Annotated in this window: 112 protein-coding genes, 1 pseudogene and 2 riboswitches (1 of these 115 cut by a window edge); of the genes and pseudogenes, 55 read left to right on the top strand and 58 right to left on the bottom strand. The window is 66.8% G+C overall.

Annotated elements, in window-relative coordinates; genetic code table 11:
• The 3 genes from AC5Y4D_RS13825 to typA form a co-directional block, all read right to left on the bottom strand.
• A protein-coding gene (locus AC5Y4D_RS13825; RefSeq protein ID WP_499989756.1) for a PE family protein crosses the window boundary here: on the bottom strand, positions 1–2,021 show its 5' portion. The gene continues 106 nt to the left of window position 1, outside the view; 2,021 of the gene's 2,127 nt are visible here — the first part of the coding sequence; its start codon is at positions 2,019–2,021; its stop codon lies beyond the left edge, outside the window.
• A gap of 225 nt (positions 2,022–2,246) precedes the next feature.
• Positions 2,247–4,136, bottom strand: coding sequence for an ABC transporter family substrate-binding protein (locus AC5Y4D_RS13820; protein WP_499989967.1), 1,890 nt, complete (start codon positions 4,134–4,136; stop codon positions 2,247–2,249).
• Positions 4,137–4,159: 23 nt separating this feature from the next.
• The gene (gene typA, locus AC5Y4D_RS13815; RefSeq protein ID WP_499941311.1) at positions 4,160–6,046 is read right to left on the bottom strand and encodes a translational GTPase TypA; all 1,887 of its coding nucleotides are present in this window, start codon (positions 6,044–6,046) and stop codon (positions 4,160–4,162) included.
• 151 nt (positions 6,047–6,197) lie between these two features.
• Between typA and AC5Y4D_RS13810 the strand changes: the two genes are divergently transcribed.
• A complete protein-coding gene (locus tag AC5Y4D_RS13810; RefSeq protein ID WP_500037415.1) occupies positions 6,198–8,396 on the top strand; it encodes a serine/threonine-protein kinase in 2,199 nt (732 codons plus the stop codon).
• A 133-nt stretch (positions 8,397–8,529) separates the two neighbouring features.
• On the opposite strand, the gene AC5Y4D_RS13805 is transcribed toward AC5Y4D_RS13810, so the two are convergent.
• Positions 8,530–8,931 carry a (deoxy)nucleoside triphosphate pyrophosphohydrolase gene (locus AC5Y4D_RS13805; protein ID WP_500037414.1) on the bottom strand — a complete coding sequence of 134 codons (402 nt, stop codon included), beginning with the start codon at positions 8,929–8,931 and terminating at the stop codon, positions 8,530–8,532.
• A 26-nt stretch (positions 8,932–8,957) separates the two neighbouring features.
• On the opposite strand from AC5Y4D_RS13805, the gene AC5Y4D_RS13800 reads away from it, so the two are divergent.
• On the top strand, positions 8,958–9,242 hold the full coding sequence (locus AC5Y4D_RS13800) for a 4a-hydroxytetrahydrobiopterin dehydratase (protein WP_499941315.1): 285 nt from the start codon (positions 8,958–8,960) through the stop codon (positions 9,240–9,242).
• 24 nt (positions 9,243–9,266) lie between these two features.
• Here AC5Y4D_RS13800 and AC5Y4D_RS13795 read toward each other — a convergent pair whose 3' ends face one another.
• Positions 9,267–10,553 carry a mannosyltransferase gene (locus AC5Y4D_RS13795; protein ID WP_500037413.1) on the bottom strand — a complete coding sequence of 429 codons (1,287 nt, stop codon included), beginning with the start codon at positions 10,551–10,553 and terminating at the stop codon, positions 9,267–9,269.
• 156 nt (positions 10,554–10,709) lie between these two features.
• Here AC5Y4D_RS13795 and AC5Y4D_RS13790 point away from each other — a divergent pair, with 156 nt between their 5' ends.
• Positions 10,710–11,468: a hypothetical protein gene (locus AC5Y4D_RS13790; protein WP_499941319.1), complete on the top strand. Its 759-nt coding sequence runs from the start codon at positions 10,710–10,712 to the stop codon at positions 11,466–11,468.
• Positions 11,469–11,496: 28 nt separating this feature from the next.
• Complete coding sequence (locus AC5Y4D_RS13785; protein WP_500037466.1) at positions 11,497–12,564, top strand: Rv1157c family protein; 1,068 nt, start codon at positions 11,497–11,499, stop codon at positions 12,562–12,564.
• A 99-nt stretch (positions 12,565–12,663) separates the two neighbouring features.
• Here AC5Y4D_RS13785 and AC5Y4D_RS13780 read toward each other — a convergent pair whose 3' ends face one another.
• The 4 genes from AC5Y4D_RS13780 to AC5Y4D_RS13765 all read right to left on the bottom strand — a co-directional run bounded on the left by AC5Y4D_RS13780 (position 12,664) and on the right by AC5Y4D_RS13765 (position 14,105).
• Entirely contained in the window at positions 12,664–12,810 is a 147-nt protein-coding gene (locus AC5Y4D_RS13780; RefSeq protein WP_003875447.1) for a hypothetical protein, read from the bottom strand.
• Complete coding sequence (locus tag AC5Y4D_RS13775) at positions 12,807–13,400, bottom strand: HhH-GPD-type base excision DNA repair protein (RefSeq protein WP_500037412.1); 594 nt, start codon at positions 13,398–13,400, stop codon at positions 12,807–12,809. Before AC5Y4D_RS13775 ends, AC5Y4D_RS13780 begins: the two co-directional genes overlap by 4 nt.
• A 78-nt stretch (positions 13,401–13,478) precedes the next feature.
• Entirely contained in the window at positions 13,479–13,652 is a 174-nt protein-coding gene (locus AC5Y4D_RS13770; RefSeq protein WP_499941321.1) for a DUF5302 domain-containing protein, read from the bottom strand.
• A 9-nt stretch (positions 13,653–13,661) separates the two neighbouring features.
• Entirely contained in the window at positions 13,662–14,105 is a 444-nt protein-coding gene (locus AC5Y4D_RS13765) for a PPOX class F420-dependent oxidoreductase (protein ID WP_500037411.1), read from the bottom strand.
• Between the two features lie 42 nt (positions 14,106–14,147).
• Here AC5Y4D_RS13765 and AC5Y4D_RS13760 point away from each other — a divergent pair, with 42 nt between their 5' ends.
• The gene (locus AC5Y4D_RS13760; protein ID WP_500037410.1) at positions 14,148–14,663 is read left to right on the top strand and encodes a DUF1697 domain-containing protein; all 516 of its coding nucleotides are present in this window, start codon (positions 14,148–14,150) and stop codon (positions 14,661–14,663) included.
• Entirely contained in the window at positions 14,660–15,484 is an 825-nt protein-coding gene (locus AC5Y4D_RS13755) for a class I SAM-dependent methyltransferase (protein ID WP_500037409.1), read from the top strand. The genes AC5Y4D_RS13760 and AC5Y4D_RS13755 overlap by 4 nt, the downstream gene beginning before the upstream one ends.
• On the opposite strand, the gene AC5Y4D_RS13750 is transcribed toward AC5Y4D_RS13755, so the two are convergent.
• Entirely contained in the window at positions 15,481–15,846 is a 366-nt protein-coding gene (locus AC5Y4D_RS13750) for an Rv1152 family transcriptional regulator (RefSeq protein ID WP_499941329.1), read from the bottom strand. The two genes, AC5Y4D_RS13755 and AC5Y4D_RS13750, sit on opposite strands and share 4 nt — an antisense overlap.
• Before the next feature lie 37 nt (positions 15,847–15,883).
• Between AC5Y4D_RS13750 and AC5Y4D_RS13745 the strand changes: the two genes are divergently transcribed.
• Entirely contained in the window at positions 15,884–16,597 is a 714-nt protein-coding gene (locus AC5Y4D_RS13745) for an NAD-dependent deacylase (protein ID WP_500037408.1), read from the top strand.
• Here the strand turns inward: AC5Y4D_RS13745 and AC5Y4D_RS13740 are convergent.
• The 3 genes from AC5Y4D_RS13740 to AC5Y4D_RS13730 are packed head-to-tail and all read right to left on the bottom strand — an operon-like array spanning position 16,594 to position 20,280.
• A complete protein-coding gene (locus AC5Y4D_RS13740; protein ID WP_500037407.1) occupies positions 16,594–17,226 on the bottom strand; it encodes a class I SAM-dependent methyltransferase in 633 nt (210 codons plus the stop codon). The two genes, AC5Y4D_RS13745 and AC5Y4D_RS13740, sit on opposite strands and share 4 nt — an antisense overlap.
• On the bottom strand, positions 17,223–17,924 hold the full coding sequence (locus AC5Y4D_RS13735; protein ID WP_500037406.1) for a TetR/AcrR family transcriptional regulator: 702 nt from the start codon (positions 17,922–17,924) through the stop codon (positions 17,223–17,225). The genes AC5Y4D_RS13740 and AC5Y4D_RS13735 overlap by 4 nt, the downstream gene beginning before the upstream one ends.
• A complete protein-coding gene (locus AC5Y4D_RS13730) occupies positions 17,917–20,280 on the bottom strand; it encodes an MMPL family transporter (protein ID WP_500037405.1) in 2,364 nt (787 codons plus the stop codon). The genes AC5Y4D_RS13735 and AC5Y4D_RS13730 overlap by 8 nt, the downstream gene beginning before the upstream one ends.
• 231 nt (positions 20,281–20,511) lie before the next feature.
• Here AC5Y4D_RS13730 and AC5Y4D_RS13725 point away from each other — a divergent pair, with 231 nt between their 5' ends.
• Entirely contained in the window at positions 20,512–20,667 is a 156-nt protein-coding gene (locus AC5Y4D_RS13725) for a hypothetical protein (RefSeq protein ID WP_500037404.1), read from the top strand.
• A gap of 331 nt (positions 20,668–20,998) precedes the next feature.
• Here AC5Y4D_RS13725 and AC5Y4D_RS13720 read toward each other — a convergent pair whose 3' ends face one another.
• A complete protein-coding gene (locus AC5Y4D_RS13720) occupies positions 20,999–21,751 on the bottom strand; it encodes a 3-hydroxyacyl-CoA dehydrogenase (protein ID WP_499941337.1) in 753 nt (250 codons plus the stop codon).
• Positions 21,752–21,799: 48 nt separating this feature from the next.
• Positions 21,800–22,879, bottom strand: coding sequence for a CaiB/BaiF CoA transferase family protein (locus tag AC5Y4D_RS13715; RefSeq protein ID WP_500037403.1), 1,080 nt, complete (start codon positions 22,877–22,879; stop codon positions 21,800–21,802).
• A gap of 103 nt (positions 22,880–22,982) precedes the next feature.
• Between AC5Y4D_RS13715 and AC5Y4D_RS13710 the strand changes: the two genes are divergently transcribed.
• Together AC5Y4D_RS13710 and AC5Y4D_RS13705 are read left to right on the top strand one after the other, a co-directional pair.
• Positions 22,983–23,795, top strand: coding sequence for an enoyl-CoA hydratase (locus AC5Y4D_RS13710; protein ID WP_499941339.1), 813 nt, complete (start codon positions 22,983–22,985; stop codon positions 23,793–23,795).
• A 78-nt stretch (positions 23,796–23,873) separates the two neighbouring features.
• Positions 23,874–25,268, top strand: coding sequence for a DUF2867 domain-containing protein (locus AC5Y4D_RS13705; protein WP_500037402.1), 1,395 nt, complete (start codon positions 23,874–23,876; stop codon positions 25,266–25,268).
• Here AC5Y4D_RS13705 and AC5Y4D_RS13700 read toward each other — a convergent pair.
• Both AC5Y4D_RS13700 and AC5Y4D_RS13695 read right to left on the bottom strand, forming a co-directional pair.
• On the bottom strand, positions 25,231–25,968 hold the full coding sequence (locus tag AC5Y4D_RS13700; RefSeq protein ID WP_499941342.1) for a CPBP family intramembrane glutamic endopeptidase: 738 nt from the start codon (positions 25,966–25,968) through the stop codon (positions 25,231–25,233). The genes AC5Y4D_RS13705 and AC5Y4D_RS13700 overlap by 38 nt on opposite strands.
• Complete coding sequence (locus AC5Y4D_RS13695) at positions 25,965–27,122, bottom strand: SDR family NAD(P)-dependent oxidoreductase (protein ID WP_500037401.1); 1,158 nt, start codon at positions 27,120–27,122, stop codon at positions 25,965–25,967. The genes AC5Y4D_RS13700 and AC5Y4D_RS13695 overlap by 4 nt, the downstream gene beginning before the upstream one ends.
• A gap of 268 nt (positions 27,123–27,390) precedes the next feature.
• Here AC5Y4D_RS13695 and AC5Y4D_RS13690 point away from each other — a divergent pair, with 268 nt between their 5' ends.
• Entirely contained in the window at positions 27,391–27,891 is a 501-nt protein-coding gene (locus tag AC5Y4D_RS13690) for an isoprenylcysteine carboxyl methyltransferase family protein (protein ID WP_500037400.1), read from the top strand.
• Positions 27,888–28,904 carry an NAD(P)/FAD-dependent oxidoreductase gene (locus tag AC5Y4D_RS13685; RefSeq protein ID WP_500037399.1) on the top strand — a complete coding sequence of 339 codons (1,017 nt, stop codon included), beginning with the start codon at positions 27,888–27,890 and terminating at the stop codon, positions 28,902–28,904. Before AC5Y4D_RS13690 ends, AC5Y4D_RS13685 begins: the two co-directional genes overlap by 4 nt.
• A 126-nt stretch (positions 28,905–29,030) precedes the next feature.
• Here AC5Y4D_RS13685 and AC5Y4D_RS13680 read toward each other — a convergent pair whose 3' ends face one another.
• Together AC5Y4D_RS13680 and AC5Y4D_RS13675 are read right to left on the bottom strand one after the other, a co-directional pair.
• On the bottom strand, positions 29,031–29,822 hold the full coding sequence (locus tag AC5Y4D_RS13680; protein ID WP_499941348.1) for a crotonase/enoyl-CoA hydratase family protein: 792 nt from the start codon (positions 29,820–29,822) through the stop codon (positions 29,031–29,033).
• Positions 29,819–30,967, bottom strand: a complete 1,149-nt coding sequence (locus AC5Y4D_RS13675; RefSeq protein ID WP_499989739.1) for a thiolase family protein — start codon at positions 30,965–30,967, stop codon at positions 29,819–29,821. The genes AC5Y4D_RS13680 and AC5Y4D_RS13675 overlap by 4 nt, the downstream gene beginning before the upstream one ends.
• Before the next feature lie 105 nt (positions 30,968–31,072).
• Here AC5Y4D_RS13675 and AC5Y4D_RS13670 point away from each other — a divergent pair, with 105 nt between their 5' ends.
• On the top strand, positions 31,073–32,500 hold the full coding sequence (locus AC5Y4D_RS13670; RefSeq protein WP_499989738.1) for a WS/DGAT/MGAT family O-acyltransferase: 1,428 nt from the start codon (positions 31,073–31,075) through the stop codon (positions 32,498–32,500).
• Positions 32,501–32,830: 330 nt separating this feature from the next.
• On the opposite strand, the gene AC5Y4D_RS13665 is transcribed toward AC5Y4D_RS13670, so the two are convergent.
• Positions 32,831–33,331 (bottom strand): hypothetical protein, encoded by a 501-nt coding sequence (locus AC5Y4D_RS13665; RefSeq protein ID WP_499941354.1) that lies wholly within the window; start codon positions 33,329–33,331, stop codon positions 32,831–32,833.
• A gap of 611 nt (positions 33,332–33,942) precedes the next feature.
• Between AC5Y4D_RS13665 and AC5Y4D_RS13660 the strand changes: the two are divergent.
• A pseudogene (locus AC5Y4D_RS13660) lies at positions 33,943–34,116 on the top strand (hypothetical protein); the annotation flags it as partial.
• A gap of 118 nt (positions 34,117–34,234) precedes the next feature.
• A complete protein-coding gene (locus AC5Y4D_RS13655) occupies positions 34,235–35,233 on the top strand; it encodes an LLM class F420-dependent oxidoreductase (protein ID WP_499941356.1) in 999 nt (332 codons plus the stop codon).
• Here the strand turns inward: AC5Y4D_RS13655 and AC5Y4D_RS13650 are convergent.
• The 7 genes from AC5Y4D_RS13650 to AC5Y4D_RS13620 form a co-directional block, all read right to left on the bottom strand.
• Positions 35,205–36,689 (bottom strand): aldehyde dehydrogenase family protein, encoded by a 1,485-nt coding sequence (locus AC5Y4D_RS13650; protein ID WP_499941358.1) that lies wholly within the window; start codon positions 36,687–36,689, stop codon positions 35,205–35,207. The genes AC5Y4D_RS13655 and AC5Y4D_RS13650 overlap by 29 nt on opposite strands.
• 89 nt (positions 36,690–36,778) lie before the next feature.
• The gene (locus AC5Y4D_RS13645; RefSeq protein ID WP_499941360.1) at positions 36,779–37,996 is read right to left on the bottom strand and encodes a cytochrome P450; all 1,218 of its coding nucleotides are present in this window, start codon (positions 37,994–37,996) and stop codon (positions 36,779–36,781) included.
• A complete protein-coding gene (locus AC5Y4D_RS13640) occupies positions 37,996–38,997 on the bottom strand; it encodes an SDR family oxidoreductase (protein ID WP_499941362.1) in 1,002 nt (333 codons plus the stop codon). The genes AC5Y4D_RS13645 and AC5Y4D_RS13640 overlap by 1 nt, the downstream gene beginning before the upstream one ends.
• Positions 38,990–40,138, bottom strand: coding sequence for a spirocyclase AveC family protein (locus tag AC5Y4D_RS13635; RefSeq protein WP_499941364.1), 1,149 nt, complete (start codon positions 40,136–40,138; stop codon positions 38,990–38,992). Before AC5Y4D_RS13635 ends, AC5Y4D_RS13640 begins: the two co-directional genes overlap by 8 nt.
• Before the next feature lie 10 nt (positions 40,139–40,148).
• The gene (locus AC5Y4D_RS13630) at positions 40,149–41,261 is read right to left on the bottom strand and encodes an ABC transporter substrate-binding protein (RefSeq protein ID WP_499941366.1); all 1,113 of its coding nucleotides are present in this window, start codon (positions 41,259–41,261) and stop codon (positions 40,149–40,151) included.
• A gap of 90 nt (positions 41,262–41,351) precedes the next feature.
• Complete coding sequence (locus AC5Y4D_RS13625; RefSeq protein WP_499941368.1) at positions 41,352–42,203, bottom strand: CbbQ/NirQ/NorQ/GpvN family protein; 852 nt, start codon at positions 42,201–42,203, stop codon at positions 41,352–41,354.
• Positions 42,204–42,321: 118 nt separating this feature from the next.
• Positions 42,322–43,980: a nitric oxide reductase activation protein NorD gene (locus tag AC5Y4D_RS13620; RefSeq protein ID WP_499941426.1), complete on the bottom strand. Its 1,659-nt coding sequence runs from the start codon at positions 43,978–43,980 to the stop codon at positions 42,322–42,324.
• A 125-nt stretch (positions 43,981–44,105) separates the two neighbouring features.
• Between AC5Y4D_RS13620 and AC5Y4D_RS13615 the strand changes: the two genes are divergently transcribed.
• The 8 genes from AC5Y4D_RS13615 (at position 44,106) to metE (ending at position 52,977) form a co-directional block, all read left to right on the top strand.
• Entirely contained in the window at positions 44,106–44,261 is a 156-nt protein-coding gene (locus AC5Y4D_RS13615; RefSeq protein WP_499941370.1) for a hypothetical protein, read from the top strand.
• Positions 44,262–44,332: 71 nt separating this feature from the next.
• Positions 44,333–45,469, top strand: a complete 1,137-nt coding sequence (locus AC5Y4D_RS13610; RefSeq protein ID WP_499941372.1) for an acyl-CoA dehydrogenase family protein — start codon at positions 44,333–44,335, stop codon at positions 45,467–45,469.
• Positions 45,466–46,563 carry an acyl-CoA dehydrogenase family protein gene (locus AC5Y4D_RS13605; protein WP_499989736.1) on the top strand — a complete coding sequence of 366 codons (1,098 nt, stop codon included), beginning with the start codon at positions 45,466–45,468 and terminating at the stop codon, positions 46,561–46,563. Before AC5Y4D_RS13610 ends, AC5Y4D_RS13605 begins: the two co-directional genes overlap by 4 nt.
• Positions 46,560–47,492: an SDR family NAD(P)-dependent oxidoreductase gene (locus AC5Y4D_RS13600; protein WP_499944811.1), complete on the top strand. Its 933-nt coding sequence runs from the start codon at positions 46,560–46,562 to the stop codon at positions 47,490–47,492. Before AC5Y4D_RS13605 ends, AC5Y4D_RS13600 begins: the two co-directional genes overlap by 4 nt.
• A 2-nt stretch (positions 47,493–47,494) precedes the next feature.
• Positions 47,495–48,142: a nitroreductase family protein gene (locus AC5Y4D_RS13595; RefSeq protein WP_499944810.1), complete on the top strand. Its 648-nt coding sequence runs from the start codon at positions 47,495–47,497 to the stop codon at positions 48,140–48,142.
• 156 nt (positions 48,143–48,298) lie between these two features.
• On the top strand, positions 48,299–49,561 hold the full coding sequence (locus AC5Y4D_RS13590) for a TetR/AcrR family transcriptional regulator (protein WP_499944809.1): 1,263 nt from the start codon (positions 48,299–48,301) through the stop codon (positions 49,559–49,561).
• A 29-nt stretch (positions 49,562–49,590) separates the two neighbouring features.
• Positions 49,591–50,247: an SDR family oxidoreductase gene (locus tag AC5Y4D_RS13585; RefSeq protein ID WP_499944808.1), complete on the top strand. Its 657-nt coding sequence runs from the start codon at positions 49,591–49,593 to the stop codon at positions 50,245–50,247.
• 64 nt (positions 50,248–50,311) lie between these two features.
• A riboswitch (cobalamin riboswitch) is annotated at positions 50,312–50,559 on the top strand.
• Positions 50,560–50,706: 147 nt separating this feature from the next.
• Complete coding sequence (metE, locus tag AC5Y4D_RS13580; protein ID WP_499944807.1) at positions 50,707–52,977, top strand: 5-methyltetrahydropteroyltriglutamate--homocysteine S-methyltransferase; 2,271 nt, start codon at positions 50,707–50,709, stop codon at positions 52,975–52,977.
• Between the two features lie 96 nt (positions 52,978–53,073).
• Here metE and AC5Y4D_RS13575 read toward each other — a convergent pair whose 3' ends face one another.
• Positions 53,074–54,807: a DUF3556 domain-containing protein gene (locus tag AC5Y4D_RS13575; protein WP_500037398.1), complete on the bottom strand. Its 1,734-nt coding sequence runs from the start codon at positions 54,805–54,807 to the stop codon at positions 53,074–53,076.
• Positions 54,808–54,846: 39 nt separating this feature from the next.
• Positions 54,847–56,325 carry a cobyric acid synthase gene (locus AC5Y4D_RS13570; RefSeq protein WP_500037397.1) on the bottom strand — a complete coding sequence of 493 codons (1,479 nt, stop codon included), beginning with the start codon at positions 56,323–56,325 and terminating at the stop codon, positions 54,847–54,849.
• A gap of 78 nt (positions 56,326–56,403) precedes the next feature.
• Positions 56,404–56,656: riboswitch (cobalamin riboswitch) on the top strand.
• A gap of 119 nt (positions 56,657–56,775) precedes the next feature.
• Here AC5Y4D_RS13570 and AC5Y4D_RS13565 point away from each other — a divergent pair.
• The 4 genes from AC5Y4D_RS13565 to AC5Y4D_RS13550 all read left to right on the top strand — a co-directional run bounded on the left by AC5Y4D_RS13565 (position 56,776) and on the right by AC5Y4D_RS13550 (position 59,446).
• The gene (locus AC5Y4D_RS13565; RefSeq protein ID WP_500037396.1) at positions 56,776–58,431 is read left to right on the top strand and encodes a PPE domain-containing protein; all 1,656 of its coding nucleotides are present in this window, start codon (positions 56,776–56,778) and stop codon (positions 58,429–58,431) included.
• A gap of 61 nt (positions 58,432–58,492) precedes the next feature.
• Positions 58,493–58,801, top strand: a complete 309-nt coding sequence (locus tag AC5Y4D_RS13560; protein WP_499943961.1) for a PE family protein — start codon at positions 58,493–58,495, stop codon at positions 58,799–58,801.
• A 33-nt stretch (positions 58,802–58,834) separates the two neighbouring features.
• The gene (gene esxG / locus AC5Y4D_RS13555) at positions 58,835–59,128 is read left to right on the top strand and encodes a type VII secretion system protein EsxG (protein WP_499943959.1); all 294 of its coding nucleotides are present in this window, start codon (positions 58,835–58,837) and stop codon (positions 59,126–59,128) included.
• 27 nt (positions 59,129–59,155) lie between these two features.
• Entirely contained in the window at positions 59,156–59,446 is a 291-nt protein-coding gene (locus AC5Y4D_RS13550) for a WXG100 family type VII secretion target (protein WP_499943958.1), read from the top strand.
• Between the two features lie 43 nt (positions 59,447–59,489).
• Here AC5Y4D_RS13550 and prpD read toward each other — a convergent pair whose 3' ends face one another.
• Positions 59,490–60,995 (bottom strand): 2-methylcitrate dehydratase PrpD, encoded by a 1,506-nt coding sequence (prpD, locus tag AC5Y4D_RS13545; protein ID WP_500037395.1) that lies wholly within the window; start codon positions 60,993–60,995, stop codon positions 59,490–59,492.
• 127 nt (positions 60,996–61,122) lie between these two features.
• On the opposite strand from prpD, the gene AC5Y4D_RS13540 reads away from it, so the two are divergent.
• Both AC5Y4D_RS13540 and AC5Y4D_RS13535 read left to right on the top strand, forming a co-directional pair.
• Positions 61,123–62,472, top strand: coding sequence for a flavin monoamine oxidase family protein (locus tag AC5Y4D_RS13540; RefSeq protein ID WP_500037394.1), 1,350 nt, complete (start codon positions 61,123–61,125; stop codon positions 62,470–62,472).
• A 111-nt stretch (positions 62,473–62,583) separates the two neighbouring features.
• Complete coding sequence (locus AC5Y4D_RS13535; protein WP_500037393.1) at positions 62,584–63,954, top strand: HNH endonuclease signature motif containing protein; 1,371 nt, start codon at positions 62,584–62,586, stop codon at positions 63,952–63,954.
• Between the two features lie 13 nt (positions 63,955–63,967).
• Here AC5Y4D_RS13535 and AC5Y4D_RS13530 read toward each other — a convergent pair whose 3' ends face one another.
• The gene (locus AC5Y4D_RS13530) at positions 63,968–64,480 is read right to left on the bottom strand and encodes a DoxX family protein (protein ID WP_500037392.1); all 513 of its coding nucleotides are present in this window, start codon (positions 64,478–64,480) and stop codon (positions 63,968–63,970) included.
• A 123-nt stretch (positions 64,481–64,603) separates the two neighbouring features.
• On the opposite strand from AC5Y4D_RS13530, the gene AC5Y4D_RS13525 reads away from it, so the two are divergent.
• Both AC5Y4D_RS13525 and AC5Y4D_RS13520 read left to right on the top strand, forming a co-directional pair.
• On the top strand, positions 64,604–66,082 hold the full coding sequence (locus AC5Y4D_RS13525) for a pyruvate, phosphate dikinase (RefSeq protein ID WP_500037391.1): 1,479 nt from the start codon (positions 64,604–64,606) through the stop codon (positions 66,080–66,082).
• A complete protein-coding gene (locus AC5Y4D_RS13520; RefSeq protein WP_500037390.1) occupies positions 66,079–66,684 on the top strand; it encodes a winged helix DNA-binding protein in 606 nt (201 codons plus the stop codon). Before AC5Y4D_RS13525 ends, AC5Y4D_RS13520 begins: the two co-directional genes overlap by 4 nt.
• 3 nt (positions 66,685–66,687) lie before the next feature.
• Here AC5Y4D_RS13520 and AC5Y4D_RS13515 read toward each other — a convergent pair whose 3' ends face one another.
• The 3 genes from AC5Y4D_RS13515 to AC5Y4D_RS13505 all read right to left on the bottom strand — a co-directional run bounded on the left by AC5Y4D_RS13515 (position 66,688) and on the right by AC5Y4D_RS13505 (position 69,365).
• A complete protein-coding gene (locus AC5Y4D_RS13515) occupies positions 66,688–67,914 on the bottom strand; it encodes a WS/DGAT domain-containing protein (protein WP_500037465.1) in 1,227 nt (408 codons plus the stop codon).
• Between the two features lie 8 nt (positions 67,915–67,922).
• Positions 67,923–68,825: an alpha/beta fold hydrolase gene (locus AC5Y4D_RS13510; RefSeq protein ID WP_500037389.1), complete on the bottom strand. Its 903-nt coding sequence runs from the start codon at positions 68,823–68,825 to the stop codon at positions 67,923–67,925.
• Positions 68,826–68,891: 66 nt separating this feature from the next.
• Entirely contained in the window at positions 68,892–69,365 is a 474-nt protein-coding gene (locus AC5Y4D_RS13505; RefSeq protein WP_500037388.1) for a VOC family protein, read from the bottom strand.
• A gap of 135 nt (positions 69,366–69,500) precedes the next feature.
• Between AC5Y4D_RS13505 and AC5Y4D_RS13500 the strand changes: the two genes are divergently transcribed.
• The 5 genes from AC5Y4D_RS13500 to AC5Y4D_RS13480 are packed head-to-tail and all read left to right on the top strand — an operon-like array spanning position 69,501 to position 73,486.
• The gene (locus tag AC5Y4D_RS13500; protein WP_500037387.1) at positions 69,501–70,364 is read left to right on the top strand and encodes an SDR family NAD(P)-dependent oxidoreductase; all 864 of its coding nucleotides are present in this window, start codon (positions 69,501–69,503) and stop codon (positions 70,362–70,364) included.
• Between the two features lie 9 nt (positions 70,365–70,373).
• Positions 70,374–70,943, top strand: coding sequence for a nuclear transport factor 2 family protein (locus AC5Y4D_RS13495; RefSeq protein WP_500037386.1), 570 nt, complete (start codon positions 70,374–70,376; stop codon positions 70,941–70,943).
• Positions 70,940–72,007: an NAD(P)H-dependent amine dehydrogenase family protein gene (locus AC5Y4D_RS13490; protein ID WP_500037464.1), complete on the top strand. Its 1,068-nt coding sequence runs from the start codon at positions 70,940–70,942 to the stop codon at positions 72,005–72,007. The genes AC5Y4D_RS13495 and AC5Y4D_RS13490 overlap by 4 nt, the downstream gene beginning before the upstream one ends.
• The gene (locus AC5Y4D_RS13485) at positions 72,004–72,627 is read left to right on the top strand and encodes a TetR/AcrR family transcriptional regulator (protein ID WP_499944792.1); all 624 of its coding nucleotides are present in this window, start codon (positions 72,004–72,006) and stop codon (positions 72,625–72,627) included. Before AC5Y4D_RS13490 ends, AC5Y4D_RS13485 begins: the two co-directional genes overlap by 4 nt.
• Before the next feature lies 1 nt (position 72,628).
• Entirely contained in the window at positions 72,629–73,486 is an 858-nt protein-coding gene (locus tag AC5Y4D_RS13480) for an alpha/beta fold hydrolase (protein WP_499944791.1), read from the top strand.
• A gap of 75 nt (positions 73,487–73,561) precedes the next feature.
• Here the strand turns inward: AC5Y4D_RS13480 and gnd are convergent, their stop codons facing one another.
• A complete protein-coding gene (gnd, locus tag AC5Y4D_RS13475) occupies positions 73,562–74,584 on the bottom strand; it encodes a phosphogluconate dehydrogenase (NAD(+)-dependent, decarboxylating) (RefSeq protein WP_499944790.1) in 1,023 nt (340 codons plus the stop codon).
• Positions 74,585–74,706: 122 nt separating this feature from the next.
• Between gnd and AC5Y4D_RS13470 the strand changes: the two genes are divergently transcribed.
• On the top strand, positions 74,707–75,540 hold the full coding sequence (locus AC5Y4D_RS13470) for an adenylate/guanylate cyclase domain-containing protein (protein WP_499991706.1): 834 nt from the start codon (positions 74,707–74,709) through the stop codon (positions 75,538–75,540).
• On the opposite strand, the gene AC5Y4D_RS13465 is transcribed toward AC5Y4D_RS13470, so the two are convergent.
• Positions 75,492–75,668, bottom strand: a complete 177-nt coding sequence (locus tag AC5Y4D_RS13465; protein ID WP_499944788.1) for a hypothetical protein — start codon at positions 75,666–75,668, stop codon at positions 75,492–75,494. The two genes, AC5Y4D_RS13470 and AC5Y4D_RS13465, sit on opposite strands and share 49 nt — an antisense overlap.
• A gap of 42 nt (positions 75,669–75,710) precedes the next feature.
• On the opposite strand from AC5Y4D_RS13465, the gene AC5Y4D_RS13460 reads away from it, so the two are divergent.
• On the top strand, positions 75,711–76,400 hold the full coding sequence (locus AC5Y4D_RS13460) for a guanylate cyclase (RefSeq protein ID WP_499991709.1): 690 nt from the start codon (positions 75,711–75,713) through the stop codon (positions 76,398–76,400).
• Here AC5Y4D_RS13460 and AC5Y4D_RS13455 read toward each other — a convergent pair.
• The 3 genes from AC5Y4D_RS13455 to AC5Y4D_RS13445 all read right to left on the bottom strand — a co-directional run bounded on the left by AC5Y4D_RS13455 (position 76,393) and on the right by AC5Y4D_RS13445 (position 77,860).
• Positions 76,393–76,716 (bottom strand): putative quinol monooxygenase, encoded by a 324-nt coding sequence (locus AC5Y4D_RS13455; RefSeq protein WP_499991711.1) that lies wholly within the window; start codon positions 76,714–76,716, stop codon positions 76,393–76,395. The genes AC5Y4D_RS13460 and AC5Y4D_RS13455 overlap by 8 nt on opposite strands.
• An 18-nt stretch (positions 76,717–76,734) precedes the next feature.
• Positions 76,735–77,247, bottom strand: a complete 513-nt coding sequence (locus tag AC5Y4D_RS13450) for an OsmC family protein (protein ID WP_499946650.1) — start codon at positions 77,245–77,247, stop codon at positions 76,735–76,737.
• Positions 77,248–77,527: 280 nt separating this feature from the next.
• Positions 77,528–77,860, bottom strand: a complete 333-nt coding sequence (locus AC5Y4D_RS13445) for a hypothetical protein (protein WP_499946648.1) — start codon at positions 77,858–77,860, stop codon at positions 77,528–77,530.
• 416 nt (positions 77,861–78,276) lie between these two features.
• Between AC5Y4D_RS13445 and AC5Y4D_RS13440 the strand changes: the two genes are divergently transcribed.
• A complete protein-coding gene (locus AC5Y4D_RS13440) occupies positions 78,277–78,483 on the top strand; it encodes a hypothetical protein (protein ID WP_500037385.1) in 207 nt (68 codons plus the stop codon).
• Between the two features lie 82 nt (positions 78,484–78,565).
• On the opposite strand, the gene AC5Y4D_RS13435 is transcribed toward AC5Y4D_RS13440, so the two are convergent.
• Positions 78,566–79,048: an SRPBCC family protein gene (locus AC5Y4D_RS13435; protein WP_499946647.1), complete on the bottom strand. Its 483-nt coding sequence runs from the start codon at positions 79,046–79,048 to the stop codon at positions 78,566–78,568.
• Between the two features lie 325 nt (positions 79,049–79,373).
• Positions 79,374–79,664 (bottom strand): hypothetical protein, encoded by a 291-nt coding sequence (locus AC5Y4D_RS13430; protein ID WP_499991718.1) that lies wholly within the window; start codon positions 79,662–79,664, stop codon positions 79,374–79,376.
• Positions 79,665–79,877: 213 nt separating this feature from the next.
• Between AC5Y4D_RS13430 and AC5Y4D_RS13425 the strand changes: the two genes are divergently transcribed.
• Positions 79,878–80,252 carry an HNH endonuclease gene (locus tag AC5Y4D_RS13425; protein ID WP_500037384.1) on the top strand — a complete coding sequence of 125 codons (375 nt, stop codon included), beginning with the start codon at positions 79,878–79,880 and terminating at the stop codon, positions 80,250–80,252.
• Between the two features lie 9 nt (positions 80,253–80,261).
• Here AC5Y4D_RS13425 and AC5Y4D_RS13420 read toward each other — a convergent pair whose 3' ends face one another.
• The gene (locus AC5Y4D_RS13420; RefSeq protein WP_500037383.1) at positions 80,262–80,609 is read right to left on the bottom strand and encodes an Mtp family mycobacterial-type pilin; all 348 of its coding nucleotides are present in this window, start codon (positions 80,607–80,609) and stop codon (positions 80,262–80,264) included.
• A gap of 113 nt (positions 80,610–80,722) precedes the next feature.
• Between AC5Y4D_RS13420 and AC5Y4D_RS13415 the strand changes: the two genes are divergently transcribed.
• From AC5Y4D_RS13415 to arr, 4 genes are all read left to right on the top strand, one after another.
• The gene (locus tag AC5Y4D_RS13415) at positions 80,723–81,115 is read left to right on the top strand and encodes a DUF732 domain-containing protein (RefSeq protein WP_500037382.1); all 393 of its coding nucleotides are present in this window, start codon (positions 80,723–80,725) and stop codon (positions 81,113–81,115) included.
• Positions 81,116–81,307: 192 nt separating this feature from the next.
• Entirely contained in the window at positions 81,308–82,414 is a 1,107-nt protein-coding gene (locus AC5Y4D_RS13410; RefSeq protein ID WP_500037381.1) for a dihydrodipicolinate reductase, read from the top strand.
• Positions 82,415–82,471: 57 nt separating this feature from the next.
• Entirely contained in the window at positions 82,472–83,062 is a 591-nt protein-coding gene (locus tag AC5Y4D_RS13405; RefSeq protein WP_500037380.1) for a TetR family transcriptional regulator, read from the top strand.
• Positions 83,063–83,106: 44 nt separating this feature from the next.
• Entirely contained in the window at positions 83,107–83,508 is a 402-nt protein-coding gene (gene arr / locus AC5Y4D_RS13400; RefSeq protein WP_500037379.1) for an NAD(+)--rifampin ADP-ribosyltransferase, read from the top strand.
• A gap of 180 nt (positions 83,509–83,688) precedes the next feature.
• Here the strand turns inward: arr and AC5Y4D_RS13395 are convergent, their stop codons facing one another.
• The 3 genes from AC5Y4D_RS13395 to ychF all read right to left on the bottom strand — a co-directional run bounded on the left by AC5Y4D_RS13395 (position 83,689) and on the right by ychF (position 85,522).
• On the bottom strand, positions 83,689–84,129 hold the full coding sequence (locus AC5Y4D_RS13395) for a PIN domain-containing protein (protein WP_499946640.1): 441 nt from the start codon (positions 84,127–84,129) through the stop codon (positions 83,689–83,691).
• The gene (locus AC5Y4D_RS13390) at positions 84,126–84,365 is read right to left on the bottom strand and encodes an AbrB/MazE/SpoVT family DNA-binding domain-containing protein (protein ID WP_499946639.1); all 240 of its coding nucleotides are present in this window, start codon (positions 84,363–84,365) and stop codon (positions 84,126–84,128) included. Before AC5Y4D_RS13390 ends, AC5Y4D_RS13395 begins: the two co-directional genes overlap by 4 nt.
• A gap of 83 nt (positions 84,366–84,448) precedes the next feature.
• Entirely contained in the window at positions 84,449–85,522 is a 1,074-nt protein-coding gene (gene ychF, locus AC5Y4D_RS13385; protein WP_500037378.1) for a redox-regulated ATPase YchF, read from the bottom strand.
• Between the two features lie 84 nt (positions 85,523–85,606).
• Between ychF and AC5Y4D_RS13380 the strand changes: the two genes are divergently transcribed.
• Positions 85,607–86,824 carry a DUF6542 domain-containing protein gene (locus tag AC5Y4D_RS13380; protein ID WP_499991736.1) on the top strand — a complete coding sequence of 406 codons (1,218 nt, stop codon included), beginning with the start codon at positions 85,607–85,609 and terminating at the stop codon, positions 86,822–86,824.
• Between the two features lie 54 nt (positions 86,825–86,878).
• On the opposite strand, the gene AC5Y4D_RS13375 is transcribed toward AC5Y4D_RS13380, so the two are convergent.
• On the bottom strand, positions 86,879–87,886 hold the full coding sequence (locus AC5Y4D_RS13375) for a 4-hydroxy-3-methylbut-2-enyl diphosphate reductase (RefSeq protein ID WP_499946636.1): 1,008 nt from the start codon (positions 87,884–87,886) through the stop codon (positions 86,879–86,881).
• 88 nt (positions 87,887–87,974) lie between these two features.
• Here AC5Y4D_RS13375 and AC5Y4D_RS13370 point away from each other — a divergent pair, with 88 nt between their 5' ends.
• Genes AC5Y4D_RS13370 through AC5Y4D_RS13355 form a run of 4 tightly spaced genes read left to right on the top strand, consistent with a single transcriptional unit; the run spans position 87,975 to position 91,223 of the window.
• The gene (locus tag AC5Y4D_RS13370) at positions 87,975–88,574 is read left to right on the top strand and encodes a lipid droplet-associated protein (protein WP_499946635.1); all 600 of its coding nucleotides are present in this window, start codon (positions 87,975–87,977) and stop codon (positions 88,572–88,574) included.
• A complete protein-coding gene (xseA, locus tag AC5Y4D_RS13365) occupies positions 88,571–89,812 on the top strand; it encodes an exodeoxyribonuclease VII large subunit (RefSeq protein WP_500037377.1) in 1,242 nt (413 codons plus the stop codon). Before AC5Y4D_RS13370 ends, xseA begins: the two co-directional genes overlap by 4 nt.
• Positions 89,802–90,059, top strand: a complete 258-nt coding sequence (locus AC5Y4D_RS13360; RefSeq protein WP_499946633.1) for an exodeoxyribonuclease VII small subunit — start codon at positions 89,802–89,804, stop codon at positions 90,057–90,059. Before xseA ends, AC5Y4D_RS13360 begins: the two co-directional genes overlap by 11 nt.
• Before the next feature lie 54 nt (positions 90,060–90,113).
• A complete protein-coding gene (locus AC5Y4D_RS13355) occupies positions 90,114–91,223 on the top strand; it encodes a 3-beta-hydroxysteroid dehydrogenase (protein ID WP_500037376.1) in 1,110 nt (369 codons plus the stop codon).
• Here AC5Y4D_RS13355 and AC5Y4D_RS13350 read toward each other — a convergent pair.
• The gene (locus AC5Y4D_RS13350; RefSeq protein WP_500037375.1) at positions 91,210–92,751 is read right to left on the bottom strand and encodes a carboxylesterase/lipase family protein; all 1,542 of its coding nucleotides are present in this window, start codon (positions 92,749–92,751) and stop codon (positions 91,210–91,212) included. The genes AC5Y4D_RS13355 and AC5Y4D_RS13350 overlap by 14 nt on opposite strands.
• Positions 92,752–92,851: 100 nt before the next feature.
• Between AC5Y4D_RS13350 and AC5Y4D_RS13345 the strand changes: the two genes are divergently transcribed.
• Complete coding sequence (locus AC5Y4D_RS13345; protein WP_500037374.1) at positions 92,852–94,003, top strand: AI-2E family transporter; 1,152 nt, start codon at positions 92,852–92,854, stop codon at positions 94,001–94,003.
• Positions 94,003–94,440, top strand: coding sequence for an NUDIX domain-containing protein (locus AC5Y4D_RS13340; protein WP_500037373.1), 438 nt, complete (start codon positions 94,003–94,005; stop codon positions 94,438–94,440). Before AC5Y4D_RS13345 ends, AC5Y4D_RS13340 begins: the two co-directional genes overlap by 1 nt.
• On the opposite strand, the gene AC5Y4D_RS13335 is transcribed toward AC5Y4D_RS13340, so the two are convergent.
• Positions 94,437–95,234 carry a dienelactone hydrolase family protein gene (locus AC5Y4D_RS13335; RefSeq protein ID WP_500037372.1) on the bottom strand — a complete coding sequence of 266 codons (798 nt, stop codon included), beginning with the start codon at positions 95,232–95,234 and terminating at the stop codon, positions 94,437–94,439. The genes AC5Y4D_RS13340 and AC5Y4D_RS13335 overlap by 4 nt on opposite strands.
• A 12-nt stretch (positions 95,235–95,246) precedes the next feature.
• A complete protein-coding gene (locus tag AC5Y4D_RS13330; RefSeq protein ID WP_500037371.1) occupies positions 95,247–95,885 on the bottom strand; it encodes a DUF4245 domain-containing protein in 639 nt (212 codons plus the stop codon).
• Positions 95,886–95,939: 54 nt separating this feature from the next.
• Here AC5Y4D_RS13330 and glpX point away from each other — a divergent pair, with 54 nt between their 5' ends.
• The 3 genes from glpX to AC5Y4D_RS13315 all read left to right on the top strand — a co-directional run bounded on the left by glpX (position 95,940) and on the right by AC5Y4D_RS13315 (position 99,487).
• A complete protein-coding gene (gene glpX, locus AC5Y4D_RS13325; RefSeq protein WP_499946626.1) occupies positions 95,940–97,016 on the top strand; it encodes a class II fructose-bisphosphatase in 1,077 nt (358 codons plus the stop codon).
• A 27-nt stretch (positions 97,017–97,043) separates the two neighbouring features.
• On the top strand, positions 97,044–98,447 hold the full coding sequence (locus AC5Y4D_RS13320; protein ID WP_499946625.1) for a class II fumarate hydratase: 1,404 nt from the start codon (positions 97,044–97,046) through the stop codon (positions 98,445–98,447).
• A 95-nt stretch (positions 98,448–98,542) separates the two neighbouring features.
• The gene (locus AC5Y4D_RS13315) at positions 98,543–99,487 is read left to right on the top strand and encodes a hypothetical protein (RefSeq protein WP_500037370.1); all 945 of its coding nucleotides are present in this window, start codon (positions 98,543–98,545) and stop codon (positions 99,485–99,487) included.
• Between the two features lie 26 nt (positions 99,488–99,513).
• Here the strand turns inward: AC5Y4D_RS13315 and AC5Y4D_RS13310 are convergent, their stop codons facing one another.
• The 5 genes from AC5Y4D_RS13310 to glyA form a co-directional block, all read right to left on the bottom strand.
• The gene (locus AC5Y4D_RS13310) at positions 99,514–100,947 is read right to left on the bottom strand and encodes an adenylate/guanylate cyclase domain-containing protein (protein ID WP_500037463.1); all 1,434 of its coding nucleotides are present in this window, start codon (positions 100,945–100,947) and stop codon (positions 99,514–99,516) included.
• A gap of 55 nt (positions 100,948–101,002) precedes the next feature.
• Complete coding sequence (locus AC5Y4D_RS13305; RefSeq protein WP_500037369.1) at positions 101,003–101,878, bottom strand: polysaccharide deacetylase family protein; 876 nt, start codon at positions 101,876–101,878, stop codon at positions 101,003–101,005.
• Positions 101,879–101,903: 25 nt separating this feature from the next.
• Positions 101,904–103,205 carry an RNA 5'-3' helicase PhoH2 gene (phoH2, locus tag AC5Y4D_RS13300; protein WP_499946622.1) on the bottom strand — a complete coding sequence of 434 codons (1,302 nt, stop codon included), beginning with the start codon at positions 103,203–103,205 and terminating at the stop codon, positions 101,904–101,906.
• Positions 103,206–103,428: 223 nt separating this feature from the next.
• Positions 103,429–104,256, bottom strand: coding sequence for an acyl-ACP desaturase (locus tag AC5Y4D_RS13295; RefSeq protein ID WP_500037368.1), 828 nt, complete (start codon positions 104,254–104,256; stop codon positions 103,429–103,431).
• 130 nt (positions 104,257–104,386) lie between these two features.
• Positions 104,387–105,661 (bottom strand): serine hydroxymethyltransferase, encoded by a 1,275-nt coding sequence (gene glyA, locus AC5Y4D_RS13290; protein ID WP_500037367.1) that lies wholly within the window; start codon positions 105,659–105,661, stop codon positions 104,387–104,389.
• A 133-nt stretch (positions 105,662–105,794) separates the two neighbouring features.
• On the opposite strand from glyA, the gene coaA reads away from it, so the two are divergent.
• Positions 105,795–106,733 carry a type I pantothenate kinase gene (coaA, locus tag AC5Y4D_RS13285; protein ID WP_499946619.1) on the top strand — a complete coding sequence of 313 codons (939 nt, stop codon included), beginning with the start codon at positions 105,795–105,797 and terminating at the stop codon, positions 106,731–106,733.
• Between the two features lie 132 nt (positions 106,734–106,865).
• Here coaA and AC5Y4D_RS13280 read toward each other — a convergent pair whose 3' ends face one another.
• From AC5Y4D_RS13280 to AC5Y4D_RS13265, 4 genes are all read right to left on the bottom strand, one after another.
• Positions 106,866–107,276: a hypothetical protein gene (locus AC5Y4D_RS13280; protein ID WP_500037366.1), complete on the bottom strand. Its 411-nt coding sequence runs from the start codon at positions 107,274–107,276 to the stop codon at positions 106,866–106,868.
• Positions 107,277–107,407: 131 nt separating this feature from the next.
• A complete protein-coding gene (locus AC5Y4D_RS13275; protein ID WP_500037365.1) occupies positions 107,408–108,493 on the bottom strand; it encodes a methyltransferase in 1,086 nt (361 codons plus the stop codon).
• 39 nt (positions 108,494–108,532) lie between these two features.
• Positions 108,533–109,903 carry a hypothetical protein gene (locus tag AC5Y4D_RS13270; RefSeq protein WP_499946616.1) on the bottom strand — a complete coding sequence of 457 codons (1,371 nt, stop codon included), beginning with the start codon at positions 109,901–109,903 and terminating at the stop codon, positions 108,533–108,535.
• Positions 109,904–110,037: 134 nt separating this feature from the next.
• Positions 110,038–110,917: pentapeptide repeat-containing protein (locus AC5Y4D_RS13265; RefSeq protein WP_500037364.1), on the bottom strand; the 880-nt coding region annotated here is incomplete at its 5' end.

The raw sequence follows: 110,917 nt of genomic DNA, 5'->3' as shown, positions 1-110,917 counted from the left end.
GAGGCGTCGAACAGGAACTTCTGCACCGTGGCGCCCAGCAGGCCGCCGGCGGTGAACCCACCGAACACATCGGTCGGAGCGCTGACCAGCAAGGTTCCGGTCAAATCCCCGGCGGGAATTCCGAGCAGGGCATTGATCGCCGCCTGCGGTGTACCGACCAGCAGCAGGTTGAGGCCGTTGAGAGCGTTGTTGACCGCTCCGTTGAGCGCCCCGCCGGTGCCGAAGATGCCCAGCTGCAAGAGCTGTTCGTTGGCAACCAGGTTGGTGTTGAAGGCCAGCTGGGCGTTGACCAGAGCATCCAAGTTCGCGGGGGTCAGCCCGAGCTGCGTCAGCAGCGCGACATCGAGTCCCGGCACACCACCCAGGGCTGTGTTCAGCGAAAGCAGCTGCTGCACAACACCTGTCAACCCACCGACCGGCGGGAAGCCGCCGCCGAGCGCCAGCGTGGGGCTGACCAGCAGGTCGGCGGTCAGGTTGACCGCCGGGGCACCCACGACACCGTTGACCAGTTGCGCGCCGGTGCCCAGCAGCAGGTTGCCGGCGTTGAGCAGATAGCCGGCCGGACCGAGCAGCGCCGCGGGTCCGAGCAGAGCGGTGACCAGTGCCTGCTCGTTGATCACCAGGGCCTGGCTGAAAGCGATCTCGTTGGCGACCAGCGAACCCAATACGCTGCCTTGAAGTTGGTTCAACCCCGCCAGACCAGCCGTGGGAAGGCCCGCCACGGTGTTCACCAGCGCCGCGAGTGCGGCGGTGTCTCCGCTGAAGGCTCCGGTCAGCGCCGCATTGAGCTGCGCGCTCAGCGGGCCGAGGCCGCCGGTGAGGTTGGCCGCCAACGCGGGCAGGTTCAGCGCGAAACCGCTGCCCAGGCCGGCGAGTGCGGCGTTGAAACTGGCCGCCAGGCCTTCCAGGTTCAGCGGGAATCCGCCCGGCAGCGCGGGCAGCACCAGACCGAAGTCCAGGGCGGGCAGGCCGCCGAGGAAATTGCCGGACAGCGCCCCGGACAGGGCGGCATTCAGCTGAGCATTCAGGTTGGACAGGCTGCCGCTGATGTTGGCCGTCAGGGCCGGCAGGTTGACTCCGAAGTTGCCCGCCAGCGCGGCGAAGTCGGGCAGGCCGCCGGCGAAGCTTCCGGAGATGGCCGAGTTCAGCTGGGCAGCCAGCGAGCCGCCGGTCTGCGCCAAGGCATCCAGACCTGCATTGATGTTGCTGCTCAGCGACCCGCCGGTCTGGGCCAGCGCGGACAGGTTGGCCAGACCGGCATTCACTTGCGCGATCCCGGCATTGACCTGCGCGATCACCGAGTTACCCGCCTGCACCAGTCCAGCGAGCTCGGGGGTCAAGCTGAAGTTGCCCGACAGCGCGGCATTGAGTTGGGCGCCAAGGGCATTCAGGCCGCCGCTGAAGGCACCGGAGAGGCCACCGAAGCCGACGTTTCCGGTGCCGTTGACCGCCAGACTCGCGTTGAAGTCGGCCGGAATCTGGGCGCCCACCACCAGATTCAACGCCTGCTGGCCCGCGCCTATAACGGAGTTGAAGGAGGTCAGACCCGCGTTGATCGCACCGTTCAGTGCGGTGTCGGTGCCGAAGATCAACTGCTGCAGACTGAGCTCGGCGCCCACCAGCGCCCGGTTGAACGAAACCTCGGCATTGACCAGGTTGGCCGTGAATGCGGCATGCGCCTGGGCGAAGACGTCCAGCGGGGCGGCCGGTGCGGCCAGCAGGCCCGAGAGGGTCTGCACCGCACCCGTCTCGGCCGCCACATACGCGTTCGCGCCCGCCGCCACTGTCTGGACGAACTGCCCGTAGGACGCGGCCACCTGACCGCTGAGCTGCTGATATCCAAGACCGTTCTGGGAGAAGAGCGCGGCGATCGCGACCGATACCTCGTCCTGCGCCGCGGACACCAGAGCGGTCGTCGACCCCGCCACCGCCGCATTGGCGGCGCTGAGCGCCGAACCGATGCCTTCGAGTTGCGCGGCGAACGAAGCCATTATTTGTGGCTCGACAAAGACAAACGACATGGTGACCCCTCACCTAGCAAAATTGCTGGCTTACCCCTGTTCGCCAGGTAGCCCCCGACAGCACCTGGTCGAACGTATCGCGGGTGTTGACCACCGGCGCCGATTCCAAACCATAATTTCGATAACAATTTGTCACGAGCACAATTGGCCGCCGCGGACGTCGGCCCGGGCGCCCGCCAGCCCGCGCCTACGTCGGCGTCACGCCTGGTGAAGGGCCGTTTTGGATTACGGGCCGGTCTTGACCCACTGCCCGGCGTCACCGACGATCCCGACCGGTACCACGCCGGTGAGGCTGACGTTCTGCACGCTGGGTCCCGCCGCGACGATCGTGGTGTCCTGCAGGATCGGCAGCACTGTCGACATGTTCCACAGTCGCGGTTCCACCGCGGTGATCACGTCGTTGATGTTCTTGGTTCCGTTGAGTGCGGCCTCGATGTTCGATTCGATGCTGCGATCGCAGATTCCGGTGAGATTGGACGGCGCTTTCACCAGCGCCCCGGGGTCCGGCGGGCGGCTGGAAGTGGTGGTGTCGGGTCCGATCGACGAGCTCGCCGCGGTCGAGCCGGCCGGACTGCTGGTCGGCGTAACCGGCGGCGAGATTTGCGTGGCCTGCAACGCTGGGCAGCCGAAGCGGGACGCCAGCGACGTGGCCAGGTTCCCACCGGCCTGATGCCAGCCCACCAGCGCGTCGACTTGGTGGTTGTTCAACGCGTCGCGGTACAGCGCCACCGGGTCCAGCGCCAGCACGGTGGCGGCGATCCCGACATTGCGGAGCTGGTCGGCGGCGGTGTTGGCGACGGCCACCGCGGTCGGGTCGTTGGCCGCCACCCCGATGACCAGCGACAGTTGCTTGCCGTCCTTACTGATCCGGCCCCGGATGACTTCCGGAGGTCCGGCGCTCGCCGTGGTGGTGGTATTGGGTCCCGGCGGCGCCGGGGACACCGACGTGGTGCTTTCGATCTGGAACCCGGAAGCCTCCAACAGGCCCAGTGCCGCGGTGGTGCTCATCGCCGGCGGAGCGGTCGGCACATAGCCCGGGTCGCTCGGCGACCGGATCTGGGCCTGGTCCAAGGTGACCGTGTTGTCGCTGCCGGCACCCACCGCGGCCAGCAGGTCGACGTCGATCAACCCCAGGATCGCTTTGCGCACTTGGGAATCGGCCAGCTTGGCCTCGTTGGCCCGCAGTGTCAGCTGCATGACGCGCGGCGTCACGATCCGGGCGGTCCGCACGTCGGGAATCGCCGACAACTGCGCGAACGCGGCCGAACCGCCGTGCACCTGAGCCACCTGGGTGTCGCCGTTACGCACCGAATCCGCCAACGCGGCCGGCGCCCCGGCGCGGCGGAACTGGATCAGCGCCGGCTTGGCGGGCTGGCCCCAATAGCGGTCGTTGCGGGCGATCAGGATCTCGTCGCGCTGGGGATCGATGTTCTCCACGCGGAACTGACCACCGGTGACCGGTAGCGCACGGGCCAGCCCCGACGTGAACCCGCCCGGCACATCCTTGACGATGTGCGCGGGCAGCAGGTTGTTGAACAACTCCCGCCATGCCGGATACGGCTGGGTGAAGGTCACCACGGCCTGCTTGCCACCCTCGAGTGACTGGACCGAGGTGATCAGGTCATAGCCGGCCGGGTCCACCACGCCGGGCTGGCTGACCATCTGCCGCCACAGGTACCAGAAGTCGTCGGCGGCGATCGGCGCGTTGTCGGTCCACTGCGCTTCCGGGCGGATCTTGTAGGTGACCGTGAATGGATTTTCACTGGTCACCTCAGCCGAGATCAGCAGAGTCGGATCCATCTCCCAGCGCGAACCCGTCGACGAATTCGGGTCGGGTACCGGCCGGAACGCGCTCGGCAGCACCAGCGCGCTGATCGCGGCATTCACCGGAGACAGGTCGGAGAGCAGGTGTGGGTTGAAGCCGGCGCCGATCGAGTCGATGCCCATGATGATCTGGGTGGGGTGCTGCGGGGGTGGGGGCACGTTGTGCGGGGTGTCGGTGCTCTGCGGCGCCGGCGGCGGGCTCACCGTGCAACCCGACAACACCAGGCCGATGGCTGCGACCAGCACACCGACCGCTACCAGGACGTGGCGGGCTCGGTGCAGCACGCCCATCAGGGTATCGAGCCGCACGCGGCCTAGCCCCGAGCCTTTGCCCGCGACCGGCTGCGTGCTCTCGAGGTCGCGTCGAGCTCGACTTTGCGGACCCGCACGATCTCCGGGGTCACCTCGACGCATTCGTCGGCCGCGCAGAACTCCATGGCCTGTTCCAGGTCCAGTTCGAGCGGCCGGGCCAGCGTCTCCATCACGTCGGCGGTCGAGGAGCGCATGTTGGTCAGCTTCTTCTCGCGGGTCACGTTGACGTCGAGATCCTCAGCGCGAGGGTTGATCCCGACGACCATGCCCTCGTAGGTGTCCTGCCCGGGCTCGACGAAGAACTGGCCGCGGTCGGCGAGCTGCAGCATCGCGAACGGGGTGATGCTGCCGGTGCGGTCGGACACGAGTGAACCGGTGTGGCGGGCCCGGATCTCGCCGGCCCACGGCCGGTAACCGTCGAACACGGCGTTGGCGATGCCAGTGCCGCGGGTGAGGGTGAGGAAATCGGTGCGGAAGCCGATCAGCCCGCGGCTGGGGACGATGAAGTCCATCCGGACCCAGCCCGCGGCATGGTTCTTCATTTCTTCCATGCGTCCCTTGCGACCGGCCATCAACTGGGTGATGGCACCGACGAATTCCTCGGGACAGTCGATCGTCATCGCCTCGAACGGTTCGTGCAGCTTGCCGTCGATGGTGCGGGTGACCACCTGCGGCTTGCCGACGGTGAGTTCGAAGCCTTCCCGGCGCATCTGCTCCACCAGCACCGCCAGCGCCAGCTCGCCGCGGCCCTGCACCTCCCAGGCGTCGGGCCGGCCGATGTCGACGACCCGGATCGAGACGTTGCCGACGAGTTCGGCGTCCAGCCGGTTGCGGACCATGCGCGCGGTCAGTTTGTGACCGGATACCTTGCCGGCCAGCGGCGAGGTGTTGGTGCCGATGGTGACCGAGATGGCCGGCTCGTCGACGGTGATGCGCGGCAGGGCGTGGGCGTGGTCGGGGTCGGCCAGCGTGTCACCGATCATGATTTCGGGAATGCCGGCGATGGCGACGATATCTCCAGCTGTCGCTTCGTTCGTCGCGCTGCGTTCGACGCCTTCGGTGGCCAGCAATTCGGTGATCTTGGCGCTGGTGATGACCGGCAGCCCGTCCACCTCGCGCATCCACGCCACCTGCTGGCCCTTGCGCAACCTGCCGTTGTAGATGCGGACCAGAGCGAGCCGGCCCAGGAACGCCGAGGCGTCCAGGTTGGTGACCAACGCCTGCAGCGGCGCCTCGGGGTCGCCTTTGGGCGGCGGGACGTGTTCCTCGAGCACCTCGAACAGCGGATCCAGGTTGGTGCCGTCCGGGACCTGGCCGTCGGGCGGCTGCGCGGTGCTGACGATGCCGGCGCGTCCGGACGCGTACAACGTCGGCAGGCCCAGCGCGTGCTCGGCGGCCGCGGCGGCCTCGTCGTCCAGGTCGGTGGCGACGTCGAGCAACAGGTCGTGGCTGGCCTCGACGACTTCGGCGATGCGCGCGTCGGGCCGGTCGGTCTTGTTGACCACCAGGATCACCGGCAGATGCGCGGCGAGTGCCTTGCGCAGCACGAACCGGGTCTGCGGTAGCGGGCCTTCGGATGCGTCGACCAGCAGCAGCACCCCGTCCACCATGGACAGGCCGCGCTCCACCTCGCCGCCGAAGTCGGCGTGGCCGGGAGTGTCTATGACATTTATTACTGTGACGGTCCCGTCCGGGTGGTGGCGGTGCACGGCGGTGTTCTTGGCCAGGATGGTGATGCCTTTTTCCTTCTCCAGATCACCGCTGTCCAGGACGCGTTCCTGCACTTCACCGCGCTCGTGCAGCGCGCCGGACTGCCGCAGCATCGCGTCGACCAGGGTGGTTTTGCCGTGGTCGACGTGGGCGACGATGGCGACATTGCGGAATGGCACGTCGGTGATTGTGGCAGTGGGGCCGCCGGATAGCGAACTGGGCGTGATCCGCTGTCGACTCTGCGTCTGTGGCGCGTAGGGTGCACCCCCGACGCGGAATCGTTGGCGTTGTACCGGGTCAAACGGCAGTTTCGTGAGTAGCATCCCGGCTATGGATGAGGTGGCCTTCGGGCGCTACCGGCTCCTGGAATTGATCGGCGAAGGCGGCATGGGCCAGGTGTTCAAGGCCCACGACACAGTGATCGGGCGTGACGTCGCCATCAAGGTGCTGCCGCCCGAGATGGCCACGCTGGACGGATACCGGGAACGGTTCCGTCGCGAGGCCCAGGTCGCAGCCCGGTTGACCGAACCGCACATCATTCCCATTTACGACACCGGCGAGATCGACGGACGTCTTTACCTGGTCATGCCCGTCATCGAGGGCATCGACGTGCAGACGGTGTTGCAGCGTGAGGGGGCCATGAGCCCACCGCGGGCCGTGCGAGTGATTCAGCAGTTGGCTGCGGCGCTGAACGCGGCGCACAAGAGCGGACTGGTGCATCGCGACATCAAACCGTCGAACGCGTTGATGACCCCGGACGAGCACGTCTACCTCATCGACTTCGGCATCGCGCACGACGCCTCGGCGACCAGACTGACCCAGACCGGCATGATGGTCGGCACCTTCTCCTACATGGCCCCGGAGCGTTTCGTGGCCGGCGCGGTCGACGCCCGCGCCGACGTCTACGCACTCACCTGCGTGTTGCACGAATGCCTCACCGGGACAACGCCTTTCCCTGGCGACAGCATGGAGCAGCAGATCGCCGCGCATCTTACGACGGCTCCGCCGAAGGCCAGCGCGTTGAACCCTGCCATTCCAGTGGGATTCGACGAAGTCATTGCCCGCGGCATGGCCAAACAACCCGGAGAGCGTTACCAAACCGCTGCCGAGTTGTCGGCCGCGGCTCAACAGGCGCTCGTCGCGGCGCCACCGCCGTATCGGCCGCCGGGGCCGCCGCCCGAGCCGCCCAGGGCGCCGTCGGGACCGCCCAGGGCGCCGTCGGGGCCGCCCAGAGCGCCGACGGGGCCGCCCAGAGCGCCGTCGCCGCAGCAACCCACCGAACTGGCGCCCACCCGGCATGCGTCACTCGTCGCGCCGCCGGACCCTCGCATCGCGGCGCCTGCCGTCGGTGTCGGCCGATTCGCTTGCATCCTCACCGGACTCGTGTTGCTGACGCTCGCGACGGCCGCTGCCAGCTGGTTGAGATTCTTCCCACCGTGGATCTCCATGCTCGTTGTCATCCCAGGAATTGTGCTGCTGATTCGCGGCCGTGGGCGCGCGCAGGTGGCTAAGACGATGGCGGGCTGCGCCCTCGTTTCTTTGGGATTAGGAGCAGGCCTCGCACCGCTGCTTTTCGGATATAACGGTGTTGGCCTTGTTGGCCTTCCCGGCATGCTAGCCATCGTGGGATTGCTGCTCTTCCTCATCCCTTTGTTTCCACGGCCCACACCCGCGCTTGCGCGTGGCACTCTGCTGATCGGGACGGGCATCCTGATGTTGTCTCTGATCGAGGCGACTCTGCCCGTTCTCGCAGGGATCCCCGCTGCAGCGTTCTTTATAGTCGTCGCCGCTACCATCGGCCTGATTTTGCTGTCCGCCGGCGCCATCGCGTGGCGGTTGGCCGCCCGAGGTATCAAACCCCAGTCGCCCCCGATAAGCATTGGTGGGTTCAGTTGTGTCCTCGTCGGCGTGATCGTCTTGGCAATCTCGGTTGCCCTGCTGCTGGCCCCGCCACACTGGATTTCGTGGTCTTGGGTGTCCCCCAGCTATCACTCCCACTACTACCACTACTACTACCGAGAGTCGTACATCGCCGCCGTCAAGTGGTTGCTCGTCATGGGAATAATCCCCGGAATAGTGTTGCTGGTCCTTGGCCGCGGACGGGCACACGCCGATCAGACGATTACCGGTTGCGCGCTGACTGCCTTGGCACTGTGCACGCTGCTATTGGACGTCACCGGGCTCTACACCGGTAGCGAGTCGCTGACCTATTTCAGCGTGTTCCTCGCCGTCGTTGGCTTGGTACTGATGTTCATCCCGATCTCCCGCAGACCCACTCGCGCGCTCGCGCGCGCGTGCATCTGCTACGGCGCAGGCATATTGGCGCTAACCGTCGTTCAGTGGTCTGATTTCGTTACGACTGGAATCATGCTGCTGGTAAGCGCTAGCGCCATCGGGGTGATCCCCGTCGTGGGCGGCCTGATCGCACGACAGCTGGCACGCCGGAATAGCGAAGCCGCCCAGCCGAATTCGCTATCAGGCGCGCCACCCGAACCGCCGAAGTCGCCAGCCACGCCGCCGCGGCGCTAACCGACTAGTCGGGGGCTCGGCCACCTTCTCACCGCCGTAGACGACTCAATAGGCGCAGTTGCTGTGCGTCTTTCGCTGTTGACTCTGCGCCTAGGGCGCGAAAGTGCGAGTAAGTTGCGACCTCAGCGCAGAATCAACGCGTTGAACCGCAGGACAGGGCACGGATCAGGTCGGGCAACCAGGCGCGATCAGCGGGCACCCAGTCGACCTCGGGCAGCTCTGCCGCCGTCACCCAGCGCAGCGCCCGGTGATCATGCGGCCGTGGGTCACCGCGCAGCAGACGCACGCGATAGGCCCGTAAGACCGTCGACGAGTTCAGCGTGATGTCCTCGCCCAGCCGCTCCCCGACCGCGACGTCGACTCCGAGTTCCTCGGCCAGTTCACGGGCCAGCGCGGCGGGTTCGGATTCTCCGTCGGCGACCTTGCCGCCGGGCAGTTCCCACAGGCCGGCGAGCTCAGGAGGTCGATCCCGTTGCGCCACCAGAAGGACCGACCCGGCGACGATTGCGCCGGCGACGACGACCTGGTTCGGCATGGGCAGTGAGGGTATACCTAGCTGCTATGGCTGTGTTATCGGACGAGCAAGTAGACGCCGCACTGCCCGACCTGGACGGCTGGGAGCGGGTCGACGGCACGATACGCCGGGCGGTCAAGTTTCCGGCGTTTCTCGACGGGATCGACGCGGTGCGCCGGGTGGGCGAGCACGCCGAGTCCAAGAATCATCATCCGGATATCGACATCCGTTGGACGACAGTGACTTTTGCGTTGGTGACACATTCCGAGAACGGCATCACTCAGAACGACATCGACATGGCGCGCGCCATCGACGGGATCGTCGGCAGCTGACGCTCCGGCTTCTGGGCCCGCCCGTCACGCTGGCGTGACGTTGGGCGTCGGCCGTCGCGCTAGCGTGACGTTCGGCGCAGCGCGGGCGATCCAACCCAGCGTCGCCACCGCGGCGACCACGTAGACCGTCCCCGCCCAGGCCAGGTACCACGGCCTGCTGATCGCCCAGATGGTCGGCTGCGCGAAGCTCAGCAACCAGGGCACGCCGACGACGGTGAGCACCAGCCAGCCCCACCCCAGGATCTTGGCTCCCAGCCGCTCCCGCAGCGGCCCATGAAGCAGCCAGATCATCAGCGGGACCAGCCACACCCAGTGATGGGTCCAGGAGATCGGCGACAAGAGCAGCCCGAACAGCTCGACCACCAGCAACAGGCCCAGCTGATCGGTGGGCTCCAGCGCCCGCCAGGCCAGGACGGCAACGACCGCCGTCACCGCGATCGCGGCCAGCACCGGCGGCCCGTAGCCGGCATCGTGGCCGAGAATGCGTGAGATCGCGCCGCGCCAGGACTGGTTGAACGACGTAGCGATCGGACCGATGCGGTGCGCATCGCCGAGCAGATCGGTGAAGTAGTACCTCGCCTGCTCACCGACAACCAGCAACGACACTCCGACCGTGGCGAGGAAGACCGCCATCGAGAACAGCGCCGCCGCCCAGCGGCGCGCGCCCAGCAGATACAGCCCGGCAATGGCCGGGGTCAGCTTGACCCCGGCGGCGAGACCGACCAGCAAACCCGAAAGCCACCACCGGCTGGTGTGGACCGCTGCCAGCACCGCCAGCACCAGGAACACGTTGATCTGTCCGTAGTCGAAGTTGCTGCGCAGCGGTTCGATCCAGATGGCGATCGCCGTCCACAACAGCGCCACCCGCCGGTCCGAACCAATGCCGATCAGCAGCTGACTGATCCGCACCACCCCGTACAGTGCCGCCACGATCGCGACGTGCCATAGCAGGGCAAGCAGCCCGAACGGCACCGCGTGCAGCGGATATAGCAGCACCGCAGCAAAGGGCGGATAGGTGAACGGCAGCGGGAAGTCCGGAGTCTGGTCGGCGTAGACGTAGCTGTACAGCGTGCCGGGGTGGTTCAGGGCGGCGGCCCCGCCCACGTAGACGTGCAGGTCGACGAAGTTTGCGCCGTGCGGCGACAGGTAGGTCCAGCCGAACCTGGCGGCGACGCTGAGGATCAGGAGCAGCGGCGCCACCGTCGCCAGCGAAAGCGCGCGTCGCCGGCCGGTGGTTGCCGCCGGGGCGGCCGATGTGGTGTCTATCCGACCGACTTTAGTCAGCGCGCCGGGTCGATAACGACCGCGCAACGAATCCCTGGTGGTCGGTCACCGCTGTCGCTCGTATCGATAACGATCGCGTAAATGCCACACGTGTCACTTGAGTCACTTCTGTACCGCGATAGCTTCGTCCGCAGGTCCTTGGGGGGCCTTGCTAGAGCCAGTTGAAGACAACCAGGGAGAGTCATGCCAACCATTTGGACTTACGTCCGGGCCGCCGCCGTACTCGTCGGCTCGTCCGCCGCGCTACTGACGGGCGGTATCGCCCACGCCGACCCCGCTCCGGCTCCGCCGCAACCCAACATCCCGCAGCAACTCATCGCCTCGGCGGCCAACGCGCCGCAGATCCTGCAGAACCTGGCGACCGCACTGGGCGCCACCCCGCCGTTGACGCAGGCGACTTCGCCGGCCCCGCAGGGTGTGCTGCGCGCGCCCGACCCGGCGCCCGCGGCCCCGGGTGGGTTGAACCTTCCCGCCGTGGTTCCGGGAGCCACCGCACCCGCGACCGCCCCGGCGGCGACCTCACCCGGGACGGTCCCGGCGGCGACCTCGCCCGGGACGGTCCCGGCGATTCCCGGCGTCAACACGCCGATCCCCGGGATCACCGCACCGGCGGCTCCCGTCGCGCCCGCCCCGGCGAGCGTTCCGTCCATCCCCGGAGTGAACACGCCGCTGCCGGCCCTCGCCGCTCCGACGGCTCCGGCGGCCGCCGCGCCGGCGAGCGTGCCGTCCATCCCCGGGGTCAACACCCCGATCCCCGGCCTGTCCGCTCCGGCGGCCCCGGCGGCACCTGCCTCGCCGCTGCCTGGGTTGGCGTCGTCGCTGCCGGGACTGGCACAAGCCGCACTGCCCGGGCTGACCTCGGCGATCCCGGGGCTCTCGGGCGCCACGCCTGGTGCGCCGGCGGCGACCGGGCCGCAGACACTGCTCGCGGCGCTGCCCTGAGTCCTGTCCTCCGACGACTGACCTACCACTGATAAACAGGAGAAACACCGTGGCAAGCACTTGGAGTCTGTCCAGAGGTTTGGCCGCAGTCGTCGTCACATCGGCTGCCGCGTTCGTGCTCAGTCCGAGCGCGGCAGCCGACCCGGTGACGCCGTCGACCGACCCTGTCCAGTTACCGGGGCTGCCGGCGTTGACCCAGTTGAGTCCGATCATCCAGCAGGCAGCCAGCGATCCGGGGCAGGCGACGCAGCTGCTGATGGCGGCCGCGCAGGCGTTCACCCACAACCCCTCGGCACCCGCCGAGGCCAAGAACGTCGCGTCGTCGGTGCACCAGTTCGTCGCCGAACCACCGGCGCCCGAAGCCGGCCCGGTGGCACACGTGCCGGCGCCGGGTGTCGTGCCCGGCGTGCCGCAACACCTGCCGACGGGTGTGGACCCCGTGTACGCGGCGGGCCCGCCGCCCGTCGGCGTGCCGGTGAATCCGCGCCCGGTGTCCCCGCCGCTGCCCGGGCCGGCGGTTCCGCCGCCTGCCGCGGCCCCTAGCGCGCCCCCGGCTCCGGCCGCGCCCGCGCCGGTGGCCGCACCCTCACCCGCCGCGGCACCCGTCGCGGCACCTGCGGCCGTCGCGGCACCAGCGCCGGCTCCGGCCCCAGCGCCCGCGGCCGCGGCCCCGGGGTTCGGACCCGATGCCCCGCCCACCCAAGACTTCATGTACCCCTCGATCGGCACCAACTGCCTGGGCGAGGGCAACAATGCGCTGGCAACGGCGTTGTCGGTGGCCGGTCCGGCCGCCATTCCGACGCCGGGACCCGCTCCCGGCCAGACCGCCTACGTGTTCACCGCTGTCGGCACTCCCGGGCCTGCCGAGGTGCAGCGGCTGCCGTTGAACGTCACCTGGATCAACCTGACCACCGGCAAGTCGGGCAGCGCCACGCTGAAGCCACGCACCGACATCAACGCCGAAGGGCCGACCACGCTGACCGCAATCGTCGACACCGGTTCGGGCAGCATCATGTCCACGATCTTCGGTCAGGTCACGACCAAAGACCGCCAGTGCCAGTTCATGCCGACCATCGGCACGACAGTGGTGCCGTAGCTGCCATCCACTCGGTGGGCAAGCGCGCACCCAAAATGCCGGGGCGCACCGGCGTGGCGCAGTACATCTGCGCACGCTCGCGACCGGCAACGCGCCTGACTAGTAAGCCATGAACAGGATCGCGTCCCGGTCGTACTCCAGACCAGGGTGCACGCTGGCAAGGTGTGCCTGGGTGAGCTCGACGAGCTCGTCCTCGTCCTTGCCGACGATGGCTTCACCACACGGACACGTAATGTGCGTCTTCACTTGGCCGCCTTTCCTTTTGCTTTCCCCGAAGCAGAAGCCTTCATCTGCTTCTTGTACGACCGCACCCGGCCGAGCGATTCGGCATCGACGATGTCGGCCACGGAGACGTAGCTGCCGGGTTTGCCGAACTCTCCGGCCGCGGACTGCCAGCCCACCGGCGTGACACCGTATTGCTTGCCTAGTAGCGCCAGGAAGATCTGAGCCTTCTGCTCGCCGAAGCCGGGCAGTCCCTTGAGCCGCTTCAGCAGTTCTTTGCCATCGGGGTCACCGGCAGTCCACAGAGCAGTCGCGTCCCCGCCATAGCGGTCCACGATGATCTGCGCGAGCGCCTGGATCCGCTTGGCCATCGACCCCGGGAATCGGTGAATCGCCGGCTTTTCCGAACAGAGCGCGGCGAACTTGTCCGGGTCGTACTCGGCGATCTCGGCCGCGTCGCAGCCACCCATCCGGTCAGCGATCTTCTTGGGTCCGGCGAACGCGGTCTCCATCGGGACCTGCTGATCGAGCAGCATGCCTACCAGCAACGCGAACGGGTTGGAGTCCAGCAGGCCGTCGGCGGCCGGATCTTGGACGAGCTGCAGCTTCGGCACGGCCTCAGTCTAGAACTGCCGCATCGCGGCCGCGTCGCAGCATCAGTTTCATCACTGAATTCGGTTGCCCGCCAACAACTATCCGCTCTTACGACGAAATTCCCGACGGTTACCGGCCGCCCCGTGCGCCCGCGACTGCTTGCCGCCGCCGTCCTTGTGGTCGGACCCGCCCGACGACTTCGTCTGCTTGCGCTCCAGGGCTTCGCGGAACTTGCGCTTGGTGTCGTCCTCTGGGGGTTCCGATTCAGCCATACCGGCAGCCTAACGCTTGCCGGGCGGCAGCCCGTACACGTGCGAGATCGGCATCGTCAGCAGCACCCGCCGATCGGTGACCATGGCTTCGCGGTATTCGTCCCAGTCGGGATGTTCGCCGGCGATGTTGCGGTACAACGCAATCAGCGCCTCGACGGTGGCGTCGTCGGGCGCGGCGGCCGGCGGCGTCAGTTCCGCGACACCTTCGGCGACGGCATAGGACCAGCCGTCGTCGGCGTCGACCAGCAGCGAGGCCCGCGGGTCACGACGCAGGTTTCGGGTCTTGGCCCGCGGCTCGGTGACCGACACCTGCAGCACCAGCTGCCGTGGATCGAAGTGGTACTGCACGTTGGACAACTGGGGCCGCCCGTCGCGCTTGATGGTGGCCAGCACCCCGATCGAGTTGCAACTGATCACGGCCAGCAGCTTGTCGTCGAAGACTTGGCGTCCCATGCCGAAAGCCTACGTCTCCTACCGCCCTGGTGAAATTGAGTGATGACCAAGTACGCGGCATTCCTGCGCGGCGTCAACGTCGGTGGCGTCAACCTCAAGATGGCCGAGGTCGCGGAGGCATTGACCGCCGCGGGCTTCCAGAATGTCCGCACCATCCTGGCCAGCGGCAATGTGCTGCTGGAATCGTCGGCCAAGGTCGCGACGGTACGGAAGAAGGCGGAGACCGCGTTGCGCGACCGGTTCGGATACGACGCGTGGGTGCTGGCCTACGACATCGACACGGTGCGCGCCATCGACCAGGGGTATCCGTTCGAACGCGAGCGCGACGGCTACCAGTCCTACGTCACCTTCGTCACCGACCCGCAGGTGCTCGATGAGTTGACCGAATTGAGCGCCGGTCCCGAGGAGCAGATCGGTCGCGGCGAGGGCGTCATCTACTGGCAGGTGCCCAAGGGCAGCACCCTGGACAGCACGATCGGCGCGACGATGGGCAAGAAGCGCTACAAGTCGTCGACCACCACCCGCAATCTGCGCACGTTGGGCAAGGTGATCAAGTGAGTACCCCCAAACCACGCAAGGTCGTCCTCGAAGGCGTCTCGGAGACCGCGCTGCTGACGTTGAACGCCAGAGCCGCCGAAGCGCGGCGGCCGGACGCGGTCCTCGAGGATCCGATGGCGGTGACGCTGGTGGACTCGATCGACTTCGACTTCGCCAAATTCGGCCGCACCGGCCAGGACATCGCGCTGCGCGCCCGGACGTTCGACCTGGCGACACAGGACTATCTGAGCACGCACTCGGCCGCCACCGTGGTGGCGTTGGCCGAAGGCTTGCAGACCAGCTTCTGGCGCTTGGAAGCCGCCCTGCCGGAGAGCAAATTCCGTTGGCTGACAGTGGATTTGCCCCCGATCATCGAGGTCCGCGAACGGTTGCTGCCATCGTCGTCGCGGGTTTCGGTGCGGGCGCAGTCGGCACTGGACTACAGCTGGATGGACGACGTCGACCCGCGCGACGGGGTCTTCATCACTGCCGAAGGGCTGTTGATGTACCTACAGCCCGAGCAGTCGCTGGAGTTGATCGCCGAGTGCGCCAAGCGTTTTCCCGGCGGCCGGCTGCTTTTCGACACCCCGCCACGCTGGTTCAGCCTGTGGAGCAAGGTCGGCATGCGGACGACGCTGCGCTACAAAGTGCCGACCATGCCGTTCAGTCTGTCCGTTTCGCAGGCGGCCGATCTGGTGAACACGGTGCCGGGCGTTCGTGCCGTCCGCGACGTCAGGCTGACACCGGGGCGGGGCGCGTTGCTCAATGCCGTGATGTCGACGGTCTATCGGGTCAAACTCCTCGACCCGCTACGACCGAACCTGACGCTGCTGGAGTTCTAATCCTCCGCGACGTTGGTGAGGTAACGCATCGCGTCGTTCTTGGTGAGCCCCAGAGCGTGGGCCACCTCGACGTACTCCTTGGCCGCGGCCGCCATCGCGGCGTCTGTCGGATCGAAGCGGGAGATGAAAGTGCCGAAGCGGCCCCGTGTTTCGACGATCGCCGCGGACTCGAGCTCACGGTAGGCACGGGCGACGGTGTTGGCCGCCACACCGAGTTGACCGGCCAGGTCACGCACGGTCGGCAGTCGGGTGCCCGGCGGCAGCGACCCGGCCCGCACTCCGTCGATCACCTGGGTCCTGAGCTGGTCGAACAACGGCTTGCCTGCTTTGACGTCCACCCTCAGCAAATCGCGCAACTCCACGCATCCAGTATTGCCCAAGCGCGGCTATGTTTGTGGGATGCGAGTGGCGGTGCTGAGCGGCGCGGGGATCTCCGCCGAGAGCGGAGTACCGACGTTTCGCGACGACAAGAACGGGTTGTGGGCCCACTTCGACCCGTACGAGTTGTCCAGCGTGCAGGGCTGGGAGCGTAACCCCGAGCGCGTCTGGGGCTGGTACTTGTGGCGTCACTACCTGGTGGGCGACGTCCAGCCCAACAACGGCCACCGCGCGATCGCCGACTGGCAGAACCGGGCTGACGTGACCGTCATCACCCAGAACGTCGACGATCTCCATGAGCGCGCCGGCAGCGCTCCGGTGCACCACCTGCACGGCAGCCTGTTCGAGTTCCGTTGCGCGCGTTGCGGTTCGTCCTATCGCGAGCCACTACCGGTGATGACCGAGGCCGCCATCGAAGTGGAGCCGCCAATCTGCCGGTGCGGTGGCCTGATTCGGCCGGACATCGTGTGGTTCGGGGAGGCGCTGCCGCAGCAGCCGTGGCAGTGCGCGGTCGAGGCGACCGAGAATGCCGACGTGGTGGTCGTGGTCGGTACCTCGTCGATCGTCTATCCGGCGGCCGGGCTGCCGGAGCTGGCGCTGGCGCGCGGTACGCCGGTCATCGAGGTCAATCCCGAGCCGACCCCGCTGTCCCCGCACGCCACGCTGTGTGTCCGCGACTCGGCCAGCGTGGCGCTGCCGGGCTTGTTGGACAAGCTGCCGAGCTTGCTGAGCTAGACGCGACGCGCCCGGCCGACCGCCAGCTCGGACACGGGTAGCGGCGCCCACGCCGGCAACGTCCACTCCCGCCGGGACGTCTCCACCACGAACCCGGCATCGACGATCGCGCGTTCGGTGTCGCGATGGGTGTGGCAGTTGCCGAACAGCCTCGGCCAGATCGTCGCGTCGGCCACCCGCTGCAACCGACCGCGAGCCCCGGCGCTGGCGATGTGCTCCAGGAAACGCAGCTCTCCGCCGGGCCGCAGCAGCGAATGCAGCCGTCGCAGCACGCCGGCCTGGTCGTGCACCGAGCACAACACCAGCGAGCACACCACCGCGTCGAATGTCTCGCCGTCGCCGAGGTCCTCGGCCATCTCGGCCGTCACGACCACCGGAATCGGCGCCGCGACGGCCGCGTCGCGCGCTTTGGACACCAGTTGCGGCTCGGGTTCGACGGCGACGACCTGGGTGACGGTGTCGGGATAGAAGGCGAAGTTGGTCCCAGTGCCCGCACCGATTTCCAGTACCCGCCCCGTCAGTTCGGCCAGGTTCTCCCGGCGCAACGCGCGCACCGATTCGGCCTCGTGAGCGGCGACGACGGGCCAAATCCGGGCGAAGAACGGGTTCTGGACCTTGCCGGTGGTCATGACCCCGCCGGTGGGCGATGCTGCAAGACCCAGTCCAGCAGCCGCTGCGAAGTCGCTTCCGCGCCGACTATCCCGGCCACCAGATGGCCGCACAGTACCGCGCCGAGTGCCCGGTCGGCGAACGCCTCGACGTCCCCGAACGGCAGATGCGATTTGGCAATCAGAATGGCCGCCACTCCGTGCGCTGCGGTCCACAGTTCCAGGGCCACCATCGTCGGATCGTCGGTCCGGTAAAGGCCCTCTTCCATCAGCGTCTGGACCGAGGCGCGCATATTTGTGAACGCCGCGCTCTTGATCGCGATATCGAAGTTGCTGCCCGACCGGGTCTCGCACATGGTGGCCAACCGGTACAACTCCGGGGTCTGCACGGCGAACCGCACATAGGCCAGACCCTGCGCCCGCAGGACGTCCACGGTGCAGGTCTGCCCGACGACGGCGCGCGCCATCTGCTCGTCCAGTCTGTCCAGATAACGCACGCACATCGCGTCCAGCAGCGCGTCCTTGTCCTTGAAATGCAGGTAGATCGACGGCGAGGTGACCCCCACGCGTTCGGCCACCGATCGGATCGAGATGGCCCGGACCTGACCGGTCTCGAGCAGCAACGCGGTTGCCGCATCGACGATCTCGTGCCGCAACCGGTCACCCCGGCCGCGGGGGGCACGCTGACGGCGCAGGCCGCCCACTGACACGTCAACCATTACGCGTCACCGAAGCGTGGATCTCGTGCCCGTTGTTGCGGGCCAACGCCTTGCCCGGGTCAGCATCGGCGGCAGCCCCATCTCCCGGGACCACGCCGGGCGGATCGACGGCGCCGCCCTCGCTGATCCCGAACCGCTCGTGCAGCCACACCAGCGGCTTGGGCGCCCACCAGTTCCAGCGGCCCATCACGTGCATGAACGCCGGCACCAGAACCATCCGCACCAGGGTGGCGTCGGCGATCACAGCCAACGTCAGGCCCAATCCGAACATCCGCATGAACGACACGTGCGCGGCGATCAGCGCGGCGAACGACATCGACATGACCAACGCGGCCGCGGTAATCACCCGGCCGGTGCGTGCCACTCCGCGCGCCACACTCTCGTCGTTGGCGGCGTGCGCCTCGGCCGCGGTGGGCCGGGCCGGACGCGCCGCCCCGGAAGCCAGCCAGTACTCGCGGATCCGGGAGACCAGGAACACCTCGTAGTCCATCGACAGCCCGAACGCGATACAGAACAGCAGCACGGGCATGTTGGCGACCAGAGTCCCGCTCGGCGTCGTGCCGAGCGCACCGAAGTGCCCGTCCTGGAAGATCCAGACCAGCGCGCCGAACGCCGCGGTCAACGACAGCACGTTCAACACCAGTGCTTTCACCGGCAACACCACGCTGCCGGTGAGCAGGAACAGCAGCACGAAGGTGACCACGGCCATCAGCCCCAGCACCAGCGGAACCCGATCGGTCACGGCGTCGACACTGTCCCGGTTGACCTGCGCGACGCCACCCATCTCCACGACGCGCCCACCCGGACCCGCGACCTGATGCAACCGGTCGAGTTGCGTGTCGGACGCTCGGGAGAACAGCGGCGCGGTGCTGCTCACGGTCAGAAACGCGCTGCCGTCGGCCATTCCGGTCGCGCCGGTGGGCGGACCCGCGGCCTTTCCCGCCACGAAGGTGCCCGTCGGCGCCGATACCGCCGCCACGTCGGACACCTGGGACAGTTCCGCGGCGTATCTGCCCAGCTCGTCCGGGCTCAGGCCGCGGGCATCGGGGACGACGATCGGTACCGCGGTCGCCGAGTCCCGCGCGAAGTTGGTGCGCAACTGATCGCCGACCTGATGGGCCGACGCCGACTTCGGCAGCACCCGGTCGTCAGGGAAACCCCACTTCACCGAGAAGAACGGCAGACCCAGGAGCAGCAGCAACGCAACCACGCCGCCGCCGAGCGGCAGCCAGCGTCGCATCACCAGCTTGCTGGATCGGTACCAGAACAACTCCTCGATCGGCTTGTGCGACGGCTCGGGGCGCCGGAAGATCCGCCGGAGCAGTCGTCGCACGTCCAGCGCGTCGAGTCGGGAACCCATCAGCACGATCGCGGCCGGGGTCACCACGATGGACGCGGTCGCCACGAAGGCCACCGTCGCAACGCCGGCGTAGGCGAAGGACTTGAGGAAGTACATCGGGAACAGCACCGTGGCCGCCATCGACAGCGCGACGGTGACGGCCGAGAAGATCACCGTGCGTCCGGAGGTGGCCATCGTGCGGATCAGCGCCTCGTCGCGGTCGGCGCCCTCGGCCAATTCGTCGCGGTAGCGGCTGATGATCAGCAGCGTGTAGTCGATGGCCAGCGCCAGGCCCAGCGCGGTACTGAGGTTGAGCGCGAAGATCGACACCTCGGTGGCGAAGGTGACCAGTCGCAGCACCGACATCGAACCCACCACGGCCAGCGCGCCCAGCGCCATCGGCAGCGCGGCGGTCAGCAACCCGCCGAACACCCAGACCAGCACCAGGAAGCTGAACGGAATCGCGATCATCTCCATCACCAGCAGATCGGCCTGGTTCTGTTTGTTGATCTGGGCGTATTCCATCGCCGAACCGCCGGCCTGGACGGTGACGCCGTCGCGGTCGTGCACGATCTCGTCGGCCAGGGTCTGGGCGTTCTTCTGCGCGTCGTTCTCGCCGCCCTTGAGGTTGACGACGATCAGTCCGGCCTTGCCGTCCTTGCTGATCAAGTCGGCGGCCGCTTCCGGCGGCATGGTCCACGGCGAGGTGGCGTTGTAGACCAGCGGTGACTTCTTGAGTTGGTCGACGATGTCGGTGCCGGCCCGGCGGGCCTGATCGCTTTCGGCGCCGCCGGGCGCGGTCACCAGGATCAGCATTTGCTGGCCGCTTTGACCGAACTTCTCGGTCAGCACGCCGATGGCACGCGCCGATTCGGAGTTGGGGTCCTGGAAACCGCCCGGCGACAGGCTGTTGGCGACCGGGACACCGAATACCGCGGCGGCGATGAAGACGAGGACGGCGATGGCGATGATGCGTCGGGGGGCCGCAATGGCCAGCCGAGCGATGCCTTGCAGCATGTGTGTGTCCCTCCGCTGGCAGCGCAAGCCGCCCCGCCCGGACCCGCACCGTACCGCGATAACTTAGCAACGTTAACTTACAAGTGTCAAACAAGACCCTGTGGGTGATACGAGCGCAGGTCCGGCATGGTTCATCCGGCTTTGAAATGAGTATTCTCGCGCGATCTCGGCGAACCTACCCGTCGGTAAGAATTGCCATCATTTTCCGAATCGTGACTCAAAGATTCCTTAATGGCGGCTCTTACGCTCAATGTCATGTGGATCGACGACACCAGTGCCGATGTCATCAAGGCTGACTTCGAGGCTCTCTACCACGGCGACATGCTTGTCGAGGGCGAGACCTCCGAGCAGTTCGAAGACTGGCAACCCCTGCCTACGGCGAGCTGAGGTAAATCATGGGCGTAATCGCACGGCTGCTAATGGCCGAACCCACCGCGACCCGGTGGTTCCGTCGATAGCTAGCTTTCTAGCTCCAAGCCCCCCGCTGTGGCGGGGGGCTTTTGGTTTGTCGGGGGGCTTTTGGGGTCGGGTGTGAAGCGTTGGCGTCGGGCGTGAAGCGTTGGCGTCGGGTGTGAACACAGGGACTTCAGTGTGAGCGCAGGGCGGGATAGTCGACCCGATCTCCACCCAGGCTTCACCCGCAACGCCCAGGCTTCACCCCCAACGCCCAGGCTTCACGCCCAACGCCCAGGCTCCACGCCCAAACGCCGCAGACCAGTTACCGCGGCGCCATCCGGATCGCGCCGTCCAAACGGATGACCTCGCCGTTGAGCATCGGGTTCTCGATGATGTGCACGGCCAGAGCCCCGTACTCGTCGGGGTCGCCCAGTCGGGCCGGGTGCGGCACCTGCTTACCCAGCGACTGCTGCGCCTCTTCGGGCAGCGAACCCAGCAGCGGCGTCTTGAACAACCCGGGTGCGATGGTCACCACGCGGATCAGCTCACGCGACAGGTCGCGGGCGATCGGCAGGGTCATGCCGACCACACCGCCCTTGGACGCCGAGTAGGCGGCCTGGCCGATCTGGCCTTCGAACGCGGCAACCGAAGCGGTGTTGATGATGACGCCGCGCTCCTCCCCGATCGGCTCGGCCTTGGCGATGCGCTCGGCCGAAAGCCGCAGCACGTTGAACGTGCCGATCAGGTTGACGCCGACGACCTTCTTGAACCCGTCCAACGGAAACGGCCCGTCCTTGGACAGAGTCTTGATCGCGTTGCCGATACCTGCGCAGTTGACGTTGATGCGCAGGGTGCCCAGCGATTCGGCGACGTCCAGTGCGGCGCCGACGGCAGCCTCGTCGGTGACGTCGGCCTCGACGAAGCGGGCACGATCCCCCAGCTCGCTGACCGCGTCGCCGCCCCGCAGGTCCAGCACCACGACCTGAGCTCCCGCGTCCAGCAGTCGCTTGGTGGTGGCCAGGCCCAGACCTGACGCTCCCCCGGTGACGACTGCAACGGCGTCCTTGATCTCCACGCTGTGTTTCCTTCCGCTCCGGCTACCCGACCTACTGGTTGGTCGGGACTATACCCAGTCCTGCAGCACCGCTTCGACGTCCCCCAACTCCGCCGGTCGAGGAGTATCGGCAGGGGTCCGGGAGAATCGCGGCGCCGGCATCGGCTGCAGACCACCGTCCAGTTCGTAGAAGGTGTCGCGCTCGGTGATGTGCGGCTCGGTCTGCACCTCGCCGAACGCCAGGATCGGCGTCACGCAGGCGTCGGAGTCGGCGAACACCTTGGCCCAGTGGTCGCGGTCGCGGCTGCCGAACGTCTCGGTCAGGATCGCCCGCAGTTCCGGCCAGCGGCTGATGTCGTTCTGACCCGGCAGGTCGGCACCGTCCAGACCCAACCCGGTCAGCATCGCCGCGTAGAACTGCGGCTCGATCGCGCCGACGGCGACGTAACGACCGTCGGCGCACTCGTAGGTGTCGTAGTAGGGCGCGCCGCCGTCGAGCATGTTGGTGCCCCGCGCGTCGGTCCACATGCCGGAGGCACGGAACTGCCACATCATCTGGATGAGCACGCTGGACCCGTCGACCATCGCGGCATCCACGACCTGACCTTTTCCGGAGTGCTGCCGCTCGAAGAGCGCCGACAGGATGCCCAGCAGCAGGAACATCGAGCCCCCACCGAAGTCACCGACCAGGTTCAGCGGCGGCACCGGACGTTCGCCGGCCCGCCCGATCGAGTGCAGGATGCCGTTGAGTGAGATGTAGTTGATGTCGTGACCGGCCTGCTGGCTGCGCGGCCCGGTCTGACCCCAGCCCGTCATCCGGGCGTAGATCAGCCGGTCGTTGACCTTGGCGCAGTCCTGGGGACCCAGGCCCAGACGCTCGGTGACACCGGGCCGGTAACCCTCGATGAGCACGTCGGCCTTGGCGACGAGCTCGAGCACCTGTTGGCGACCCTCGTCGGACTTCAGGTCGGCGAACACCAGCCGGCGGTTGCGGTTGGTGGTGTCCTTGACGGCGTTGCTCTTACTGGTCGAGGGGCGCTCGACGCGGACCACGTCGGCGCCGAGGTCACCCAGGATCATCGAGGCGTGCGGGCCGGGGCCGATGCCGGCCAGCTCGATAACGCGCAATCCGTGCAAGGGTCCCGCCATGATGTTTCGACCTTCCGTCAGCTTCGTTGCCTAACAACCGGTTGATCACATATTCGCAGCCGCGGTGTCGGACCGTGCGTGCTGGTCGCTTAATCTCAGACGCATGCCCGAATCAGGAATCGCGTCCCTGCCACCCGTCGACGGCCTCGACGTCAAGCTGACCGACGGTGTGCTGTCGGTGACCATCGACCGTCCGGACAGCCTCAATTCGCTGGTCACCCCGGTGATCACCGGACTGGCCGACGCCATGGAACGCGCGGCCGGCGATCCCGCGGTCAAGGTGGTGCGACTCGGTGGAGCCGGTCGCGGCTTCAGCTCCGGGGCGGGGATCAGCGCCGACGACATGTCCGGTAGCGGCGGGGCGCCGCCCGACGAGATCATCCTGGAGATCAACCGGCTGATCCGTGCGATCACCGCGCTGCCGCATCCGGTGGTCGCCGTCGTGCAGGGGCCCGCGGCCGGCGTCGGGGTGTCCATCGCCCTGTCCTGTGACGTCGTATTGGCTTCGGAGAAGGCGTTTTTCATGCTGGCGTTCACCAAGATCGGGTTGATGCCCGACGGCGGCGCGTCGGCTCTGATCGCTGCCGCCATCGGCCGGGTTCGCGCCATGCGGATGGCCCTGCTGCCCGAGCGGTTGACCGCCGCCGAGGCCCTGCAGTGGGGTCTGGTGACCGAGGTTTATCCCGCCGAACAGTTCGACGCCGAGGTGGACAAGGTGATCGGCCGGTTGGTGTCCGGGCCGGCAGTGGCATTCGCCAAGACGAAGGCGGCGATCAACGCGGCCACGCTGACCGAACTGGACCCGGCGCTCGAGCGTGAATTCGACGGCCAGTCCGGGTTGCTGCAGGCACCCGATTTCAAAGAGGGCACCAAGGCATTCCAGGAACGCCGCGCGCCCAACTTCAGCGATTCCTGAGTTTCGTCGGCACGACGCGGGCAATCCGTCCTCGAGTCGGTTCCGAATGACTGACATACGAGAACGGAGCAGGGATTTGTGACGGCTGACCAGGTTCGTTGTTTGGTTACCGGCGCCACCGGCTACATCGGCGGCCGGTTGATACCGCGATTACTGGACGCCGGCCATCAGGTGCGGGCGCTGGCCCGCACGCCGGAAAAGCTGGACGACGTGCCCTGGCGGGACCGGGTGGAAGTGGCTCAGGGTGATCTGAGTGACGCCGACTCGCTGGCCGAGGCGTTCGACGGGGTCGACGTCGTCTACTACCTGGTTCATTCGATGGGCGGGTCGAAGGATTTCGCCGACAAGGAAGCCGAAGCGGCCCGCAATGTCGTGACGGCCGCCCGGCGCACCGGGGTACGACGCATCGTCTACCTGGGCGGGTTGCATCCCGAGAACAGCCGGCTGTCCGAACATCTCGAGTCGCGTAAAGCGGTGGGCGATCGCCTGATCGGCTCGGGCATCGAAACCGTCGTCCTCCAAGCCGGTGTGGTGATCGGGTCGGGGTCGGCGTCGTTCGAGATGATCCGGCATCTCACCGACCGGTTGCCGGTGATGACGACGCCGCAGTGGGTGCACAACCGAATCCAGCCGATCGCCGTGCGCGACGCGCTGCACTATCTGGTCGGCGCGGCGACGGCTCTGGTGCCCGAGTCGCGGACGTGGGACATCGGCGGGCCGGACGTGTTGGAGTACGGCGACATGATGCGCATCTACGCCGAGGTCGCCGGACTGCAGCCGCGCCGCATCATCGTCTTGCCGTTCCTGACGCCGGCCATCGCCAGCGTGTGGGTGGGTGCGGTGACCCCGATCCCGTCGGGCCTGGCGCGCCCACTGGTCGAATCCCTGGAATGCGATGCGGTGATGCGCAACTCCGACGTCGACACCGTCATCGACCCGCCGTCGCGCGGCTTGACCGGTTACCGCAGCGCGGTCGAACTCGCGCTGCGCCGAGCGTCCCAGGGCCGCGCCGAGCCGAGCTGGGATTCGCTGGAGTCCGAACCGGCCGACCCGCTGCCCAGCGACCCCGATTGGGCGGGCGCGGTGTCCTACGTCGACGTGCGGACCGTCTCGAGCACCGCGCAACCCGACGACGTCTGGCGCGCCGCCGAGCTTGCCGCCATCGGCCGCGGCTGGCAGGTCAGCGAACGTGGACCCGGACGCATGCTGAGGTTGCGCGGCCCCGGACGCGCACCCGGGCGGGAATGGCTGGAACTGACGGTCACACCGCAGAACGGCAGCGGCAGCCTGTACACACAGCGGGCGACCTTCGTACCGCTGGGGATCCCGGGGCGCGTTTACTGGCGGGCGGTGCGCCCGGCTCGGCTCGCCGCCCTACGGGCGCTGGCCCGCGACGTCGACAGTCGCCTGACGGTGGTCAGACACCTGCAGATCGTCAAACCCCAAACAGAGGGGGCAACACGAGCACCATGATCAGGCCCCAGAAGAAGTGCGTGAGCATCGGCGCCAGCACTCCCCCGGTGGCACGGCGCTGTAGAGCGTTGACGGTGCCCAGGATGATGCCGGCGAACCCCAGCATGTAGTTGCCGGAGGCCATGGTGGCGAACACGTACAGCACCGTGGAGATCACCAGCGGATGGTGCCGGCCCAGCGCGGTGTAGAGCGCACCACGGAAGAAGGTCTCCTCGGCGACACCGTTGATCACGGTGATCAGCACGACCAGCCAGAAGGCACCCTGGTTCGCGTAGAGCAGCACCCGGGTGATCAGGTCCGCGACCGGCGTTATCTCCCGGACGATCAATGCCCCGACCACGAACGCGCCGCCGAGCAGCAGACCGGTAACTGTCCCGGTGATGACCGGACGCTGGTTGCGCCCGCGCCAACAGATACCGCCCAGGTGCAGCGGGCCGGATATGAACGAACCGGCGAACCAGACCGCCGCCAACGTCAGCGTCAGCCAATAGAACGCCGGATCGCCGGGTTTGCTTCGCAGCGAGAATCCCAACACCACGGCACCGAGCACCAGGGTGATGGCGACGACGATGCGCCGTCGCAGTATGACGCGTGGTGATTCGTGGTGGGGCACTGCGACATTGGTTATCGCGCGGCGGAATTCCTGGAACGGGTTGGTGCGGTGGGGCGGGGTGCAGGGAGCAGCGGTGGACTGGCTCATGCAATGCGTACTTTCGGGGTCAGGGAGAGCAGGATGTCGAGGCTGGTTCGCACCGCCGCGGCCACGGGGCCGGGGACGATGTTGACCAACCCTAGAGTGTGGCGCGCGAAGGGTGGCGTGATGGTGCGAGCCAGCCTGCGGATGCGCAGCGCGTCACCCCCGGCCCAGATCGGATCGGTGTCGGCCAGATCGTGCGGATCGGCCAGGGCGTCGACCGGCCGAGGCGCCCGCTTGGTGCCGGCCAGCGCCAGGACGATGGACTCCTCGACGTTCAGCAGGCCGCCCGGCGGGTCGGGCACTTTGTCTTTCAGGCCGCTCCCCGAGGCGCGCATCGGATGATCCAGTGACTCCACCAGGTCGCCGGCAAGCCCGGCGGGCACCGGCAGCGCCAGCGCGGTCACCCGCGATGCCAGTGCGGTGTTGATCCCGATCACCGGCAGCGCGGCTCGCCACTGGCCCGAGGCCCGCGCGTACGTCTTGAGCAACCCGCGGTAGGAGGTGGTGTCCGGGCCGGAGATGTCGTAGGCACCTGCCGGTACCTGCTCGGGATCGGCCGCGGCGACGAGGTAATGCAGCACGTCGCGGATGGAGATCGGATCGATGGGGTTGTCCAGCCAACTCGGGATCGGCAACAGCGGGAACCGGTCGGACACGTAGCGCAGCATCTCGAATGACGTCGACCCGGCGCCGATGATGATGGCCGCGCCCAGCCACACCAATTCCGGGCCGCCTTCGATCGTCAGCGCTTCGGCGACCTCGGCCCGGCTGGCCAGGTGGTCGGACAGCGCGTCGTCCTCGGGCACGAAGCCGCCCAGGTAGACGATGCGGCGCACGCCGGCCTCCTTGGCCGCGACGGCCATATTGGCTGCCGCGGTGCGGTCCGCGTCGCGGAAGTCGGCCTGGCCGATGCCGTGGACCAGGTAGTAGACCACGTCGACGGGATCGCCGGTGTCTGCGGCGGTCCCGAACGCCGACGTCAGCGAGGACGGATCCGCCGCGTCCAGCCTCACCGGGGTGACCTCGTCGTACCAGCCGAATTCCTTCAGGCGTTTGACGTTCCGGCTGGCGGCCAGCACCTGGTGGCCGTCCGCCAGCAGGGCCGTCACCAGCCGTGACCCGATGTATCCGGTGGCACCCGTCACCAGAATCCGCATACTGCACAACCTATCTGCTCGTCGCCCGCGAAATCCCCTTCCGATACGTACCCCGCCCGGGGCCGTCGCAAATCGTTGCAGGTCACGGCGGTCTGAACCGATCGGGTGGCGACGTCGTGACCCTGATATGGCGGGCCGCGCATCCTGGTGGCGGTGCCGCGCGCCCGGGAGCGGTCGGATTACGTTCCCCCACGGTTCAGCGCGAAGATTGCTCGGTGACGCCCATCCCCCCGGGCTCCGGCGCCGGCGCCTTTGACATGGTGAAGCCGTGTACTACCTGCTGATCCTGGCCGTGGCGCTGGAACGCGTCGCCGAGCTGGTGGTGTCGCGGCGCAACGCGAAGTGGTCCTTCGGGCAAGGCGCCAGGGAGTTCGGCCGTCGCCACTATCTGGCCATGGTCGCCTTGCACACCGCGCTGCTGGTGGGCTGTCTCGTCGAACCCTGGGCGCTGCACCGGCCGTTCGTTCCGTGGCTGGGCTGGCCGATGCTGGTCCTGGTGGCACTGTCGCAGGGTCTGCGCTGGTGGTGTATCAGGTCGCTGGGCAAGCGGTGGAACACCCGGGTGATCGTGCTGCCCCATGCCCAACTGGTCAAGCGCGGCCCGTATCGGTTCATGAACCACCCCAACTACGTCGCCGTGGTCGCCGAGGGCATCGCGCTGCCGCTGGTGCACACCGCGTGGCTGACCGCGGCATGTTTCACCGTGGCCAATGCGGCGCTGCTCACGGTCCGGTTGCGGGTGGAGAACTCGGCGCTGGGTTACACATGACGGACTACGACGCGGACGTGCTGGTCGTCGGCGGCGGGCCGGGAGGTCTGGCCGCGGCGTTACACGCACGCGCGCAAGGGCTTTCGGTGATCGTGGCCGAACCTCGGGAGAACCCGATCGACAAGGCGTGCGGCGAGGGTCTGATGCCCGGCGGGCTGGCCGAACTGACCTCGCTGGGTGTGGACCCGGCCGGAATGCCGTTTCGTGGCATCGCCTATGTCTCCGAGCACCGGCGCGCGCAGGCCTGTTTCCGTACCGGGCCGGGGCGGGGGGTGCGTCGCACCACTCTGCATGCCGCGCTGGCCGCGCGCGCCAAAGAGCAGGACGCCGAATGGATCCGGGCCAAGGTGTCCGCCGTCGCGCAGGACGCGCACGGGGTCAGCGCCGCGGGTGTGCGTGCCCGATGGTTGGTGGGTGCCGACGGGCTGCATTCGGCGGTGCGGCGGGCCGTCGGGATCAAGGCGACCACCGGTACGCCGCGCCGGCACGGTCTGCGCTGGCATTACCGGGTGCCGGCCTGGTCGGATTTCGTCGAGGTGCACTGGTCGCGGTGGGGCGAGGCGTACGTGACGCCGGTGGAACCGGACCTGGTCGGCGTGGCCATCCTGTCCCGGCAGCGGCCCGAACTGGACTGGTTCCCGACACTGGCGCCGCAGCTGCGCGACGCCGAGCGCGGACCGGCGCGGGGTTGCGGGCCGTTGCGGCAGGTGGTGTCGCGGCGGGTGGCCGGTCGGGTGCTGCTGGTCGGCGACGCCGCGGGCTACGAGGATGCGCTGACCGGTGAGGGCATCAGCCTGGCGGTCAAGCAGGCCGCGGCCGCGGTGGCTGCCATCATCGACGACGCGCCGGAGTCCTACGAGCGCGCATGGCACCGCGTCACCCGCGACTACCGATGGCTCACCCGCGGCCTGGTGCTGGCCAGTACACCGCCGCCCGCACGACGCGCGCTGGTGCCGGCCTGCGCGTTGCTGCCGCCGCTGTTCCGTTGGGGCGTCAACAAATTGGCGTCGTAAAGCGCCCCCCGGCCCCCCGGGCCCCCCGGGCCCCCAGGGCCGCGGGGCCCCCGCGAGCAGACGCAAAAGCCCCTCATTTCGGCACGAAATGGGGGCTTTTGCGTCTGCTCGCCCTACTAACGCAACTCAGCGCGCCTTCCAGACCGGCTCGCGCTTCTCGGCGAACGCCAGCGGACCCTCCTTGGCGTCCTCGGAGCGCAGCAGCGTCTTCATCTCCCGCACGGTGCGCTCCCAGCCCGGCTCGTCACCGGTGATCACGCCGTCATCCACGCCGTAGGCGATGCGCTTGCTGGCCTGCACCGACAGCGGTGCGTTCCCGGTCACCCGCTCGGCCAGCGCCAACGCGGCATCAAGCACCGAACCGTCCGTGACAACCTGGTTGATCAGACCCCACCGCAGGGCGTCGGCCGCGCTCAGCGGCTCGCCGGTCATCAACAGCTCCATCGCCACCTTGCGCGGCAGATGATCCATGATCCGGAACACCCCACCGGCGGCCGCGATCAACCCGCGTTTGACCTCCGGCAGCCCGAACCGGGCGCGCTCCTCGGCCACCACCAGGTCGCTGGCCAGCGCCAGTTCGGTGCCCCCACCCAGCGCGGTGCCGTTGACCGCGGCGATGGTCGGCTTGTCGATGAAGTGGTGCACGTAGCCGGCGAACCCGTATTCGGGATGCTCGGGGTGGTACAGGTTCTCCCGGCGGGCGATGGCCTTCAGATCGGCGCCGGCGCAGAACGACTTGTCGCCCGCGCCGGTGATCACCACCGCCCGCACTTCGGGATCGTGCTGCGCCTCCTCCAGCGCGTCGCCCACGGCAATGCTGACCGAGGCATTGATCGCGTTGCGCGCCTCGGGCCGGTTGATCGTGATGATCAGGACATTGCCGCGGCGCTCGGTCAGAGCGCCCGGCCCGTCTGTCACAGCAGCTCGAGAATGGTGGCGTTGGCCTGCCCGCCGCCCTCACACATCGTCTGCAGCCCGTACCGAATCCCCTTGTCCCGCATGTGATACAGCAGCGTGGTCATGATGCGGGCACCGGAGCCACCGAGCGGGTGACCCAGCGCGATCGCGCCGCCGTTGGGGTTCAGCTTGGACTCGTCGGCGCCGATGTCCTTCAGCCAGGCCAACGGCACCGGCGCGAACGCCTCGTTGACCTCGTAGGCGCCGATGTCGCCGATGGACAGCCCGGAGCGCTTGAGCACCTTCTGGGTGGCCGGGATGGGAGCGGTCAGCATGATCACCGGGTCGGCGCCGGCCAGGGTGGCGGTGTGCACCTTCGCGATCGGCTTGGCGCCGATTTCTTTGGCCTTCTCGGCGGACATGAACAGCAGCGCGGCCGAGCCGTCGGAGATCTGCGAGGAGTTGCCGGCGTGGATCACGCCGTCCTCCTTGAACGCCGGCTTCAGCGACGCCATCTTCTCCATCGGGGTGCCGCGGCGAATGCCCTCGTCCTTGAGGATCACGTTTCCGTCAGCGTCCTTGATGCCCACGATCTGGTCGTCGAAAGCACCGGAATCTTGTGCGGCCGCAGCCTTTTCGTGCGAGTCCAGGGAGAACTGGTCGAGCGTGCGGCGGTCGAAGCCCCACTGCTCGGCGATCATCTCCGCGCCGATGCCCTGGTTGGGGATCTGGCCGTTGTAGCGGGAGAGGAAGTTCTCGGGGTAGGGCCGCCCGCCGTTGGCCAGCGACGCTCCCATCGGGGTGCGCGACATCGACTCGACGCCCCCCGCAACCACCACGTCGTAGTGGCCGGCCACCACGCCCGCGGCGGCGAAGTGCACCGACTGCTGGCTGGAGCCGCACTGGCGGTCGACGGTCACGCCGGGCACCGTTTCGGGCCAGCCCGCGGTGAGCAGGGCGGTGCGGCCGATGTCGAGGGCCTGCTCGCCGGCCTGCATCACGCAGCCCCAGATGACGTCGTCGACCAGCTCGGGGTCGATGCCGGCCTTGGTGACCAGACCGTTGAGGACCTGCGCGGACAGTTCGGCCGGGTGCACCCCGGACAGCCCGCCGTTGCGCTTGCCGATCGGGGAACGCACTGCTTCGACGATGACGGCTTCAGCCATGAGTTTGTCTCCTTTGACACGTGTTATCTCCTCCGATTGTCAACCAACGCGTTGGCCGGTGAAAGGGCGGGGTGGGTTTCGCTGACCGGGCGTGATAATGGTCACGTGAAGCGGCTCAACGGCATGGACGCGATGCTGCTCTACAGCGAAACGCCGAACCTGCACACGCACACGTTGAAGATCGCGGTCATCGACGCCTCGGATTTCGCCGGCGAGTTCACCTTCGACCTGTTCCGGCGCACGTTGCGACAACGGCTGCCGCTGCTGGACCCGTTGCGCTTCCAACTCGTCAACATTCCGTGGCGGCTGCATCATCCGATGTGGCTGGAGAACTGCGAGGTGGACCTCGACTACCACCTGCGCCAGGTGCGCGTGCCCGCACCCGGAGGTCGCCGCGAGTTCGACCGGATCGTCGGGGAGATCGCCAGCACACCCCTGGACCGCAGCCGCCCGTTGTGGGAGTTCCACTTCGCCGAGGGTCTCGCCGGTGACAGGTTCGCGCTGATCGGCAAGATGCATCACGCCCTGGCCGACGGGGTCGCCTCGGCCAACCTGGTAGCCAGGCTGATGGACGAGAGCGGTTCGATCGGCGACGGGCCCGGTGCGAAAGATTGCGCTCCCCCGACGACCTCGGAATTGCTGCAGGCGGCCGGACGCGACCACGCCCAGCAGATCGCCGCGCTGCCCGGGTTGATCGGTGACGCAGTCACCGGCGTGCGCCGGATGCGACGCCGCGCCCGCGAGCGTGACGAGCAACCAGACGTCGCCGACTGGCTGCAGGCGCCGCCGACCTTCATCAACCACGTACTGAGCCCGGTCCGGACGTTCGCCACCGCCACGCTCTCGCTCGCCCAGGTCAAAGAGACGAGCAAGCACCTGACCATCACCATCAACGACCTGGTGCTGGCCACCGCCGCGGGCGCGCTGCGGGAGCTGTTACTGCGCTACGACGGCAAGGCGGACCAGCCCATCGTCGCGTCGGTCCCGGCGAGCACCGACAAGTCCCCGGACCGGATCAGCGGCAACGAGCTCGGTGGCATGGTGGTGTCGCTACCCACCCATGTCGAGGATCCGTTGGAGCGGGTGCGACTGACCGCGGTGGGCAGCGCGATCGCCAAAGAGAACAACGAGTTGCTGGGTCCGGAGCTGACGGGCCGGCTGATCGACTATCTACCGCCGGCGGCCGCGCCCGCCACCTTCCGGTGGCTGGCGAAACGGCAGTCCCAGAACAAGCTGTTCAACGTCCCGATCTCCAATGTGCCCGGGCCGCGCGAACGCGGCCATTTCGCCGGAGCCCCGATCAGCGAGATCTATTCGGTGGGCCCGCTGATGGCCGCCTGTGGCATCAACTTCACCGTGTGGAGCTACGTCGACCAGCTCAACGTCTCGGTGATCGCCGACGACCAAACCCTGACCGACCCACACGAGGCGACCGACGCGATGGTGCACGCATTCAGCGAAATCCGCACCGCGGCAGGCCTTTCCGGGGAACTCGCGCGGGTCGACTCCGCGATGAGCCCGGCTACCGTATAGATCGTCACGGGACGGGTTCGACGACCATGTCGAAGAATGCCGCCCCGGCGTCCCGAGGGGCGTCGGAGGCCGATGGTGCGTGCGCCCAACGCTTTTCGCCGACGCACGCAACGACATGAGGATCGCGCGCAAAGTGATCGCCGACTGCCGCCCGATCAACGGACACAAGGACCCAGCGTCAGCTGTTCCGCTCATCCGCGCTGCTGATGCGTGTGCTTGGACCCTCGAGGGGCGGCACCGGCGAACTCTTCACGTGTGAAGAACTGTTGGACTCTCGTGTCCGGTCAGTCAGACCAACTCGACCAACTCACCAGGTTGGCCGGGATCGGATCAGGCCGGGACGAACTCGAGACGATGTGTCGCCGGCGTGTAGTCGGTTGACACCTGGCCGGTCGCGGGGTCAGGGCAGCCCGGAAACTCAGGCGACCACATGATCCTTACGTAGCCGACCAGCCTGTCGCCCTCCGGATGAAGCACGACCTCTTCCGGCGCGTTCTTCGCTTGCCCGACCTTGCACTCCATGTCGACTAACCCGCCGGGCTTCAGCGCGTACCAAACCTGTTCGTTGGTTGCGCTGTTGTTCTTCCACTCGTACACCAACTGGATCTTTGGACCCATGACGGTAAACGTCCCCGGCGCGCCGGCTTCGATCTGCCGCTGATACGTGGGATATTCCTCGCTGGCCGGATTGGTATTTGCCCACTCGTGGATGGTGTAGAGGCCGTTGGGCGCCGGGGGTGCGCCCGGTGCGGGCTCCGCGGTTGCCGTGGGAGCAGTCAGCAGGGCGGCGAGTGCTGCCGCTGCTGCCGCGAGTGTGATTTGCTTAGTCATTGCCTTTTACCTATCTTTTGCCATTGGATTGCTGCCCCCGAAACGCTTTTCGGGGAGCACTTGCTCTATTGGTTCCAACATTGTTGGACACATCGCATGTCGGCACACGTCAAATAGGCGATGCGCGGGATTGTCAGTGAAATACCCTTAGTACAAACAGCCCGCACAAACACACGTGTATTGGCATCAATTATCCGACTGAATCGCCATTGGAGTTCCGCACAACGGCGCCGATCCTCGCAGCGCTAACGCAACGGGCAGGCGCCTTTCATAACTGTTCCACCCCTCGGTCTACGAGCTACCACCGGCTTCGCCCGAAGCGCCAGCAAACTTATCCGGATATCTACCCGTGCTTTCATTTCGGCAAACCCCAAATTCAGAGCACCGCCAGTTTCCCTCGAAAACCTCACATGCGGTCAGGAATGTTGTGGCGCCATTCCCGGGATTACCTCGGCGGGCACGGTCGCCGCCAGCACGAACGTCTGCTGTGCGCTGCGTGGCGATCATCAGCGGCGAGAAAGGCCGAGCACTCCCCCTTCGGGGTCGCGCCGTAGGCATAGTCGCAACGTTTGCTGTAACCGAAACACGGGTACGACCGACTCAACTTTCGTGGCCCATTCGGGCAGGGCCAGAAGGCAATTCGTCGTCATAACGAGGGCGCAGGCAAGTCCCGCTCAGGGCGGGGCGGGCAAGGCAGGGCAATCATGAGGCTTGAAGCTGGCATCGTCGGTGCAATTTGGCGGCGCCGCAACATGTTCAGGTCGCCGCGCCCCACCTACGATTAGGCGACTCCTGCGAGGAGCTTCGCATGGGCATCGTCAATGTTGCGAATGGCATTGTGACTTACGATCTTTCGGAAGCTGCGCCGGTGCGGCGCGGCAACGTACACACCTCCATACCCCTATGGAGTTAACAGTCTTTGCGGCGCCGATATCGAGATCGGCGCTGTACGAACAACACCTACGGCTGGCGCAAACCGCCGAGGAGTGTAGCTATTCAGGGTTTTTCCGGGGCGACCACTACTGGGGTGAGCAGCCGCCGGGAACGACCGATGCCTGGGTGACCTTGGCGGGGCTCGCTCGCGAGACCACTAGCATCCGACTCGGGGTGCTGGTGACTGCAGCGACGTTTCGGCACCCGGGTTCGTTGGCCATACAAGTCGCCCAGATCGACCAAATGAGCGGTGGTCGGGTCGAGTTCGGCCTGGGAGCCGGCTGGTATGAGCCCGAGCACCGCGCATACGGCATTCCGTTTCCCTCCGGCAAGGAGCGCTTCGACCGCCTAGAAGAATCACTGGCAGTGATCCTCGGCTTATGGCGCACCTCGATCGGTGACCGCTTCAGTTACCGCGGTAAATATTTCCGCCTCGATGACTGCCCGGCGCTGCCCAAGCCCTACCAGCCAGGCGGTCCCCCGGTCATCATTGGAGGCGCCGGCGCGGTGCGGACCCCAGCGCTCAGCGCCCGTTACGCCGACGAATTCAATCATCTGTCGGCCAGAACAGACTCAGACGATCCGTTCAATTCCCCGCCGACAGGAACCGACGCCGCTGTCGTACAGTTCGAGCGAGTCCGCCAAGCGTGCCGGGCTATCAACCGGGATCCCGCCGAGGTCAAGCTGTCCAACACCCTGGTGTTGTGTTGCGGCCGCACCGACGCAGAGGTCGCATCGCGGGCCGCGGCGATGGGACGCAGTGTCGAGGAGTTGACCCGAAACGGAGGCGCCGGATCTCCTGCCGAACTAGTCGACAACTTCGGCCGCCACGCCGAAATCGGGGTCAGCCGCATCCATCTCATGATCAGAGATATCGACGACCTCGATCACGTTGAGCTTGTCGCCTCCGAGGTCATGCCGCAGCTCGCGCCGCGAAGCGTTACTGCGCCGGATACCCCACGGACTTGATCTCGGTGTACTGGTCGAAGCCGGCCACACCGTTCTGGCGCCCGACGCCGCTGTCCTTGTAGCCGCCGAAGGGGGCGTCCGCGCCGTATGCGGCGCCGCCGTTGACGCCCATGAAGCCGGCTTTGATGCGCCGCGCCACCGCCAGGGAACGCTCCAGCGAACCGGACATCACGTTGCCGGCCAGTCCGTACTTGCTGTCGTTGGCGATCCGGATGGCGTCTTCCTCGTCGTCGAACGGGATGACGGACAGCACCGGGCCGAAGATCTCCTCCTGCGCGATCGTCATCGAGTTGTCGACGTCGGTGAAAAGCGTTGGGCGCACGAAGAATCCCTTGTCGAAGCCGGTTTCCGCGTCGGGGCCGCCGACCAAGGCGGTGGCACCTTCTTCGACACCCTTGCGGATGTAGCCCATCACCCGATCGCGCTGCCGCTCGGAAATGACCGGGCCGCACAGGGTTCCGGGGTCCTGCGGGTCACCGCACGTGACGTTCTCGTAGATGCTCTTCAGGATCGCCACGCCCTCCTCGTAGCGCGAGCGCGGCAGCAGCATCCGGGTCGGGTTCGCGCAACCCTGCCCGGCGTGCATGCACGGCGCGATGCCGATCGCGCAGGCCATGCCGAAGTCGGCGTCCTCCAACACGATGGTGGCCGACTTACCGCCCAGCTCCAGGAACAGCCGCTTCATCGTCGCGGCGCCCTTTTCCATGATCCGTTTGCCGACCACCGTCGACCCGGTGAACGAGATCAGGTCGACCTTCGGCGACAGCGTGAGTTCCTCGCCCACAAAGTGATCCGACGCGGTCACGACGTTGACCACACCGGCCGGGATGTCGGTCTTCTCGGCGATCAGCCGGCCCAGCCGGGTGGCGTTGAACGGCGTGTTGGGTGCCGGCTTGAGCACGACGGTGTTCCCGGTACCCAGCGCCTGGCCGAGCTTGTTGATGGTGACCTCGAACGGGAAGTTCCACGGCACGATCGCGCCGACCACGCCGACGGGCTCGCGCCAGACCTTGATCGTCGTGTTCGTTCCGGTCAGGCTGATCACCCGGTCGCCCAGGTCGGTCTCCCACGCGTACTCGTCGATCAGCCGGGCCGGGTACTTCAGCCCGTCGGCCAGCGGGGCGTCCAGCTGCGGGCCGAAGGTGATTGCGCGCGGCGACCCGACCTCGAGGATGAGCTCCTCACGCAGCTCTTCCTTCTCCTCCTCGATCGCGTCGTGCAGCTGCAGCAGACACCGCTTGCGCAGTTCGCGGTTGGTCGACCAGTCGGTCTCGTCGAAAGCGCGCCGGGCGGCGTCGATGGCCCGGTGCATGTCCTGCTTGGAGGCGTCGGCGACCTCACCGAGCGACTCCTCGGTGGCCGGGTTGATGTTGGTGAAGGTGCCGGCCTGCCCGTCGACGAGCTTGCCGTCGATCATCATCTTCGGCTCGAACCGGACCTTTACAGTGTCAGCCATATCTGTCACTTTCTTCTGACTCGTTAAACGGGCTACAGAGAGCCTTACCGGAAACTAGCCGATTGGCAAGTTGCAACTCGCAGAGCCCCCTACTGCGGGTCGAAAAGCACCGGCACCGCCGTCGGCGACCGGAACACCTGCCCGCGGATGTGCGGGTCGTCCGCGTCGGGGTCCAGACGCAAATTCGGCAGCCGGTCCAGCAGCAGATTGATCGCGGTGCGCATCTCCAGTCGAGCCAGGTGCATGCCCAGGCAGACGTGCACGCCGTGCCCCCACCCCAGGTGTGCCCGGGCCTGACGGTGGATGTCGAACGTGTCCGGGTCGGGATAGCGGTCTTCCTGACGGTTGGCCGAACCCAGCATCGGCATCACCGTGGCGCCGGCCGGAATCGCCACCCCGCCCAGTTCGGTGTCGCGGGTGGCCACCCTGGTGATGGTGAGCAAGGGCGACTCCCACCGCACGCCCTCTTCGATCGCCTGCGGTAACAGCGAGCGGTCCGCCCGGATCGCCTCCAGCTGCTCGGGATCTTTCAGCAGCGCGAGCAGCAGGCTGCCCAGCGACCGGTACGTGGTCTCGACACCGGCCGGCAGCAGTAGCCGCAGGAACGAGAAGATCTCCTCGTCCGCCAGCATCTCGCCGTCGATCTCGGCCGCGCCGAGAGCGCTGATCAGGTCGTCTTTCGGCTCGGCGCGCCGCGCTTCCAGGATCGGCGCGAAATACTCGCACAACGCCGCGGCGGCCGCGAGTCCGCGTTCGGGGTTCATCAGCCAGCTCAGCAGCGAGATCGACCATCGTTGGAACTGCGGGTAGTCCTCCTCCGGCAACCCCAACAGGCCCGCGATGATCTGGCTCGGGTAGTCGAAGGTGAACTCCTTCACCAGATCTGCCTTGCCGTTGGGGGCGAACTCGTCGATCAGACCGTTGGCCACCCGACCGACCAACTCGTCCTGCCACCGCGCTAACGACTTCTGCGAGAACGCCTTTGACACCAGCGACCGCAACCTGCCGTGGATCGGCTCGTCCATCCCCAGCATCACGCGTTCGCCCAGCACCGGGCCGAACGCCGCGATGACGGCGGCCGACGAGAAGGTTTCGTTGTCGCGCAGCATCTGCTGAATGTCTTCGTGGCGATACACGATGAACATCGGCAGCGATTCCTCGTGCGGAAGTGCCCCCGAAGTCTCGAGCCGCTGCACCGGTTCCTCACGGCGCAGTCTCGCCAGTTCGGTGTATGGGTCACGCACGTCACCGGATATCGCGTCGTCGAAGGCGCCGAAATCATTCAGGTCGTCAAATAGCTGTTCCATCAGTGCCTTTCACCATCCTCGGCTGCTTTGCCACGCCGGGCCGCCAATGTCGCCAAGCGCTGCAGTACGGGTTGGGGCAGCACGCGCGCGGCCGCCACCATCGCTTTCTGGTCGACCGTCAGTGGCCAGGCCCCGTCGCGCATCGCGCCTTGTCGCGGTATCCCCAGCACGATCCGTGACATGTGGTGCATGCCGGCGGCGGGAAGAAGTCGGCTGAACGCCAACAACATCGAGGCATCCGGGCCGACGCCGCGACGGCGGAACGGGGCCTGGTCCGCGAGCGCTTTGAGCAGTCCGTCGGTGAATCGCTCTGGTGGACGGGCGAGTTTCATCGCGAACCTGCCCCGGGTGTTCATGGAGTTGTGCAGCCGGGCATACGGACCGGCGAAGTCACGGTCGTCGGTCGTGCCTGCGTCGGTGATGATGTCGGTGTCATAGGTGCCCGACACCAGGACCGTGACACCGAGGCCGAAGGGTGCGATCTCACATGCCATCGACTCGCCCCACCGTTCCAGCGCGCCCTTGGCCGCCGAATAGGGCGCCGTCGCCGGCTGACCGCGCACCCCGGCCGCGCTGGACACCAACACGATCCGCCCCTGCCCCGCCGCCCGCATCGACGGCAGCAACGCCTGGGTGAGCGCCACGGGACCCAGGACGCTGGTGGCAAACATCTTCTGCCACAACGCCATATCGGTCTCTTCCACCATCCCGGCGGCGGATATTCCAGCGTTGTGCACCAACGCGTAGGGAGCGCCGACGGTTTCCTCGATCGTCTTGGCAGCCGCGGAAATCGACGCCGGGTCCAGCAGGTCGAGCTGCACGCAGCGCAGTCGGTCGTCGTCTTCGTCGGCACCGGTCGCCTGACGCAGCAACGGCATTCCGCCCTCCGGTGGCCGCATGGCCGCCACTACCCGCCACCCTTCGCGGTACAGCCGTACGGCCGAGGCGAATCCGAGACCTCGGGAAGCGCCGGTGATGACGACGGCGCGCGGTTCAGCCATTCTTGTCGGCGACTTGATTCTGTGCCGCGCACGGACCTTGTCCCGGCGGCGGCGGATCGACATGTGGCCGCCCGTCGGGCTGTCCGCTCATCCAGGTCGACCAGATGCCGACTGAGAACGGCCCTTGGGCGCCGGCTTTCTCGTAAAACCCTTGCGGGTCATAGACTTTGGCTTCAGGGTAGGGCCACGGGCAGGCCACCGACGTCGCCAGCTTGCTGGCCTTGATCGCGGCGAACCATCCGCCGTAGGCGAAGTAGGACACGTTGATGATGACGAACATCACCAGGAACGTGCCCAATACCGGCCTGCTCGGGAAGATCTTGGCTTTCGCGGCCAGCTTCTCGGCCACCGACTTCCCGGTGTCGTCGCGATAGACCAGGATCGCCGCGGGCACCATCACGAACGTCACCGAAAACGACTCCCAGATCAACGGGAACTGGAAGGTGGTGCCGGTGAAAATGGAGCCCCACGGAATCACCTGCGAGTAGATGTACATGCCCCAGTGGACCAACGTGTTCTCCAGCATGGCATCCATGACGAAGCCGATCACCAGGACTATCGAGCCCAGGCAGATCAACGGGTGCCGCGACACGAAATGCTCGGGACCCTTTCTGGCCTGCAGCTTGCGCAGGATCCATACCCCTGGGAAGTACGGGCCGAAATAGAACATCACGTAACCGAATACGACGAATGGTTCCACCGTCGGCGACAGCGAGACCAGCGGCCACGACTCCGGCCAGTGGATGAGGTCGGGGTTGTAGACCGCGAACGGCGCCCAGTTCATGATCGGGTCCTGCCACACGATCAAGGTGGTGCACAAGAACATCAGCATCGCCGGGCTGCCCGGATTCCGCCGCCAGCCCCTGACGAACACCGCCACGAGCACGACCAGCGCCACCGCAGTCGCGCTGTCCAGGAACGTGATGTAGTCCAGGCCGAACATGAACTCGACGGGACGCGGCCGGCCCTGCACGTTGGGATTGGCGACGCGTGGGCCGAGGGCCTTCCGGCAGTTCACGATGAAGAACAGCGCGAACGCTGCCAGCGCAGCAGCGGCAATCCACCCGCCCCACTTGCGCTTTCCGGCTCGCTGCGGTGTCTTCTGTTCTGCCACAAGCGGTATGGACTGGTCAGTGCTCATTGCGTGCGCCTCACTCTCCGAAGCGGTCCACCAGGTGGGAGTTGACGCCGTCGGCGTCCAGGGTCCGCGCCACCAGATACCCGGCACCCATCCAGGCACGGCGGGTCCACTTGCCCAACGACACCCGGGTGCCGGGTGCCCCCGACGCCGCGGGCAGCATCTTCACCCGCTCCAGCGCCTCCTTCACGCCACGCGGGCTGAGCGGGTGGGCGTCGGTGAACGCCCGCACCAGCGTCGCGGCGACGTCGCGGTTCACCACGGTCACGCAATACTCGGGACGGCTGCCGTTGTACTTCTGCGCGTAGGCGTCGAGGAAGTCCTGCCCTACCTGGTTCGCCTCGTCGTACTGGTCGACCCCGATCCAACCCATGAACGCGTTCCACATGATCGGGTTGACCCAGGCGTTCTGCCACGCGGTGGTGCTGAAGCGCGGCGGGTCCCAGCCGAGCCCCTCGAGTGCGGGGTTGACGAAGACGATTCCGAAGCCGAAGCCCAGGTGCACGATCGCCTCGGCCTTCGCCTCGTGCAGCGTCTGCACGGCAGCGTTGATGTCCTGAGCCGTCTGGGCGATCGACACTTCGGCGACAATCCGAATTCCCTTGCGCCCACAGGCACTTCGCAGGTTCTTCAGATAGCTCTCACCGATCAGGCTCCGCTCGACCAGGACCCCGATCTCGGTGAGTTCTCGTTTGGCGATGAGGTCGGCCAAAAAGATCGGCTCGTCGGTCATGGATCCCTGCGGGAACGCAAAGGTCCACTCGCCCAGCCAGTCGTCGGTGCCGGTCACGCTGATCGCAGGCACCTTGAAGCGTTCCTCGATGGCCTCACGCAGCGGCACACAGTTGTCGGTGATATTGGGGCCGAAGACCACCAGGCAGCCCTCGTCGACCAGTTCGCCATACGCGTCGATCACGGCCTTGACCGACCCTTTGGGCAGACCTTCCACCTCGCGATAGATCATCTGCACGGGCCGGTCCATCAACCCCTGCTGCAGCGCCTCTTCGAAGACGAGCTCGAACGTCCGGGTGAACGAGGCGAACAGCTCTTCCGGAAACCCGGGCGGCAGCTTGAAGTCCATCAGATAGCCGACCTTGATCGGCTCAGCGGTGCTTTCGTAGGACATCTGGCCTCCCGGACGGCCGCGAATGCGGCGGCACGTACTCGTGTTAAAACCTAATATTTGTTCAGACCCTAGTCCGGGCGGTTTGTAGCGTCAATTGCGGGATTGGTCCGTGTCGCCCAGATAGACCTCGATCATCTCGGCCAGCGCCCGCCCCACCGCCACGTCGTCGGTGAGCGGTCCGGCGATCGCCGCCAGTGCCGCCTCCGACATGGTCAGACCCTCGGCGACCAGCCGGCCCGCCGCGATCAGCACCCGCGTCGAGGCGACCTCGCGCAGGCCGCCGGTCTCCAACCGACGGATAGCCTGCCCGAAACGCACCAGATCGGCCGCCGTGCCGGCATCCACCCCGGCCTCGTGCGCGATAATTCTCTCTTCGACTTCCGGTGTGGGAAAGTCGAATTCGATGGCCACCATGCGTTGGCGCGTCGAGTCCTTGAGGTCTTTGAGCACACTCTGATAGCCGGGGTTGTAGGACACCACCAGGCCGAATCCGGGTGCCGCGTCCAGGGTTTCACCGAGCCGCTCGATGGGCAACTGTCGCCGGTGATCGGCGAGCGGATGCAGCACCACGGTGGTGTCCTGCCGGGCTTCCACCACCTCGTCCAGATAGCAGATCGCGCCTTCGCGCACCGCGCGGGTCAGCGGACCGTCCACCCACACCGTCTCGTCACCACGCAGCAGATACCGGCCGACGAGGTCCGCGGTGGTCAGGTCGTCGTGGCAGGCGACGGTGATCAGCGGCCTACCCAGGTCGTGCGCCATGGCCTCGACGAACCGCGTCTTGCCGCAGCCCGTCGGCCCCTTGAGGACCAGCGCCAGGCCTTGCCGGTAGGCCGCCTTGAAGACGGCCTCCTCGCGGCCGACCGCTTGATAGTAGGGCCGCAAGTCATCCACCTCGGGGGTCGCGCCGTTTCGGTAAGCGAGTCCGGACTCGTTTGACATGTCTTCCTTTCCGCCACCGTGGCTTGAGCTTAGCCGGAACAGATGTTTGTTTCAAGCGGACAGCCGGGGTGTCCCCAGCGGCCCGGGAGACTCACGAACTCCGTTCTGCTCCATGCGATTAGGAAACCCGCCGACGCACCTCAGCCGAGCGCAACGCGGACCGGAACAGCGGACCGATCACGCCGGCGAGTTGGTCCGGGCGGCCGATGGTCGCGTGCGCGGTCCTGCCGAAGACGCGACGCAGCGACTCCACGTCGGTCCCCGCGCCGATGGTCAGGCACACGCATCCGGTACCGCGGCGGCGGGCTTCGGACAGCGCACGGCGCGCGTCCGCGGCCCCGTAAGCACGTTCGTACCCGTGGTCGTAGGCCAACCCGTCGGACAGCACCACCAACAACCGCCGGGCCGTGCCGCCGCGCGCCTCCAGGACGGTCGAACCGTGCCGGACCGCCGCCCCCAGCCGCGAATACGCCCCGGGCTCCAAGCTGTTGAGGCGGCGCATGATCCGGGTGTCGAAATGGTCGTCGAACCGTTTGACGGGCACCATGCTCACCGCGCCCCGGCCCTGCGAGTAATACGCGTACAGCGCCACCCGGTCCCCCAGGTCGTGCAACGCGACGGCCAGGTTGGCGACCGCCGCGCGCTGTTGTTCGTGCACCGTGCGCCCGGCCGTGCCCGGTTCGGCCGTCGACCCGGAAACGTCGAGCAGCAGCAGCACCGAAAGGTCGCGCCTGCGTCGCAGGCTGTCCAGATACACCGCCTCGTCGGGCGCCGAACCCGACCGCACCTCTACCCGGGCTTCCACCGCGGCGTCGATGTCGATGTCGTCGCCTTGGGGTTGGCGGTGGCGCCGGTGCAACCCCATGCCCAGCCGGGACAGCGGGCGCCGCACGCCGATCGCGTCGTCGATGGCCTGGGTGGCCGACGGTTTGATCTTCGGTTGGATCTCGCGCACGGTGCACCATCCGGGGCGGTAGCGCTTGTTCCCCGCGTCCCATTCCGGGTACCGCGCGCCGTCGGCTTGCGCATCGTGGATCCGGTCTTCCTCGCTGGACGTCGACGCCAGCGACGACACCGCATGCGCACCACGCTTTCCGGAGTTGGTGCGGTGCGTCGGTGTGTCCGCGCCGGGCGGACCGCCGCCACTACCGGTCTTGCGCGCCGACGACAGCATCTTCTTGAGCCATTTGCCGATGAACCCACCCCCGCCCACCGGGCTGGTGAACATATCCGGATCGTCGGAATCGTCGATCTCGTCATCGTCCAGTTCCTCGAGCCGGTCCGGCTCCTGAGCCTTGCGGTCCCGCGGCACATGCTTGGGGTCCGCTTGATCCTGTTGCTCTGCCCGCCGGGTGTTGGCGGCCAGCACCTTGGCCGCGCGAATCACGCCGAAGGCCGGGCCCGGATCGTCGATTGCGGTCCGCCCCTCGGCGATTCGCAGCGACGCCATCGGTGAGTCGCTGAGGGCGGCGATGTCGCGGTTGCCCAACGACACCAACGGATTCGGCAACAGGTCCCGGTTGGCGCACAGCGCGCGGTGCGCTTCGATCGCCAGGTAGCGACCGGCCAGCTTGCGGTGCCGGACCAGCGGACGCACCACGTCGGGTTCGAGGCTGCCGGCTGCGATCAGCGAGGCCTGCACCGCGACCGCCTCGCGCTGGTAGCGCCGGCCGCCGGACGGATCGAGATAGATCGTCTGGCCGTCGGTCCACGGTGCTTCACCGGGCTGCAGTGCGGCAACCGCCATCGGCCGCCCGGCCAGCGCGGAAGCAAGCATGCCCAGACCCTGGTGGTGGCCCTGGTGATCAGGGGTGTCGCCGACCACGCCCCTCCTTCGTTGACCAAATATCTGTTCCACCGTAGAGTCCGGTCCGATTGCAGTCAACCGAGAGGATCCGGTGCATGACCACGGACAGCGAACTGCGAGAACAGATCCGGCGCCGGACCGACCGCGCGGAGACCCACGACTGCATGCGGTCCCCGGTGGCCGGGACGCGTACGGCACGGCACGGCACCGACGGCCCCTCTTACCACCGGCCGTTGACGGCGTCGCGCTGATTGACCAAATATCTGTTCCAACGTAGAGTGCGGCTTGGTCGCAGACAATTGCCCGAGGTCGAATAACAAACGTGGACTTCTCATACCCGGTGGAAGTGGAGCGCTTCCGCGATGAGTTGCGCGCCTGGCTGTCGACCAATCTGACCGATGAACTCCGGGCCGCGCGAAGGCCGTCGGGCCGTGACGACGCGGTGTTCGAGAAGCTGCGCGCGTGGGACGCAACCGCTGCGGATGCGGGCTGGGGCGCGGTCTCCTGGCCCACCGAATACGGCGGTCGCGGTGCCACGGTGCTCGAACAACTGGTCTACACCGAAGAAACCACGCGCCAGCGAGCCCCGTTGCCGCTGAACGTGATCGGGATGAACAACATCGCCCCCGCGATCATGCAGTACGGCACCGAAGAGCAGAAGACGACGCTGCTGCCGCGGATGATGCGCGCCGACGACATCTGGTGCCAGGGCATGTCGGAACCCGAGGCCGGATCCGATCTGGCCGCACTACGCACTCGGGCGGTGCGCGACGGCGAACACTTCGTGGTCACCGGGCAGAAAATCTGGACTTCGTTGGGCCACAAGGCGAACTGGTGCCAACTGTATGTCCGAACCGACCCGGAAGCCCCGAAACACCAGGGCATCTCCTGCCTGATCGTGGACATGAGCCTGCCCGGCATCGAGGCCCGCCCCCTGGCGACCCTGAACGGCGACACGGATTTCGCCGAGGTGTTCTTCAACGAGGTGCGGATACCGGCCGATGCGCTGCTCGGTCCGCTCAATGCGGGGTGGCAGGTCGCCACCACCACGTTGAGTCACGAGCGTGCCGGGGCCGCACGGTTGTACGCCGAAATGCACGTGCGGCTGGACGAACTCGTGGCCGACTTGACGGCCGTGGACGGCGCGCTTGAGGACCCGGTGGTGCTGCGCCGACTGGGCGAGCTCAGTGTGCGCATCAAGTATCTGGAAGTGTTGTGTCAGCGCGCCATTTCGGCGACGTTGCACGGCGGCGACCCGCTCGGGTCGGCCAGCCTGGCCAAGACCGTGTGGGGCGAGATCGGCCAGGACCTGGCCGCGCTGGCGTTCGACGTGCTGGGCACGCAGGGGCACTGGGCCGACTACCGGTTGTCGTCGCGGTCCTTGACCATCGCCGGAGGCACCAGTCAGATCAACAAGAACATCACCGCACAGCGAGTGCTGGGGCTGCCGCGCAAATGAACCTGGAACTGACCGAAGAGCAGCTCGCCCTGCGCGACACGGTGCGACGGTTTCTCGCTGAGCGGGCCTCGATTTCGGAGCACGTGCGTCCGTTGCTCGACGATCCGTCCGGCCTGACGGACGTGGTGTGGCGCGGACTGGCCGGCCTCGGGGCGACCGGCCTGCTGGTGCCCGATCGATACGGCGGCGCCGGCCTGGGGATGGTCGAGGCCGGCATCGTCGCCGAAGAACTCGGCGCCGCGCTGCACCCCGGCCCCTGGCTGTCCACCGCCGTCGCGGCCGCCCGCCTCCTGGACCGCCTCGGCGGTGACGCTGCCGGGCCGATCCTCACCGGGATCGCCAACGGCACCACCGTTGCCAGCGTCGCCTTTTTGCGCGAGCAGACGCAAAAGCCCCTCATTTCGTCCCGAAATGGGGGCTTTTGCGTCTGCTCACCACCCGTGGCCATCCCGGACGCGGGCGCGGCCGACGTGCTGCTGATCCTGGCCGAAAACGACGACGGCATCGGGGTTTTCGCCATCGACACCGGCGATCCCGGTGTCGTGGTGACGCCCGAACGCGGTATCGACCAGACGCGCAAGCAATTTCGGGTCGAATTGCGCGACGCCGAGGCACGACGGCTGGGCACGCTGGAGCCTTATGCCGTCGCCGCAGTCGAGGATGACGTACTCATCGCGATGGCCGCCGACGCTCTCGGGGCCGCGCAGGCGGTGCTGGACATGGCCGTCGAATACGCCAAGACGCGAAGGCAATTCGGTCAACCGATCGGGTCGTTCCAGGCTGTGCAGCACTTGTGTGTCGACATGTACGAGACGGTCGAGTTGGCCCGCAGCGGGGTGATCCACGCTCTGTGGGCGGCCGACGCATGCCCGCCCGAGCGGCACGCGGCGGCACTGCGGGCCAAGGCATTCGCCGGGCGGTTGGCCACCGTCGGTGACACCGCAATCCAGGTTTTCGGCGGCATCGGTTTCACCTGGGAACACGACGCGCACCTCTACCTCAAGAGATTGCTGAGTTGGAGCGCGTTCAACGGCGCACCCGACCGCTATCTCACCGAAATCGGGAAGCTCCTATCCAAGAAGGAGGCCAGATGATCGACTTCACCGGCCAGGTGGCGATCGTCACCGGAGCCGGCCGCGGCCTGGGCCGCTTGTACGCGCTGGAGTTGGCTCGCCGGGGCGCCGCCGTCGTCGTCAACGACCTCGGCGGAACCATGCACGGCGAAGGCTCCGATACCACCGTCGCCGACGAGGTCGTCGCCGAGATCAAGGCGGCCGGCGGAACAGCGGTGGCCTCGCATCACTCGGTGGCCAGCGCCGAAGGCGGCGAGGCGATCGTGGCGGCTGCCGTAGAGAATTTCGGCCGGCTCGACGCGGTGGTGAGCAACGCCGGCATCTTCGGCAGCGTTGCCTTCGACGAACTGTCCACCGACGATTGGCGTCGCATGCTCACCGTGCACCTCGACGGCGGGTTCTATCTGAGTCAGCCCGCCTACCGGTTGATGAAAGCGCAGAAGTACGGCCGGTTCGTGTTCGTCTCCTCCTCGGCCGGCATGTTCGGGCAGCCGCTGGAAGCCCACTACGCCGCGGCCAAATCCGGGCTGGTGGGGCTTTCTAACGTCATCGCGATCGAGGGCTCCGAACACGGCATCCAGTCCAATACCGTACTGCCGTTCGGGTTTTCGCGCATGGTGACCGAAACCGTCGGTGACCCGAAGGTGCTGGAAGAGATCGGTTTCCTCAGTGCGATCAAGCCCGAGCTGGTGGTGCCGATCGTCGCATTCCTGGCTAGCCGCGACTGCGGGTTCACCCACCACAACTATTCGGCCTGCGCGGGACGTTTCGCCCGGGTCTTTGTGGGTCTGGGCCAGGGCTGGTTCGCCGAATCCGGCAGCGAGCCCACTGCGGACGACGTGCTGGCTCATCTGTCCGAGATCTCGGCGACCGAGCCCTTCACCGTGCCCGGCTCGATCTTCGAGGAAGTGTTCGGCGTGGCCGCACAACTGGGCGTCGGCACCGGCTGATCATGGACATCCCCTACCTGCTGAACGCCACCCGGTCGGCCCGCAAGTCGCTCGATCTGGACGCGCCGGTCGAGCCAGCCGAGATCCGCGACTGTCTGCAGATCGGGCTGCAGGCGGCCAACGGTTCCAATCAACAGAACTGGCGATGGTTGGTGATCACCGACCCACAGTTGCGCGAGCAGATCGCGCGGCTCTACCGCGAGGCGTATCTGCGCCGGGTAGGCGGTCAATTGCTCGCCGGGTTCCTGCCGGCCGGCACCCCGGAGAGCCGGTTGATGTCGTCGACGGAGTGGTTGGTCGAGAACATGTCGCGGGTGCCGGTGCTGGTCATCCCCTGCTATCAGCCGTATTTGCCTCGCATCGAGGGCGACGAGTCGTTCCATCTGGCCACGCTGTACGGCTCGATCTTCCCGGCCGTGTGGAACTTTCAGCTGGCCTTGCACACCCGCGGCTACGGCACCTGTATCACCACCCTGCACCTGCATCACGAGGCCGCCGTGGCCGAACTGCTCGGCATCCCCCCGGACTACGTCCAGGGCTGCCTGCTGCCCGTGGGCCGGCTGCGCGCCGGACACACATTTCGGCCGGCTCCGCGGGCGTCCGTCGAGCACGTGGTCGCGCTGGACCACTGGACCGGCCCACCCATCTAGGATGGGGTCGTCGATGCGGAGCAGGTCGCTCAGCAGCGCGTTTGCCGCAGCCAATCTGATAACCTCTAACAAAGATTTGGTTCGGCAGGAGGACGGATTTCCGATGGTTTCCGCACTGCGATCCGCCCGGTCGTTCGAAGCGCCGTTCAGCGGGCCATGACTGACAGCGCCATCGAAACCGGTACCCGCCGCGCCGAGATCCTCGAAACCGCCGCGTCCCTGATCGCCTCCTCCGGACTGCGAACTTCGTTGCAGGAGATCGCCGATGCGGCAGGGATCCTTCCCGGCAGCCTGTACCACCATTTCGAATCGAAAGAAGCGATCCTGGTCGAATTGATCCGCCGCTATCAGGCCGACCTGGAACGCATCGGGCAAAGCGCCCAAACGAAATTGGACGAGGCCGACTCGCGACCCGCCGCCGGGAAGATCGTCGAATTGGGCCAGGCGATCGCCAACTGCGCTGTGCGGCACCGCGCCGCGCTGCAGATGTCGTTCTACGAGGGCCCGAGCGCGGACCCCGAGCTGATGAAGCTGACGCGGCAGCGGCCGGTCGCGATCCAGGAGGCGATGCTGCAGACCCTGCGGGCCGCCAGGTGGAGCGGCGACATCAATGCCGACGTCGATCTTCCCACGTTGGCCGACCGGATCTGCCAGACCATGCTGCAGGTCGGCCTCGACGTCATGCGGCACAATTCCTCCGCCGATCAGGTCGCAGCGCTGCTGTGCCGGATAATATTGCAGGGCTTGGCATCTCGTCCTCCTGACGATGGTCCGCTGGACCGCTCGACGGCTTTCACCGCGGCCAGCGACGTCATCGACACGTGGGCCGACGACAGCGAAGCCGACCCCCGTGACAAGGCCGCCCAACTGCGTGCGGTCGCACGAACGGAGTTCGGCCGCAAGGGATACGAAGTCACCACCGTCCGCGACATCGCCGCCGCGGCCGGACTGGGCACCGGAACCGTCTATCGCGTCATCGGGTCCAAGGACGAACTGCTGGCGTCGATCATGCGGTCGTTCGGCCAGAAGGTGGAGGCCGGGTGGATCGCCGTGCTGCGCGCCCAGGCGAGTCCCGTGGCGAAGCTGGACGCGCTGAGTTGGGTCAACGTCAATGCGCTGGACCAGTTTTCCGACGAGTTCCGGATCCAGCTCGCCTGGATGCGCCAGTCCCCGCCCCGGGATGCGGTGAACCCGGGCTGGTCGTACACGACGCGGTTGCGTCAGATGAAATCGCTGCTCTCCGAAGGGACTCGGTCCGGCGAGATCGCTATCGACTCGCCGTCGACCACGATGCTGGCCCGCTGCGTCATCGGCATGCAGTGGATTCCGGAGAACATCCTGCGCGACATCGGCACCCGGGCCTCGCTCATCCTGGCCCGCGACACCGTCCTGCGCGGTGTCGCCGTTCGCGGCAAGTGACGATCCGTTCCGAGCTGTAGCGTCGAATCATGGCGAACATCATCGTGATCGGCGGCCACGGCAAAGTCGCCCTACACCTGGCCCGCATCTTGAGTGACCGCGGCGACGCCGTGACCTCGGTATTCCGCAATCCCGACCACACCGACGACGTCGCTGCGACCGGCGCGAAGCCTGCCGTCGCCGACATCGAGCGTCTCGACACCGACGCGCTGGCCGACCTGCTGTCCGGACACGACGCCGTCGTCTTCTCGGCCGGGGCCGGTGGCGGCGACCCGGCGCGAACCTACGCGGTGGACCGCGACGCCGCCATCCGGGTGATCGATGCGGCCAGCCAGGCCGGCGTGCCGCGGTTCGTGATGGTGTCGTATTTCGGCGCCGGCCCCGATCACGGTGTGCCCGCCGATGATTCGTTCTTCGCCTACGCAGAAGCCAAGGCGGCCGCCGATGAACACCTACGTGCCAGTGCTCTCGACTGGACCGTGCTGGGGCCGGGCCGGCTCACGCTGGACCCGGCGACCGGCCGGATTGCGGTGGGCGAAGCGAAGGGCGCGGTTTCCCGCGAAGATGTCGCGCTGGTGGCGGCGGCCGTGTTGCCGGACGACTCGACCGTCGGCCGCACCATCGAATTCAACAACGGCGATGTGCCCATCGCGGACGCACTGACCGCGGCCGGGGAGTCGAGCTAACGCTCTACGGGCTGTTGTATCGACTCGAGACCGCGCAGCGACACGAGGCGCAGACATGCCTAGTAACATCTACCGTGCAGCTGGTCTGTTGTCGTCGCACCATGTGACGCCGGCATCGAGCGGGGCGACTTTTGCCCCGCGAGAGGGAACCCGGTGGGAATCCGGGACTGTCCCGCAGCGGTATGCAGGAACGAACGCCGTTTTCGACAAGCACTGGTCCCGAACGTGGGGGCTGGGAAGCGACGGTCACTAGGAGCACCACCTCGGTGCGCGCCTGCGAGTCCGAAGACCTGCCAGCTGTGCCGGGCGCGCCGCGTCCGGCGGTTCATCGCCTCGTGGAATGGGCGTTTGGCCGCACCCGTTGAGGTGTATGCGACTGACGACAGTCCGACACGCCCAACGGACGGCTGCGCGTCCGCGGGCGGTGTCCACTCCGTCGATCGAAGGACGAACCCGCTCGTGAACGCCACACCATTCACCGCCACCATCACCGGCTGCCCCCGCATCGGTCCGCGCCGCGAACTCAAACGCGCGACCGAAGGCTACTGGGCCGGACGTACCAGCCGAGCCGACCTGGAGTCCGTCGCCGCCTCGCTGCGCCGCGACACCTGGTCGGACCTGGCCGCAGCCGGCCTGGACTCGGTGCCCGTGAATACCTTCTCCTACTACGACCAGATGCTCGACACCGCGGTACTGCTCGGGGCCCTGCCGCCACGGGTAGGTGACGTTCCCGACGAACTTGACCGCTACTTCGCCGCGGCGCGCGGCAATGACGAGATCTCGCCGTTGGAGATGACGAAGTGGTTCGACACCAACTACCACTACCTGGTTCCCGAGATCGGGCCGTCCACCCGGTTCGCGCTGAACCCCGACAAGGTGCTCTCGGAGCTCAAAGAGGCTCAGGCCCTGGGGATTCCCGCCCGTCCCGTGGTCATCGGGCCGGTGACGTTCCTGCTGCTGGCCAAGTCCGTGGACGGCGGCGGCGCACCGATCGAGCGCCTCGAGGAATTGCTGCCGGTCTACACCGAGCTGCTGTCGCTGATCGCCGACGGCGGTGCTCGGTGGGTCCAACTCGACGAGCCCGCCCTGGTCACCGATATCTCCCCCGACGCACCCGCGCTGGCCGAGGCCGTCTACACCGCGTTGTGCGCGGCAAGCAATCGACCCGCCATTCATGTCGCCACCTATTTCGGCGACCCGGGTGCCGCCCTGGCGGGCCTGGCCCGCACCCAGGTTGAGGCGATCGGTATCGACCTGGTCGCCGGTGCGGGCACAGCGGTCGCGGCCGTTCCGGATCTGGCCGGCAAGACGGTGGTGGCCGGTGTCGTGGACGGACGCAACATCTGGCGCACCGACCTGGAAGCGGCGCTGGGCAAGTTGACGACTTTGCGCAATTCGGCTGCGGCAGTGGCGGTTTCGACGTCGTGCTCGACCATGCACGTGCCGTACTCGCTCAAACCGGAGACCGGGCTGGACGAGAACCTGCGCAGCTGGCTGGCTTTCGGCCGCGAGAAAGTGGATGAAGTGGTCGTGTTGGCCCGCGCGCTGCGCGACGGGCGCGAGACGGTCGCCGACGAAATCGCGGCATCCAACGCCGCGGTGGCCGACCGCAAGCGCGATCCGCGGCTGCACAACGCCGAGGTCCGGGCCCGGATCGATTCGATCGTGGCCTCCGGCGCGCATCGCGGTGACCCGGCCGAGCGTCGCGCCAGCCAGGAGGCGCGGCTGCATCTGCCGGCCCTGCCCACCACGACGATCGGCTCCTACCCGCAGACTTCGGCGATCAGGGTCGCCCGGGCGGCGTTGCGCGCCGGCGAGATCGACCAGGACGAATACGAGCGCCGGATGAAGGCCGAGATCGCCGACGTCGTCAAGCTGCAGGAGCAACTCGGGCTCGATGTGCTGGTACACGGGGAGCCCGAGCGCAACGACATGGTGCAGTACTTCGCCGAGCAACTGGACGGCTTTTTCGCCACCCAGAACGGCTGGGTGCAGTCCTACGGCAGCCGGTGTGTCCGTCCGCCTATCCTCTACGGCGACGTGTCCCGGCCGCAGCCGATGACGGTCGACTGGATCAGCTATGCGCAGTCGCTGACCGACAAGCCGGTGAAGGGGATGCTGACCGGTCCGGTGACCATCCTGGCGTGGTCGTTCGTCCGTGACGACCAGCCGCTGGCCGACACCGCAAACCAAGTGGCACTGGCGATTCGGGACGAGACGGTGGACCTGCAGTCGGCCGGGATCGCGGTGATCCAGGTCGACGAGCCGGCGCTGCGGGAGCTGCTGCCGTTGCGCCGCGCCGAGCAGGACGAGTATCTGACGTGGGCGGTGGGAGCTTTCCGGTTGGCCACCTCCGGTGTCGCCGACTCGACCCAGATTCACACCCACCTGTGCTATTCGGAGTTCGGCGAAGTGATCGGCGCGATCGCCGACCTGGACGCCGACGTCACCTCGATCGAAGCGGCCCGCTCACACATGGAGGTGCTCGACGATCTCAACGCGATCGGCTTCTCCAACAGCGTAGGGCCGGGGGTCTACGACATCCATTCACCGCGGGTGCCGAGCACTTCGGAGCTGGCCGAGTCGTTGCGGGAGGCGCTGAAAGCCGTTCCCTCGCGGCGCCTTTGGGTCAATCCTGACTGCGGGCTCAAGACCCGCAATGTGGACGAGGTGACCGCGTCGCTGGAGCACATGGTGGCCGCCGCCAAACAGGTCCGCGCGGGGCTCTAGTTCCTTGCGCGAGCAGACGCAGAATCGCGTTCCGCCGGGGCGAAACATGCGATTCTGCGTCTGCTCGCGCTACTCGGGCGACTCGGGCGACTCGCGCTACTCGGGCGACTCGGATAGCACCTGGACCGGCACGTCGTCGGCCCAGGGCTGGCGGGTCACCATGTCGGCGACCCGGACGTAGCCGCGCTCGAATTCGCCTGTGGCAGCGTCGTATAACCGATAACGCTGGGTCTGCCGGTGGATCGGCTGCGCGTCGAGCAGCACCACCCGCACCTCGCCGGGCTCGAACTGGCAGCGTCGCTGCATCGCCTGGATCAGCTGCTCGTTGTGCATGTGGCCGTCGCCGAAGTTCCAGCCGATCGCGGTGCTGCAGATCCGTTCCCCGTCGGTGATGACGTAGTCCTCCTCGTTCTGCCCGGCCATCGCGCGGTGCGCCAAGGTGAACAGCGCGCGGCCGTGCGTGTTGAAGCCGCGGAACGCATATCCCATGTAGATGGGGATCTGCGCGGCCTCCGGACTGCCGTAGAACCGCTCCAGCTGAGCCTGCGGCATGCTGGCGATCGCGACGATGCCGCGCGAAATCTTTTCGCTCGCCGAGGGTTTGATGCACCACAGCGTGGTGTCCCAGTTCCCCGCGTAGTACCGCATCCCGGGCAGGAAGGAGATCTTGCGCGGGAACAGGTTGCCCGCGATCACGGTGCCCACCAACGCGGTGAACAGAAGCGCCACCGGGACAGGGTGTCTGACATCATCGAGACCGAGCGTGGGATGGCCGACGAACAGCGTCAGCACCCCGAAGATCATGAAGACGTTCCACTCCAGCGGGACACCCATCGGGATCGCGGACAGGATCCCCAAGTGGAAGATCACCATGGCGATGGCGGCGACTTTGAGTTGCCAGCCTCCCTCGGCGAAGAACAGCGCCACCGGCACGAACATCTCGATGAACGTGCTGGCGTGGGCCAACATGCGCGACAAACGTCCGGGCCGCAGGTCGTCGGGAAACTTCTCGAAGAACCGCCGCTTGAGCCAACGGGTCCGGATCAGCGGGTTGTTGGACATCATCGTGGAGATGACGAACGGGAAGTGCTTGTTGAGCTTGGACGTGGCCGCGCCCATCCAGATCACCAGGAACACCAGTTTGCCGGCGACGATCATGTCGATACCGCCGAACAGGAAGGTCACCGTCAGCGACCCGTAGACCTCGCCGCGGGCGGCCAGGAAGATCACCTTGTCGCGCAACCCGCACGCGCCCAGCACCAGCAGGATCGCCACGATCTGCCATGTCGGCAGCAGCCCGACCTTGCTGCCCACCTCCGGCATCGGCCCACTGCCGTCGGTGAACAACGCGGTGACCAACAACAGCAGCAGCAGCGCGTACAGCGCGACGTCCAGCGGCTTGCGTTTGGTGCCGAAAGTCAGCGGAACGCGATCCGGCCACGGTGGCAGGCGGATGGTGCCGAACCGCAGCCAGTACAGGATCGAGCCCAGCGGCGGGAAGAACCGGTTGTTCAGCGGCCCGAAGCCGCAGCCCAACCCGACCACCTCGAACAGCATCGTGTACAGCACGATCTTCTCGAAGACGATGGGTTCGGCGTACCAGGCGCGGACATTGGTGAACCCGTCAATTCCTTTGGTGCTCAACACGATCAGCCAGCCGACCAAGATATAGAGCAGGATCTTGACCACGTAGAACAGGTGCAGCACCACCGGCGTGCCGAAGCCGACCTCGGCCCAGTGCCGGGCCATCGGGCGGATCCGCTCGCTACGGGTGCCCTTGCTCCATTCGGCGAAGTCGACTTCCGGAAGTTGGGGCTTGAGAAATCCCATGGTTTGACACATTAGAACGTGTTCTAGCGCTGCGGGACCTCACGGCGCTCCCGGCGGGAGGAAGGGCAGTTCCGGCGGGCAGCCGTGCCGGGCGAGTCCGAGGACGGCGTCGACGTCGAGGTGGCGTTCGACGAGATCGCCGAGCAGGTCGAGACGGCGCTCGCGGGCGGCCGAGAAGCAGGTGCCCGACGGGTCGAGGCCCAGCGTTTCGCGCAGGAACGCCGCGCGCAGGTGGTCGTCTTCCAGGGCGCCGTGCCACATCGTGCCGAACACCTGTGCGTCACGCGCACCGCCGAGGAACTCCGCCACATCCGCGCCGCGGGTGATCCTGCCGTGGTGAATCTCGTATCCGGACGCGGCCACGCCCAGCGCCTCGCCTTGCGGCCGTCGCAGCACTTTGCGGGCGTCGAACGTGGTCTCCACGTCGAGCAGACCCAGCCCCGCGACCTCGGTTGCCGGTGGACCTTCGACGCCGTCCGGGTCGCGGATCACCCGGCCCAGCATCTGGAAACCACCGCAGATGCCGAGCACGGGCTTACCCGCCGCCGCGTGCGCTGACACCGCCCGGTCCAGGCCCCTGTCCCGCAGCCACGCCAGATCGGCAACCGTCGAGCGGGTGCCCGGCAGCACGATCAGGTCCGCATCGCCCAGGGCACGGCCGTCGGAGACGAACACGATGTCCAATCCGGGCTCCAGGCCCAGCGCGTCCACGTCGGTGAAGTTGCTGATCCGGGGTAGTCGCACGACGGCCACGCGGCACGCCGCCGGACCCGACGCGCGTCGTCCCGCCAGGTCGAGTGCGTCCTCGGAGTCCAGCCACAGGTCGGGATGCCACGGCACGGTGCCGTACACCCTGCGCCCGGTGACCCGTTCCAGATCCCGCAGCCCCGGCGCGAGCAGGTCGAGGTCGCCGCGGAACTTGTTCACCACGAACCCCGCGACCAGCGCCTGGTCCTGGACGGACAGCAGCGCGACGGTGCCCAGGAACGCCGCGAACACGCCGCCTCGGTCGATGTCGCCGACCACGAGGGTCGGCAGCCCCGCGTGCCGGGCCAGCCCCATGTTGACGTAATCGCCTGCGCGCAAGTTGATTTCGGCCGGACTGCCGGCGCCTTCGGCGATGACTACGTCGTAGCGGCCGGCGAGGTCGTCGAAGGCCCGGTGCGCCGCCTCGGCCAGCGCGCGCCGTCCTTGCAACCAGTCCGACGACTCCAGCGCACCCCAGGGCTGCCCCAGCAACACCGCGTGGCTGCGGTGATCGCTACCCGGTTTGAGCAGGACGGGGTTCATCGCCGGCTCGGGCGGGACCCGCGCCGCCAGGGCCTGCACCCATTGCGCCCGGCCGATCTCCGCACCCGCACCGTCCGGGCCGGTGCAGACCATCGAGTTGTTGGACATGTTCTGCGCCTTGAACGGCGCCACCCGCACCCCGCGTCGGGCCAACGCGCGGCACAATCCCGCGGTGACGGTGCTTTTTCCGGCGTCACTCGTCGTACCCGCCACCAGCAGACCTGACATCAGCACGAGCATGCCACTGTCACCGAATGTGCTCCTGACCACTGCTTGACCACTGGTCCGAAGGCGGCGGTGTCGAGTAACCTTGAGCCCGCAGCTGGTTTGCTGGTGACATCGTGACCGTCGCCGGCGTCGAGGGGCCGAACGCTATTTCAGGTTCGCTCCGAGAGGGAACCCGGTGGGAATCCGGGACTGTCCCGCAGCGGTATGCAGGAACGACCGCCGTCAAGCGCACTGGCCCACAGTCCGGGCTGGGAAGCGACGGCCAGTAGGTACATCGATCAGTCGGTGTGTGCCTGTGAGTCCGAAGACCTGCCAGCTGCGCCGGACGCGTCGTGTCCGGCGCCCGGCGCCTCGTGGAGTGGGCGGACGGTCTTTGCTGGAACGCAATTGTTCCGGGACTGGACGTTCCGAGGATGGCGGCGGGCATCCCGCCGCACCGAAGGAACGTCGATGACCGCCCCGATCTGGCTGGCTTCGCCGCCGGAACTGCATTCGGCGCTGCTGAGCAGTGGCCCCGGGCCAGGCCCACTGGAGGCGTCCGCGGCCGAATGGACTTCGCTGAGCGTCACCTACGCCGAGGTCGCCGACGAGTTTTCCGCCCTGCTCGGCGGTGTCCAGGCCGGCGCCTGGGCAGGTCCGACCGCGGCAGCGTACGCAGCCGCTCACGTGCCGTATCTCGCGTGGCTGCGGCAAGCCTCGGCAGATTCCGCTACGTTCGCGGCCCGCCAGGAAGCCGCGGTCGCGGCCTATGCGTCGGCCCTGGCGACGATGCCGACTCTGGTCGAACTGGCTGCCAACCACGTCGCGCACGGCGTGCTGACGGCGACCAATTTCTTCGGCATCAACACCATCCCGATCGCGCTCAACGAAGCCGACTACGCGCGGATGTGGATCCAAGCCGCGACCGTGATGGGCACCTACGAGGCCGTCTCCGCCGCGGCGCTGGCAGGCATACCGCCTTCCGGACCGGCCCCGCAGGTCCTGAAATCCGAGACTCCGGCCACCGCGGAAGCGGCGGCGGATCCGCTGCAGCAGTTCCAGCAGTGGGCGTGGCAGATGTATACGTCGTTCTACGACAACGTCATTCAGCCGTTCATCGATTCGACGACCACCATCCCGTTCTTCCAGGAGATGTTCGGGGGTTTCAATCCCTACCTCATCATCCTGGGTAATCCGCTGACCTATTTCAGTCCGCTCAACATCGCGTTCGCCATCGGCTACCCGATGGACATCGGCACCTATGTGGTCCTGCTGTCGCAGATGTTCTCTTTTGTCGCACTCGATCTCGCTGCCGCGTTCGCTTCGGGCAACCCGTTGACCATCGGCTTCACCATCATGTTCGTCACCGTCGAGATCTTCGGCACGGTGATCACCGACACCATCGCATTGCTCAAGACGACGCTGGAAAGCACTCTCGCGCTGACGTTGACATTGGTGCCGTTGCTGACCACCCCGTTGGTGCCGCTGGCCGCCGGTGCGGTGCTGGCGCCGATCGGCGTCAAAGGGCTGCTGGCGCTGGCGGCGGTGCCTGCGCCGCCGGTGACCGGTGTACCTGGCGCACCCGCGCTGGCCGCGCTCGCGGCGAGCCCTTCGCCTTCCACGCCGAGCCCGGCACCGTCGCCCGTCGAGGTGACCGCGTCGGCCCCGACGCCGGGAACGCCGCCACCGACCGCCGCGCCGCCGACGACGACCGGCACTGGGGTGGGTGCGCACCTGAATGCGTTCGACTACCTGGTAGGCGACCTGGGTTCGACGGCCAAGCGGGTGGCCAGCGGTCGCGCCCGGAAGCCGGCGGCCGAACCCGACAGTGCCGAGATCCCGGCGCCCGCCCCGGCGCCGGAGGAGCTCACGCCTGCACCCAAGCGGCGGCGCTCGAAAGCCGAAATGCTCGGGCGCGGTTACGAGTACGCCGACTTGGATGACGACGCGTTCAGCACCGTGGGTGTTTCCGAGAAGGGCGCGGGGACGCTGGGATTTGCCGGCGTCGGCCCCAAACGCGGCGCCGAAGCCGTAGGGTTGGTGACGCACGGGGGTGAGGGAACGGCTGTCCAGCTGATGCCCAGCATCTGGGAGGCCGACAAAGGAATCGGAAGCAAACTGCCGTAAGCGCACGCAAAGGGGATGTATCCCCCGATAATTGGAGAAATTGAGCGGAGGGGTGGGCGTCATGACGTTGCGAGTGGTTCCTGAAGGATTGGCCGGCGCCAGCGCCGCGGTGGAGGCGCTGACGGCGCGTCTGGCCGCCGCGCACGCCGCCGCGGCGCCGTTGATCACCGCGGTGGTGCCGCCGGCGGCGGACCCGGTGTCGTTGCAGACCGCCGCCGGGTTCAGTGCGCAGGGTCAGGAGCACGCCGCGGTGGCGGCCCAGGGTGTCGAAGAGCTGGGTCGTGCCGGCGTCGGTGTCGGCACGGCCGGCGCCAGTTACCTCGCCGGTGACGCGGCGGCCGCTGCGACCTATGGGATTGCCGGCGGCTAGCCGGAACCGGAATTCGAATCGAGAGGGAGAGTCATGAGTCTGTTGGACGCGCACATACCGCAGTTGGTGTCCTCGCAGTCGGCGTTCGGCGCCAAGGCGGGGTTGATGCGGCACACGATCGGTCAGGCCGAGCAGGCCGCGATGTCGGCGCAGGCGTTTCACCAGGGGGAGTCCGCGGCGGCGTTTCAGGCCGCGCACGCCCGGTTCGTGGAGGTCGCGGCACGGGTGAACACGTTGCTCGATATCGCCCAGGCCAACCTGGGCGAGGCGGCCGGTACCTATGTGGCCGCCGATGCCGCGGCCGCGTCGACCTACACCGGTTTCTGAGCCGGCTCAGACGAGAAAGGGTTTCTGATGTCGCAGATCATGTACAACTACCCGGCGATGCTCGCTCATGCCGGGGACATGGCGGGTTATGCCGGCACCATGACGGGTTTGGGGGCCGACATCTCCGCCGAGCAGGCCGCGTTGCAAAACGCCTGGCAGGGTGACACCGGGCTGACGTATCAGGCCTGGCAGGTGCAGTGGAACCAGGCCATGGAGGACCTGGTGCGGGCCTATCAGTCGATGGCCAGCACCCACGAGGCCAACACCATGGCGATGCTGGCCCGCGACGGTGCCGAAGCCGCCAAGTGGGGCGGCTAGCCATCGGTTGCTGTCCGACAGTCTCGTGAATCCGGGTGCCTCGTCAGAAGATCCCGGCCGGGATCGTCGGCGCCATGGCTCGCACCTCCGGATCGACCAGTAGGTTCAGCGCGCCCAACGTGCCCGGCTGCTGCTGAGCGAGACCGTCCACCACCGTCAGGAACCGTTGCTGCTCGGTACGGGCGATGACGCCCTCGGCCAGGCCGGAGAACTTCCCGATGTAGTCCTGACGCTCAAATGGCTTGGCGCCCAATGGGTGCGCGTCAGCAACGGCGATCTCGTCGACGATCACTTCCCCGTTTTGCATGGTCACTTCCGCACGGGCACCGAAGGCTTTCTCCAGCGGGTCGCTGGAGTGATATCGCCTGGTCCACTCCGGGTCTTCGACGGTGGATATCTTGTGCCACAGTTCGACGGTGTCCGGTCGGTGCGCCCGCTCCGATGCGTACGACCGTTCGTGGTGCCAACTACCGTCCTGCAGAGCCACCGCGAAGATGTACATCACCGAGTGGTCCAGCGTTTCACGCGAGGCGTCCGGATCCATCTTCTGCGGATCGCCTGCGCCGGTGCCGATTACGTAGTGGGTGTGGTGGCTGGTGTAGAGCACGATGGTGGCGATCTGCTCGGCGTTGCCGATCCGATTACGCATCCGGCGGGCCAGGTCGATCAGAGCCTGACTCTGATATTCCGCCGAGTGTTCTTTGGTGTAGGTGTCCAGGATGGCGCGCTTGGGCTCGCCCGGCTCAGGCAACGGAACCTGGTAGGTATGCCCAGGTCCCGACAGCAGCCAGGCGATCACGCCGTCCTCACCCTCCCAGATGGGTGCCGGCGCACCTTCCCCGCGCATGGCGCGATCGACGGCTTCGATGGCGACCTTGCCGGCCCAGGCGGGAGCGTAGGCCTTCCAGCTCGAGATCAATCCCTTCCGCGACTGCCTGGTGGACGTGGACAGGTGTAACGCCTGGCCTACCGCCTGGTAGATGGTCTCCTTGTCCAGCTTCAGCATGGTGCCCAACCCGGCCGCCACCGACGGTCCGAGGTGTGCGACGTGATCGATCTTGTGCTCGTGCAGACAGATTCCTTTGGTCAGCCCGACCTGGATCTCGTAACCCGTTGCGATGCCACGGATTAAGTCGGCACCGCCGATACCCAGATGTTGGGCCACGGCCACCAGAGCGGGAATGTTGTCACCCGGATGGGAGTACTCGGCGGCCAGAAACGTGTCGTGGTAGTCCAATTCGCGGACCGCGACCCCGTTGGCCCAAGCGGCCCACTCAGGCGCGTAGTCGCCGTCGACGCCGAATATCTTGGCTCCTCGTGCCGTATCCGGATGTGCCAGCGCCTGGGACCGTGCGACGGTGACCGGACGGCGCAGGAAGGAGGCCGCCGACACCGCGGCGTTGTCGATGATCCGGTTGATCACCATGGACTCGGCATCGGCAGGGACGGCCACCGGGTCCGCAGCGACCTCCGCGATCTTCCAAGCCAACTGCTCATTGCGGGGAAAATCGTCCGCGCTGCGCCGTGTTCGAACGTCGTGGATACGCACAGTCGCACAGTATGCAGATGTCGATCGGCCGGCCCGCAACCGCAATCTTCGGAGAAGCGGGCCAACTCACACTTCTATCGGTGTAGCTTCCTGCTGGGACGTGCCGCGGTCATCAAGGGAGTCAGGCATGACGGATGTCGACTATTGCGTGGTAGGTGCCGGATTCGCGGGGATGACGGCCGCGCTGCGGTTGAAACAAGCGGGACGCTCGGTGGCTCTGCTAGAGGCCCGCGATCGGGTCGGTGGCCGCACCTTCACCGTGACCCGCGACGACGGGGTGTGGATCGACCGCGGGGGCGCCTGGATCGGCCCGGGCCAGGACCGGATCTACGCGATGATGAAAGAGTTCGGCGTACCGGAATACAAGCAGCACAACGACGGTGACGCGATGATGGTCGTGGACGGCAAGAAACACCGCTACGGCGGCAAGCTGCCGTGGACGATGAGCCCTTGGGCGGTGGCCAATCTCGGCGTGGCGCTGTTGCGGGTGGAACAGATGTGCAAGGCGGTGCCCCGCGAAACCCCTTGGACGGCAAAGGATGCCGCCGAGTGGGACCGAATGAGCGTCGGCGGCTGGCTGGAACGCAACGTGCCGTCCGCAGCGGCCCGCGAGATGCTGGACATGGCATTGGGCGGTACCTACACCTGCACGGCGTCCGAGGTGTCGATGCTGTGGATGTTGCTGCAGATGTCCTCCGGCGGTGGTCCTGGTTTCGTCATCGGCGGCAAGGGTGGCTCTCAGGATGCCCGCCCGGTCGGCGGGATGGGTGCCATCTATCGACCGATGGTGGCCGAGATCGGCGATGCGCTGCACTTGTCGCGTCCCGTGCGCGAGATCTCGCAGGACGCCGACGGGGTCACGGTCAGCGCCGACGGTCTGACAGTGCGCGCGCGACGGGTGATCGTGGCGATTCCGATGGCGATCGCCAGTTCGATCGTCTACGAACCGACGCTGCCGGTGGACCGCGCAATGCTGAACCAGCGCATGCCAAGCGGTGCGGTTATCAAGATTTCCGTCGTCTACGCCGAGCCGTTCTGGCGGGCCGACGGTTTCTCGGGGCAGTCGGCCGCGCCGGGCACTCCGGTGACGCTGAGCATCGACGCCTGCACCGACACCGGGGATCCAGGCATCATGTGCGCGATCATTGAAGGACCCGCAGCTCGGCGGCTCACCCAGCTCGACGAAGCCGAACGCAGGGCGATCGTCATCGGTGAGCTCGTCGACCGGTTCGGCGAAAAGGCAAGTACGCCAGCGGAGTACCACGAACAGAACTGGACTCAGGAGCGGTATTCCGGCGGCGGGATGATCAGTCACACCGGCACCGGCGTACTGACCGAGTTCGGTTCGGCCCTGCGGGCACCGTGCGACCGTGTGCACTGGGCCGGCACCGAGAGCGCGGCCGTGATGTGCGGGTGGATCGACGGTGCCATTCGGTCCGGAGAGCGGGCGGCGGCCGAGGTGCAGGCGGCGGATTAGGCTCTGCGGCGAAATCCTCTGTGGCGCTGGGTTATCCACAGTTGGAGCTTTATCCACAGGGGCGCCTTCGGTGCCGGGGAGTTGTCGGTGCCGGTTCCTAGAATTTGAGGTATGGCAGCGAGCACGCGTGAAGAGATAGTGGAGGTCTTCGACGCACTCGATGCGGATGTGGATCGTTTGTGCGCGTTGTCTTTTGAGGTGTTCACCACCCCGGAGCGGATGCGGGCTCTGGAGCGCCTGGAGCGGGCGGCGCGCCAACTGCGCACGCCCCAGCACGCGGTGATCAACCAACTCGCCGCCCAAGCCGGCGAGGAGGAGTTGGGGGGCAAGCTGCGTAGTGCGGTGGCGGACCGGTTGCGGATCTCTAAAGCCGAAGCCGGCCGCCGTATCGCCGAAGCTAAAGACCTTGGGGCGCGCCGGGCGCTGTCCGGGGAGGCGCTAGGGCCGCTGCTCACCGCGACCGCGACCGCTCAAGGTGCCGGGCTCATCGGTGATGAACACATCAGGTTGATCCGCAAATTCCTGGCGCACCTGCCCGACACGGTCGATGCGGGCACCCGCGCGGACGCCGAAGCCGACCTGGTCGACAAAGCCACCCACTTTCGGCCCGAACAAGTGCAGACCTATGCCCAGGAGGTAATGGCCTATCTGCACCCCGACGGCAACTACAGCGAGGAGGAACGCGCCCGCCGACGCGGCCTGGTGCTGGGTGAGCAGAAGTTCGACGGGATGTCGCGCCTGAGCGGGCTGGTCACCCCCGAGCTGCGGGCCGCGATCGAAGCGGCGTGGACGAAGTTGGCCGCACCCGGGATGTGTAACCCGAACGATGAGGCACCACGGGTGGACGGCGAACCCGACGCCGAGGAGGCGCAGCGCGATACCCGCTCGGGACCCCAACGCCAGCACGACGCGCTGCTGGCCGGGCTACGCGCACTGCTGGCCTCCGGCGAACTGGGCCGCCATCGCGGCCTGCCGGTCACCATCATCGCCACCACCACCGTGGCAGAACTGGAAGCCGCTAGCGGGTGGGCGCGCACCGGCGGCGGCTCCCGCCTACCCATGAGTGATCTGATCCGCATGGCCGGCGGCGGCGCCAACCACTATTTGGCGATCTTCGACGGCGCCAAACCCCAAGCCCTCTATCACGCCAAACGGTTGGCCTCCCCGGCCCAGCGGATCATGCTGTGCGCCAAAGATCTCGGCTGCACCAGACCCGGCTGCGACGCCCCGGCCTACCACTCCGAAGTCCACCACGTCACCGCCTGGCGCAAAACCGGCCGCACCGACATCAACGACCTCACCCTGGCCTGTGGCCCCGATAACAGACTGGCCGAAAAAGGCTGGACCACCCGCACCAACACCCAAGGCCACACCGAATGGATCCCACCACCACACCTCGACCACGGCCAACCCAGAATCAACACATTCCACCACCCCGAGAAACTGCTGATACCCGACGACGAGGACGACGACGGGCCCTAGCGGAGCGGTCGCGCTACCCCGCCTGCGCCGCCGGCGGACGGTAGAAGATCAGCAGCTGTCCGATGGCACCGGCCAACCCGAGACCCAGCGAGATCGCCAGCCCGGGCCAGCCGGGGAACCACAGCTTGTCACCGAAGATCACGTAATCGAGACTGAGCTTGCCCGCGCCCACCGTGGCGACCGCGACGGCGCTGAGCGCCAACACCAGGTTGTACTCCCAACCCTCCTTGACGATGAAGAAGCCGTTGGCGCGGTGCACCGTCCAGGCCGCGACGATCATCAGCGACACGAAGCCCGCCGCGGGGATCGGCGTGAACAGCCCGGCCGCCAAGCCCAGACCGGCGGCCGTCTCGGTGGAAGCGGCCACGGTGGCGTGGAACCTCCCGGGCTTCATGCCGATGCTCTCGAACCACCGCGCGGTGCCTGGAATTCGCCCGCCGCCGAAGAATTTGTTCAGGCCGTGCGCGGCCAATGTCAGACCCAGTACCAGCCGCAGAATCAGTAACCCGACATCGATGGCGTTCATACCGTTCAAACTAGATCATCGCTCGTGACGGTAGCGCGGACCCGCCGGTGTGGGACCATTGCGGACGTTCCGGTGTTTGCCCGCGCAACCAATCGGGCAGGTCAACCAACAAGGGGGTGCATCATGGCTCGTGCCACGCGGGGCCGTGGTTCACGCATCGACACCCTGCCCGACACCGTTGTCCTGCTGGACGGCCAGGCGAACCAACCCCGGGAGATCCTCGGTAACAAGGGCCACGGCATTGACACCATGCGGCGGCACAATTTGCCGGTACCACCGGCCTTCTGCATCAGCACCGAGGTCGGCGTCCGCTATCTGGCCGACCCCCAGCCGACGATGGACGCGATCTGGGACGACGTCCTCGACCGGATGAGCTGGCTGGAAGAGCAGACCTCGCGCACCTTCGGTCGAGGACCGCGGCCGCTACTGGTCAGCGTCCGCTCGGGGGCCACCCAGTCGATGCCCGGCATGATGGACACGATCCTCGACCTGGGTATGAACGACGCCGTCGAGCAAGCCTTGACCACGCCCGGCGCCGAGTCGTTTGCCCGCGACACCCGCCGACGGTTCGTCACCATGTACCAGCGGGTGGTGGGTGACCGATCGGGTCCCCCGGACGACCCCTATGCACAGCTGCGCGCCGGCATCGAGGCCGTGTTCGAGTCATGGAACTCCCCGCGCGCCGTCGCCTACCGCGAGCACTACGGCCGCGGCGACGGCGGGGGCACGGCAGTGGTGGTGCAGGCGATGGTGTTCGGCAACCGCCCGCCCAATTCCGGCGCCGGAGTGCTGTCGTCGCGCAATCCGATCACCGGGGCCGACGAGCCGTTCGGTGAATGGCTGCCCGGCGGCCAGGGTGACGACGTGGTGTCCGGACTGGTTGACGTCGAGCCGATCACCGCACTAAGGGACGAGCAACCGGGCGTCTTCGACGAACTGATCGCCGCCGCCCGCAGCCTGGAACGCCTCCATGGCGACGTCCAGGAGATCGAGTTCACCGTCGAAGACGGCAAACTATGGCTGCTGCAGACCCGGGCCGCCGAGCGGTCGGCGCAGGCCGCGGTGCGACTGGCGCTGCAGCTGCGGCGCGAACATCTCATCGACGACGCCGAAACCTTGCGCCGGGTGACGCCCGCCCACGTCGAAGCCGTGCTTCGACCGTCGCTGCAGCCCGAAACGCGCTTGGCTGCACCGCTTTTGGCCAAAGGACTACCCGCCTGCCCGGGTGTGGCGACGGGCGTGGCATACACCGACGTCGACGAGGCACTCGATGCCGCAGGCCGCGGCGAACAGGTCATCCTGGTGCGCGATCACACCCGCCCCGAGGACGTCCTGGGCATGCTGGCCGCCCAAGGCATCGTCACCGAGGTCGGCGGAGCCGCAAGTCATGCGGCCGTGGTCAGCCGCGAACTCGACCGGGTTGCCGTGGTGGGCTGCGGCCACGGCGTCGCCTCGGCACTGGCCGGCCGACCGATCACCGTCGACGGCTACGAAGGCGAAGTGCGGCAAGGCATTCTGCCGCTGACCGCATGGTCCGAGCATGATTCCCCCGAGCTGCGCGAGCTGGCCGAGATCGCCCGACGAGCCCAGGCCGGCCGATGACCGATCTGGCTGTGCTGCAAGCTGTTCGGCTCAAGGGCCGGGTAACCGCCACTGACCTGGCCGCGACCCTGCGCGCCGACGAGGCCGATGTCGCGGAGACGATCGACCGGTTGACGGCCGACGGCCTGCTCACAGCCGGGCCCACGGTGCGGATCACGCCGACGGGCCGCACACACCTCGCCGACCTGCTCGCCGCCGAGCGCAGCAGCGCCGACACAGCTGTCCTGAGCCGGACCTACCACGAATTCCATGTGGTGAACAGCGATTTCAAGGCGCTGATCACCGACTGGCAGCTCAGGGACGGAAAGCCCAACAACCATGAGGACGCCGCCTACGACGTCGCGGTGCTGGCGCGTCTCGACGACGTGCACCAAAGACTGGCGCCGATCATGGCGACCCTCACCGCGCAACTGCCGCGCCTGTCGGCGTATCCGACGAAGTTGGACGCTGCGCTGGCGAAGGTCAAGGCCGGTGAAACCCTATGGCTGACAAGGCCTCTCATCGACTCCTATCACACCGTGTGGTTCGAACTGCACGAGGAACTGATCCTGGCTGCCGGGCTGACCCGCGAACAAGCCGCCAGATCCGGCGACGCGGGCTAGTAACTACAGCGCCGCGTCCAGCAGGCGCACATAGGCGCCCACATCCGGCACCGCCGACTCGGCCGCGTTGACGCTGACCGCGACCATGTCGCCGATGCCGTGCACCCCGTGCGTCAGACCCATCACCGGCGACAGCGAAGGGTAGCCGGCGGTGAGCACCACCGGAGCGTCCCCGAAGCGCAGGTCGGCGGCTCCGCGATCGACACTGGACACCACCGTGTTGCCCGCCACCTGCGCCGGTCGCGCATCGGGATCGAATTGGGATACGCCCCAACGCAACAACGCCGCCGGCACGGTGGCGAACGCTCGGTCCCCGGTCCGAACCGCAGGGTGCTCGAGGCGGCGACGCGCATTCGCCAGGTCTGCGGTGATGCGCCGCAGTCGGTCGGCGTGGCCGAGTCGCGGGTAGAGCCCCACCACCACATTGGCGAAATGGTTATTGCCGAGGCGGGTGCCGGCTTTGGCCATCGGCACCTCCGCGGCCAGCGAGTCGACGGGATCGCCGAGCAACTCCGACATCGCACTGGCCACCGCGGCCAGCACCACGACGGTCACGGTGGCACCGGCCAATTGGGAACGACGACGCACCAACGTGCGGATTGTCCGCACACCCTGGGGCCGCGCATTCGTAGCCTGTGGCGGGCGGGTCCCCAACCCCGGCGACAACAGCCCAGCCGCGGTGTCGGCGACGAGTTGCCGATGGGTCCGAACGGCGTCGACCGCGCGCCACGGCACCAGACCCGGCCGATGCCTCGGCACTGCAGGCACCGGACCGGGCCGCCCCAACAACCGGGCCGCCAGCGCCGCGACCCGCCGGCCGTCACCGAACGCGTGCGTAGCCTGCATGACGACGACGGTGCCGGGTCCCGACACACCGGGAATGTCACGTACCGGGGCGAAAACATGTAGCCGCCAAGGCATCCCGTTGCGGCTGAGCTGACTGTCGCCCAAGCCGGCCACCGCCGCCAGGCAGCCTTCCCAGGAGCCGTCCGGCGCGCTGTGGCGAACCGTGCACTCGGGTCCGACGCCGGATGGGACCCAACGCGGATAGCGGACGGCACAGTCGTCCTCGGCGCGCACCGCCAAGTCCGGACACGCACGGGCCCGCCGGTGGACGTCCTCGATGGCGCCCTCCAGATCAACAGGTACGCCGTCGAACGCGTACAGCAAGAACTCGTCGTTGGGGACCTTCGCCGACATCCAGTAGAACTGGGCGTCGACGGCCGCCATCCGCGTCGTCAAGGGGAACCGATGAATCCCAGCACCAACTCGGCAACCTTTTCCGGCTGTTCGAGCTGTAGGAAATGACCAGCGTGCGCGACGATTTCCAGTTCGCTGCCGGCGGGCAGTACCGGTTCCACCCAGCGCGCGAAAGCCGGTGTCATGCAACCGTCGTCGTGACCATGTAGGTAGAGAGTCGGCAACTTCGGTGGTTCGGTCCAGTGCCGGTGCAGTTCGGCATACTGCGCCGGCGGGCGCGTGTTGCGAATCGTGGCGCGGTACGGTCCCAGCGCCGCGCGCCAACTCTCCGGCGTACCGATCGCGGCGTCGACGTGGCGCAGGTCCTCGTCGGCGCGGTAACCCGGCGACCACCGTCGCCACAGCAGCGGCAGCACCCACGACGCCGACCGTTCCGGCAGGAACGGCAGCTGAAAGTAGCTGATGTACCAACTGCGCACCAGCTGTGGTGGTATCTCGCGGAACAACCGGCCACGGTCGGGCACCTGACTCAACGGCCGGAAGGCGCCGGCCGGTGGCACCGACATGATCACCGCCTTGGCGAACGGACTGTCGGGCAGCGCCGCCAGGCCGCCGGCAGCCATCGCACCCCAGTCGTGGCCGATGATCACGTCACGCTCGGAGCCGCCCGCGGCCGCTCGCACCCGCAACGCATCGTCCATCAGCGCCCCGATGTGATAGCTGCCGTCGGCAGGAATCGACGACGGCGCGTACCCGCGCATGAACGGTGCCACCACCCGCCAACCCGCCTCGGCCAGTCGCGGCGCGATCTTGCGCCAACCGTAGGCGGTGTCGGGAAAGCCGTGCAGACACAACGCAATCGGAGCATCGGTGGGACCCCAGGTCAGGGCCTTGAGGTCACCGTTGGGGCCTTTGACGTCGACCCAGCGTGGTTCGGACAACACGACTCCTGTTCATCGACCGCTCAGTCCAACGTAATGGGCAGCCGAGGAGAGCAGAAGTCCCGCTTATATTTGCGCGACGGCTTTTTCGAGATCGGCCACGATGACCTTGCTCATCCCGTGCATGGCTTTGGTGGCCGCGGCTGCGCGCGCCGGGTCGGGATCGTTGACCAGTTCCAGGAGCCGGTCCGGGACGATCTGCCAACTCAGGCCGAAGCGGTCCTTGAGCCAACCGCACTCGGATTCCTCGCCGCCGTCGGTCAGCTTCTCCCAGTAGTAGTCGACTTCGTCCTGGTCTTTGCAATGCACCATGAACGACACCGCCTCGTCGAACTTGAAGTGCGGTCCGCCGTTGATGCCCATGAACCGGGTGCCGTCGAGCACGAACGTCCCGTAGGCCGTCGAGCCGGGCTCGCCGGGCCCCACCTCGGTGTACTTGGTGTACCCCTCGACGTGCGAGTTCGGGAACACCGAGGTGTAGAACTCGGCCGCTTCCTCGAGGTTGTCGTCGAACCACAATGCGGGCGTGATAGCCGGCATGTCGCCTCCTTGTCGTTTGGCTTCTGCCACCGGGATAGACCCGCAGGAGGACGGAAACTCATCGCGCACGCCCAGATTGCAATCTCCACAGGCCGACACTTGCCGAAAAATATTACAGCTGTAATCATCTGACGGGTGGGCTCACTGGACGGCAAAGTCGCCGTCGTCACCGGCACCAGCCGCGGCGTCGGCGTGGGCATCGCGCACGAGTTGTTGCGCGCCGGAGCCACCGTCGTCGGGTGCTCGCGAAGCGCGCTACCGGCCCTGCCCGGTGTCGAGGCCGAACCCGAGTGGGCTCGTCGCAGCGCCCAAATGGTCTGCGACCAAGGCTATTACCACGCCATCGACGCGTTCGTGCAGCAGGTGGCCGACGACTACGGCCGCATCGACATCCTGGTCAACAACGCCGGCGGCACCGTGCCGACGCCGCACGTCGACGACGTTCCGAAGCTGGTGCAGCGCCTGCAGGGCGCACCACGCAGCGACGACGACTTCGAACGCACCGCGCTGTTCCACGCGTTCGCGGTGCAGATGAATCTGATCAGCCCGATGTGGTTCGCCATCCGCGCCTACCGGCAGATGGAGACCCAGGACGGCACCGGGTGCATCGTCAACGTCTCCAGCGGCGCCAGTCATCCGGCGGGCTCACCCACGCTGGTGTCCTACGGCGCGGCCAAGTCGGGCCTGAACCACATGACGCGGTCGCTAGCCCAGGAGTGGGGACCCAAGGTGCGGGTCAATTGTGTGGCGCTAGGTCCGACGATCACCGAGAACTTCCGCGCGTTGGTGCTGGACAAAGATGACCCGACCGGCACCGAATACTTCGCCAAGGTCCCGATGAAGCGGGGCGGCGAACCCGCCGAGGTGGGTCGCACGGTGGTCTTCTTGGCCTCGGGCGCAGCCGATTTCATCAACGGCACCACCATCGAGATCGACGGCGGTATGTTGCCGGGCGTGCTGTACGAGGCGGGCCTGAAGACCATCACCGATCTGCTGTGAGGAGCTGAAATGTCGTACGACAGAGACGACTTCGACGATTTCTGGACGGCCTGGCTGGATGTCAACCGTCAGGCGCAGGACTCCGGCGACTGGGGTGTGATGGCCGACTTCTACGAGCCCGACGCCACCTATGGCTGGTCCTATTCGCCGACCGACCAGTTCATGGCCAACGGGCGCGACGAGATTCGCGACCTCGCCTTGGGCACCGAGATGCTGGGCTTCCAGGGCTGGATATATCCATACCAGACAGTGCTTTTCGACGACCGATCCGGACAGGCGTTCGGTCTGTGGCGCCAGCTGTCCACCTTCACCTCACCTGATGGCGAGCCGTACGAGATCCAGGGACTGGGCGGCAGCTGGTTTCAGTACAGCGGACAGCGCAGCTGGTCCTGGCAGCGCGACATCTTCGACGTCGGAATGGCGACGGCGGCAATGCTGGACATCCTGCGCGACGGCAGGAACTCCCCGGAACTCGACGCGCGCATGGTCGCCATCCGCGGCGGCAAACAACCCGGACACTACGGGTCGTGGGCCGAAATGCCGGCGCCGCTATGGCCGATCCCGACGACCCTGACATGAGGCGGGTCATCCAATTTTCGACGGGCAATGTCGGCCGGCATGCCCTGCGCATGCTGATCGAGCGGCCCGGACTCGAGTTGGTCGGTGTGCACGCGCGCAGTGCCGACAAGGTGGGGCGCGACGCCGCCGAACTGTGCGGATTGCCGACGCCGACGGGCATCACGGCCACCGACGACGTCGACGCTCTGGTTGGCCTGCGCGCCGACTGCGTCGTCTACACCTCGCAGGCCGAGACCCGGCCGCAAGAGGCTCTCGCGGAGATCACCCGCTTCCTGCGGTCCGGCACCAACGTGGTCGGCTCGTCGTTCGTGTGGCTGGTCGCGCCGGAACAGGCCGGACGGTGGTTGCGCGAACCGCTGCAACAGGCCTGCGCCGAGGGCGACGCCACGCTGTACGTCAACGGCGTCGACCCCGGCTTCTCCGGCGACACCCTTGCCTACACCGCGCTGAGCCTGACCGAGCGCGCCACCGGCATCACCGTGCAGGAGATCTGCGACTACGCCAGCTATGACGACGCTGAATTCACCGGTGTGAGTTTCGGTTTCGGCACTTCGCCGGATCACACCCCGATCATGTTCGCGCCCGGCGTGCTGACGTCGATGTGGGGCGTGCAGGTGCGCAGCCTCGCTCAGGACCTGGGCGTCGAACTCGACGAGATACGGGAGCGCTGCGAGAAGTGGGTGACACCGGAGCCCATCGACTGCGTGATGATGCACGTCGACCCGGGACAGGTGGCCGCCGTGCGGTTCGGGGTCGAAGGCGTGCACAACGGCCGCACCGTGATCACCATGGAACACGTCAACCGACTCGGCGCGGCCACCGCCCCTGACTGGCCCTATCCTCCGGACGGCCGGCTCGGCGTGCACCGCGTGGTTGTCGAGGGCAGCCCCGGTGTGGAGATCAACACCCACCTGGGCGGGGCGATCGACCACAACGAAGGTGGTGTGATCGCCACGGCGGCGCGGGTGGTCAACTCGATCGACGCGGTGTGCCGCGCGCCGAGCGGCATCCTGGCCGCCCACCACCTCAGGCCGCTCGATCACCTGCGCGACGTGATGTGGTGACAGCGCGTAGACCGACGTCCGGCGCGCAGGCCCGCGCCGAGCGCAGCCGGCAGACCGTGATCGACGAAACCGTTCGCTACATCCTGCAGGAGGGGTTCGCCCCGCCGAGCATCCGGCAGATCACCGAGCGCGCCGGATTGACCTGGGGCGCAGTGCAATACCACTTCGGTGACCTGGACGGGATCTTGATGGCCGTGGTGGACAACGGGTTTGAGGATCTGTTGCGCACCTTGGACGAGTTACCCGCCCAAGTGGAGCGGATTCGGCCCGAACAGCGCCCGTCGTTCGTCGTCGAAGCGGTATGGCGCGCATTTTCCAGCCCGACGTCGATGGCCGCCCTGGAGATCCTGATCGCCACCCGCGGCGCCCGCACCGCCACCGCCAACGCCCACTTGACCGCGATGACCGCCCGCATGACCGAGATCGGCGAGCACCTCGGCACCGGCATCGCTCCCGCGCAGGCGAGCCGGCTGGGCAACCTCATCTGGAGCACCATCCGTGGTCTGGTTGCCCTGCAATTGACGTGGCCAAAGCCGCTGGACAGCACCCGAGACCGACAGATGCTCGTCGAAGTCATCAGCGCATACCTGACCGTCCACCGAATCAAAGGAGACTCCTGAGATGACCAGCACCCCCCAGACCGTCGAGTTCTCCGGGGTCGACGGGATCACCCTGATCGCCGACGAATGGAACGGCGGCACAACCGATTCCGACCGGCCCACGATCCTGATGCTGCACGGCGGCGGCCAGAATCGGTTCTCCTGGAAGAACACCGGGCAGATCCTGGGCGACGACGGCTACCACGTGATCGCGATCGACACCCGCGGGCACGGCGACAGTGACCGCGCACCCGACGCCGACTACGACGTGGAGACGCTGACCGCCGACGTCTTGCACGTTCTCGACGCGATCGGGCGCCCGGTGGTGATCATCGGGGCCAGCATGGGCGGGTTGACCGGCATCCTGGTCGCCGACCGCGCCGGCCCGCAACGGGTGTCCAAGTTGGTGCTCGTCGACGTGGTGCCGCGGTTCGAGAAGAACGGCAGCGCCCGGATCCGGGATTTCATGATGACCAACATCGACGGATTCGAGACGCTCGAGCAGGCCGCCGACGCCGTCGCGGCGTACCTGCCGCACCGGACCAAACCGCGCAGCCCTGAAGGTCTGAAGAAGAACCTGCGCCTGCGCGATGGCCGCTGGTACTGGCATTGGGATCCGGCGTTCATGACCAAGCCAGGCGATGACCCGGAACTGCGCACCGAGGGCTTCGAGCAGGCGGCCGCGAACCTGACGATCCCGGTGTTGCTGATCCGGGGCAAATTGTCCGACGTGGTGAGTCCCGAAGGCGTCGAACACTTTCTGAGCCAAGTGCCGGGTGCGGAGTTCGCCGAATTGTCCAACGCGGGGCACACCGCGGCCGGCGACGACAACGATGCGTTCAGCGAAGTCGTGGTGGCATTCGTCGAACGAGCGTCCTGACGCGCGAGTGGGAATTGCACGACGCGACACGCGCTAGATGCGTCGCAGAATTCACACTCGGCGGCGGGTGAGTAGTCAGTTGGCCGGCTTCTCCGCGTGCCCGCCGAACTGCTTGCGCATCGCCGACAGCGCTTTGTTGGCGAAGTCGTCGAGGTCGCGCGAAGCGAACCGCGACTGCAGCGCCGTCGTCAGCACCGGGGCGGGAACGCCTTCGTCGATCGCCGCGATAGAAGTCCAGCGCCCCTCCCCCGAATCCGAGACCCGCCCGGAGAACTCCTTCAGGTCCGGCGATTCGTGCAGCGCGATCGCGGTGAGATCAAGCAGCCAGGAGCCGATGACGCTGCCGCGTCGCCACACCTCAGCCACGTCCGGGATGTCGAAGTCGTATTGGTAGAACTCCGGATTCGACAGCGGCGCGGTCTCGGCGTCGCTTTCCTGGATTCGGGTGCCGATGTCGGCGTTGCGCAGAATGTTCAGGCCCTCGGCGAGCGAGGCCATCATCCCGTACTCGATGCCGTTATGCACCATCTTCACGAAGTGCCCGGCGCCGGCCGGACCGCAATGCAGATAACCCTGCTCGGCCTGCGCGACCTTGCCCTCGCGCCCCGGGGTCCGCTCGGCGGCGTTCACTCCTGGTGCGATGCTGGCGAAGATCGGTTCGGCGTGCTCGAAGGCGTCGGTGTCACCCCCGATCATCAGACAGTAACCCCGTTCCCGCCCCCACACACCGCCGCTGGTGCCGCAGTCCAGCAACCGGATCCCGTTCTCGGACAACGTCTTAGCGTGTCGCATGTCGTCACGGTAGTAGGAGTTGCCGCCGTCGATGACGATGTCGCCGGGTTCCAGGATGCCGGCCAGTTCGTCGATGACCCCGGTGGTGATGGTGCCCGCGGGGACCATGACCCAGACCAGGCGTGGAGTGGCGAGCTTGTCGCGTAACTCCTCCAAAGAGGCGACCCCGGTGGTGTTTTGATCCTTGGCCATCGCCTTGACGGCGTCAGGACTGTTGTCGTACACCACACACTCGTGGCCGGCTTTGACCACGCGGCGCACGATGTTGGCACCCATCCTGCCCAGACCGATCATGCCCAGCTGCATCTTGTCTCCTTCCTGCCGTCACCGGCAGTTCCAAGAATCACCAACACATCTGCGGGTTCCCGTCGTAGACAAACCCTAGACATGATCGGGCCGCCGAGATAGCGCTGCGACAGGCTGTCAGGATGTTCGGCATGGGTGATGCGCTGCAGATCGTGGTCTACATCCTGGGTGGAATCGCGGTCGGCGAGGCCGTCGGACTGGTGGTGCTGTGGCGTCTGCTGGACCGCAGCCGGAAAGAACTGGCCGAACTTCAGCATCGGGCCGACGTCCGCACCCGGCTCTGGTCAGGTGGCCGCGAGGCCGTCAAACAGGTATGGAATACCGCCAACCTGGTACGCAAAGAGGGTTTCGGGGCGGCGGTGCGCAGCTCGATCGAGGACCTGGCGGACTGGGCCGAGGTGGAGCGGCCGGATCTGGCGAAAGTCACCAAGGATGGCCGCGTGGTGATCTTGTTCTCCGACATCGAGGAGTCCACCGCGCTGAATGAACGGATCGGCGACCGGGCCTGGGTCAAGCTGATCGGCGCGCACGACAAGCTGGTTCAGGAGCGGGTGCGAAAGCGCGAAGGTCACGTGGTCAAGAGCCAGGGCGACGGCTACATGGTCGCCTTCGCCCGCGCCGACCAGGCGGTGCGGTGTGGTCGCGACGTGCAGAACGCCATCCTGCGAGACGGAAAACGCAAGCGCCACCAGGAGATTCGGGTGCGCATCGGCATCCACATGGGGCGCTCGGTGCGCCGCGGTGACGACCTGTTCGGCCGCAACGTCGCGATGGCGGCCCGGGTCGCCGCGCAGGCCGAAGGCGGCGAGATCCTGGTCAGCGAACCGGTGCGGGATGCCGTGGTGGACTGCGACGACATCGGTTTCGACGACGGCCGCGAGGTCGAGCTCAAAGGTTTCTCCGGCAGTTACCGGTTGTTCGCGGTGGAGTCCGAACCCGATTCGGCCAATCGCTGATGCAGCCGGGCCCGGATTTCGTCCGGCGTGTACGCGCGGCGTTTGCGTTGATCACGCACCACCAGCGCACCGCCGGCGACGACGCCCGCGGCGCCGGCCAGCCCGATCCACTTCCAGATGTTGCGCATCCGGACAGGCTATCGCTGCCTGTCTCTGCCTAGAGTGCTCTGGTGGACTCGAGCACGCTCACCCTGGATCAAGCGCTGGCCGAAACCCGAACCGGCGACCTGTGGCTGTTTCGCGGCGTCTCGCGACCCGACCGTGCGATTCAGACGCTGACCAACGCTCCGGTGAACCACGTCGGCATGACGGTGGCCATCGACGACCTGCCGCCGCTGATCTGGCATGCCGAATTGGGCGACAAGCTCCTCGACGTGTGGACCGGCACCAATCAGCGCGGCGTGCAGCTCAACGACGCTCGGCAGGTCTTCGAGCGGTGGACCCAGAACTATCACCAGCGTTGCTGGCTGCGCCAGCTCACGCCGTACGCCAACCGCGAGCAGGAGGATGCCCTGCTGCGGGTGATCGCCCGGATGAACGGCACGGCGTTTCCCACCAGTGCGCGGCTGACGGGCCGTTGGCTGCGCGGCCGGCTGCCCACCGTCAACGACTGGTTCCGTGGAATCCCGTTGCTGGACAGGAAGGTTCGCGAGCACACCGAGCGCCGCAAATCAGAAGAGCGCAAGATGGGGATGGCCACGGCGTACTGCGCGGAGACGGTCGCGGTGACCTACGAGGAGATGGGTCTGCTCGTCACCGACAAGGACACCAACTGGTTCGACCCGGGCAAGTTCTGGAGCGGTGACTCGTTGCCGCTGGCTCCGGGCTACGAGCTCGGCAAGGAGATCGCGGTCAGCTGACCTTCATCTCCCCCATCTCCGACCAGCCCGTCGCGTCCAAGGTCTGGCTGATGATCTTGGGCGTGGTCGCCAGCGCCTGGGGCAGTTCTTGCATTGCCTTCTTGAAGTGATCGCTGTTGACGTGGACTCCGCCCGCGTCACCGTCTCGAAATGCCTCGACCAACACGTACTCCGCCGGGTTCTCCAGGCTGCGCGACCATTCGAACCACAGGTTGCCCTCTTCGGCGCGGGTGGCCTCGGTGAAGGACGCGACGAGTTCCGGCCAACGGTCCGTCCAGTCGGGTTTGGATTCGAACTTGACGACGATGAAGATCATTCCCGCAGGATAACGGCGTCAGCTGAGCTCTATCCGGGTGGTCACCGGGGTCGCGTTCCGGGTCAGGTCGAGCACCGGACAGTGCGCGTCGACCGCCTGCTGAAGTTCACGGTAGCGCTCGGCGGTCTCCGGTCCGGTCACCTTGACGACCACGCGGACTTCCTGGAAACCGGAGCGGACGCCGGCGTCCAAACCGAAAAAGCCCCGAACGTCGAGGTCGCCTTCGGCGCGGGCGGTGATCTCGTCGACCGTGATGCCCAGCTTTTCGGCCCAGAAGCGCCAGGTCACGATCTGGCAGGACAGCAGTGAGGCCAGGTAGTACTCGACGGGGTTCGGCGCCTTGGCTTCCCCGCCGAGAGCGGGTGGCTCGTCGACCTCGACCTGGTACTGGCCGAGGGTGATGGTGCTGGCCACTGCGTCGTGCGCGGCGGCGGTGGCCTGAAAGACCACCTGGGCGTTGGCCGGGTCGTTGGCGACGGCGTCCGCCGTGGCGCTGATGACGCCACCAAGTTGACTGGTCGAGGATGTCATCGCGCAATCTTACGAAAGCGCATAGCGAGAATCGAGCTTCCCGCTCGGCGTGAATCGAATGAAATCCGAATTCGTGGCCGATCGGGTTATCACATCAATAGAATTGTTACAAATTACTATTGTCTTTGATGTGAAATGTGATTTTGGTATCCGAACCACACCCGCGGCGCATTGTGACACAACCCACAAATGCGCCGGCGGGCGTAGCTGCGGTTATCGATCCAGTTTGTGAGCCACGTCGCAACGACCGTTTGTTGCTCAAATCACTTCGGGAAGTGAACTACTCGACCGGTGCTTCCGGTTCGCCGACGGGATCGGGAGCCGGTTCCATGACGTCGGGAGCTGGCGGGGCGAAGTCGGGTGCGACAGCGTCGACCAGCACAGGCGGTGCGTCTGGCGCGGGCAATTCACCTTCGGGCAGCTCATCGGCGGGAAGAAACATATGGTGGGTGAAGCCGGCCTGGTAGGCCCCGGCACCGCCGATGCGCACTCCGCCGCCTTCGCCACTGGAAACCGGGGTGCCGTCGGGGAGCGTCACCGCGGTGTGCCCGCCGTTCCACCCGATCACCAGGGCGTTGGGAGCGGTGCCGTGCTGGAAGCCGCGTGCCGCCAATGCGGCTTCTTCGTTTCCGGTATTGAACCTATTTCCGAAAATCGGCCTATCGCTTGCCGCATTTGCGACCCACGAAGCAAGCCCTGAACAGTCGGTGCCCGCCGGAGAATCTCCACCCGGAACGTAGGGCGTCCCGGACACCTGATTAACGAGTGCTAAAAGCGTTGCAAGTGCAATCATGCTCGGCACGCTACCCAGAGAATGTATAGCGAAACAAAATTTGTGGTGCCGGTCACGCCATTCCGAATACGCCATTGACCTGCACATACCGCAGTGAGGTCACGCATAAATCAATAAACTGAAACAGATGTGGTTAGTGTGACAAATGACAATAGTCAGCAAATTACGCCACCGCTTCGTTGAGCCCACTGAACAGGACTATTGTCTAGTTGTATTCAACACGAGCAACTCGCGCCATGACGTATGGCGGAGGCATGACCGGCCATAATCAATGGTCGCGGGTACGGCAGGCGGCTCATCACTTCGCATTGCGGGCGTGGGATGGGTCACATGTGGTCACCGGCGCCGATTGGCGCACATTCGGGGACGTGGCCGCTGATCTGCTGGTCTGGACCGCCGCTGAGCGCACGATCCACCGGCCGGACTGGGGGCGTTGCACGTGATCGAAGACGACGAGCGAGGGTGTATCGGGGGTGGCCTGCGGCGGGGAGCATTGTTGACGTTGCCGAACCAGCTACGGCAGCGTCAGTGACCTTGCTCAGGTTCTGAACGGCGTTCCGCGAGAGCGGATAATCGAGCAAGGCACTCCCGATTGCGGGGGTACGCGGCCATGAGAGCCAGCCGCCGCGGAATCAAGCTCAGCGGCCCGCCCAACGGTACCTCGGCCATCTCGATCAGACAGCCTCCCGCGTCAGTGTCGCTCAGGCGCACCGTGATTCGCGCGCCGCCAAGCGGTCGCCCCTTCGCGAGGAGCACGAGTTCGGTGACCGGTACGCACACTTCGACTTCGGTCTCGTCGTTCAATGCGACGGGCCACACCCCGATGGTGTGGTGGATCAGGCTGCCGGGCGCCGGCCAGTTCGGATCCACGGCACGCATCCGGCTGTTGCCCACGACCCACTGCGAATACGTCCATCCGTTGGCCATCACGTCCCAGACTTGACGGCGCGAAGCGGTGGTCTCACGCCGCACGGCAAGCGCGCTGTCGACCTCGGGGGGTTCTTTCATCGATAGATCACTCCTTCAATCCGTCCAACAGGATCTTTGCTGCCGCCTCAAGATGCCGGTTGCCCAGTGCGACTGCTACCAGCCATGGCTACCCGGCACCGGGGGCGCAAAACGACAATCCTTATCTGTGTGACCTAGCCAACGCGGTCCTCCGATCGGCGAATACGCACCGGCTTGGCTGGTCAGCTGACAATGGGACGCGCGCGTGGTCCGCGATGTGACACGCTGTGCACACCCTGCTCCTCGACAGTGGTGGTGTGGGGACCGACGTTCCAGCTCAACGAGGGTAAGCCCTGCTAACGGCGGCTCCGAGGCTCGGCGTGGTTCAGTCCGGGATCACCCAGTCCGACCACCGGTTGGCGGGGTTGACCCGGTAGGAGCCGGGGAACGTGCGCGCCATGACGACGGGCATCGCTTCGGTCCCCCAGGGCGTTCCCTGCCTCTTCCACACCTCGGGGTCCTGGCACGACAACTCGAACGTGAGTTGCACCGGTATCGATCCGGGTATGGCCTCCGCACATGCCTGACCGGCCGTGACCGTTCTGTCGGCATGAGCGCTGGGCGCCAGGATCATGGGCACCGCCACCAGCGTGACCGCTGCAAGAAATTTGAGCATCGAGTTCTCTCCCGTCGCGGCAGGACGCGCTCGCCAAGTCGACGAGTGGTTCTCCACCGAATCTACGAGCGTCTGACGCTGTGTGGCAGTGTGCGCCGCGCCTGAACTCACCGGGCGCGGTCACGGCTCGCCACCCGCAGAGGTGCGAAATTGAACACGGTTGGACGCATTTCGCTGCGCCGCACCGCACTCCGGTGCCGTTAGCGTTGTCCGATGGTGTCAGCCCGGCGCCCCACCCGCGCACAGCGGTACGCACGCCGCCGCAAACGGCGGATGGCCGGTCACGTCCATGACCTGACCGATGCGCAATGGGACGCGCTCAAGTCCGGATGGGGAGGCTGCGCCTACTGCGGCGCGACGGGCTCTGCCCTGCAGAAGGACTGCATGTTGCCCATCGCTAACGGCGGTCGGTACACCCTGGCCAATGTGGTGCCCAGCTGCCCGTCCTGCAACGCGAGCAAGTGCAATGCCGAAGTCACCACCTGGATGCGACGCAAGAAGCTCGACGAGGGTAGATTTCTGCTGCGGCAAGCCGAGATCGTCGGGCTGATCACCGCGCCTTCACCGCGAATGATGTTGTCCGACTGAGCTTTTGGGCTAGACCGGAGTCCAGATGCTGTTGTTCCAGAATCCCCACGCGCCGACAGTGGGGTTCCACAGCAACTGAGCGCCCGGCGCCCAGTCCGGTTGCGGCGGCCGCGGCGAGGCCCACCCCGGCGGGGGACCCCACGGCCCCCAACCGACGAAACCGGAGTTCTGCCAGTCGTGGCACTGGTGCCAGTCCCAGTTGTAGATGTCCTGCCAGGCAGGGTCCCAGTACTCCCCTGGACACCAGTGATTGCTGGGCAACGGGGCTGGAGCCGCCCGGGCGACGCCGCCCGCCAGCACTGACATCCCCAACCCGACAGCTACCAGTGCCGTCGTCAACCGACCTACGGTTCGCATCTGTCAAGACTTTCCCTCCACTCACACTCCTGGCAAGTGTCGATTTCACGCGGCGGGCGCTGATCGTCGGCGCTCGCTAAACTGCGGTGGAATCAATCCCGGGGAGGCGTGTCATGGTGCGGGTAGCCATAGCGTTGCTGGTCCTTGCTGTCGCGTTGGCCCCCTCGGCACTCGCCGACACCAAAGACGACGCATTCCTCGCCAACCTCAACACCTCCGGGATGAACTTCGGCGCGCCCGACAAGGCGATCGACATCGCTAAGACCGTCGTCTGCGGGTCGCTGCGGGAGAACCCCGGCACCAGCAATGCGGACCTGACCGCCAAAGTCGTGGGCGCCACCAACTGGCCGTCACTCAACGCCGCGTACTTCACCGGCGCCGCCATCCAGGCCTACTGCCCCCAGTACGCGGGCGAACTCACTGCACCGTCGGTACCCAGCAAAGTCCCCACCGCGCCCAGCACGCCTCCGTCCGGGCCGACGACGCCGAGTGTCCAATCGGCGTGACGGCTGGCGGGCGAGCCTGAACAAGCCAACGAGCAGAGAGCGACCGTCGTCTGTCGCCCCGGCAGCTTGTCGAACAATTCACTGGTAATCCTTACTAGTATTGCCTACAGTAAGGAGGCCGCGCGGCAGTTTGCTTCAAACTGCCTTGGGACGCCGGGTTAAGCCGCCCGCGAAACTCGAGAGGCAACGACGATGAGCGCATCTCTCGGTTCTGCGACCGCCAAGCGCCGCGTGGTGCACGTCGGTACGGGCATGACGGGAAGCGCGGCTCTCCGCGCGATCATCGATGACCCCGCGCTGGATCTAGTCGGAGTCAAGGTCTCGACACCGGCGAAGGTCGGTCAAGATGCGGGCCGGTTGTGCGGACGTCCTGAGGTCGGCATACGCGCCACTGACGACTTCACCGCGGTCGTGGACGCCAAACCCGACTGCGTCGCCTACTGTGCGACCGCCGTCCGCCGCGAAGATGAGGTCATCGCCGACATCGTCGGCTACCTCGAGGCCGGCATCAACGTCGTGACCATCTCGGCCATCCCGATGGTGTATCCGAAGGCAGCTCCAATGCGATGGCGTGAACCGATCGAATGCGCTGCAGGACAAGGCAACGCCACGTTCTACGCGACCGGCTGCGAACCCGGGTTTGTGAGCCTCAACCTGCCGACCGCGTTGCTGACCGGCGCCGGTCTCGTCGACTCCTACCGCATGGACGAGTACGCGCTCGACCTCGACCTGGCCTACCCGATCTGGGAGGTCCTGCACGAGTCGATGGGCTTCGGAAAACCCGACGGTCACGTGCCTCTCCGCATCGCGGTGGGCAAGGTGAACAACGACTGGGAACCGGTCGTGCGCTACATCGCCGACACGTTGTCGGTTGACGTCGAGACAGTGGCGTTGGACTGGGAGACCATCCTGGCGCCCGACGATCTCGACACCGCACTGGGGGTGATCGCAAAGAACACCATTTGCGGTCATCGCTGGCAACTCGCCGCGATCAGCAATGACCGCCCAGTCGTGTCGGTGCAGTACTTCGCCACCGTCACCTCCACTCCCTGGCCCGACAGCTGGCCGCGCCCAGCGCAACCCGGCCAGGGTGGAATGGTGTTCCGCATCGCGGGCTCACCCAACATGACTCTCGAGCTACGTTTGGACCCCGCGCCCGGGGACTCCACCAATCCCGGCGTCGCCGCAACGGCAATGGCGGCCGTCAACGCCATACCTGCTGTCATCGACGCTGCACCTGGACTGATTGGGGCGCCCCTGGCGGGTCCCCCAGTCGTCACCCGTCAGATCCGGCGCTGAATGTCACCGCAACAGTCCTCGCGACGAGCACGCGGCACCCTGAGCGCAGATGCCATCGTGGATACCGCCTTCGCAATAGCAGCGGAGTCGTCGGTCGACGAGCTGAGTATCCCGCTGGTCGCCAAGATGTTGGGTGTGGGAGTGACCAGCGTCTACTGGCACGTTCGCAACAAATCAGAGCTCCTGGATGCCATGACGGACCGGGCTTTACGCCGCAGTGGGATGCCGGCCTTCGTCGATTCCGACGATTGGCGCGATTCCTTGACGACGCATGTGCGCGGTGTGCGACAGACTTTCCTGCGCGATCCGGTGTTGACGGATCTGATCCTCATTCGCGGTGCACTGAGCCCAATGGCGCAACGGCTCGGTGCACAGGAGACCCAGAAAGCGATCGCCAGCATGATCGCGGCGGGCCTCGATGAGCAGACGGCCTACGAGACGTACTCAGCGGTCTCAGAGCTGGTTCAGGGGTCGGTACTTCGCGGTCGATTGGCCCAAAAGCACTACGCGGCAGGGTTTTTGGTTGCCGACGCGTCCGGCTTTTCCACTACCGCACCCGCGCAGGATGATCGCGCGTTCGAGTTGCTGCTGACCGCCTTGCTTACTGACGTCACGCGTCGAATCGCGGAAGGCAGACCGACCGCATGACTGACGCCCGCCCAAGCGCGCCGCAGTAGCCGTAACCTGAGACAGTGCTGGACGAAGGCCCGTTTTTTCACGGAACGAAGGCTGAACTGAAGACGGGGGAACTGGTCACCGCAGGCTTTCGCTCCAACTACCGGCCCGAAATCGTGATGAATCACATCTACTTCACCGCCCTGCGCGACGGCGCCGGGCTGGCTGCCGAGCTCGCCGCCGGCGGCGGCACGCCGCGGGTGTATCTCGTCGAACCGACCGGTGAATTCGAGAACGATCCGAACGTCACCGACAAGAAGTTCCCCGGCAATCCGACCCGCTCTTACCGCAGCCGTGAACCGCTCCGGGTCATCGCAGAAGTCGAGGACTGGACGCGGCTGTCGCCCGAGGCTCTTCAGGCGTGGCACGACCGATTGGCCGCGCTACGCGCGGATGAGCGCGGCGAGATCATCAACTGAGCAGTGTCGCAACGGAACCCCGTCGCGGTCGTCAGTATTGCCCGGACGGGGGTTCATCGATCGACCGGCCGGTTCTGCCACTGCGTGCCGGATCTCGGCGTCGTCCCGTCTCTCAGTTGCTTCGAGACGACTTTCGACGTTCGATGAGGCGCCGTTGTCTCTCGACCGGATCGCCGGCGGTCACTGAACGCCCCCGACGTCGCCGACAAGCACTTGGACGGCAACACCAAGCGCCTCGTAGGTAGACCGCGCCCGTGCATCTCGAGTGGCCAAGACGGCACCGTGCTCGCGAGCGGCCAAAGCCACTAACCCGTCGTATGTTGCGCCACCGGCAATACCTCGTCGCGCGAACTCGCGATGTGCGGATCGCGCGGCGCGCGCACCGAGTTGCAGCGACGCAGCGAAGTTCCCATCGATCAATGCCACTGCGTCGGCAGCATCGACGCGAGCATCGCCGGGCAACCGGGTCAGGACCGAGTACGTCTCAGCCAGTGCGTGCCCACAAAGACCCAGGGTTCGACTCTCCGCCCACGCAGCGACCACCGCGTGGTGAAGGTGCGATGTCATCAGCAGCGGTACCGCGACACTGGTGTCGACCGCCGTGACGGGGACGGTCGTCAACGTCGCCCGGAGTCGATCAGAGCAAACATCATCTCGTCGGTAACCTCGGTGTCGGCCCGAGCCACCAAGCGCCCGTTCGCATCCCGCTCGAGCCGCGCTGTCCTGCCACCAGGTGTTAGCTGCAATCCGGTCCCGTACGGCGAGATGTCCACCGTCGTACCCGGCGTCAAGCCGAGCGCGTCACGAAGGTGCTTCGGAAGCACGACACGCCCCCCAGAATCGATCACTGCTTCCATGGGAACATGCTACCAGTGAAATCCCATTTTCAGGGGGTGAAGTCCAAGTAGACGATGTCTCGAATCGCATCCGTCCGCTCGACTTAGACGTTGAACCGGAACTCGACCACGTCCCCATCGGCCATCACGTAGTCCTTGCCCTCCATCCGGACCTTGCCGGCCGCCTTGGCCGCGGCCATCGAACCCGCCGCGACCAGGTCGTCGTAGGAGACGATCTCGGCCTTGATGAAGCCCTTCTCGAAGTCGGTGTGGATCACCCCGGCCGCTTTCGGCGCGGTGTCACCCTGATGGATCACCCACGCGCGCGCCTCTTTCGGCCCCGCGGTCAGGTAGGTCTGCAGCTTCAACGTGTGAAAACCCGCCCGCGCCAACGCATCCAGGCCCCGCTCGGTCTGTCCGATCGACTCCAGCAGCTCCGCAGCGGACTCGTCGTCGAGTTCGAGTAATTCGGATTCGATTGCGGCGTCAAGGAATACGGCGTCTGCCGGTGCGACCAACGCACGCAACTCGGCGACCCGGGCAGCGTCGCTCAGCACCCCTTCGTCGGCGTTGAAGACATAGAGGAACGGTTTGGTGGTCAACAGGTTCAATTCCCGCAGCAGCGAGGTGTCCACTCCGGCGCTGAACAACGTCTTGCCGCTGTCGAGGACCTGCTGGGCATTCAACGCCGCGTCGTGCAACGGTTTGCGGTCCTTGTTGGTGCGGGCTTCCTTCTCCAACCGGGGCAGCGCGCGTTCCAGCGTCTGCATGTCGGCCAGGATCAGCTCGGTTTCAACGATCTCGATGTCGGACCGGGGATCGACCTTTCCTGAGACGTGCGTCACATCGTCGTCGGAGAACACCCGCACCACCTGGCAGATGGCGTCGCATTCCCGGATGTGAGCCAGGAACTTGTTGCCCAGACCGGCACCCTCGGACGCCCCGGCAACCAGACCGGCGATGTCGACGAAGGTCACCGGTGCCGGGACGACGCGCTCGGACTTGAACAGTTCAGCCAGCTTGTCCAGGCGCGGATCGGGCAGCGACACGACGCCCTCGTTGGGTTCGATGGTTGCGAACGGGTAGTTGGCCGCCACCACGTTGTTGCGTGTCAACGCGTTGAAAAGAGTCGACTTGCCGACGTTGGGCAAACCCACGATTCCCAGGCTCAGGCTCACGGGAAGCCAAGTCTACGGGGGACGCCAACGGCGAGTGCCCGGCTATATACGGGCCTTCGGGCGGATTGCCGGTACGGTCAACATGTGTCAGCGCAGCGGGATACGTCAGGGGTCGAACCGAGCCATCGCTCGATCGTCCCGGGCATCCCGGGCGTGCCCTGGTGGGGGGCGGTATTCATCGCTGTCGGGGCAACCGCCGCGGGGTACCTGATCGACTCCGGCCACAAAGAACTGACCCACGTCTTCGCCGGGTTCTACATCGCAGGTTGTGTAGCCGCGGTCCTGGCGGTGCGGCAGGCCGCGGTGTTCACCGCGGTCATCCAGCCGCCGCTGATCCTGTTCTGCGCGGTGCCGGGGGCCTACTGGCTGTTCCATGGCGGCAAGGTCGACAAGTTCAAAGACCTCCTGATCAACTGCGGTTACCCGCTGATCGAGCGGTTTCCGCTGATGTTGGGTACCGCCGGTGGCGTGCTTTTCATCGGGCTGATTCGCTGGTATCTGGGCAAGAACGGCGAGGCCGGGGACAGCGACAACGACGAGGTCGCCACCCAGCGTCCCTCGGTGTTCAGTGGCATCCGGTCCAAGGTGAGTTCGCTGCTTGCGGGTATCTCCGGCGACGACGTCGACGCGGCCGACGCGGCACCCACGCACGCCAAGAGCCGGACCGCCAGAACCAGCCGGACCGCACGTAACGGCGGCCGATCCGCGCAGCGCCCGACCCGAACCCGCTCCCGGCAGGTCCGGCCGGACAGCCGAGCGGACGAGGCATCCGAGCCAGACGACGAGCGTCCGCGTCGCGCCCCACGCCGGCCGTCGGCACCCGATGCGTCCGACTTCGACCCCGCTGACCCGCCCCGGCGACCGCGTCGGCGCCGCCCCGACGACGACCCTGACCCGCGCACCCCACCGCCGCGGGAGATGCGCCGGGAGCCGCGTCCGCGCCGCAATTCCTACGAGCGGGCCTACGACCGTCCGGAACCGCGCAGTAGCCGCTTCGATCCGTACGACACCTACGATCGGGCCGAGCCGCCCATCCGGGGCGAACGCCGCAGCCGGCACGAGCGTCGCGGTGGCTACGAGCCGTACCCGCCGTACGAGCCGCCCTACGAGCCGCGCAGCCGGCGCGCCGCTTCGGCGGGATCCGGTGGGTCCAGTCCCACTCACCACCCGATTTCGCAGGTGCGGTACCGCGGGCAGGCCTCGCGCGGCGAACCTCGCGACGAGCGACGGGACGAACCGCGCCGCAACCGGTCGCGGGCACCGCGGCGGCCGTCGCCCGATGCGTGGGAGTACGACGCCTGACCTGCTCGGCGGCGCTGAGTCACCGAGATTGAAATAAGGAGACTCCCGGCGTCCCTAGCTCTTCGCCCGCGCCGGGCGGATCTCCCTCGGCAACGCGAAGACCAGCGTCTCGTTGGCCGTCGTCACCGGTTGCACCGTGCCGTAGCCGTACTCGGCCAGCCGCTCGAGCACACCGCGGACCAGCACCTCGGGAACCGACGCCCCGGATGTGACGCCGACCGTGGTGACCCCGTCCAGCCATGCCGGATCGATGTCGTCGGCCCAGTCGACCAGGTACGCCGCCCGGGACCCGGCGCCGAGCGCCACCTCGACCAGCCGCACCGAGTTCGACGAATTGCGGGAGCCGACGACAATCACCAGCTCGCATTCGGGCGCCATCGCCTTGACGGCGACCTGGCGGTTCTGCGTCGCATAGCAGATGTCGTCGCTGGGCGGATCCTGCATCTTCGGGAAGCGCTGGCGCAGCCGTTCCACTATCTCCATCGTCTCGTCGACGGACAATGTGGTCTGCGACAACCAGATCACCTTGTCCTCGTCACGAACCCGGACATGCTCGACGGATTCGACCCCGTCGACCAGCTGCACGTGATCGGGGGCCTCGCCGGCGGTGCCGATGACCTCCTCGTGCCCCTCGTGGCCGATCAGCAGGATGTCGTAGTCGGCGCGAGCGAACCGGCGCGCCTCGTTGTGCACCTTGGTGACCAGCGGGCAGGTCGCGTCGATGGTCTGCAAGTTGCGCGCGGCGGCGGCCGCGTGCACCGTCGGTGCGACGCCGTGCGCGGAGAAGACCACGATGGCACCTTCGGGAACCTGGTCGGTCTCCTCGACGAACACCGCGCCGGCTTGCGCCAGCGTGTCGACCACATGCCGGTTGTGCACGATCTCGTGCCGCACGTACACCGGTGCGCCGTGCTTTTCCAGCGCACGTTCCACCGTTTCGACCGCCCGGTCCACCCCCGCGCAGTAGCCACGCGGCTCGGCCAGCAACACTCGTTTACCGGTGGGGTCGTCGACTACCGATCTCGAGGCACCGGGAATTCCCATGTCAATAGTCGGCACCATGCGTCCAGGGTACTTTCTGCCGATACCGGCCTGCCATCTCAGCGGCCCCAGCTTGGAGTTCGCCGCTGCTTGAGGCAGTCTTGGAGCCATGACTACTGCACCGTACGGGTTTCGGCTGCTGGTCGGCGCGGCGACAGTCGCCGTCGAGGAGACGATCAAGCTCCCGCGCACGATCCTCATGTACCCGATGACGCTGGCGTCCCAGGCGGCTCATCTGGTGATGCGCTTCCAGCAGAACCTGGCTGAGTTGGTCATCAAGGGCGACACCACGTTGGAGTCGCTGTTCCCGCCCAAGGACGAGCAACCCGAGTGGGCGACGTTCGACGAGGACCTGGAGGTGATCGACGGCGGCGGCCAGGGCGGGTTCTCCCCCATCCCGGTCGACGGGGTCGACGGCGACCGCCGCGCCGAGGGGCGCTTCGCGCTGTACTCGGTGTCCGACCCGGCCGAGACCGTCGAGTCCCGGACGCAGCCGGACGACCAGCAGGCCGGCCCTGGCGCCCCGGTACCGCCGGTGGCAACCGAACTCGACTATCCGCAGCTGACGCTGGCCCAACTGCGGGCCCGGCTGCAGTCGCTGGACGTCGCCGAACTCGAGGCGCTGCTGGCCTACGAGCAGGCCACCAAGGCCCGCGCGCCGTTCCAGACGCTGCTCGCCAACAGGATCACCCGCGCGTCGGCGAAGTGACCGGCGCGCCCAACGCGAACTCAGCCGAGAACCCCTTCCCGGTTCGCGCCGTCGCCATTCGGGTCGCCGGCTGGATCGACAAGCTGGGCACCGTGTGGGTGGAAGGCCAACTGGCTCAGATCAATATGCGACCGAACACCAATACGGTGTTCATGGTGCTGCGTGACCCGGCAGCCGACATGTCGCTGACCGTGACCTGTTCGCGCGACCTGGTGCTGCGGGCACCGGTGAAGCTGACCGAGGGCACTCAAGTGGTGGTGTGCGGCAAGCCCTCCTTCTACACCGGGCGTGGCACGTTTTCGTTGCGGCTCAACGAGATTCGTGCCGTAGGCGTCGGCGAACTGTTGGCCCGCATCGACCGGTTGCGCCGGCTGCTGGACGCCGAGGGACTGTTCGACCCTCGCCTGAAGCGTCCGATTCCGTTCCTGCCCAACATGATCGGCCTGATCACCAGTAGGGCAAGCCACGCCGAACGGGATGTGACTACGGTGGCGGCTGCGCGTTGGCCCGCGGTGCGGTTCGTCATCCGGCACGCGGCGACCCAGGGTGTCAACGCCGTCGCGCAGATTGTGGCGGCCCTCGGCGAACTCGACCGGCACCCCGATGTCGACGTGATTGTGCTGGCCCGCGGCGGCGGCAGCGTCGAGGATCTGTTGCCGTTCTCCGACGAGACGCTGTGCCGGGCGATCTCGGCCTGCCGCACACCGGTGATCAGTGCCGTCGGCCACGAGCCCGACAATCCGCTCTGCGATCTGGTCGCCGACCTGCGCGCGGCCACCCCCACCGACGCGGCCAAGAAAGTGGTTCCCGACACCGCGGTCGAACAGCGCCTGATCGACGACCTGCGCCGGCGTAACGCTCAGGCGCTGCGGAACTGGGTTTCCCGCGAGCAACGCGCGCTGGCGCAGTTGCGCAGCCGACCGGTGTTGGCCGATCCGCTGCGCATGGTGACGACGCGCAGCGAAGAGGTGCAGCGCGCCCGCACCGCGCTGCGCCGCGACGTCAAGCGGTTGCTCCACGGCGAGACCGAACGCATCGGCCACCTGGCCGCACGACTGTCCACGCTGGGTCCGGCGGCGACCCTGGCTCGCGGCTACGCCGTGGTCCAAGTGGTGACACCGACAGCCGCCGAGGTGCTGCGCTGCACCGACGACGCACCCACGGGTACCAGGTTGCGGGTACGGGTCGCCGACGGTGCCGTCGCAGCGGTGAGCGAAGGACGCTTTGATGATTTCTGATCCCGAGATGGTTCCTGATTCCGAGAGCGACACGACTACACCTGTTAGTCAGCTCGGCTATGAAAATTGCCGCGACGAACTGGTCGAAGTCGTGCGGCAGCTGGAGCAGGGCGGTCTGGATCTCGACGCGTCGCTGAAGCTTTGGGAAAGAGGCGAGCAACTCGCCAAAAGGTGCGAAGAACACTTAGCTGGCGCCCGCCAGCGGGTGGCGGACGCGCTGGCCGCCGGGGAAGCCGAACAAAACTGATTCGCCGACCTGTTTCTGTTCCGAACTGGAACACGTTTTAGTTATGCTCCCCCGATGGGTGATGCATCACTGACAACCGAACTCGGCAGCGTCCTGGTCACCGGCGGCTCAGGCTTCGTCGGCGCCAATCTGGTCAGGACATTGCTGGAGCGCGGATACCAAGTCCGCTCTTTCGACCGGGCGCCCTCCCCGCTGCCCCAGCACCCGAAATTGGAAGTGCTGCAGGGCGACATCACCGACAAGGCCGTCTGCGAAGCCGCCGTCGACGGCATCGACACCGTCTTCCACACCGCGGCGATCATCGAACTGATGGGCGGCGCCTCGGTGACCGAGGAATACCGGCAGCGCAACTTCTCGGTCAACGTCGGCGGCACCGAGAACCTGTTGGAGGCCGGGCGCGACGCGGGCGTCAAGCGGTTCGTCTACACCGCGTCCAACAGCGTGGTGATGGGCGGCAAGAACATCGCCAACGGCGACGAGACGCTGCCCTACACCGACCGGTTCCACGATCTCTACACCGAAACCAAAGTGGTCGCCGAGCGATATGTGCTGTCCCAGAACGACGTCGGTGGAATCCTGACGTGTTCGATTCGGCCCAGCGGTATCTGGGGCAACGGTGACCAGACCATGTTCCGCAAACTCTTCGAGAGCGTGATCAAAGGCCACGTCAAGGTGCTGGTGGGCCGCAAGTCGGCGAAGTTGGACAACTCCTACGTGCACAACCTGATTCACGGCTTCATCCTCGCCGCAGAGCACCTGGTGCCCGGCGGCACCGCGCCCGGCCAGGCGTACTTCATCAACGATGCCGAGCCGATCAACATGTTCGAGTTCGCCCGCCCGGTCGTCGAGGCGTGCGGCGTGAAGTGGCCCAAGCTCAGGGTTTCCGGCCCGGCGGTGCACTGGGTGATGACGGGGTGGCAGCGGCTGCACTTCCGATTCGGTTTCCCCGCACCGCTTCTCGAGCCCAATGCGGTCGAACGGTTGTATCTGGACAACTACTTCTCGATCGCCAAGGCGCGCCGCGACCTGGGCTACGAACCGCTGTTCACCACCGAGCAGGCACTCAAGGAATGCCTGCCGTACTACGTGGAGATGTTCCACAAGATGAACGCCGACGCGCAGGCGGCCAAGAAGAAGGGCGCGAAGGCGCCTACCGGAAGCTGACCATCTCAGCGCCCCACGCCTCCCGGATCCGCGCGTCGACGTCGTTGACGACGGTATCGCGTTTGTCGATCACCAGACAGGCGCGGTCGGGCTCGCAGTAACGCGGCCAGCGCGGCTCGCCGGGCGGTCCGCCGGGCTCACCGTGCGCGGCGAAGTTGATCCATCGGGTCCGCATCCGGTGAGAGACCGTCGTCGCCGTCCTGGCACCACCGAGCTTGAGCGACATGTCCTGCGGGCCGCCCAGAGTGCCCCACACATAAGGCAATTCGGTGGCATGGGCGGCCCGGACCATCAGCAGCTTGAACAACGGTGTCGCGTAGTCGAACCGGTACAGATACACCGGCGCCACCCTGCTGTGGCCGTCGGCCAGCCACACCGACGGCATCCGGAACCCGATGTCGGTGGCCATGCCGACGCTGCGCGACTTCTGCCGGCCCGAGTACGCCTGCCCGAAATCCTCCATGGTGGGCAGTTGCAGGTCGGGTTGCTCGGCGGCGATCTGGCTGAACATCGTGGTGATCGCATGCGGCGTGATCGGCATCAGTGGGGACCGCAGCAACCGGAACAGGGCCGCTTCGTGCTTGTTGGTGCCGATGATCAACGGAACCGGAAGCAGGCGGCCCTGCTGCGCCAGCTTGACCGGCTGATCGTGCAGCAGGTCGCCGTCGACGATCGGCACGAACGCCAGCGTGCCCGGATTGCTGACCGGCACCTCGTTGAACACTTCACTGGTCGCCGCGATGAGCGCCTCGGTCGACGCGGTCGCCACCTGGTGGCCGTCGGATTCGGCGATCCCGAGTTTGTCCAGGACGGCAACGGCCACCCGCCGCCCCCGGTCCCGGTCGTAAACCGAAGTGGCGGGCGAACTTTGCGCGATAGCGCGGACGAACAGACCTTCGGCCGCGGAGCTGGCGAGCAGCGTGGTGACGATGCCGGCGCCGGCGGATTCACCGAACAACGTGACGTTGGCGGGGTCGCCGCCGAACGCCGCGACGTTGTCGCGCACCCAGCCCAGTGCGGACAGCACGTCCCGCAGGCCGATGTTGGAGTCGAACCGCTGCTGCGAGGTGCTGAACGACGACAGGTCCAAGAACCCCAGCGCCCCGACCCGGTAGTTGACCGTGACCACCACCACGTCACCGGTCGCGGCCAAGGTGTGGCCGTCGTAGAGCGGCTGGCTGGCCGAGCCCAAGACGTAGGCGCCGCCGTGCAGCCACACCAGCACCGGTTTGCCTTCCCCGGGTCCGGTGCCGGCCGGCGCCCAGATGTTCAGGCGCAAACAGTCCTCGCCCTGCGGGGCGCCCAAGTCCAGCTTCATGTTCGGCAGCGTCGACTGCGGGCAGGCCGGCCCGAACTCCGTGGCATCGGCGACCTCGGTCCACGGCTCAGGCGGCTCCGGTGCCCGAAACCGCAGATCGCCGACGGGTTCGCGAGCGAACCGGATGCCTTTCCAGACGGTCACCCGGCCGGGCGGGCCGTCGAGGTCGGCACCGCGCACCGGACCGTAACTGGTCTCGATCACACTCATGCTGTTCCTCCTGGCCAGAGGCAGAGTCGCCTCGCATCCCGCGAAACGACGATAAGGTAACGAGGCGCTCAACACCGACCGGAGGTGGCCCGGCCAAGGCATGAATACCGAGTTCACGGTTACCCAGAAACGTGCGCTGGCGATCATCACCCTCGTCGCAGTGCTGTTCGGCGCCTACTTTCTGCGCAACTATTTCGTCCTGATCGTGGTGGCCGCCGTCGGCGCGTATCTGTTCACCCCGCTGTACAAATGGTTCAACAAGCGGCTGAATACCGGACTGTCGGCCACCTGCACCTTGCTGTCCGCGCTGGGCATCGTGATCGTGCCGGTCGCGCTGCTGGTGACACTGGCCATCGTCCAGATCGCCCGGATGGTCGACTCGGTCGCCGGGTGGATGAAGACCACCGACCTGAACACGTTGGGCGACAAGACCCTGCATCTGGTCAACGAGCTGCTGAGCCGGGTGCCGTTCGTACACGTCACGGTCACCGCGGAGAACCTGCGCGAGACGGTGGTCTCGGCCGCGCAGAACGCGGGCCACTGGCTACTGGGGATCCTGCAGAACGCGGCCGGCAGCCTGGCCGGCATCATCACTTCGGCGATCATCTTCCTGTACGTGTTCGTCGCGCTGCTGGTACACCGCGAAAAGATGCGGACCCTGATCGGCCAGCTCAACCCGCTCGGCGACGAAGTCACCGACCTGTACCTGCAGAAGATGGGCTCGATGGTGCGCGGCACCGTCAACGGACAGTTCGTTATCGCGTTCTGCCAGGGCGTCGCCGGCGCCGCATCCATCTACCTCGCGGGATTTCACCACGGCTTCTTCATCTTCGCGATCGTGCTGACCGCGTTGTCGATCATCCCGCTGGGCGGCGGGATCGTGACCATTCCGTTCGGCGTCGGTATGTGCTTCTTCGGCAACATCGGCGGCGGACTGTTCGTGATCCTGTTCCACCTGATCGTGGTCACCAACATCGACAATTTCCTGCGGCCGGTCCTGGTGCCGCGCGACGCCCGGCTCAACTCGGCGCTGATGCTGCTGTCGGTGTTCGCCGGCATCTCGATGTTCGGCCCGTGGGGCATCATCATCGGTCCGGTGCTGATGATCATCATCGTCACCACGATCGACGTCTACCTGGCGGTCTACAAGGGCGTGGACCTGCCGGCACTGCAGGCCGCTGACGATAAGCCGGTGCGGCGCAAGTGGTTTGGCCGAGGCAAGGACGAAGCGCAGACCGCGGTCCCGGATTGATGGCCCGCGAACCGATTCCGACCTGGAACTTCTCCCTGGTGCTGGTCCGACTGGGCCGGCGGTTTCTGCTGGTGCGCGAACGCAAACACGGTCAGCTGTGGTACCTCCCGGCCGGCCGCGTTGAACCGGGAGAGACGTTCGCCATTGCGGCGCACCGGGAGACGCGGGAGGAGGCCGGGATCGACATCGTCCTGGACGGGGTGTTGCGTATTCAGCACACACCGCTGCCCGGCAACGCGCGGATGCGCGTCATCTTCGTGGCCCACCCGGCCGACGACCGTCCGCCGAAGTCGGTGCCGGATGAGGAGTCACTGGGCGCCGCGTGGTTCACGCTCGACGAGATGGCCCAGCTGCCGCTGCGGTCGGTGGAAGTCGCCGACCTCGCGCGGGAAGTTCTGGAGGGTGCGTTGATTCATCCGATGTCGATATTTCGCTAGGTGAGCCGCCGGGTGAGGAACTCGACCACCCGCTTGCGCGCTTCGTAGGCCGGCTGACCGTCGACCTCGCGGACCTCGTCGGTGAGCACCGAGTGCGCCATCCGGCTGAAACCGTGCGCGTTGCCCGGACTCGAGTCGATCTCGATCACCTCGAACGCGTCGCCCAGACGTTGCTTGAGGGTCTGGAACCGTTCCCGCGGCACCGCGATGTCCTCGCTGAACCTCAACCCCATCGCGCACAGGCCCTCGTCGGCGCAGCGACCGGCGACGATGCTCAGCTCGGCTTCACTCAGACCGGGGTCGCGGCGCTGCTTGGGGGTCAACGGAAACGGCACGGAAGGTTGGCTGAGTACCGGGGCCAGCACACTGTCGTCGACGGCGACGGCCAAGGCGAAGCCGCCGGTGAAGCACTGGCCGATCACGCCTACCCCGCTGCCCGGTGTCGAGCCGTTGAGATCGCGGGCCAGCGCGCGCAGGAACAGCGACACCGGCCGCTGCTTGTCGGTGGCGAAGCCGGCGAATTCCTTTGCCACACAAGCCCTGCCGATCGTGGCGGCGATGTAGCCAGGTGACTGGGCCCGTCCCGGCTCGCCGAACAGCGACGGAATGGCCACCGTGAAACCGTTGTCCACCAGGTGATTACCCAGCCCCAGTACGCCCGGGTGGATGCCGGGTATCTCCGGGATCAACAGCACGCCGGGACCCGAACCTTTGCGGTACACGTCGTGGGTATAGCCGGCACCGGTGAACGGCTGCACCGACCACCCGGAGAGGTCTGCTTCAGGGGAGCTCACGTCGGCGCCTTTCTATCGTGCCGGCAGGGGTTGCACGGATTGCACCGCGGCCGCCAGGGTCCGGAATTCGTCGGGGGAACCGGCGCCGGTGATCGCGACCTGGGTGGGGCCGGCCGGGCTGCCCAGGCGGGTGGTCCACACCGGCTCGACCGCACCTTTCTGATCGGCGCCCCGGTAGACGACCCAGCTGGTCCCGGTGACGTCGACGGTTCCGGTCGGGTACATGCCGGGATGTATGGAACCCACCAGCTTGTCTTCGTCGGCGTTGCTCTGGGTCAGGCTCAGATACATCCCCGTCGGGCTGAGGTAACCCACGGTCGAGGTCGCCGCGTGTAGCCGCTGACCTTGGTCGGTGCGGCCGCCCTCGATTCCGCCGCGGCTTCCGGAATTGGGTTTCCAGCCCGGCGGCAGTTGCGGCATGCGAATCGGGAATCCCAGCGTCGCAGCGTCGGCACGCAATGCCGTCGCCGCGTCGTAGGACGGGACCGTGCCCCGGTTCGTACCGCCCGGCGCGATCGAACACATCCCGACCATTCCCGCCAGCAGAATGCAACCCACCACCAGCGGCGCCAGCGACCAGAACATGTCGCGGCCGTCCTGCAGCACTCGCGGCTTGGCCGGTTTGGGGGTCGGCTGCGGCTCGGCGGTCACTCCCCGAGTATCCCAGCTCCAGTCGGGTGTTCCGCTTCTGGGACAATCGCAGCTATGACTGCACAGGGATCCGGCGCGTCGCCGACCTCCGTTGCGAGCCCGTCGCGACCTTCCCGCGGCGAAGCCCCGGACCGCAACCTGGCCATGGAACTGGTCCGGGTCACCGAAGCCGGCGCGATGGCCGCGGGCCGGTGGGTCGGGCGCGGCGACAAAGAGGGCGGCGACGGCGCGGCGGTGGACGCGATCCGCCAGCTGGTCAACTCGGTGTCGATGCGCGGCGTGGTGGTGATCGGCGAAGGCGAGAAGGACGAAGCGCCGATGCTCTACAACGGCGAGCACGTCGGCAACGGCGACGGGCCGGAGTGCGACTTCGCCGTCGACCCGATCGACGGCACCACACTGATGAGCAAGGGCATGCCGAACGCCATCTCGGTGCTGGCGGTGGCCGACCGTCATGCGATGTTCGATCCGTCGGCGGTGTTCTACATGAACAAGATCGCCGTCGGACCCGAGGCGGCGCACGTGCTGGACATCACCGCACCGATCGGCGAGAACGTCCGGGCGGTCGCCAAGGTCAAGGCGCTGTCGGTGGCCGACATGACCGTGTGCATCCTGGACCGGCCGCGGCACGCGCAGTTGATCGCCGACGTCCGCGACACCGGCGCGCGCATCCGGCTGATCACCGACGGCGACGTCGCGGGTGCGATCTCCGCGTGTCGGCCCGGCTCGGGCACCGACATGCTGGCCGGCATCGGCGGCACCCCGGAAGGCATCATCACCGCGGCCGCGATCCGCTGCATGGGCGGAGCCATCCAGGCGCAATTGGCGCCCAAGGACGATGCCGAGCGTCGCAAGGCGCTGGACGCCGGCCACGATGTCGACCGGGTGCTGACCACCACCGACCTGGTGTCCGGTGAGAACGTCTTCTTCTGTGCGACCGGGGTCACCGACGGTGATCTGCTCAAGGGTGTGCGCTACTACCCCGGAGGCTGCACCACCCAGTCGATCGTGATGCGTTCCAAGTCGGGCACGGTGCGGATGATCGAGGCCTACCACCGGCTGTCCAAGCTCAACGAATACTCGGCGATCGACTTCACCGGCGACACCAGCGCCGCTTATCCCCTGCCCTGACCACCCTTCAGTGAGGATCTGAATTTCATGGCCGAAGACGGCGAATACCGCATCGAGCGCGACACCATGGGTGAAGTCCGGGTGCCGGCAAAGGCGTTGTGGCGCGCGCAGACTCAGCGCGCAGTGGAGAACTTCCCGATCTCCGGACGCGGCCTCGAGCGCACCCAGATCCGGGCGCTGGGCCTGCTCAAGGGCGCCTGCGCGCAGGTCAACAAGGACCTCGGGTTGCTGGCGCCGGAGAAGGCCGAGGCGATCGTCGCCGCCGCCAACGAGATCGCCGACGGCAAGCACGACGACCAATTCCCCATCGACGTCTTCCAGACCGGGTCGGGAACCAGCTCCAACATGAACACCAACGAGGTGATCGCCAGCATCGCGGCGGCGAACGGGGTGAAGGTGCACCCCAACGATGACGTCAACATGTCGCAGTCGTCCAACGACACTTTCCCGACCGCCACCCACATCGCAGCGACCGAGGCCGCCGTCAGCCATCTCATCCCGGCGCTGCAGGTGCTGCAGGATGCGCTGTCGGACAAGGCTTTGCAGTGGCAGACGGTGGTGAAGTCGGGTCGCACGCACCTGATGGACGCCGTCCCGGTGACGCTGGGCCAGGAGTTCAGCGGCTACGCCCGCCAGATCGAGGCCGGCATCGAGCGGGTGCGCGCGTGTCTGCCGCGGCTGGGTGAGCTGGCCATCGGCGGCACCGCGGTCGGCACCGGGCTCAACGCGCCCGACGGCTTCGGCGTCAAGGTGGTCGCGGTGCTGGTGGACAAGACCGGTTTGTCCGAGTTGCGGACGGCGACAAACTCTTTCGAGGCGCAGGCGGCGCGGGACGGGTTGGTCGAGGCGTCCGGTGCGCTGCGCACCATCGCGGTGTCGTTGACCAAGATCGCCAACGACATCCGGTGGATGGGGTCGGGTCCGCTGACCGGTCTGGCCGAGATTCAACTGCCCGATCTGCAGCCGGGCAGCTCGATCATGCCGGGCAAGGTGAATCCTGTTCTGCCCGAAGCGGTTACGCAGGTCGCCGCGCAGGTGATCGGCAACGACGCGGCGGTGGCGGTCGGCGGCTTGTCGGGCGCGTTCGAACTCAACGTCTACATCCCGATGATGGCCCGCAACATCCTCGAGTCGTTCAAGCTGTTGACCAACGTGTCCAGGTTGTTCGCCGAGCGCTGCATCGTCGGACTAGTCGCCAACGAAGACAGGTTGCGCGAGTTGGCCGAGTCCTCGCCGTCGATCGTGACGCCGCTGAACTCCGCGATCGGCTACGAGGAGGCCGCCGCGGTGGCCAAGCAGGCACTCAAGGAGCGCAAGACCATCCGCCAGACCGTCATCGATCGCGGCCTGATCGGCGACAAACTGTCCGAAGAGGAACTTGACCGTCGGCTGGACGTGCTGGCGATGGCCAAGGTCGAGCCCACCGACTGAACGAGCGTTATCCCGGTGTCACTGAGATGATCACGGTGACGCCAGTGCGCGGCGGCCCGCAGGACCCGGACGACGAGAATGAGAGTGGTTGAGCGATGACTGTGCCTCCCGGCGGTCCCTACGGCCAGGACCCGTACGCGGCCAATCCCTATGGGCAGCAACCCCCTTGGGGCGGCCCGCCACCGGGTCAGCCGCCACCGCAGCAGGGCGATCCCTACGCCTACCAGCCGCCGGGCCAGTACGGCGCGGATCCGTACGGCGCCCAGGGCTACCCACCGCAGCAGTACGCCCAGCCCGGCTGGCAAGGCGGGCCCTATCCGCCGGGACCCCCGCCGGGGAACTCGAAGCTGCCCTGGCTGATCGTGGCCGGCATCGCCGTCGTCGGCGTGATCATCCTGGTGGTCATCCTGGTGATGACGCTCAACAGCGGAAACGATTCGTCGTCGGCCAACTCGTCGACCAGCACCGAAGAGGCCTCCGGTCCGGGCAGTGGCCAACAGACCGCAACCGACTGCACCCCGAACGTGTCCGGCGGCGCCAAGCCCACCGGTGAGACGGTGAGCGCCGGGAAGCTGTCGTTCCCGGCCAGCGCGGCACCGGGTTGGGCGCCGTACATCGACGACCAGAATCCGAACCTGATCGAGGCGGTGGGCCTCGGTCAGGAAGTGGCCGGCGGCAGCCAATGGATGATGCAGGTCGAGGTCGCGGTGACTAACTTCGTGTCCAGCATGGACGTCGGCGCGCAGGCGTCGAAGTTGCTGGACTGCATCGCCAACGGCCCCGGCTACAACCAGGTTTCGCCGACGCTCGGGAGCAAGAAGACGTCGTCGACGACGGTCGGCGGGGTCAAGGCAGCACGGGTACAGGCCGACATCACCATTGCGGATACCACCCGCGGGGTGAAGGGTGACACGGTCACCATCATCGCCGTGGACACCAAACCGGTGACCATCTTCCTGGGTGCGGTGCCGATCGGTGATACGGCTTCGCAGGCGACCGTCAACAGTGTCATCGGCGCGCTGAAGGTTTCGAAGAAGTAGCTCCTCCTCGGCCGGGAGCGCGCGAGCTAGACGGGCGCCGAGACGTGCGTGGGTTCGGAGCGACCGCGCAGCACGGTGGAATAACACTCGGCCCAACGCTTGCGTTCGGCGGTGCCGGCGCGTTCGGTCGCGGCCCCCGAGCACAGGATGCGCCGCTCGGAGGTCTTGGCCAGGTCGGCCAGCCGTGCGGCCTCGTTGACGGCGTCACCGATCACGGTGTACTCATACCGGTTTTCCGCACCGATGTTGCCGGCGAACACCCGGCCCGCCGAAACCCCGATGCCGAAGTCCACCAACGGAAGTCGTCGTAGCCTGCTGCCCAGCGCCCGCGCCGTCGCCAGCGCGTCCGACGCCGGCTCGTCGGTGCGCAGCGGAGCACCGAAGATGACCAGCGCGGCGTCGCCCTCGAATTTGTTGATCAGGCCCCGATGTTCGTCCACGGTGTCGACGACGATGCGAAAGAAGTCGTTGAGAACCTCGGCAACCTCTTGCGGCGGACGGCTTTCGGCGAGTCGCGTGGACCCGACCAGGTCGATGTAGAGCACTGCGGCCTCCACCACGTCGCCCGACAGCGACGTACCTTCTTCCAGAGCACGACGGGCCACGTCGGTTCCGACATGGCGTCCGAACAGGTCACGGATCCGCTCGCGTTCCTCGAGTCCGGTGACCATCCGGTTGAATCCGCTTTGCAGGCGCCCGATCTGGGAACGTTCGTACACCCCGACGTAGGTGCCCATGTGGCCGTGCTCGATCTCACCCATCGCGTCGGCGATCTCCCCGAGCGGATCGGAGATCGAGCGGGACGTCAGGATCATCGTCGGCAATCCCAGGATCAGCGCGGCCATCGACACCACCAGTACGGGTACGTCGAGCGCCTGGGATTCGTCGCTGAGCCAACCGGCGGAGCGCAAGGCGACAAACGCCGCGATGACGCCGATCGGCAACGCGCTGACCAGAAACCACAGCAGCACCAGCCGGGCGAACACCCCTGGAACGGCCAGCCGTGGCTCACTTCCCCGGGTGGCCACGGCCATGATCGGCCGTAGGGTGCGCTGGGCCAGCAGCAGGCCGGTTCCCGCGGCGGCGGCGGCGCCGATGACCACTCCGAACGCGATAGGCGCGACCAGCGCAGCTCCGCGGTGCGCGTTCACCAGGATGAGGATCGCGCCGCACGCCGCGTAGGCCGATGCCATCAGGATCGATTGCCGCCCGGCGATTTTCATGGCGGCATCCCGCTGCTCGGGAGTCGGTTCGTGGCCGGCGGCATACCACCGCAAGGTCGGGGCGATGATCACGGTACCGACAACCGCGACCCCGATGGTGGCCGACGCGACCAGGCCCAGCACCAAAGCGGTGTTGCGTTCGGCGAAGTCGGTGCTGGCGATACCCGGCGTGTGGCCGCGCAACGGGATCATGATCGCGGCCGCGTCGGCGACGGCCAGCAGGTAGGCCAGCGCCAGATCGGTTGCGTACTGGAGCGAGAGCCGCAGCGCGGGTTTGGGTTCCCGCTTGCGCTCAAGCACCGTTGTTCGGTCCGCCCGAGTTCTGCCCGGGGATGTCGGTGATCGGCAGGTTCGGCATCGGCCTGGGCGACGGAGTGTTGGGCAACGCAGGTATCTGGACAGCCGGGATCTCGCGCAGGTCGTTTGCGGGCGGGCCGTTCTCCCGGCTGCCGTAGCTGCTACCCGGGGCCCGCGGCCCCAGCAGTTCGCTGACCGTCACCAGGTGGTAGCCATTGGCTTTGAGCAGCGGGATGAACTGGTACACCAGATCAACGGTGCTCGAGTAGGTGTCGTGGAACAACACCACCGAGCCCGGCTTGATCTGGGTCATCAGCACCTGACGGGTGGCTGCGGTGTTGGAGTCGTTGGCCCAGTCGAACGGGATGACGTCCCACAGGATCTCGGCCATGCCGAACTTGGCGGCGGTCTGGCGCACGGTCTGATTGGACAGTCCGCCGGCCGGCCGGTACAGGTTGGGTCGCCGGCCGGTCGCCGCGGAGATCGCGTCGTTGGCCCGGGAGAACTGACTGGCGATGTCCTCGGGCGGGATCGTCGTCATGTTGGGGTGTTCCCAGGTGTGGCTGCCGATTTCCATGCCCGCCTCGGCGATCCGCTTGGCGCCGCCCGGGTTGGCCGCGACCTTGTTGCCGATCAGGAAGAACGTGGCCCGTGCGTCGTCGTTTTTCAGGATCTGCAGCAGCCGGTCGGTGTACGGGCTGGGCCCGTCGTCGAAGGTCAGCGCGATGCACTTGACCACCGAACAGTTCAGGTTGTCGGCCCGGGTGACGTGGCCGGTGAGACCGCCGACGACCAGGACCGCCACCGCCACGATGACGCCGAAGACCATGCGCCCGTAGCGCCAGGCCTGGTTGTCGGGTGGTTTCGGCACGCAGGAAGTTTACCCGCGAGCAGACTCAGTGCGGCCCGGTGATCTCCTCGAGCATCTCGGTGACCAGCGCCGCGATCGGGGAGCGTTCGCTGCGCAGCAGCGTGATGTGGGCGAACAGCGGGTGCCCTTTGAGCTTTTCGATCACCGCCGCGACGCCGTCGTGGCGGCCGACCCGCAGGTTGTCCCGCTGGGCGATGTCGTGAGTCAGCACCACCCGGGAACCGGTGCCCAACCGGGACAGCACGGTGAGCAGCACGTTGCGTTCCAGCGACTGCGCTTCGTCGACGATGACGAACGAGTCGTGCAGTGAGCGGCCCCGGATGTGGGTCAGCGGGAGTACCTCCAGCATCCCCCGGGACAACACCTCCTCCAGCACGGCCGGGCTGGCCAGGCCCTCGAGGGTGTCGAACACCGCTTGGGCCCACGGGCCCATCTTGTCGCTTTCGCTGCCGGGCAGATAGCCCAGCTCCTGGCCGCCCACCGCGTACAGCGGACGGAAGACGACGACCTTGCGTTGGGTGCGTCGTTCCAGCACGGCTTCCAGTCCGGCGCACAGCGCCAGCGCCGACTTCCCGGTTCCGGCCTTGCCGCCCAGGGACACGATGCCGACCGACTCGTCGAGCAGCAGGTCGAGTGCGACCCGCTGCTCGGCGGAGCGGCCGCGCAGCCCGAACACCTCGCGGTCGCCGCGGACCAGCTGCACGCGTTTGGCGGGAGTGACCCGGCCCAGCGCGTGCGAGCTCCCGCCGAGCAGCCGAATCCCGGTGTGGCACGGCAGATCCCGGGCCTCAGCCAGGTCGATCTCACCGTCGGCGAACAACGCGTCGATGTCCTCGGCGGCCGTCTCGATCTCACGCATTCCCGACCAGCCGGACACGACGACGTCCTGTGCGTGGTATTCGTCGGCCGGCAAGCCCACCGCGGCCGCCTTCACCCGCAGCGGAATGTCCTTGCTCACCAACGTGACTCGTCTGCCCTCGGCGGCGAGGTTGGCGGCGCAGCTCAGGATCCGGGAGTCGTTGCTGTCGGTCCGGAAACCCGCGGGCAGTACCGAGGGGTCGGTGTGGTTTAGCTCGACGTGTAACGAACCGCCTTCTGTACCAACAGGAATGGGCTGATCGAGCCGTCCGTGTTCCAACCGCAGATCGTCGAACAACCGCAACGCCTGGCGCGCGAACCAACCCAGCTCGTGGTGGTGGCGCTTGGCTTCCAGTTCGCTGATCACTACCAGCGGCACCACCACTTCATGCTCGGCGAACCGGCTGCATGCCCACGGGTCGGACAGCAGTACGGAGGTGTCGAGCACGTACGTCCGGGTTTCGGTCACGGGGCGCTCCTCGAGCGGAAGACGCCCGGGCGGACCCACTCGAGCGTGTCGGCGGGGGCCGCGGCACCAGGACCGGGGCCGGTCCTGCCTTTCCAACGACCGGTGCAATGACCGGTGCAGAAACCGGGAGTGCCGCCCTGGCAGCAGAGCAGATCGCTGGCCATCGAAGGCGACGCTACTCCGGTGGCTGTACCCCCGCAGCGCAGGCGCGCCGGAATTCGATTCAGTCCGTGACGAATTGCTTGAGCGCCGGCTCGTCGGCCAGCCCCCAGGCGGTGATGCGCTCGGAGATCACCTGCTGTAGCTGCGCCTCGTCGTAGATGCCGGCGTCCGCCACGTTCTTCAGCTTGTCCTGATAGGTGTCGATGTCGGCGCCGGGCACCTGCAACTCGGCCGCGCGCGCCGCGATCGCCGCGATCGTCTCGTCGTGGGTGTAGTCCAGCAGGTGGGTGACCAGGTTGGCGAAGAACTCTTCGTGCCGCGCCTCGTCGCGGGCGATGCGGTCGATCAACCCGGCCAGGATGGGCTCCTCGATGCGCGCGGCGAGATTACGGCAGAAGGTGGCGTGGGAGCGTTCGCTGAACGCCATGTAGACCAGGGTCTCGACCTGGGAGTACGTGTCGGCGCGGTAGCCCTTCATCACGTACTGGACGCGCGCCTCCTCGTTGGCGGTCGGGTCGACTTCGCGGGTGACCACCAGGTACTGACGCAGCGCGATGGCGTGCAGATGCTCTTCGGCCGTCCAGCGGCCCAGCCACCGGCCCCAGTAGTCCTCGAGGATGAAGTGCTCGATGAGCTCGCGGTGGTGGCCGGCCAGGTTGTCCTTGAGCAGCAGCAGGATCTCGCAGGCGTCGGTGATCGGGCGGGGCAGCGTCGCCTGGGAAGGGTCCCAGTCCCGCCCGCCGAGGAACGCGTAGTTCTCGCCGCGGTCGAAGGGTACGTAGTCGTGGGCGTACCAGAGCTCCTCGGTGCTGAGGTGGTGAGCGTGCAGCGCTTCCACGACGGGCTCGAGTTCCAGAGTCAGCGCGTTAGCGACAGGTTTCTGTGCCATGCGGTTACTGTAACTCGCATACACAGATGCTTTCAAATCCCCGCGCGCGCGTGTCGCGTGCCCTGGCGAGCAGACGCAAAAGCCCCTTGTTTCGGCACGAAACAGGGGCTTTTGCGTCTGCTCGGCGAACCTAGGCGAGGTTCCAGCCTTCGAGGCCGTCGTACAACGGGAATTCCCTGGCCAGGCGGGTCACTCGCTCCCGCAGGGCGGAGGTATCGGCCGACGTGCCGGCGGCCAGCGCGGTGGCGATGACGTCGGCAACCTCGGTGAACTCGGCGTCACCGAAGCCTCGGGTCGCCAGCGCGGGCGTCCCGATCCGCAGGCCCGAGGTGACCATCGGCGGTCGCGGGTCGTTGGGGACGGCGTTGCGGTTGACGGTGATGCCGACCTCGTGCAGCAGGTCCTCGGCAGTCTGCCCGTCCAGCGGGGAGTTGCGCAGGTCGACCAGCACCAGATGAACGTCGGTGCCACCGCTGACCACCGATACGCCGGCTTTCGCGACGTCGTCGGCGAGCAGCCGCTCGGCCAGGATCCGCGCGCCGGACAGTGTGCGTTGCTGGCGCTCGGCGAATTCCGGGGTTCCGGCGATCTTCAGCGCGACCGCCTTGCCCGCGATGATGTGCATCAGCGGCCCGCCCTGCTGGCCGGGGAACACCGCAGAGTTGATGGCCTTGGCGTACTCCTGCTTGCCGACGATCATGCCGGAACGACCGCCGCCCAAGGTCTTGTGAATGGTGGTGGACACCACGTCGGCGTGTGGCACCGGCGAGGGGTGCAGTCCCGCGGCGACCAGGCCGGCGAAGTGCGCCATGTCGACCCACAACTTGGCGTCGACCTCGTCGGCGATGGAACGGAACGCCGCGAAGTCCAGGATCCGCGGGTAGGCCGACCAGCCGGCGATGATCACCTTCGGCCGGAACTCGAGCGCCTGAGCGCGCACCACGTCCATGTCGACCCGGTGCGTGGTCGGGTCTACTCCGTAGAAGGCGTTCTCGTACAACTTGCCGGAGAAGTTCAGCCGCATGCCGTGAGTCAGGTGACCGCCGTTGGCCAGATCCAGGCCCAGCAGCCGTTCCCCCGGGGACATCAGCGCATGCAGGACAGCGGCATTGGCCTGAGCGCCGGAATGCGGCTGCACGTTGGCGAAGTCGGCGCCGAACAGTGCCTTGGCGCGGTCGCGGGCGATGTTCTCGACCACGTCGACGTGCTCGCAACCACCGTAGTAACGGCGCCCGGGCAGACCCTCGGCGTACTTATTGGTCAGCACGCTGCCCTGGGCCTGGAGCACCGAACGCGGCACGAAGTTCTCCGAGGCGATCATCTCGAGGGTGTCGCGTTGACGCCCGAGTTCCTTGCCCAGCAGCTCGGCGATGTCGGGGTCGACCTCGGCGAGCGGAGCGGACATAACTGAAGAGGAAACGCGGGCGTCAGGTGCGGCAGTCACGGCCGTCAGTCTATCCAGCGTGCGGTTTCATCATTCAGTCCGCTTTGACCGGCCCACCCGTACGGCTCGTTGACGTTCCTGCAAAAATGGCCCAATGCCGCGGCCGAGCGAGCCGAGCCCGTATGTCGAGTTCGACCGACGGCAATGGCGTGCGCTTCGGATGGCGACACCGCTGGCTTTGACCGAAGAGGAACTGGTCGGTCTGCGTGGCCTCGGCGAGCAGATCGACCTGTTGGAGGTCGAAGAGGTCTACCTGCCGCTGGCCCGGCTCATCCACCTACAGGTCGCCGCCCGGCAGCGGCTGTTCGCCGCCACCGCGGAGTTCCTCGGAGAGCAGCAACAGAGCCCGAACCGCCCGGTTCCGTTCATCATCGGGGTGGCCGGCAGTGTGGCCGTCGGCAAGTCGACCACCGCGCGTGTGCTGCAGGCGCTGCTGGCCCGCTGGGATCACCACCCTCGCGTGGACCTGGTCACCACCGACGGATTCCTCTACCCCAACGCCGAGCTCAATCGGCGAAACCTGATGCACCGCAAAGGATTTCCGGAAAGCTACAACCGTCGGGCGCTGATGCGGTTCGTCACCTTGATCAAGTCCGGTTCGGATTACGCTTGCGCGCCGGTGTATTCGCACCTGCACTACGACATCATTCCCGGCGCCAAACAGGTGGTGCGTTACCCCGACATCTTGATTCTCGAGGGACTCAACGTATTACAGACCGGTCCCACGCTGATGGTGTCGGATCTGTTCGACTTCTCGCTGTACGTCGACGCCCGGATCGAAGACATTGAGCAGTGGTATGTGTCGCGGTTCCTGGCCATGCGTAGCACCGCTTTCGCCAACCCGGAGTCACACTTCCACCACTACTCGGCGCTGTCCGATCCGCAGGCCGTGGTCGCCGCCAAGGAGATCTGGCGCTCGATCAACCGGCCCAACCTGGTGGAGAACATCCTGCCGACCCGCCCCCGTGCCACCCTGGTGCTGCGCAAGGACGCCGACCACTCGATCAACCGGCTGCGGCTGCGCAAGCTGTGACCGCGAGCAGACGCAAAAGCACCCGTTTCGGCACGAAATCGGGTGCTTTTGCGTCTGCTCGCCAAAAGGCCGGAGCGGGGCCACACACCGCAACGCTCGGGCGGTGGCGACCCCGCTCGGCGGGGAGGGGAGCTACGCCAGACGGCGCAGTCCCAGGTATTGCACGCCGGCGAACGCCAAGGTGTAGACGCCGCTGGCCAGGGTCGCGGCGACCCCGATCGAGGTCATCGGCACCAACTCCGCGAAGATCACCGCGGCCACGGTGTACACCAGGTTCGCCGCGATGACGGCGATCCCCACCCGACGCAGGTCCGGCAAGGCGGCCAGGCCGAACACCGTCAGGCCGTAGAGCACGAAGAACGCAGCCATGCTGAATTCCTGGGTCGACGTCAGGCCGGTCAGGCTCGATACCTCGTCGGAGGCAGCGGCGACGCCCAGTCCCATCAGACCGGTCAGCGTGGCGTCGGCGCGCATCGCGAAACGCAGCAGCGAGTCACTCGAGTCGGACAGTGGGCGGTTGGTCACTCCGGATGTGGCGGTCATGTTTGGTCTCCTGGGACGTTGTGCAGCGGGACACCTCTGACGGTCCCGGTTATGCACTGCCAGATCCATGCGTGGCGCTGCCAATTACTGCCACGCACCGCGCCGACCAGGGATTTCGACGCGTTCCGGAGTTACACCGCTTGCGCCTCGAGCACACTGAACGGCGAGGCGGTCGGGACCACCCGCTTCAATCGGAAGCCGGCACGGTCGAATACGCGCTCGAACTCTTCGGCGCTGCGCTCCCGCGCATCGAGTGCGAGCAGCATTTCCAGGTCTAACCAGTTACCGGGGAATTCCCGGTGGTGTTCGGGGACGACGAATTCGACCAGCAGCAGGTGACTGCCGGTCTCCGCTGCATCGCGCACGTTGCGAAGGATTCGCACCGCGTCGTCGTCGGGCCAGTCGTGGATCACGCTCTTCATTACGTAGGCATCACCACCGGCCGGGACGGACTCGAAAAACGACCCCTCGACGATCTCGATACGGTCGCCTACCCCGAGCTCGGCCACCACCGCCCCGGCGCCGGCCACCACCTGGGGCTGGTCGAACAACACCCCGCGCGCCGACGGCGTGGCAAGCAGAATCTCGGCCAGCAGTCGACCATGACCGCCCCCGACGTCGATGATGGTGCCGTAGCTGCTGAAGTCGTAGGCGGCGATCACCGGTCCGATGGACATTGCGGACCCGCTGGTCATGGCCGCGTTGAAGATCTCGCCGAGTTCCGGCTCCGACGCCAGGTACTCGAACGCGGTTTTGCCGCGCAGCACGGGGATCACCGACCGCCCGGTACGAATCGCATCGGCGAGGTGGCTCCAATGTTCGCGGTGCTGCCGCGATCCCAACCATCGAGCCCACCCCGCGACCGGCACGTCCGCATCCCGCCGCAGCGTCTCAGCCAGCGGAGTGAGGTCATAACGGCCGTCGCGCAGCTGCCGGAATATGCCCCGGCTGATCAGCGCACGCAGCAGTCGACTGAGGGCGTCGGCGTCGGCATCTACAGCGGACGCCAAGTCCTGGGCGGACAACGGGCCACTCACCAGCGCGTCGGCGATGCCGAGTTCGGCGGCTGCGACGATGGCCTGGGCCGCCCACATGTTGGTGACCATTTCCATCATCGCGACCGGCGGCGGCACCAGGCGCCGGTGCAACTGAGCGAGGTAATGCCGCGTGGTGTCGATCGCCTTGACGACCTTGACCGGGGGAAGTTTGGCTGGCATGGGTGTCTCCGCAGTGTGGTTGTGGCAGGAGCCAATCGGCTAGTCGGCGGAAACAGTAACCCGTCCGCGCAGGTCTGCCGCGATCAGGCGAGCCGCCGCGTTCTGCCAGTTGTGCAGTGAGCGTTGCGGAACCTCGGTGACCAGCCACTGCCAGGCTTGCCGCGCGGTCGGGTCCAAACCGGCGGCGGTGGCATTCTGCGCGTAGGCCCGCACACCGACGACGTACGGGAAGTACAGCGAGTTGTAGTAACGCCACTGCTCGGTGGTGCCGAAGTCTCCCCCGTCGCGGGGTTTGAGCCGGCCAATGCCGTCGGCGAGCACCGCCTTGAGCTCGTTGGCCCGCTCGACGGGGTGGTCGGGTGCGCCGCGGGCGGCCAGTCGTTCGTCGATGACGGGCAGCGCGGTCAGCGGACTGGCGACCAGCTTCGTCAGGTCACCGTAGTGACCCAGCGCCCGACGGGTGAGCCGGACGAACGTGTCGTCGTCGACGTCGTCCAGCGGGTCTTTCGAGCGCAGTGGCAAGGCCGCTTCGGCGTTGCGCAGTGCGGCGCGGTCGGCCCGCAGTTCCGGCGAGCGGGAGAACGCCAGCCGGTCCAACACCCCGGCCAGCGGGTCGGCGAGCACCTGCACGGTGATCGCGATGGCCAGGGTGGAGAACAGCAGTACGGTCAACGCGGTACGCGCGACGGGATCGTGGCGGGTGACGGTCAGTCCGATCAGCGCCTGGCCGCCGAACAGCACCGCGACCGTGGAGCACCCGGCGAACGAACGCAGCATGTCGGCGCGCAGGGCCTGCCCTTCGTCGAACGCGTCCCATACGGCGACCGCGACGCCCAGCAGCAAGACGTCGACACCCGTCGACGCCAGCGCCAGCCAGCTGGGCACGAGATCCAGCGGAATGACCAGGATCGCGTTGGCCAGCGCGAAGAACAGCGTCGCGAGCACCACCACCCCCGTGACGGGCGCGGGCCGGATGGGCCGAAGCACGTTGCCGGCCATCGCACCCAGGGTGGACAGCGAGATCACCGCGGACATCAGCCAGTGGCCGAGCCGCAGCGGGCCGTCGACGCTGCCGGCCAGCGTCGCCGCCAGCAGGGTCAGCACGGCGACGGCGCCGACCAGCAACAGCTCGAGGATGCGGCCCCGGGCCCGGTCAGTCGGACGGGCCAACTCCAACAGCACCGCGAACCAGGCCACGCCGGGCACCGCCACGAGATAAATCTCGACCTGGCTGAGCAAGTGAGCGTGCGCTGCGCTCGTGATCCGCACCGCATCCAGGGCAACCACCAAGGCAAAGCCGCACAACCCGATTGAGGCCAGCACGAGCACCGGCTTGCGCGGGTCACGGGCCAGCAGATACAGCCCGAGCCACCCGCTCAGCGTGAACACCACCGCCGACAGCGCAGCCACGGATCCAGTCTGTCACGCGACTCTGCACCGCGGATCGGGTGCTGTTCTCCGATCACCCCCTCGGGCGACCAGACGTAAAAGCCCCCATTTTCGTGACGAAAAGGGGGCTTTTACGTCTGGTCGGCCAAAGGCTGCTACGTGGTGGTGGTGACGAGGCTCGCCTGGATCGGCGAGATGGCCGCCAGCGCGGCCTGCAGCGCATTCATCTGGCCGTGTAAGAGGCCGGAGACCTGGCTGCCGATGTTGCCGACGCCGGAGATCAGGGCCGCGGTGTTGGCGGCCAGGGTGCTGGTGTTGGCCACACCGGAGATGGCGGTCCCCAGATTCTGGAAGCCCGAGAGCAACGATCCGGAGTTGTACCAGCCCGACGTCAACGCCCCGTTGGCGTTGGCGAAGCCCGAACTCAGACTGCTCGAGTTGAAGAACCCGGAAGTACCGGTGGAACTTCCGTTGAAGTAGCCCGACGACAGCGAGCCGGAGGAGTTCCCGATACCGAGCAGCCCCGGCACCGTCATGTTGAGTCGGCCGAGCAGCGTCATGTCCAAGGGGATCTGTAGGTTCGCCCCGACCGTGAGGTCCTGTAGGACGATCGGGTTGATGACGATGGGGTCAATCGTTGGGGACAGGAGGGTTCCAGCGAAAGTGAAAACGAAAAGCACTTGAATCGACGCGTTGACCGGGATGCCGAACTGAGGGATCGGTTGGACGGTGATCGGGTAGAAGAAACCGGTGACCGGGATCGCCACGTTGGCACCCGCCACAAGGTCGATCGGGATCGCCGGGAAATCGATCGGGATGGTAATCCCGTCCACCCCTTGGCCGTCGCCGAGCATGAATGAACCGAGGTTCCTGGAACCGGTGTTGAAGGAACCGGTGTTGAGGTCGCCCGCGTTGGCGAAGCCGGTGTTGATGCTGCCGCCGTTGAAGCTTCCGGTATTCCGATCGCCGGCGTTGGCATCACCGGTGTTGAAGCTGCCGGTGTTGAAACTTCCCGTGTTGTAGCTGCCGGTGTTA

It is taken from the genome of Mycobacterium sp. NGS67 (assembly GCF_059812185.1).
This window is presented reverse-complemented; position numbering and strand designations above follow the sequence as displayed.

Excerpts from the sequence above, each read along its gene's own strand:
- AC5Y4D_RS13820 (WP_499989967.1), bottom strand. The coding sequence starts at position 4,136 with ATGGGCGTGCTGCACCGAGCCCGCCACGTCCTGGTAGCGGTCGGTGTG.
- AC5Y4D_RS13810 (WP_500037415.1), top strand. The coding sequence starts at position 6,198 with ATGGATGAGGTGGCCTTCGGGCGCTACCGGCTCCTGGAATTGATCGGC.
- AC5Y4D_RS13805 (WP_500037414.1), bottom strand. The coding sequence starts at position 8,931 with ATGCCGAACCAGGTCGTCGTCGCCGGCGCAATCGTCGCCGGGTCGGTC.
- AC5Y4D_RS13800 (WP_499941315.1), top strand. The coding sequence starts at position 8,958 with ATGGCTGTGTTATCGGACGAGCAAGTAGACGCCGCACTGCCCGACCTG.
- AC5Y4D_RS13790 (WP_499941319.1), top strand. The coding sequence starts at position 10,710 with ATGCCAACCATTTGGACTTACGTCCGGGCCGCCGCCGTACTCGTCGGC.
- AC5Y4D_RS13770 (WP_499941321.1), bottom strand. The coding sequence starts at position 13,652 with ATGGCTGAATCGGAACCCCCAGAGGACGACACCAAGCGCAAGTTCCGC.
- AC5Y4D_RS13765 (WP_500037411.1), bottom strand. The coding sequence starts at position 14,105 with ATGGGACGCCAAGTCTTCGACGACAAGCTGCTGGCCGTGATCAGTTGC.
- AC5Y4D_RS13760 (WP_500037410.1), top strand. The coding sequence starts at position 14,148 with ATGACCAAGTACGCGGCATTCCTGCGCGGCGTCAACGTCGGTGGCGTC.
- AC5Y4D_RS13745 (WP_500037408.1), top strand. The coding sequence starts at position 15,884 with ATGCGAGTGGCGGTGCTGAGCGGCGCGGGGATCTCCGCCGAGAGCGGA.
- AC5Y4D_RS13740 (WP_500037407.1), bottom strand. The coding sequence starts at position 17,226 with ATGACCACCGGCAAGGTCCAGAACCCGTTCTTCGCCCGGATTTGGCCC.
- AC5Y4D_RS13735 (WP_500037406.1), bottom strand. The coding sequence starts at position 17,924 with ATGGTTGACGTGTCAGTGGGCGGCCTGCGCCGTCAGCGTGCCCCCCGC.
- AC5Y4D_RS13730 (WP_500037405.1), bottom strand. The coding sequence starts at position 20,280 with ATGCTGCAAGGCATCGCTCGGCTGGCCATTGCGGCCCCCCGACGCATC.
- AC5Y4D_RS13725 (WP_500037404.1), top strand. The coding sequence starts at position 20,512 with ATGGCGGCTCTTACGCTCAATGTCATGTGGATCGACGACACCAGTGCC.
- AC5Y4D_RS13715 (WP_500037403.1), bottom strand. The coding sequence starts at position 22,879 with ATGGCGGGACCCTTGCACGGATTGCGCGTTATCGAGCTGGCCGGCATC.
- AC5Y4D_RS13710 (WP_499941339.1), top strand. The coding sequence starts at position 22,983 with ATGCCCGAATCAGGAATCGCGTCCCTGCCACCCGTCGACGGCCTCGAC.
- AC5Y4D_RS13700 (WP_499941342.1), bottom strand. The coding sequence starts at position 25,968 with ATGAGCCAGTCCACCGCTGCTCCCTGCACCCCGCCCCACCGCACCAAC.
- AC5Y4D_RS13695 (WP_500037401.1), bottom strand. The coding sequence starts at position 27,122 with ATGCGGATTCTGGTGACGGGTGCCACCGGATACATCGGGTCACGGCTG.
- AC5Y4D_RS13685 (WP_500037399.1), top strand. The coding sequence starts at position 27,888 with ATGACGGACTACGACGCGGACGTGCTGGTCGTCGGCGGCGGGCCGGGA.
- AC5Y4D_RS13675 (WP_499989739.1), bottom strand. The coding sequence starts at position 30,967 with ATGGCTGAAGCCGTCATCGTCGAAGCAGTGCGTTCCCCGATCGGCAAG.
- AC5Y4D_RS13665 (WP_499941354.1), bottom strand. The coding sequence starts at position 33,331 with ATGACTAAGCAAATCACACTCGCGGCAGCAGCGGCAGCACTCGCCGCC.
- AC5Y4D_RS13655 (WP_499941356.1), top strand. The coding sequence starts at position 34,235 with ATGGAGTTAACAGTCTTTGCGGCGCCGATATCGAGATCGGCGCTGTAC.
- AC5Y4D_RS13650 (WP_499941358.1), bottom strand. The coding sequence starts at position 36,689 with ATGGCTGACACTGTAAAGGTCCGGTTCGAGCCGAAGATGATGATCGAC.
- AC5Y4D_RS13645 (WP_499941360.1), bottom strand. The coding sequence starts at position 37,996 with ATGGAACAGCTATTTGACGACCTGAATGATTTCGGCGCCTTCGACGAC.
- AC5Y4D_RS13640 (WP_499941362.1), bottom strand. The coding sequence starts at position 38,997 with ATGGCTGAACCGCGCGCCGTCGTCATCACCGGCGCTTCCCGAGGTCTC.
- AC5Y4D_RS13635 (WP_499941364.1), bottom strand. The coding sequence starts at position 40,138 with ATGAGCACTGACCAGTCCATACCGCTTGTGGCAGAACAGAAGACACCG.
- AC5Y4D_RS13630 (WP_499941366.1), bottom strand. The coding sequence starts at position 41,261 with ATGTCCTACGAAAGCACCGCTGAGCCGATCAAGGTCGGCTATCTGATG.
- AC5Y4D_RS13625 (WP_499941368.1), bottom strand. The coding sequence starts at position 42,203 with ATGTCAAACGAGTCCGGACTCGCTTACCGAAACGGCGCGACCCCCGAG.
- AC5Y4D_RS13620 (WP_499941426.1), bottom strand. The coding sequence starts at position 43,980 with ATGCTTGCTTCCGCGCTGGCCGGGCGGCCGATGGCGGTTGCCGCACTG.
- AC5Y4D_RS13615 (WP_499941370.1), top strand. The coding sequence starts at position 44,106 with ATGACCACGGACAGCGAACTGCGAGAACAGATCCGGCGCCGGACCGAC.
- AC5Y4D_RS13605 (WP_499989736.1), top strand. The coding sequence starts at position 45,466 with ATGAACCTGGAACTGACCGAAGAGCAGCTCGCCCTGCGCGACACGGTG.
- AC5Y4D_RS13600 (WP_499944811.1), top strand. The coding sequence starts at position 46,560 with ATGATCGACTTCACCGGCCAGGTGGCGATCGTCACCGGAGCCGGCCGC.
- AC5Y4D_RS13595 (WP_499944810.1), top strand. The coding sequence starts at position 47,495 with ATGGACATCCCCTACCTGCTGAACGCCACCCGGTCGGCCCGCAAGTCG.
- AC5Y4D_RS13590 (WP_499944809.1), top strand. The coding sequence starts at position 48,299 with ATGACTGACAGCGCCATCGAAACCGGTACCCGCCGCGCCGAGATCCTC.
- AC5Y4D_RS13585 (WP_499944808.1), top strand. The coding sequence starts at position 49,591 with ATGGCGAACATCATCGTGATCGGCGGCCACGGCAAAGTCGCCCTACAC.
- AC5Y4D_RS13575 (WP_500037398.1), bottom strand. The coding sequence starts at position 54,807 with ATGGGATTTCTCAAGCCCCAACTTCCGGAAGTCGACTTCGCCGAATGG.
- AC5Y4D_RS13570 (WP_500037397.1), bottom strand. The coding sequence starts at position 56,325 with ATGTCAGGTCTGCTGGTGGCGGGTACGACGAGTGACGCCGGAAAAAGC.
- AC5Y4D_RS13565 (WP_500037396.1), top strand. The coding sequence starts at position 56,776 with ATGACCGCCCCGATCTGGCTGGCTTCGCCGCCGGAACTGCATTCGGCG.
- AC5Y4D_RS13560 (WP_499943961.1), top strand. The coding sequence starts at position 58,493 with ATGACGTTGCGAGTGGTTCCTGAAGGATTGGCCGGCGCCAGCGCCGCG.
- esxG (WP_499943959.1), top strand. The coding sequence starts at position 58,835 with ATGAGTCTGTTGGACGCGCACATACCGCAGTTGGTGTCCTCGCAGTCG.
- AC5Y4D_RS13550 (WP_499943958.1), top strand. The coding sequence starts at position 59,156 with ATGTCGCAGATCATGTACAACTACCCGGCGATGCTCGCTCATGCCGGG.
- AC5Y4D_RS13540 (WP_500037394.1), top strand. The coding sequence starts at position 61,123 with ATGACGGATGTCGACTATTGCGTGGTAGGTGCCGGATTCGCGGGGATG.
- AC5Y4D_RS13535 (WP_500037393.1), top strand. The coding sequence starts at position 62,584 with ATGGCAGCGAGCACGCGTGAAGAGATAGTGGAGGTCTTCGACGCACTC.
- AC5Y4D_RS13530 (WP_500037392.1), bottom strand. The coding sequence starts at position 64,480 with ATGAACGCCATCGATGTCGGGTTACTGATTCTGCGGCTGGTACTGGGT.
- AC5Y4D_RS13525 (WP_500037391.1), top strand. The coding sequence starts at position 64,604 with ATGGCTCGTGCCACGCGGGGCCGTGGTTCACGCATCGACACCCTGCCC.
- AC5Y4D_RS13520 (WP_500037390.1), top strand. The coding sequence starts at position 66,079 with ATGACCGATCTGGCTGTGCTGCAAGCTGTTCGGCTCAAGGGCCGGGTA.
- AC5Y4D_RS13515 (WP_500037465.1), bottom strand. The coding sequence starts at position 67,914 with ATGGCGGCCGTCGACGCCCAGTTCTACTGGATGTCGGCGAAGGTCCCC.
- AC5Y4D_RS13505 (WP_500037388.1), bottom strand. The coding sequence starts at position 69,365 with ATGCCGGCTATCACGCCCGCATTGTGGTTCGACGACAACCTCGAGGAA.
- AC5Y4D_RS13495 (WP_500037386.1), top strand. The coding sequence starts at position 70,374 with ATGTCGTACGACAGAGACGACTTCGACGATTTCTGGACGGCCTGGCTG.
- AC5Y4D_RS13490 (WP_500037464.1), top strand. The coding sequence starts at position 70,940 with ATGAGGCGGGTCATCCAATTTTCGACGGGCAATGTCGGCCGGCATGCC.
- AC5Y4D_RS13480 (WP_499944791.1), top strand. The coding sequence starts at position 72,629 with ATGACCAGCACCCCCCAGACCGTCGAGTTCTCCGGGGTCGACGGGATC.
- gnd (WP_499944790.1), bottom strand. The coding sequence starts at position 74,584 with ATGCAGCTGGGCATGATCGGTCTGGGCAGGATGGGTGCCAACATCGTG.
- AC5Y4D_RS13470 (WP_499991706.1), top strand. The coding sequence starts at position 74,707 with ATGTTCGGCATGGGTGATGCGCTGCAGATCGTGGTCTACATCCTGGGT.
- AC5Y4D_RS13465 (WP_499944788.1), bottom strand. The coding sequence starts at position 75,668 with ATGCGCAACATCTGGAAGTGGATCGGGCTGGCCGGCGCCGCGGGCGTC.
- AC5Y4D_RS13455 (WP_499991711.1), bottom strand. The coding sequence starts at position 76,716 with ATGATCTTCATCGTCGTCAAGTTCGAATCCAAACCCGACTGGACGGAC.
- AC5Y4D_RS13450 (WP_499946650.1), bottom strand. The coding sequence starts at position 77,247 with ATGACATCCTCGACCAGTCAACTTGGTGGCGTCATCAGCGCCACGGCG.
- AC5Y4D_RS13440 (WP_500037385.1), top strand. The coding sequence starts at position 78,277 with ATGACGTATGGCGGAGGCATGACCGGCCATAATCAATGGTCGCGGGTA.
- AC5Y4D_RS13435 (WP_499946647.1), bottom strand. The coding sequence starts at position 79,048 with ATGAAAGAACCCCCCGAGGTCGACAGCGCGCTTGCCGTGCGGCGTGAG.
- AC5Y4D_RS13430 (WP_499991718.1), bottom strand. The coding sequence starts at position 79,664 with ATGCTCAAATTTCTTGCAGCGGTCACGCTGGTGGCGGTGCCCATGATC.
- AC5Y4D_RS13425 (WP_500037384.1), top strand. The coding sequence starts at position 79,878 with ATGGTGTCAGCCCGGCGCCCCACCCGCGCACAGCGGTACGCACGCCGC.
- AC5Y4D_RS13420 (WP_500037383.1), bottom strand. The coding sequence starts at position 80,609 with ATGCGAACCGTAGGTCGGTTGACGACGGCACTGGTAGCTGTCGGGTTG.
- AC5Y4D_RS13415 (WP_500037382.1), top strand. The coding sequence starts at position 80,723 with ATGGTGCGGGTAGCCATAGCGTTGCTGGTCCTTGCTGTCGCGTTGGCC.
- AC5Y4D_RS13410 (WP_500037381.1), top strand. The coding sequence starts at position 81,308 with ATGAGCGCATCTCTCGGTTCTGCGACCGCCAAGCGCCGCGTGGTGCAC.
- AC5Y4D_RS13390 (WP_499946639.1), bottom strand. The coding sequence starts at position 84,365 with ATGGAAGCAGTGATCGATTCTGGGGGGCGTGTCGTGCTTCCGAAGCAC.
- AC5Y4D_RS13375 (WP_499946636.1), bottom strand. The coding sequence starts at position 87,886 with ATGGTGCCGACTATTGACATGGGAATTCCCGGTGCCTCGAGATCGGTA.
- AC5Y4D_RS13370 (WP_499946635.1), top strand. The coding sequence starts at position 87,975 with ATGACTACTGCACCGTACGGGTTTCGGCTGCTGGTCGGCGCGGCGACA.
- AC5Y4D_RS13360 (WP_499946633.1), top strand. The coding sequence starts at position 89,802 with ATGATTTCTGATCCCGAGATGGTTCCTGATTCCGAGAGCGACACGACT.
- AC5Y4D_RS13355 (WP_500037376.1), top strand. The coding sequence starts at position 90,114 with ATGGGTGATGCATCACTGACAACCGAACTCGGCAGCGTCCTGGTCACC.
- AC5Y4D_RS13350 (WP_500037375.1), bottom strand. The coding sequence starts at position 92,751 with ATGAGTGTGATCGAGACCAGTTACGGTCCGGTGCGCGGTGCCGACCTC.
- AC5Y4D_RS13345 (WP_500037374.1), top strand. The coding sequence starts at position 92,852 with ATGAATACCGAGTTCACGGTTACCCAGAAACGTGCGCTGGCGATCATC.
- AC5Y4D_RS13340 (WP_500037373.1), top strand. The coding sequence starts at position 94,003 with ATGGCCCGCGAACCGATTCCGACCTGGAACTTCTCCCTGGTGCTGGTC.
- glpX (WP_499946626.1), top strand. The coding sequence starts at position 95,940 with ATGACTGCACAGGGATCCGGCGCGTCGCCGACCTCCGTTGCGAGCCCG.
- AC5Y4D_RS13320 (WP_499946625.1), top strand. The coding sequence starts at position 97,044 with ATGGCCGAAGACGGCGAATACCGCATCGAGCGCGACACCATGGGTGAA.
- AC5Y4D_RS13315 (WP_500037370.1), top strand. The coding sequence starts at position 98,543 with ATGACTGTGCCTCCCGGCGGTCCCTACGGCCAGGACCCGTACGCGGCC.
- AC5Y4D_RS13295 (WP_500037368.1), bottom strand. The coding sequence starts at position 104,256 with ATGGCACAGAAACCTGTCGCTAACGCGCTGACTCTGGAACTCGAGCCC.
- glyA (WP_500037367.1), bottom strand. The coding sequence starts at position 105,661 with ATGTCCGCTCCGCTCGCCGAGGTCGACCCCGACATCGCCGAGCTGCTG.
- coaA (WP_499946619.1), top strand. The coding sequence starts at position 105,795 with ATGCCGCGGCCGAGCGAGCCGAGCCCGTATGTCGAGTTCGACCGACGG.
- AC5Y4D_RS13280 (WP_500037366.1), bottom strand. The coding sequence starts at position 107,276 with ATGACCGCCACATCCGGAGTGACCAACCGCCCACTGTCCGACTCGAGT.
- AC5Y4D_RS13275 (WP_500037365.1), bottom strand. The coding sequence starts at position 108,493 with ATGCCAGCCAAACTTCCCCCGGTCAAGGTCGTCAAGGCGATCGACACC.